The 115343-nt window shown below is 39.8% G+C and carries 112 protein-coding genes and 1 other annotated feature (1 of these 113 running past the window's edge); of the genes, 93 read left to right on the forward strand and 19 right to left on the reverse strand.

Annotated features, from left to right (window positions below; genetic code table 11):
* Positions 1-273: 273 nt before the first annotated feature.
* From yycF to I6N96_RS04075, 9 genes are all read left to right on the forward strand, one after another.
* Positions 274-978, forward strand: coding sequence for a response regulator YycF (gene yycF, locus I6N96_RS04035; RefSeq protein WP_209556234.1), 705 nt, complete (start codon positions 274-276; stop codon positions 976-978).
* A 7-nt stretch (positions 979-985) separates the two neighbouring features.
* Complete coding sequence (walK, locus tag I6N96_RS04040; RefSeq protein ID WP_209556235.1) at positions 986-2815, forward strand: cell wall metabolism sensor histidine kinase WalK; 1830 nt, start codon at positions 986-988, stop codon at positions 2813-2815.
* The gene (locus I6N96_RS04045; protein WP_209556236.1) at positions 2812-4116 is read left to right on the forward strand and encodes a YycH family regulatory protein; all 1305 of its coding nucleotides are present in this window, start codon (positions 2812-2814) and stop codon (positions 4114-4116) included. The genes walK and I6N96_RS04045 overlap by 4 nt, the downstream gene beginning before the upstream one ends.
* Positions 4116-4985: a two-component system regulatory protein YycI gene (locus I6N96_RS04050; protein WP_209556237.1), complete on the forward strand. Its 870-nt coding sequence runs from the start codon at positions 4116-4118 to the stop codon at positions 4983-4985. Before I6N96_RS04045 ends, I6N96_RS04050 begins: the two co-directional genes overlap by 1 nt.
* 51 nt (positions 4986-5036) lie before the next feature.
* Positions 5037-5843 carry an MBL fold metallo-hydrolase gene (locus I6N96_RS04055; RefSeq protein WP_209556238.1) on the forward strand — a complete coding sequence of 269 codons (807 nt, stop codon included), beginning with the start codon at positions 5037-5039 and terminating at the stop codon, positions 5841-5843.
* Positions 5844-5954: 111 nt separating this feature from the next.
* Entirely contained in the window at positions 5955-6383 is a 429-nt protein-coding gene (locus I6N96_RS04060; protein ID WP_209556239.1) for a MerR family transcriptional regulator, read from the forward strand.
* Entirely contained in the window at positions 6380-7609 is a 1230-nt protein-coding gene (locus tag I6N96_RS04065) for a glycosyltransferase (RefSeq protein WP_209556240.1), read from the forward strand. Before I6N96_RS04060 ends, I6N96_RS04065 begins: the two co-directional genes overlap by 4 nt.
* A gap of 374 nt (positions 7610-7983) precedes the next feature.
* Positions 7984-8988 (forward strand): lipid II:glycine glycyltransferase FemX, encoded by a 1005-nt coding sequence (locus tag I6N96_RS04070; protein WP_209556241.1) that lies wholly within the window; start codon positions 7984-7986, stop codon positions 8986-8988.
* A 236-nt stretch (positions 8989-9224) separates the two neighbouring features.
* Complete coding sequence (locus tag I6N96_RS04075; RefSeq protein ID WP_209556242.1) at positions 9225-9926, forward strand: DUF554 domain-containing protein; 702 nt, start codon at positions 9225-9227, stop codon at positions 9924-9926.
* Between the two features lie 273 nt (positions 9927-10199).
* Here the strand turns inward: I6N96_RS04075 and I6N96_RS04080 are convergent, their stop codons facing one another.
* Complete coding sequence (locus tag I6N96_RS04080; protein WP_209556243.1) at positions 10200-10505, reverse strand: hypothetical protein; 306 nt, start codon at positions 10503-10505, stop codon at positions 10200-10202.
* A gap of 397 nt (positions 10506-10902) precedes the next feature.
* Between I6N96_RS04080 and argC the strand changes: the two genes are divergently transcribed.
* The 10 genes from argC (at position 10903) to I6N96_RS04130 (ending at position 19669) form a co-directional block, all read left to right on the forward strand.
* Entirely contained in the window at positions 10903-11931 is a 1029-nt protein-coding gene (argC, locus tag I6N96_RS04085) for an N-acetyl-gamma-glutamyl-phosphate reductase (RefSeq protein ID WP_209556244.1), read from the forward strand.
* Between the two features lie 13 nt (positions 11932-11944).
* Positions 11945-13138 carry a bifunctional glutamate N-acetyltransferase/amino-acid acetyltransferase ArgJ gene (gene argJ / locus I6N96_RS04090; protein ID WP_209556245.1) on the forward strand — a complete coding sequence of 398 codons (1194 nt, stop codon included), beginning with the start codon at positions 11945-11947 and terminating at the stop codon, positions 13136-13138.
* Between the two features lie 20 nt (positions 13139-13158).
* Positions 13159-13911 carry an acetylglutamate kinase gene (argB, locus tag I6N96_RS04095; RefSeq protein WP_209556246.1) on the forward strand — a complete coding sequence of 251 codons (753 nt, stop codon included), beginning with the start codon at positions 13159-13161 and terminating at the stop codon, positions 13909-13911.
* Positions 13908-15062, forward strand: coding sequence for an acetylornithine transaminase (gene argD, locus I6N96_RS04100; RefSeq protein ID WP_209556247.1), 1155 nt, complete (start codon positions 13908-13910; stop codon positions 15060-15062). The genes argB and argD overlap by 4 nt, the downstream gene beginning before the upstream one ends.
* Positions 15055-15990: an ornithine carbamoyltransferase gene (gene argF / locus I6N96_RS04105; RefSeq protein WP_209556248.1), complete on the forward strand. Its 936-nt coding sequence runs from the start codon at positions 15055-15057 to the stop codon at positions 15988-15990. Before argD ends, argF begins: the two co-directional genes overlap by 8 nt.
* A 201-nt stretch (positions 15991-16191) precedes the next feature.
* The gene (locus tag I6N96_RS04110; protein ID WP_086347317.1) at positions 16192-16461 is read left to right on the forward strand and encodes an IreB family regulatory phosphoprotein; all 270 of its coding nucleotides are present in this window, start codon (positions 16192-16194) and stop codon (positions 16459-16461) included.
* Positions 16458-16883: a Holliday junction resolvase RuvX gene (gene ruvX / locus I6N96_RS04115; RefSeq protein ID WP_209556249.1), complete on the forward strand. Its 426-nt coding sequence runs from the start codon at positions 16458-16460 to the stop codon at positions 16881-16883. The genes I6N96_RS04110 and ruvX overlap by 4 nt, the downstream gene beginning before the upstream one ends.
* Before the next feature lie 543 nt (positions 16884-17426).
* Positions 17427-17723, forward strand: a complete 297-nt coding sequence (locus I6N96_RS04120; RefSeq protein ID WP_209556250.1) for a DUF1292 domain-containing protein — start codon at positions 17427-17429, stop codon at positions 17721-17723.
* 639 nt (positions 17724-18362) lie between these two features.
* Positions 18363-19268 (forward strand): class I SAM-dependent methyltransferase, encoded by a 906-nt coding sequence (locus I6N96_RS04125; RefSeq protein WP_209556251.1) that lies wholly within the window; start codon positions 18363-18365, stop codon positions 19266-19268.
* 206 nt (positions 19269-19474) lie between these two features.
* The gene (locus I6N96_RS04130) at positions 19475-19669 is read left to right on the forward strand and encodes a hypothetical protein (RefSeq protein WP_209556252.1); all 195 of its coding nucleotides are present in this window, start codon (positions 19475-19477) and stop codon (positions 19667-19669) included.
* A gap of 255 nt (positions 19670-19924) precedes the next feature.
* On the opposite strand, the gene arcC is transcribed toward I6N96_RS04130, so the two are convergent.
* From arcC to ptcA, 4 genes are all read right to left on the reverse strand, one after another.
* Positions 19925-20863, reverse strand: coding sequence for a carbamate kinase (arcC, locus tag I6N96_RS04135; protein ID WP_209556253.1), 939 nt, complete (start codon positions 20861-20863; stop codon positions 19925-19927).
* Between the two features lie 175 nt (positions 20864-21038).
* The gene (gene aguA, locus I6N96_RS04140; protein WP_209556254.1) at positions 21039-22136 is read right to left on the reverse strand and encodes an agmatine deiminase; all 1098 of its coding nucleotides are present in this window, start codon (positions 22134-22136) and stop codon (positions 21039-21041) included.
* 17 nt (positions 22137-22153) lie between these two features.
* Positions 22154-23515, reverse strand: a complete 1362-nt coding sequence (locus I6N96_RS04145) for an APC family permease (protein WP_209556255.1) — start codon at positions 23513-23515, stop codon at positions 22154-22156.
* 93 nt (positions 23516-23608) lie between these two features.
* Positions 23609-24628: a putrescine carbamoyltransferase gene (ptcA, locus tag I6N96_RS04150; RefSeq protein ID WP_209556256.1), complete on the reverse strand. Its 1020-nt coding sequence runs from the start codon at positions 24626-24628 to the stop codon at positions 23609-23611.
* A 300-nt stretch (positions 24629-24928) separates the two neighbouring features.
* On the opposite strand from ptcA, the gene I6N96_RS04155 reads away from it, so the two are divergent.
* The gene (locus I6N96_RS04155; protein ID WP_209556257.1) at positions 24929-25888 is read left to right on the forward strand and encodes a helix-turn-helix transcriptional regulator; all 960 of its coding nucleotides are present in this window, start codon (positions 24929-24931) and stop codon (positions 25886-25888) included.
* A gap of 58 nt (positions 25889-25946) precedes the next feature.
* On the opposite strand, the gene I6N96_RS04160 is transcribed toward I6N96_RS04155, so the two are convergent.
* Together I6N96_RS04160 and I6N96_RS04165 are read right to left on the reverse strand one after the other, a co-directional pair.
* Entirely contained in the window at positions 25947-26948 is a 1002-nt protein-coding gene (locus I6N96_RS04160; RefSeq protein WP_209556258.1) for an Abi family protein, read from the reverse strand.
* 203 nt (positions 26949-27151) lie between these two features.
* Entirely contained in the window at positions 27152-28054 is a 903-nt protein-coding gene (locus I6N96_RS04165) for a helix-turn-helix domain-containing protein (RefSeq protein ID WP_209556259.1), read from the reverse strand.
* Positions 28055-29040: 986 nt separating this feature from the next.
* Here I6N96_RS04165 and I6N96_RS04170 point away from each other — a divergent pair.
* From I6N96_RS04170 to I6N96_RS04185, 4 genes are all read left to right on the forward strand, one after another.
* Positions 29041-29952 (forward strand): helix-turn-helix domain-containing protein, encoded by a 912-nt coding sequence (locus I6N96_RS04170; protein WP_209556260.1) that lies wholly within the window; start codon positions 29041-29043, stop codon positions 29950-29952.
* 117 nt (positions 29953-30069) lie between these two features.
* Positions 30070-30300: a hypothetical protein gene (locus I6N96_RS04175; RefSeq protein WP_209556261.1), complete on the forward strand. Its 231-nt coding sequence runs from the start codon at positions 30070-30072 to the stop codon at positions 30298-30300.
* A gap of 152 nt (positions 30301-30452) precedes the next feature.
* Entirely contained in the window at positions 30453-31424 is a 972-nt protein-coding gene (locus I6N96_RS04180) for a S66 family peptidase (protein ID WP_209556262.1), read from the forward strand.
* A gap of 183 nt (positions 31425-31607) precedes the next feature.
* Positions 31608-31823: a hypothetical protein gene (locus I6N96_RS04185; protein WP_347339062.1), complete on the forward strand. Its 216-nt coding sequence runs from the start codon at positions 31608-31610 to the stop codon at positions 31821-31823.
* Positions 31824-31905: 82 nt separating this feature from the next.
* Here the strand turns inward: I6N96_RS04185 and I6N96_RS04190 are convergent, their stop codons facing one another.
* Positions 31906-32097, reverse strand: a complete 192-nt coding sequence (locus I6N96_RS04190; RefSeq protein WP_209556264.1) for a hypothetical protein — start codon at positions 32095-32097, stop codon at positions 31906-31908.
* A gap of 324 nt (positions 32098-32421) precedes the next feature.
* On the opposite strand from I6N96_RS04190, the gene I6N96_RS04195 reads away from it, so the two are divergent.
* Positions 32422-33684 carry an aminoacyltransferase gene (locus tag I6N96_RS04195; protein ID WP_209556265.1) on the forward strand — a complete coding sequence of 421 codons (1263 nt, stop codon included), beginning with the start codon at positions 32422-32424 and terminating at the stop codon, positions 33682-33684.
* A gap of 683 nt (positions 33685-34367) precedes the next feature.
* Positions 34368-34556: a hypothetical protein gene (locus I6N96_RS04200; RefSeq protein WP_209556266.1), complete on the forward strand. Its 189-nt coding sequence runs from the start codon at positions 34368-34370 to the stop codon at positions 34554-34556.
* Positions 34557-34655: 99 nt separating this feature from the next.
* Here I6N96_RS04200 and I6N96_RS04205 read toward each other — a convergent pair whose 3' ends face one another.
* On the reverse strand, positions 34656-34805 hold the full coding sequence (locus tag I6N96_RS04205; protein WP_202061902.1) for a hypothetical protein: 150 nt from the start codon (positions 34803-34805) through the stop codon (positions 34656-34658).
* Between the two features lie 197 nt (positions 34806-35002).
* On the opposite strand from I6N96_RS04205, the gene I6N96_RS04210 reads away from it, so the two are divergent.
* From I6N96_RS04210 to I6N96_RS04285, 16 genes are all read left to right on the forward strand, one after another.
* Entirely contained in the window at positions 35003-35461 is a 459-nt protein-coding gene (locus tag I6N96_RS04210) for a universal stress protein (protein WP_209556267.1), read from the forward strand.
* A 265-nt stretch (positions 35462-35726) separates the two neighbouring features.
* Positions 35727-36113: a hypothetical protein gene (locus I6N96_RS04215; protein WP_209556268.1), complete on the forward strand. Its 387-nt coding sequence runs from the start codon at positions 35727-35729 to the stop codon at positions 36111-36113.
* Positions 36114-37340 carry a hypothetical protein gene (locus I6N96_RS04220; RefSeq protein ID WP_209556269.1) on the forward strand — a complete coding sequence of 409 codons (1227 nt, stop codon included), beginning with the start codon at positions 36114-36116 and terminating at the stop codon, positions 37338-37340.
* 31 nt (positions 37341-37371) lie between these two features.
* On the forward strand, positions 37372-37719 hold the full coding sequence (locus tag I6N96_RS04225) for a hypothetical protein (protein ID WP_209556270.1): 348 nt from the start codon (positions 37372-37374) through the stop codon (positions 37717-37719).
* A complete protein-coding gene (locus I6N96_RS04230; protein WP_209556271.1) occupies positions 37712-37969 on the forward strand; it encodes a hypothetical protein in 258 nt (85 codons plus the stop codon). Before I6N96_RS04225 ends, I6N96_RS04230 begins: the two co-directional genes overlap by 8 nt.
* Before the next feature lie 387 nt (positions 37970-38356).
* A complete protein-coding gene (locus tag I6N96_RS04235; protein WP_209556272.1) occupies positions 38357-38818 on the forward strand; it encodes a hypothetical protein in 462 nt (153 codons plus the stop codon).
* Positions 38819-38911: 93 nt separating this feature from the next.
* Positions 38912-38959: a sequence feature (sodium ion sensor (DUF1646 type); this cis-regulatory element may regulate processes involved in with the transportation of sodium ions), on the forward strand.
* A 122-nt stretch (positions 38960-39081) separates the two neighbouring features.
* Positions 39082-39408 carry a hypothetical protein gene (locus tag I6N96_RS04240; protein ID WP_209556273.1) on the forward strand — a complete coding sequence of 109 codons (327 nt, stop codon included), beginning with the start codon at positions 39082-39084 and terminating at the stop codon, positions 39406-39408.
* Complete coding sequence (locus tag I6N96_RS04245; RefSeq protein WP_209556274.1) at positions 39395-41395, forward strand: V-type ATP synthase subunit I; 2001 nt, start codon at positions 39395-39397, stop codon at positions 41393-41395. Before I6N96_RS04240 ends, I6N96_RS04245 begins: the two co-directional genes overlap by 14 nt.
* Before the next feature lie 25 nt (positions 41396-41420).
* Positions 41421-41894 (forward strand): V-type ATP synthase subunit K, encoded by a 474-nt coding sequence (locus tag I6N96_RS04250; protein ID WP_209556275.1) that lies wholly within the window; start codon positions 41421-41423, stop codon positions 41892-41894.
* 37 nt (positions 41895-41931) lie between these two features.
* Positions 41932-42513 (forward strand): V-type ATP synthase subunit E, encoded by a 582-nt coding sequence (locus tag I6N96_RS04255; RefSeq protein WP_209556276.1) that lies wholly within the window; start codon positions 41932-41934, stop codon positions 42511-42513.
* Positions 42514-42524: 11 nt separating this feature from the next.
* On the forward strand, positions 42525-43526 hold the full coding sequence (locus tag I6N96_RS04260) for a V-type ATPase subunit (protein ID WP_209556277.1): 1002 nt from the start codon (positions 42525-42527) through the stop codon (positions 43524-43526).
* A complete protein-coding gene (locus I6N96_RS04265) occupies positions 43516-43827 on the forward strand; it encodes a V-type ATP synthase subunit F (protein ID WP_209556278.1) in 312 nt (103 codons plus the stop codon). Before I6N96_RS04260 ends, I6N96_RS04265 begins: the two co-directional genes overlap by 11 nt.
* A gap of 164 nt (positions 43828-43991) precedes the next feature.
* Positions 43992-45773: a V-type ATP synthase subunit A gene (locus tag I6N96_RS04270; RefSeq protein WP_209556279.1), complete on the forward strand. Its 1782-nt coding sequence runs from the start codon at positions 43992-43994 to the stop codon at positions 45771-45773.
* Entirely contained in the window at positions 45766-47142 is a 1377-nt protein-coding gene (locus I6N96_RS04275) for a V-type ATP synthase subunit B (protein ID WP_209556280.1), read from the forward strand. Before I6N96_RS04270 ends, I6N96_RS04275 begins: the two co-directional genes overlap by 8 nt.
* Positions 47143-47147: 5 nt before the next feature.
* Positions 47148-47777 carry a V-type ATP synthase subunit D gene (locus tag I6N96_RS04280; protein WP_209556281.1) on the forward strand — a complete coding sequence of 210 codons (630 nt, stop codon included), beginning with the start codon at positions 47148-47150 and terminating at the stop codon, positions 47775-47777.
* 559 nt (positions 47778-48336) lie between these two features.
* On the forward strand, positions 48337-49359 hold the full coding sequence (locus tag I6N96_RS04285; protein ID WP_209556282.1) for a DUF1002 domain-containing protein: 1023 nt from the start codon (positions 48337-48339) through the stop codon (positions 49357-49359).
* An 81-nt stretch (positions 49360-49440) separates the two neighbouring features.
* On the opposite strand, the gene I6N96_RS04290 is transcribed toward I6N96_RS04285, so the two are convergent.
* Positions 49441-50268 (reverse strand): undecaprenyl-diphosphate phosphatase, encoded by an 828-nt coding sequence (locus I6N96_RS04290; RefSeq protein ID WP_209556283.1) that lies wholly within the window; start codon positions 50266-50268, stop codon positions 49441-49443.
* Positions 50269-50536: 268 nt separating this feature from the next.
* Here I6N96_RS04290 and I6N96_RS04295 point away from each other — a divergent pair, with 268 nt between their 5' ends.
* The 4 genes from I6N96_RS04295 (at position 50537) to I6N96_RS04310 (ending at position 55121) form a co-directional block, all read left to right on the forward strand.
* Complete coding sequence (locus I6N96_RS04295; RefSeq protein ID WP_209556284.1) at positions 50537-51625, forward strand: DUF871 domain-containing protein; 1089 nt, start codon at positions 50537-50539, stop codon at positions 51623-51625.
* Positions 51600-52493 (forward strand): N-acetylmuramic acid 6-phosphate etherase, encoded by an 894-nt coding sequence (murQ, locus tag I6N96_RS04300; RefSeq protein WP_209556285.1) that lies wholly within the window; start codon positions 51600-51602, stop codon positions 52491-52493. The genes I6N96_RS04295 and murQ overlap by 26 nt, the downstream gene beginning before the upstream one ends.
* A gap of 13 nt (positions 52494-52506) precedes the next feature.
* A complete protein-coding gene (locus tag I6N96_RS04305; RefSeq protein ID WP_209556748.1) occupies positions 52507-53949 on the forward strand; it encodes a PTS transporter subunit EIIC in 1443 nt (480 codons plus the stop codon).
* Between the two features lie 323 nt (positions 53950-54272).
* Positions 54273-55121, forward strand: a complete 849-nt coding sequence (locus I6N96_RS04310; RefSeq protein ID WP_209556286.1) for a MurR/RpiR family transcriptional regulator — start codon at positions 54273-54275, stop codon at positions 55119-55121.
* A 100-nt stretch (positions 55122-55221) separates the two neighbouring features.
* Here I6N96_RS04310 and I6N96_RS04315 read toward each other — a convergent pair whose 3' ends face one another.
* From I6N96_RS04315 to I6N96_RS04325, 3 genes are all read right to left on the reverse strand, one after another.
* Positions 55222-55926 (reverse strand): histidine phosphatase family protein, encoded by a 705-nt coding sequence (locus I6N96_RS04315; protein WP_209556287.1) that lies wholly within the window; start codon positions 55924-55926, stop codon positions 55222-55224.
* Positions 55927-56496: 570 nt separating this feature from the next.
* Positions 56497-57204, reverse strand: coding sequence for a histidine phosphatase family protein (locus I6N96_RS04320; RefSeq protein WP_209556288.1), 708 nt, complete (start codon positions 57202-57204; stop codon positions 56497-56499).
* A 26-nt stretch (positions 57205-57230) separates the two neighbouring features.
* Positions 57231-57857 carry an MBL fold metallo-hydrolase gene (locus I6N96_RS04325; protein ID WP_209556289.1) on the reverse strand — a complete coding sequence of 209 codons (627 nt, stop codon included), beginning with the start codon at positions 57855-57857 and terminating at the stop codon, positions 57231-57233.
* A 358-nt stretch (positions 57858-58215) separates the two neighbouring features.
* Between I6N96_RS04325 and guaC the strand changes: the two genes are divergently transcribed.
* From guaC to I6N96_RS04345, 4 genes are all read left to right on the forward strand, one after another.
* Positions 58216-59193, forward strand: a complete 978-nt coding sequence (guaC, locus tag I6N96_RS04330) for a GMP reductase (RefSeq protein ID WP_209556290.1) — start codon at positions 58216-58218, stop codon at positions 59191-59193.
* Positions 59194-59419: 226 nt separating this feature from the next.
* Positions 59420-59824 (forward strand): ribbon-helix-helix protein, CopG family, encoded by a 405-nt coding sequence (locus I6N96_RS04335; protein WP_209556291.1) that lies wholly within the window; start codon positions 59420-59422, stop codon positions 59822-59824.
* 466 nt (positions 59825-60290) lie between these two features.
* Positions 60291-60623, forward strand: coding sequence for a PadR family transcriptional regulator (locus tag I6N96_RS04340; RefSeq protein WP_209556292.1), 333 nt, complete (start codon positions 60291-60293; stop codon positions 60621-60623).
* Positions 60620-61603, forward strand: coding sequence for a permease prefix domain 1-containing protein (locus I6N96_RS04345; protein ID WP_209556293.1), 984 nt, complete (start codon positions 60620-60622; stop codon positions 61601-61603). Before I6N96_RS04340 ends, I6N96_RS04345 begins: the two co-directional genes overlap by 4 nt.
* 113 nt (positions 61604-61716) lie before the next feature.
* Here I6N96_RS04345 and I6N96_RS04350 read toward each other — a convergent pair whose 3' ends face one another.
* Both I6N96_RS04350 and thiD read right to left on the reverse strand, forming a co-directional pair.
* Positions 61717-62259 carry an ECF transporter S component gene (locus I6N96_RS04350; RefSeq protein WP_209556294.1) on the reverse strand — a complete coding sequence of 181 codons (543 nt, stop codon included), beginning with the start codon at positions 62257-62259 and terminating at the stop codon, positions 61717-61719.
* Between the two features lie 26 nt (positions 62260-62285).
* Positions 62286-63107 (reverse strand): bifunctional hydroxymethylpyrimidine kinase/phosphomethylpyrimidine kinase, encoded by an 822-nt coding sequence (thiD, locus tag I6N96_RS04355; protein ID WP_209556295.1) that lies wholly within the window; start codon positions 63105-63107, stop codon positions 62286-62288.
* A gap of 121 nt (positions 63108-63228) precedes the next feature.
* On the opposite strand from thiD, the gene I6N96_RS04360 reads away from it, so the two are divergent.
* The 5 genes from I6N96_RS04360 (at position 63229) to I6N96_RS04380 (ending at position 68683) form a co-directional block, all read left to right on the forward strand.
* Positions 63229-64668 (forward strand): aminotransferase-like domain-containing protein, encoded by a 1440-nt coding sequence (locus I6N96_RS04360; RefSeq protein ID WP_209556296.1) that lies wholly within the window; start codon positions 63229-63231, stop codon positions 64666-64668.
* A gap of 208 nt (positions 64669-64876) precedes the next feature.
* Positions 64877-65605 (forward strand): nitroreductase family protein, encoded by a 729-nt coding sequence (locus tag I6N96_RS04365; protein ID WP_209556297.1) that lies wholly within the window; start codon positions 64877-64879, stop codon positions 65603-65605.
* A 99-nt stretch (positions 65606-65704) separates the two neighbouring features.
* On the forward strand, positions 65705-67429 hold the full coding sequence (locus I6N96_RS04370; protein ID WP_209556298.1) for a phospho-sugar mutase: 1725 nt from the start codon (positions 65705-65707) through the stop codon (positions 67427-67429).
* A 109-nt stretch (positions 67430-67538) separates the two neighbouring features.
* Positions 67539-68312, forward strand: coding sequence for a pyrroline-5-carboxylate reductase (gene proC / locus I6N96_RS04375; RefSeq protein ID WP_209556299.1), 774 nt, complete (start codon positions 67539-67541; stop codon positions 68310-68312).
* A gap of 83 nt (positions 68313-68395) precedes the next feature.
* Positions 68396-68683, forward strand: coding sequence for an ArsR/SmtB family transcription factor (locus tag I6N96_RS04380; protein ID WP_209556300.1), 288 nt, complete (start codon positions 68396-68398; stop codon positions 68681-68683).
* Between the two features lie 215 nt (positions 68684-68898).
* Here I6N96_RS04380 and I6N96_RS04385 read toward each other — a convergent pair whose 3' ends face one another.
* Positions 68899-69396 carry a hypothetical protein gene (locus I6N96_RS04385; RefSeq protein ID WP_209556301.1) on the reverse strand — a complete coding sequence of 166 codons (498 nt, stop codon included), beginning with the start codon at positions 69394-69396 and terminating at the stop codon, positions 68899-68901.
* A 446-nt stretch (positions 69397-69842) separates the two neighbouring features.
* Between I6N96_RS04385 and I6N96_RS04390 the strand changes: the two genes are divergently transcribed.
* Genes I6N96_RS04390 through thrB form a run of 3 tightly spaced genes read left to right on the forward strand, consistent with a single transcriptional unit; the run spans position 69843 to position 73054 of the window.
* Positions 69843-71132, forward strand: coding sequence for a homoserine dehydrogenase (locus tag I6N96_RS04390; protein ID WP_209556302.1), 1290 nt, complete (start codon positions 69843-69845; stop codon positions 71130-71132).
* 3 nt (positions 71133-71135) lie between these two features.
* Positions 71136-72194, forward strand: coding sequence for a threonine synthase (gene thrC, locus I6N96_RS04395; protein ID WP_209556749.1), 1059 nt, complete (start codon positions 71136-71138; stop codon positions 72192-72194).
* On the forward strand, positions 72191-73054 hold the full coding sequence (thrB, locus tag I6N96_RS04400; protein ID WP_209556303.1) for a homoserine kinase: 864 nt from the start codon (positions 72191-72193) through the stop codon (positions 73052-73054). Before thrC ends, thrB begins: the two co-directional genes overlap by 4 nt.
* 73 nt (positions 73055-73127) lie before the next feature.
* Here the strand turns inward: thrB and I6N96_RS04405 are convergent, their stop codons facing one another.
* Entirely contained in the window at positions 73128-73973 is an 846-nt protein-coding gene (locus tag I6N96_RS04405) for a pyruvate, water dikinase regulatory protein (protein WP_209556304.1), read from the reverse strand.
* Positions 73974-74070: 97 nt separating this feature from the next.
* Between I6N96_RS04405 and I6N96_RS04410 the strand changes: the two genes are divergently transcribed.
* The 13 genes from I6N96_RS04410 to I6N96_RS04470 all read left to right on the forward strand — a co-directional run bounded on the left by I6N96_RS04410 (position 74071) and on the right by I6N96_RS04470 (position 86675).
* On the forward strand, positions 74071-74499 hold the full coding sequence (locus tag I6N96_RS04410; RefSeq protein ID WP_209556305.1) for a Fur family transcriptional regulator: 429 nt from the start codon (positions 74071-74073) through the stop codon (positions 74497-74499).
* A 182-nt stretch (positions 74500-74681) separates the two neighbouring features.
* On the forward strand, positions 74682-74858 hold the full coding sequence (gene rpsU / locus I6N96_RS04415) for a 30S ribosomal protein S21 (protein WP_002356740.1): 177 nt from the start codon (positions 74682-74684) through the stop codon (positions 74856-74858).
* A gap of 25 nt (positions 74859-74883) precedes the next feature.
* The gene (locus I6N96_RS04420; protein ID WP_209556306.1) at positions 74884-75333 is read left to right on the forward strand and encodes a GatB/YqeY domain-containing protein; all 450 of its coding nucleotides are present in this window, start codon (positions 74884-74886) and stop codon (positions 75331-75333) included.
* Positions 75334-75609: 276 nt separating this feature from the next.
* Positions 75610-76521 (forward strand): PhoH family protein, encoded by a 912-nt coding sequence (locus I6N96_RS04425; protein WP_430650126.1) that lies wholly within the window; start codon positions 75610-75612, stop codon positions 76519-76521.
* Between the two features lie 31 nt (positions 76522-76552).
* Positions 76553-78751 (forward strand): HD family phosphohydrolase, encoded by a 2199-nt coding sequence (locus I6N96_RS04430; RefSeq protein WP_209556308.1) that lies wholly within the window; start codon positions 76553-76555, stop codon positions 78749-78751.
* Positions 78751-79230 carry an rRNA maturation RNase YbeY gene (gene ybeY / locus I6N96_RS04435; protein WP_209556309.1) on the forward strand — a complete coding sequence of 160 codons (480 nt, stop codon included), beginning with the start codon at positions 78751-78753 and terminating at the stop codon, positions 79228-79230. The genes I6N96_RS04430 and ybeY overlap by 1 nt, the downstream gene beginning before the upstream one ends.
* Complete coding sequence (locus I6N96_RS04440; RefSeq protein WP_209556750.1) at positions 79214-79618, forward strand: diacylglycerol kinase family protein; 405 nt, start codon at positions 79214-79216, stop codon at positions 79616-79618. The genes ybeY and I6N96_RS04440 overlap by 17 nt, the downstream gene beginning before the upstream one ends.
* 133 nt (positions 79619-79751) lie before the next feature.
* Entirely contained in the window at positions 79752-80654 is a 903-nt protein-coding gene (era, locus tag I6N96_RS04445) for a GTPase Era (RefSeq protein WP_209556310.1), read from the forward strand.
* A gap of 591 nt (positions 80655-81245) precedes the next feature.
* Positions 81246-82031 (forward strand): DNA repair protein RecO, encoded by a 786-nt coding sequence (gene recO, locus I6N96_RS04450; protein WP_209556311.1) that lies wholly within the window; start codon positions 81246-81248, stop codon positions 82029-82031.
* Positions 82018-82734 carry an AAA family ATPase gene (locus tag I6N96_RS04455; RefSeq protein ID WP_209556312.1) on the forward strand — a complete coding sequence of 239 codons (717 nt, stop codon included), beginning with the start codon at positions 82018-82020 and terminating at the stop codon, positions 82732-82734. Before recO ends, I6N96_RS04455 begins: the two co-directional genes overlap by 14 nt.
* A gap of 369 nt (positions 82735-83103) precedes the next feature.
* On the forward strand, positions 83104-84009 hold the full coding sequence (gene glyQ / locus I6N96_RS04460) for a glycine--tRNA ligase subunit alpha (protein WP_209556313.1): 906 nt from the start codon (positions 83104-83106) through the stop codon (positions 84007-84009).
* A 2-nt stretch (positions 84010-84011) separates the two neighbouring features.
* Entirely contained in the window at positions 84012-86093 is a 2082-nt protein-coding gene (gene glyS, locus I6N96_RS04465) for a glycine--tRNA ligase subunit beta (RefSeq protein WP_209556314.1), read from the forward strand.
* A 111-nt stretch (positions 86094-86204) separates the two neighbouring features.
* On the forward strand, positions 86205-86675 hold the full coding sequence (locus tag I6N96_RS04470; protein ID WP_209556315.1) for a GNAT family N-acetyltransferase: 471 nt from the start codon (positions 86205-86207) through the stop codon (positions 86673-86675).
* A 183-nt stretch (positions 86676-86858) separates the two neighbouring features.
* Here I6N96_RS04470 and yidC read toward each other — a convergent pair whose 3' ends face one another.
* Both yidC and I6N96_RS04480 read right to left on the reverse strand, forming a co-directional pair.
* Positions 86859-87779, reverse strand: a complete 921-nt coding sequence (gene yidC / locus I6N96_RS04475; protein WP_209556316.1) for a membrane protein insertase YidC — start codon at positions 87777-87779, stop codon at positions 86859-86861.
* Between the two features lie 346 nt (positions 87780-88125).
* Complete coding sequence (locus I6N96_RS04480; RefSeq protein ID WP_209556317.1) at positions 88126-88401, reverse strand: acylphosphatase; 276 nt, start codon at positions 88399-88401, stop codon at positions 88126-88128.
* A gap of 117 nt (positions 88402-88518) precedes the next feature.
* Between I6N96_RS04480 and I6N96_RS04485 the strand changes: the two genes are divergently transcribed.
* The 22 genes from I6N96_RS04485 to I6N96_RS04590 form a co-directional block, all read left to right on the forward strand.
* Positions 88519-89292: a TrmH family RNA methyltransferase gene (locus tag I6N96_RS04485; protein ID WP_209556318.1), complete on the forward strand. Its 774-nt coding sequence runs from the start codon at positions 88519-88521 to the stop codon at positions 89290-89292.
* Positions 89293-89643: 351 nt separating this feature from the next.
* Positions 89644-90966: a PTS sugar transporter subunit IIC gene (locus tag I6N96_RS04490; RefSeq protein ID WP_209556319.1), complete on the forward strand. Its 1323-nt coding sequence runs from the start codon at positions 89644-89646 to the stop codon at positions 90964-90966.
* A 32-nt stretch (positions 90967-90998) separates the two neighbouring features.
* On the forward strand, positions 90999-93314 hold the full coding sequence (locus tag I6N96_RS04495) for a glycoside hydrolase family 3 N-terminal domain-containing protein (protein WP_209556320.1): 2316 nt from the start codon (positions 90999-91001) through the stop codon (positions 93312-93314).
* Between the two features lie 19 nt (positions 93315-93333).
* Positions 93334-94329, forward strand: a complete 996-nt coding sequence (locus I6N96_RS04500) for a LacI family DNA-binding transcriptional regulator (protein ID WP_209556321.1) — start codon at positions 93334-93336, stop codon at positions 94327-94329.
* A 27-nt stretch (positions 94330-94356) separates the two neighbouring features.
* Positions 94357-95694, forward strand: a complete 1338-nt coding sequence (locus I6N96_RS04505; protein ID WP_209556322.1) for an alpha-L-fucosidase — start codon at positions 94357-94359, stop codon at positions 95692-95694.
* A 5-nt stretch (positions 95695-95699) separates the two neighbouring features.
* Positions 95700-97085, forward strand: coding sequence for a glycoside hydrolase family 1 protein (locus I6N96_RS04510; RefSeq protein WP_209556323.1), 1386 nt, complete (start codon positions 95700-95702; stop codon positions 97083-97085).
* Positions 97086-97342: 257 nt separating this feature from the next.
* Positions 97343-98134, forward strand: a complete 792-nt coding sequence (gene rpsB, locus I6N96_RS04515) for a 30S ribosomal protein S2 (protein ID WP_209556324.1) — start codon at positions 97343-97345, stop codon at positions 98132-98134.
* A 128-nt stretch (positions 98135-98262) separates the two neighbouring features.
* On the forward strand, positions 98263-99144 hold the full coding sequence (tsf, locus tag I6N96_RS04520) for a translation elongation factor Ts (protein ID WP_209556325.1): 882 nt from the start codon (positions 98263-98265) through the stop codon (positions 99142-99144).
* 334 nt (positions 99145-99478) lie between these two features.
* Positions 99479-100201 (forward strand): UMP kinase, encoded by a 723-nt coding sequence (gene pyrH / locus I6N96_RS04525; protein ID WP_209556326.1) that lies wholly within the window; start codon positions 99479-99481, stop codon positions 100199-100201.
* Position 100202: 1 nt separating this feature from the next.
* Positions 100203-100760, forward strand: coding sequence for a ribosome recycling factor (gene frr, locus I6N96_RS04530; protein WP_209556327.1), 558 nt, complete (start codon positions 100203-100205; stop codon positions 100758-100760).
* A gap of 341 nt (positions 100761-101101) precedes the next feature.
* Positions 101102-102586 (forward strand): ABC transporter permease, encoded by a 1485-nt coding sequence (locus tag I6N96_RS04535; RefSeq protein WP_209556328.1) that lies wholly within the window; start codon positions 101102-101104, stop codon positions 102584-102586.
* Positions 102587-102598: 12 nt separating this feature from the next.
* Positions 102599-103273 (forward strand): ABC transporter ATP-binding protein, encoded by a 675-nt coding sequence (locus tag I6N96_RS04540; RefSeq protein ID WP_209556329.1) that lies wholly within the window; start codon positions 102599-102601, stop codon positions 103271-103273.
* Complete coding sequence (locus I6N96_RS04545; protein ID WP_209556330.1) at positions 103266-104927, forward strand: PASTA domain-containing protein; 1662 nt, start codon at positions 103266-103268, stop codon at positions 104925-104927. Before I6N96_RS04540 ends, I6N96_RS04545 begins: the two co-directional genes overlap by 8 nt.
* Positions 104928-105313: 386 nt before the next feature.
* Positions 105314-106117 carry an undecaprenyl pyrophosphate synthase gene (gene uppS, locus I6N96_RS04550; RefSeq protein ID WP_209556331.1) on the forward strand — a complete coding sequence of 268 codons (804 nt, stop codon included), beginning with the start codon at positions 105314-105316 and terminating at the stop codon, positions 106115-106117.
* Positions 106114-106914, forward strand: a complete 801-nt coding sequence (locus I6N96_RS04555) for a phosphatidate cytidylyltransferase (RefSeq protein ID WP_209556332.1) — start codon at positions 106114-106116, stop codon at positions 106912-106914. Before uppS ends, I6N96_RS04555 begins: the two co-directional genes overlap by 4 nt.
* A gap of 54 nt (positions 106915-106968) precedes the next feature.
* On the forward strand, positions 106969-108132 hold the full coding sequence (gene dxr, locus I6N96_RS04560; protein ID WP_209556333.1) for a 1-deoxy-D-xylulose-5-phosphate reductoisomerase: 1164 nt from the start codon (positions 106969-106971) through the stop codon (positions 108130-108132).
* The gene (gene rseP / locus I6N96_RS04565; protein ID WP_209556334.1) at positions 108129-109388 is read left to right on the forward strand and encodes an RIP metalloprotease RseP; all 1260 of its coding nucleotides are present in this window, start codon (positions 108129-108131) and stop codon (positions 109386-109388) included. Before dxr ends, rseP begins: the two co-directional genes overlap by 4 nt.
* A 191-nt stretch (positions 109389-109579) precedes the next feature.
* Positions 109580-111292 (forward strand): proline--tRNA ligase, encoded by a 1713-nt coding sequence (locus tag I6N96_RS04570; RefSeq protein WP_209556335.1) that lies wholly within the window; start codon positions 109580-109582, stop codon positions 111290-111292.
* 141 nt (positions 111293-111433) lie between these two features.
* On the forward strand, positions 111434-112111 hold the full coding sequence (locus I6N96_RS04575) for a response regulator transcription factor (protein WP_209556336.1): 678 nt from the start codon (positions 111434-111436) through the stop codon (positions 112109-112111).
* A gap of 2 nt (positions 112112-112113) precedes the next feature.
* A complete protein-coding gene (locus I6N96_RS04580; protein ID WP_209556337.1) occupies positions 112114-113019 on the forward strand; it encodes a sensor histidine kinase in 906 nt (301 codons plus the stop codon).
* A gap of 80 nt (positions 113020-113099) precedes the next feature.
* On the forward strand, positions 113100-113792 hold the full coding sequence (locus tag I6N96_RS04585; protein WP_209556338.1) for an ABC transporter ATP-binding protein: 693 nt from the start codon (positions 113100-113102) through the stop codon (positions 113790-113792).
* Positions 113789-115343, forward strand: the 5' portion of a protein-coding gene (locus I6N96_RS04590; protein ID WP_209556339.1) for an ABC transporter permease. The gene runs 887 nt beyond the window's last position; the window shows 1555 of its 2442 coding nt (coding positions 1-1555); its start codon is at positions 113789-113791; its stop codon lies beyond the right edge, outside the window. The genes I6N96_RS04585 and I6N96_RS04590 overlap by 4 nt, the downstream gene beginning before the upstream one ends.

Below are 115343 nucleotides of genomic sequence, written 5' to 3' on the forward strand. Positions count from 1 at the left end.
GAGCCGTGAGGAAATGTGGTGCACGTGGGAGACCTTTTCTTCAGTGAGCCTTTCAGGCTCTGGCCGGTAATAGAGGCTTACAGCCGCAGAGCAAACCTCCAGTTCACACTGGAGGTTTTGATTGAGCCTTTAAGTTTTCCCTCGTCAGTACATAAAGAACGATAGATTAATAGAGAAATCAGTAAGCAAAGATGAAAGACTTGACAAAATAAGGTATAATGAAAAAAACAATTACTACTGAAAAGCAAAATGAAGAAAAAGAGGTGCCTCTTTATGAAAAAAATATTAGTTGTAGACGATGAAAAGCCGATTTCGGAAATTGTGAAATACAATCTTGTTAAAGAAGGGTATGAAGTATTCACGGCTTATGATGGTGAAGAAGCTTTAGAAAAAGTGAAAGAAGAAGAACCGGATCTGGTCCTGCTGGATTTGATGCTTCCTAAGATAGACGGGTTAGAAGTTGCCAGAGAAATTCGAAAAACTTATGATATGCCAATCATCATGGTTACTGCCAAAGATTCAGAAATCGATAAAGTATTAGGCCTGGAATTAGGTGCCGATGATTATGTGACAAAACCATTTTCAAATCGAGAACTGGTTGCCCGCGTCAAAGCAAACCTGCGACGTGGTGTAGCAAGTGTAAAAGAAGCAGAAGAAACGGTTCCTTCTGAGTTGACAATTGGTGATCTGACCATTCATCCAGATGCATATATGGTTTCCAAACGTGGCGAAAAAATTGAACTGACTCATAGAGAATTTGAATTACTGTTTTATCTGGCAAAACATATTGGTCAAGTGATGACAAGGGAACACTTATTGCAAACCGTATGGGGCTATGACTATTTTGGCGATGTCCGTACAGTGGATGTAACCGTTCGACGGTTGCGTGAAAAGATTGAAGACAATCCTAGTCACCCAACGTATCTGGTTACAAGACGTGGAGTGGGCTACTATTTAAGAAATCCTGAACAGGAGTAAGTGATATATGAGAAAAAAGGTCAACTTTTTTCAGTCCGTCAACTTTAAGATTGCAATTTCATTTATCTTGCTGCTTTTGATCGCAATCCAGATCATTGGCGGCTATTTCATTCGTGAGCTGGAAACGACAACGATCAATGATTATAAAAACAATGTTGATCGTCAAGTAACACAGCTGGTGAATGTTTTGAGTAGTCCAATGGGCAGTGAAGATAAGGAACGGGCCGAAATCGATGCAGATTTAAAGCGTCTATTGAGCAGTTATTCCAACAGTGAATTTCTTGAAGTTCGAGTGATCGATGACAAAGGAATTGTTCGTGCAACCAGTGATTTGAATCTGCAGGGTGTTGTGGGAAAGAAAAATGAATATGCGGATTTAAATAATTTGACAAGTAATAAATATGCTGCTGTCGAGGGTGGAAAAAGAGTATACATCAATATACAGCCGATCTATTCCCCGACTGGCGATTCAGTCATCGGGGCTGTTTTCGTTAAGAGCAATATTGAAAATAAGTATGAGGAAGTTACAAATATTGCTCGGATTTTCCTGACAGCTTCGCTGATTGCCGGCATCATATCTATCATCGTGACGCTCTTGATTTCACGCTCAATCACTCAACCAATTGGAGAAATGAAGGAGCAGGCGTTGCGGATTGCCAGAGGAGATTACAGCGGCAAGGTAAAGGTGTACGGAAAAGATGAGCTTGGACAACTGGCAGAAACCTTCAACCAGCTGAGTGAACGGGTGGAAGAGGCTCAGGAAACAATGGAATCTGAGCGGAATCGTTTGGACAGTGTGCTTACGCATATGACTGACGGAGTTGTTGCAGCCGATCGTCGTGGGAAGGTCATCACAATCAATGAGATGGCTACAAGTCTACTGAACGTCAAGGCTGAAGAAGCAATCGGGATGTCGTTGCTTGAGCTATTGGATATCGATCAAGAATATACCCTTCGAAAGCTGTTGGAAGAACCAGATGAATTACTTATTGACCGTTCTCAATCTGCTGAGGAAGCGGATCAGATGATTTTGAAGGTTGATTTTGCAATGATTCGAAGAGAATCCGGATTCATAACCGGGTTGGTTTGTGTGATGCATGATGTAACTGAGCAGGAGAAAAACGAGCGGGAACGACGTGATTTTGTATCCAACGTATCCCATGAGCTTCGTACTCCTTTGACGAGCATGCGGAGTTACATCGAAGCGTTGAATGAAGGCGCTTGGCAGAACCCTGAAGTTGCTCCGGACTTTTTACGAGTAACACTAGAGGAAACCGACCGAATGATTCGTATGATCAATGATTTGTTGAATCTATCAAGAATGGATTCAGGAAATTCTGAGCTTCAGTTGGAGTACGTCAACTTCAATGAGTTGATCAATTTTGTGCTGGATCGTTTTGATATGATGGTGGAGAGCAGCAATAAGAAATTTACGATTCGTCGAGAGTTTACAAAAAGAGACTTATGGGTAGAATTGGACCCGGATAAAATCATTCAAGTATTGGATAATATCATGAACAACGCGATCAAGTATTCTCCAGACGGAGGAGAAATCATTTGTCGTTTGCTTGAGACACACAGTAACGTTGTTTTCAGCATTACTGATAATGGGTTGGGTATTCCCAAAAAGGATGTAAGTAAAGTATTCGAGCGTTTTTATCGAGTTGATAAGGCGCGTGCACGTGCACAAGGAGGGACCGGTCTTGGACTGGCAATCTCTCGAGAAGTGATCAAAGCCCATAATGGTTCGATTTGGGTGGAAAGCACAGAAGGACAAGGCTCAACATTCTACATTTCGCTGCCTTACGAGCCGTATGAGGAGGTCTGGTGGGAATGACATTTTTAGAAAAATTGATTCGACCGGGCCTGATCGCAATGATTCTACTCAGCCTGTACTTTTCATGGTCAATTTGGGCCAGTTCTTCCAACAAGGAGACTGTTGGTCAAAACGAAACCAAAATAGCAACAACAATCAAAGAGCGTTCTAGTCAGGAAGCTTTTTTACCTATTCGTCTAGTAAGGATGAATGAAACCGGCATGACTTTGACTGCCAGTGAAAGCTTGATCAGCTCTGTACAAAAGTTGATCAGCGAAAGTGACATCAGCAGTGTTTCGATGGTAGTGAATGGAAATCAGGAAGAATTTGAACAGTATTATACCGAACGATCAGGGTTTGAACTGATGTATGAAGGACGCCTTTTACTTTCTGAATATCTCGCTATCTATGGTATAAATGTGGACACTGGTAATATACCAGTAGAGCAGGCTTACTTTAATCGGATACAGGTAGATTATACGGAGAAAAAAATTCTGTTTTTTGATTTTGCCAATAAAAATGTTTATCAGGCAGCGATATCCATTGACCGCGGAGCAGTCGAAGCGTTGTTTGACAAAGATGGTTTAATTTATTTTGAAGTTGCCGAAAGATCAGAACTGGCTGATAAATCCTATTACATGATAAAAGACCTGAAGCTTAAAAAATACAGCTATATATTGGCTTCCCAACCAACGACATTGTATAGAAATGCTTTCTTCAATGATACAGATGATATTCAAATGAATGAGGATAGCGGCGATATTTCTTATACAAAGGGGGCTGAAAAGCTGAGTCTAAATGAACGACTGGGAACGATTCATTTTGTTGGAAGTACAAAAAATGAATCAGAGAATCAGAATGTATTTGCAGACAGCTTCAGCTACGTGAAAAAATTGGGGACCAATATAGGAAATCTACGTTATTTCGATTATTCGGATGGAATGGTCAATTATAGTACCTTTGTGGAAGGATTTCCAGTCTTCAGTGAAAGCAATAAGGGACAGGTCAAGGTAGCCGTCACTGAACAAGAATCCGGAGCTTCTAAAATAGCTATAGATACCAGTGTTGATACGATTCAAGTACCGATTCCGTCAGAAGAGGAAGTGACGCTTATGGATTCAACCGATCTATTAGCTACTCTGACGGCATCAGGTGCGGATGTGAATGAAATAAAATCGATTATTATTGGCTATACTTGGCAGCGAATAGAAGAAACAAAGCAGATAGTGGATCTAACCCCTGAATGGTATATCTATTATCGTGATCAATGGTATCCCGAACGTGAGCTATTGGAAAGCCTCGCAAACTGGGAGGTGCAGTAATGGATTTTAAACGGATCGAGTGGATATTTTTTCTAGTGTTTTTTGGCGTCAATATTTTCCTGTTTAGTATTTATCGTGAAGGACTTCAAGACGAGAGTAATGTTTCTTATTCAGATCGAACAGAGAGTTTGGAGCACCGATTGGAGAAGGAAGGCATTGACCATAAAGGAGAATTGTCAACAGCTCAAATCGAGGGTTATTACCTCAGTGGAGAAAGAACGAACTTTTATGAAGAAATCCAGCAAAAAAGAATTGATGAAGGAGACAATAGTCTTTTTCGCTATAATACAGATATCATTGAAAATGGTATAATCAGCTATCCGTCCTCTAATTATTATGTGGATCCAAAGGATGTAGAAACAACGTTATCGGAATTTTTATCAAGCTCGGATAATGTGTTGTTTGGAAATGAATACACCTATCTAGCTAATTTTTCAAACCTAACAGGTGATTTTCCGGAAGTGATTGCTTCTCAGTCTTATGAGGGGATTGCTTTTAGAGATGATAGTGCTCAAATCACATTTTCATTAGAAAAGCATGAAACGGATGAGCTCTTCAAGATAGCAAAATATACACAATATCATATTGAGAACCTTGAAAAGCTTAGAGAAAAATCTGATTTATACTCTGAGCATGATGCGGTAGAAACGCTGTATATCAATAATAAAATCCCGAGCAATTCGACGATCACCTTTTCTAAACTGGCATATACATGTATTTACCAGATCAGAGAGAAGTATGTGTATGTTCCTGTCTGGTTCATTGGGATTTCATCAAATGGAACAACGATGCAAATTGAGCAGGTCAATGCAATGAATAATACAATAATCACAAATAATACAATCACTAGGGTAGAAAATCACAGCTGATAATTGTATAATAGATTGCTGTAAGGAATAGAAATGAAGGGAAGCGTAGAAATGAATCAAGATAGTGCTTTTAACGTCAGTGTGCTCGCCAGCGGCAGTACCGGCAATTCCCTTTTTATAGAAACAAAAGAGAAAAAAATATTAGTAGATGCTGGTTTGAGCGGCAAGAAAATCACGTCCCTATTAGCAGAAGTTGGGCGGAAGCCGGAGGATTTAGATGCAGTTCTTGTAACACATGAACATCGGGATCATATACATGGTGTTGGTGTTTTAGCAAGAAAATACAGGCTGGATGTCTATGCGAATGAAAAAACATGGCAGGCGATGGAACCATTGATTGGGAATGTTGCTCTTGAGCAAAAGCACATTTTTGAAATGGGAAAAGTGCTTACTATGGGCGACATGGATGTAGAAAGCTTTGGTGTTTCTCATGATGCTGCTGCGCCTCAATTTTATCGCTTTCATAAAGAAAACAAGTCCTTTGTCATTTTGACTGATACAGGCTATTGCAGTGACCATGTTCGTGGAATCGTTCGAGATGCGGATGCTTACTTGATCGAAAGTAATCATGACTTAGGTATGCTTCGTGCCGGAGCTTATCCTTGGAGCTTGAAGCAGCGGATTCTTGGCGATCAAGGACATCTGTCAAATGATGATGGCGCTTTGGTCATGGCGGATGTGATTGGGCCGAATACCAAACGCATCTATCTGGGGCATTTGAGTAAAGAGAACAACATGAAGGAATTGGCTCAGATGGCGATGGAATCAATTCTGAAAGAATATGGTCTGGGTGTTGGACATACATTCAATGTCTATGACACAGATCCGGAAACAGCGACTGGGATGTTTTCAATTTAAAGAAACAGCATGAAGGGGTTAGTTCCTTCATGCTGTTTCTTTGTCTTCTTTAAAACCCCTTGACATTAAAGCTTGCTTTAATGTTATAGTGAACAAAAGGAGGCTGATCTGATGAAAAGTATAAAAGAGGCAGCAGAAGAGCTGAGGATTTCAAAATCAACCCTGCGGTATTATGACCAAATCAGCTTAGTAAAGCCAAGTAGGGAGCAAAACGGGTACCGCATGTATAGTGAGGAGGAAATCACTCGAATCAAGTACATCATAGTAATGAAATACGGGGATTTCAAAATAGATGAGATTCAGACAATGATGCATTCGATGGAAAGTGAGCCAAGTGAGGATTGTATTGAAAGGACAGAAGCTCTGCTGGCAGAGAAGCAAAAGGAATTTCAGTATAAGATCGCCTTCTATCAGGAAATGTTGTCATTGTTAGAGGCTGTACCGAATCTATCTGACATAGATGATCAAAAAGAACTTGAAATCAATAACTACATTGATCGAGTGTTCCAGAAACTGGCGCAAAAGGATGCAATCAAATGAAAACATTATTATTTGCTCCTGAAACCTTTAATTTGGCAGAAACAACTCGAATGATCGAAACAGCAAAGAAATGTCGACATGCAGCGAATTGTGTATTCATGGGGTATAGTACAAAATTTTCTGCCTTTATTGAAGAAGAGGGCTTTTCTTTTTTTCTGTTGTCACCTGAGCTGAGTGAAGCAGATGTTACAGCAATCATGCAATTCGATCAGATGAAAACTTTTAAAAATCCGTTTACCTATCGGGTGTTGAGGCAGCGTGTCGAGAGCGAATTGACACTGATCGATCAGATTCAGCCTAACGGTATCATCATTGGGAGTACGGTGAGTCTCTTTATCAGTGCCCGTGTACGAGATATTCCACTAATATATGTAAAGCCTTATGCATACTCTCGCCCACATATAGAAAGTCTGAACTTTATGCATAAGTGGCCTTTGCCGATACGTAAAATCGTGAGGCATACAGCGCTTCATATAACCTGGCTGCCAAAAAGCTTTAGGCGTCTGATAAAGGAATACCAGCTTCAGGATGTTTTTAAGTATACTATTGATTTTCCAGATGGAGATTTAAACTGCATCACAACCCCAAAACTGTTGACGAATAATCATCAGCTGTCGACCGGCTATGTTTATACTGGACCGATTTTTGCTCGCTTGAATCGTGAAGTGCCGGAGGAAATTATAGAGCTGGCGAATACTGGTAAAATGCCGCTCATCTATTTTAGTATGGGGAGTTCAGCCAATCAGGAAATTGTGTTGGCGATTTTAAAGCATCTAGCAGCCATGCCTTTTCATGTGATCAGCCCGATGAAAAGCTATCTAACAGAGAAACAACAAGATGAACTTTCAGAAACAATCCACCTCTATGATTGGCTGCCAGCATTGGAGGTTAATCAGCTAGTGGATGCTTGTATCATACATGGAGGAGAGGGAACTGTCCAAACGGCTTATTTAGCAGGGAAGCCATTTATAGGTATTGGACTCCAAGCGGAACAGGACTATAATATCTCTTGCTGTGCTGTCTATGGAAATGCTATCAAGCTTACTCGCAAAGAATTAGCTGGTCGAGCTTTTTTCCAACAGAAAATCAATGAACTAATCGAATGTCCTCGCTATAGTGAGCAGGCAGTAAAACTGAAAAATGAATTGGAGAATAGTGAGGGTGCATTGTGTGCGGCTGAACAAATTCTGGCATTTTGTGAAATCAATACAGGTGTATCAGTGTAGTTAAGAAAGTCTGGATACACATAGTCAAGTTTTTCCAAAGGAGGAGGTTGTGACAGAAGTGTTCAGCACTGAGAAATAAAACGGACAATACGAAAATAGATTTTCATGTTTTTGAGATAGTTCGACTTATTTCCGAGTATGCTGCTTCTGAAACACCGTTAATTCAGTTTTAGAGGATTGTGGCAGGCTTTTGTCACAGCCCTTTTTTTCTATCCCAATAAGAACACCACAAGAATATTTTAAGAAAAACGATAAGATTCTATTACTCCTATCCCCTTAATTTCTGCTTATGCTCATATTTTCAACGAGCGCTTTAAGGTAGGTTTAAGCAAGTGCGTGTATTCTAATCACTGGATAAAAGAGGAGTGATTGGAATGCCAATAATCAACAATGGAGATATAGAAATGATCGAAAAATATGACCGCTTTGTTCAAGAGGCAAAATATGGATCGATCACTCAGGAAACAAGATGGAGCAATGTAAAAGCCAACTGGGCCCCTCTTTATGTATATTTGGAAGAAGAGGGAAGGATCGTTGCAGCAATGTCCATTTTGATGATCAAAAACGTAGGGGATAAAAGGTTTGCTTACGTATCAAAAGGTCCTGTTATGGAAGAAATATCTATAGAATATATTCAAAAACTGATTCAGGAAGCAAAGGAAGAACTGAAAAAACGAGATGTATTTTTGCTGAGGATGGACCCTGAATATCTGTATACAGAAGAACTAGACCACGAGCTGCGGGAGGCTGGTTTCATTGTTCGAAACAGAGCGCTGAGTGGAAAAGGAACGATTCAGCCAAGGTATGATATGGTTGTAAATCTGAAGAATAAAACTGAGGAAGAAATAATGGCAGGCTTTTACGGAAAAACAAGGTATCGTATCCATTACGCTGAAAAAAAAGGGTTGAAAAGTACAATTTCTTCTGATTGCGCAGATTTAGATACCTTTTACAAATTATATGCCACGACTAGCGAGCGTCATGGGATATCTTATCGACCAAAGGAATATTTTGAGCGTTTAGCAGATTCATTCTTGACATCTGGCCGCATGAAAATCATCATTGTTTCAATCGACGGTGTGCCGGACGCAGGCGGTCTTTGTTTCCTGTCTGGAAGGAAGGTGTGGTACATGTATGCTGGAAGTACTCACGAAAATCAAGTGCTGATGGCACCTTATCTAGTCAATTGGGAAGGGATCAAATGGGCATTGGCAGAAGGCAAAGAAGGTTATGACTTTGGTGGTGTGTTTGTCTTGAGCAATGAAGATGGCTTGTTTCAGTTTAAAAACGGCTTTGTTCGTCCAGATGTACCCACTGAATTTATTGGTGAAATCGATAAGGTTTATGATCAAGCAGCATATGATACATTTAATGCTTGATTGAAAATTTCTGAAATCATTTTAGAATATTCTGAAAATAACATGATATAATAAAACAATCGGGAGTAAAGCATAATCAATTGAATAATGCTTTACTCCTTAAAAATGATTGAATAGGGGAACAAAAATGGTGCTGATTTTCTATATACTCGTTGTTGAATTAATTTGTTCAGCAGCTTGAAACACTGCTATAATAGTCAGGTAGATGAACATCAGTTTTTATTGGAGGGGAAAGTATGATTTTGTTAGGGGCGGTTGTCAATGCGGCTGCAATCGTTGCAGGCAGCCTGGCAGGTGCTGTACTGCGCAACTTGAAGGAAGAGACAAAGGACACTGTGACGAAAGGAATTGGCCTAGGCGTAATTGCTTTGGGGATTCAGATGTCCTTTAAAGCAGACTCCTTCATTCTAGTTTTGATCAGTCTGTGTCTGGGAGCTATGATTGGCGAGTTTCTGAAAATCGAGGATCGAATGAACCAGTTTGGACTATACCTTGAAAAGCGCTTTGCAAAATCCGGAAGCAACTTTGCTGAAGGCTTTGTTACGGCTTCGCTGATTTTTCTAGTAGGGTCGATGGCAATCATTGGTGCGATCGAAAGCGGGGTTTCAGGAAATCATCAAACACTGTTTACGAAGTCCGTGATGGATGGCTTCATGGCTATCATGCTTACTGCAACATTGGGGGTAGGTGTTCTCTTCTCATCAGTTCCTGTGCTGATTTATCAAGGTGTTATTGCTTTGGCAGCCAGCGCGTTGATGGGCTACGTTCCACAAGAGCTGATGGACCTGTTGATGGCAGGTATCAGCGGTATTGGGGGATTGATGATCCTGGCCATTGGTCTGAATATTACAGGTTTGACGAAAATCAGGGTGTCAAACTACCTTCCGGGGATCATTATTTTAGTACTCCTGATTGTAGGGCAATACTATTTTTATTGATTCGTATTCTGAAATGTTTTGATTCTAGTTGCTATCATAAAATAGATAAGCTGAAAAATCCTCCTCCTACTATGGAAATAGTAGGAGGAGGATTTTTCTAATTAATTCTTCTAATGATTTTGAATAACCAATTCGATTGTACTCAAAAGAACAGCAAACAGCTTAAGGTATCACACATGGCTCAAAGAGTGACATGGAGCTCTCTGATGGAGTAAAGAGAAATTCTGTATAGCAGATGCTATCAACAATATCTATTCTTTTATTGATTGCTTTTTAATAATACCCTTTGAACTTCCCTGTGCGGATTTCAGCTTCCCAACCAGTGATTTCCAGTTCTGCAGATCGAATGATTGCATCGGCATTTTGAATGCTCATTGCATAATTAATGCCGAATTGCTTGCCTGCTTTTTCTTGCTCTGCTTGTTTTTCTTTATAGGTCATGCGTTGTGCACTTACTTCTTTAATCAAATCTTTGTTAAAAGCAATTTTGCCTTCGAGATATTCGACCCAAGGCTCTTTCTCAGGAGTTTTGTCTTCAGTACCAAAAAGTGAACGAACAAATTTTTGTACAGTGTTCATAGATAACCTTTCCTTTCTTACTAAGTAGTTTTTATAGAATTCTAATTGTATTGAAAATAGTTCTTTTGTTACATTTTATCAAATATTTATATAAAAATAAAATATTTACGCTTCTGTTATGTAAGCCTCTTGTAGGTTTGTAAGTGCTAAAGGATTTTATTTAAAATGGCACTTATTTTAAAAGGACAATTGTTGAAATCAAGTATTCAAATAATTATCTATTTCTGTATAAAAAAACGAATATTCATTATTATTATGCATTTTAAGCTGATTAAAATGCATATTTTTTCTATTTTTGGTTATTAATTAATAAAAAACCATTGACTTGGTTTGATTATGAAACTATAATGTGAAAAACGTTTCTTTTTATGAAAAGAAAATGAAGAGGTGAAAATCAATGAAAGTTTCCATAATAGGAGCAACTGGTTATAGCGGCATGGAACTGATCCGTTATTTACATAATCATTCATTTGTGGAGATTGTTTCAATCCACAGTCAGACAGAAACCCAGGAGATCGATCAGGTCTATCCTTATTTGAAGCATTTGCTTTCACTACCATTGGAGCCGATAGATGCAGAGAAGATCATGGAGCGAAGTGAGTTGGTTTTCCTTGCTTTACCATCTGGGATATCAAAAGAGGTTGCGGTACCGTTTGTGAAGAATAGTTTTCCGGTGATCGATCTGTCAGGGGACTTTCGGCTGCAGGAGGAAGGCCTATATGAGAAATGGTATGACAAGGATGCTTCCCACTTCCCGCTGATACAAGGATTTGATTATGGTTTAGCAGAGTACCGTGAGGATTTGTCACGTCCCTTTATAGCTAATCCAGGTTGTTATGCAACAGCTGCTGAACTTAGCTTTGCGCCATTATTGCAGAATCAGCTGCTTGATAAACAGTCCATTATCATTGATGGAAAATCTGGGCTGTCCGGTGCTGGAAAAGGATTATCTCAAGCTAGTCATTTTACTGAAGCGAATGATAATATGAGTGTCTATAAAATGAATACGCATCAGCATATTCCGGAAATCATTCAACAATTTCGACGATGGGAGCCGGATTTAGACAGCATTCAGTTCACCACCTCCTTGATACCCGTTACAAGAGGCATTTTTATGACTGCTTATGGAAGGTTGAATGATGATCGATCAATAGAACAGTTGATCGATCTTTACCGAACCACCTTCGATGGAAAACCATTTATCCGTATTCAGGAAAATGGGTGTTATCCTACACTTAAGCAGATTGTGGGCACGAACTTTTGCGACATAGGTATAGGGCTGAACGAAGAGACGAACATTGTGACGCTGGTTACAGTCATTGACAATTTAGGAAAGGGTGCTGCAGGACAGGCGATTCAAAATTTGAATCTTTTTGCTGGTTTTCCGGAAACAGAAGGCTTGCTGCAGATACCAATCTATCCATAGGGAGATAACAAGTATGAAAAAAATCAACGGGACAATTGCATCACCAAAGGGATTTTACGCAGATGGGTTTCACAGTGGACTCAAGCGGAAAAGAAAGGATATCGGCTGGATTTATTCAGAATTTCCAGCAAGTGCAGCGGGAGTGTTTACAACGAATGCTGTTCAAGCAGCACCTATTCAAGTAACCAAATCTGCTCTTGCCTCTGATTCATTACAAGCAATCATCGTGAATTCGGGAAATGCTAATGCGTGTACTGGAAAAAATGGCGTACTTCATGCACAGGAAATGCAGCAGATGGCTGCTGAAAAGCTAGGTTTATCAGCAAATAGTGTGGCCGTTGCTTCAACCGGCATAATCGGACAGGAACTGCCGATGAATAAAATCAAAAAGGGAATTTTCGGATTGGAAAAAACAGCAGGCGTGCCATCGTATTTTCACGAAGCAATTTTGACCACCGACACAAGAACAAAAGAGATTGTAGTTGAGGCAGAGATCAATGGAGCAATTGTAACGATGGCAGGAGTTGCCAAGGGATCTGGAATGATCCATCCTAATATGGCAACGATGCTGGCATTTATAACTACCGATGCCGCTGTTGAAAAGGAGCTTTTACAGCAAACCTTAAAAATGATAACGGATAAAACCTTCAATCAAATTACTGTAGACGGAGACACATCAACAAATGATATGGTATTGGTTCTTGCGAATGGTGCATCAGGCGGTGCTGTGATTCAAAAGGATGATAGCGGCTATCAGGTCTTGATTGATATGCTGAGTCAAGTCATGGAGGAACTGGCCAAAATGATTGCCCAGGATGGGGAAGGAGCAACTAAGCTAATTGAGGTCAAGGTCGCTCATGCGAAGGACCAATTAACTGCCCGAATGATTGCAAAAAAAATCGTAGGTTCTTCTCTAGTGAAGACCGCTATGTTCGGCGCAGATCCCAATTGGGGCAGAATCATCTGTGCGATTGGGTATGCGAACCCATCGATCGATCCGGACAAGGTTGATATTTCTATAGGCAGTTTACCTGTATTACTGAACAGCCAGCCGCAGGTATTCGAAGAAATGAAGATGAGAGAGATATTGGTACAGGATAAAATTGTCATTACTGTCGATTTGCATGAAGGGACAGCGGTTGGGCTGGCTTGGGGCTGTGACTTAACTTATAAATATGTAGAAATAAACGCATTGTATCATACCTAGACGAGAGAGGAGCAGTTCATTTGGAAGAACTGATAGTAATTAAAATAGGCGGGGCTGCCGGCGACTGCCTGACAGAAGAATTTTTTCAACAAATCCATACATGGAAAGCCGCAGGAAAGAAAATCATTATCATACATGGCGGCGGTCATTATATTTCGGAAATGATGGTTCGCTTGAATGTGCCAGTCTGCCACAAGGACGGCTTGCGGGTTACAACAAATGAAGTGTTGAAAATCACTCAGATGGTATTGATTGGTCAGGTTCAGCCATTGATCACGTCTCGGTTTCAACAACAGGGATTATCTGCTGTTGGGTTGAATGCTTCAAGCAATGGCATTATTCTAGGGGATTACCTGAATAAGAAAGCGCTGGGGCATGTTGGAGAAGTGAAAGAAGTTCGTGTGGAGTTACTGTTCGACTTGCTTGAAAAGGGATATATTCCAATCGTAGCACCTCTGGGGATGACTGACTCCGGTCATTGGTTAAATATCAATGCCGATGATACAGCTTGTCATATTGCAGCAGCATTAAATGCGGATTCATTGTATTTATTGACGGATGTGGCGGGGATCAAAAAGGGAAATAGCTACTTAGAGGAGGTTTCCTTAACTGAAATTACTGAATTGATTGATGAAGAGGTCATTATCGGAGGAATGATACCTAAAGTGAAAAGTGCAGTATTGGCGATTCAGTCAGGTGTGAACAGCATCCATATCACGGATGATATTTTGAAAAAAGGAACAGCGATCATGGGAGAGAAGGTGCTGGTATGACGTATCTATTTCCGAATTACAGTCGTAAGCCAATCGAATTTATCAAAGGTGAGAAAAATCATTTGTTTGATAAGAATGGTAAAAAGTATCTGGATTTCACCAGTGGTATTGGTGTGATGAATCTTGGGTATGATCATCCACTAATCAACCAGGCTCTGCAGAAGCAAGCAGCAGAAATATGGCATACACCTAACCTATATGAAAACAGTCTTCAAGAGGAGGCAGCGAAGCTGCTGGCAGGAGAGCAAGACTATCTAGCTTATTTCTGTAATAGTGGTGCAGAAGCGAATGAAGCAGCCATCAAGCTGGCTCGTAAAGCCACCGGTAGAAGTAAAATCATCACGTTTGAACAGTCCTTTCATGGAAGAACCTTTGGGGCAATGAGTGCGACAGGTCAAGCGGCGATCCATCGAGGGTTTTACCCGCTTCTTCCAGAATTTGTTTATGTTCCTTTCAATTCTATGGAAATGTTGAAGAGAGAGCTGGATCAGCATACTGCGGCGGTAATGCTAGAGCTGATTCAAGGCGAAGGTGGTGTTATTCCGGCGGAGGAAGAATGGATAAAAGAGCTTGCGGAAATCTGTGAGAAAAACGGTTCATTATTGATTGTTGATGAGGTACAGACAGGGATCGGCAGAACAGGAACCTTTTATGCGTCAGAAGCTTATGGAATTGAACCAGATATCATTACGTTAGCCAAAGGATTGGGAAATGGCTTTCCAGTAGGGGCAATGCTTGGTAAAGGAAAGTATGCTGATGTGTTTCAAGCTGGCAGTCATGGTTCCACATTTGGGGGAAATAAACTGGGGATGGCAGTTGCCGGAAAAGTTGTTGAGCTGGTCAGAAATCCGGAATTTTTAGCAGAAGCCGATAAAAAGGGAACAGCTGCAATTGAAAGCTTAAAAAATAAGTTGGCTGATAATTCTGTTGTTGTTGATGTACGGGGAAAAGGATTGATGATTGGTATCCAGTTGACAGATAGTCAGCTAGTGGGTGAAGCATTAGAGCAGCTGGAGCAAAAGGGTATTATGGTGTTAAAAGCAGGGACGACAGTTTTACGTTTACTGCCGCCGCTGACAATTACAGAAACAGAGCTATCTGAGGGAATAGAAATAATTTGTCAAGTATTGGAGGAACTTGCATATGTCTGACACACTTTTTGGAAAGAGTATTTTGGATTTAACAGAATTGACGAAGGAGGATTTTCACGAGATCATCCAGTTGGGGATCGCCATGAAAAAAAATCCTGAGAACTATCAAACTGCATTATCAGGTAAAATCCTAGCGATGATATTTGAAAAGAACAGCACCAGAACTCGTGTATCCTTTGAGGCTGGAATCATTCAGCTGGGCGGACAGGCAATTGTTTTGGATAGTAAAAGTACACAAATGGGTCGAGGGGAACCAATCAAGGATACAGCGAATGTCCTTTCTTCCTATGTAGACGGTATCATGATTCGAACCTATTCTGACCAGATGATTCATGAGTTGGCAGTAGAAGCATCAATTCCGATCATCAATGGATTAACTGATGATCATCACCCTTGTCAAATCCTAGCAGACTTTATGACAATCTATGAGGAAAAGGGTAAGCTGTCAGGAATCAAGCTGGCCTATGTAGGTGATGGCAATAATATGGCACACTCCTTCTTACTTGGCGGCAGTATTGTAGGGATGGATATTTCAATTGCTTCTCCAATGGGCTACGGTCCTAAATCAGCTCATGTTGAATTGGCACAGGAAATTGCTGCACAAACAGGAAGCAGTATTGTGCTTACAGAAGACCCAATCAAGGCAGTCAAGGATGCTGATGTTGTGATCACAGATGTTTGGGCCAGCATGGGGAATGAAGCAGAACAAAAGGAAAGAGAAGCAGCATTTCATGCTTATCAAATAAACGATGAGCTTGTGAAGCATGCTAAGGAAGATTATATCTTTTTGCATTGTCTGCCTGCTCATAGGGAAGAAGAGGTAACAGCATCGATAATCGATGGCCCTCGCTCTGTTATTTATCAAGAAGCAGAAAATCGTCTACATGCACAAAAAGCATTGATGGTAAAAGTGATGAAGGAAAACTAGCTCTATTTTACTGTTTGATTGTGTTTTTTTATTTGAATCAGCTGCTTCGTTTTTATTCAAAATGTCTCTCCGATAGTGGATGGGACATTTTTTATTGAATTTTTTTAAATTAGTTATACGAATCAGAATTTTTATTTGTAGTTTTAGGGACTTTCTAGTAGAATGAAGGAGTATGAATAGAAAGAAAAGAGGTGTAGATAAATGGGTTTTACAGATGAAACAGTAAGATTTGACTTTGATGAAAGTCGCAAAAAGGAAGTAAGTGAGACTCTAGCTACCGTATATCGAGCATTAGAAGAAAAAGGCTACAATCCGATCAATCAGATCGTTGGGTATTTACTTTCAGGAGACCCGGCCTACATTCCTCGCTATCAGGATGCGCGGAATTTGATTCGTCGTCATGAACGTGATGAAATCATGGAAGAGCTTGTGAAACACTACCTAACAAGTTATGGTATCAACCTTCGATGAGAACCATGGGATTAGATGTAGGGTCAAAAACAGTTGGTGTAGCTGTTAGTGATCTTCTCGGCTGGACAGCTCAAGGTGTTGAAATCATCCGCATCAATGAAGAACAGCAGGAATTTGGTTTTGAGCGTTTAGGCGAACTGATCAAGGAATATGAAGTGTCTAAGGTCGTTGTCGGCTTGCCGAAAAACATGAACAATTCGATCGGACCCAGAGCAGAAGCCTCGATGGCCTATGGCAAACAAGTAGAAGAGTTGTTTAAGCTGCCGGTTGTCTATCAGGATGAGCGTCTGACAACGGTTCAGGCGGAGCGGATGCTTATTGAGCAGGCAAATGCCTCTCGTGCAAAGCGAAAGAAAGTAATCGATAAAGTGGCAGCTGTCATGATTTTGCAGAATTACTTAGACGGAGCAGCAAACAAATAAAAGCAGCCTTCAATCTGGCTTAAGGCAAAAAAATCTGTTATTCTTACTGTTTTAGCTATGTTACGAAAGTAAACATGTAAAACAGTTTAAAGATAAAGGATCTGTTAGTACAGAAAAAGAGAACTATATCTGAAATTGATAGAGTAGGACTCAATGAAACAAGCATGGAGATATCTGAGTAGAAGATATCTCAAGGAAAAAAATGAAGAAACTGGAAGAGGCAAAGGAAGCAACGCTCTCGAAGATTGCCTTGTACAGTGCCACATCAACTCTACTAAAAGATTTGCTGTGTGTTAAAGCAACTAGTTTCTTCAATAAACAAAAGGATAGCTGTTTCCCTTTTATCAAGAATGCTAGGGAAAAAGACATCGGACCTCAAGAATGAGGAATCTGTGAAATCAACTGATCAGATTCTACAAAAGATAAAAGGAGAACCATTACTCTTGCGTGGATCATCTAGAAGTAATGGATATCGAACCACAAAAATGAAGAAACTAGGAAGTTATCTGACTAGTTTCTACAATAAATAAAAGGAGAATGACAATGACAGATCATAATCATGAAGGACATGAACATATTACATTAGTTGACGAACAGGGGAACGAAACTCTTTACGAAATTCTATTAACTGTTGACGGTCAAGAAGAATTTGGTAAAAATTACGTACTTCTTTATCCAGCTGGTGTGCCAGAAGATGAAGATGTTGAGTTGCAAGCCTACGCTTACATCGAAAACGAAGAAGGAACAGAAGGCGAACTTCAGCAAATCGAAACAGACGCTGAGTGGGATATGATTGAAGAAGTCTTCAACACATTCATGAGCGAAGAAGAAGAGAAATAATTAAAAGAGAGCTAAGCCCTTATTCTTTAGGACTTAGCTCTTTCTTATTTTATATACCACTAATCAAAGAGAATCATATTTCAACAAAATCTTTCTTTTAATAACTAGGATGACTACTGATAATATGGGATTGATGATTCCATAAAATAGTAAAAAGAGCGTAATCATAGTTGGTAAAAGCTCGACAATTCCATCGGGAGGGCTGCTGAAGACATAAAATGTGATTCCCCAAAAAAGAACACATGCAGATAAAGGCAGCATCAAGACTATAGACATCGTTGCTAATGCATTTTTTGATGTGTATAGAGAACTATAGTATAAAAGCATAATAATGAGAAGCCCAAGCGATAAGCGAAAAAAATCAATGGATAAAAATATGGAAATAACAATTACATTGATTAGTATGGATAGTGTATATAAATATTTATTAACCGTTAACAACATACCACAACTCCCTTAAGAAATAATTATATCATAAGGTAGAATGACAGATTGGGAAAGCCAACAAGGTATTAAACTGCTCTATTAAGCATTTTTCTCCCAACAGCTATCAGAAAATCATGGTTCTTGCTATACTATATTTAAGAGTAGGACATAAAAGAAATAATTTTTGATTATGCATAATAAGGGGTAAATTATATGAAAATAGAATTTGAGGCTATCATACCTGTTGTGGATAGTGGTCGATTGTTAATGGAAGTACCTGCAAAAGCAGCAGCTAAATTAGAAAAGGAATCAAGTCAAAAAGTAAATGCAATAATCAATAGTAAGACATACTCCTGTAACCTGTTTTATAAAGAAGATAGGTTTTATTTGCACATTACAAGAGGAATAAAAAGAGATGTGGGCTTAGGGGCTAAAACAGTATTTACAATAGAAATAATTGATAATGGCGGAGGTACGGAAGACGATATACATGATCAAGTACTGAAATGGGAAATCGCAGAATGTAAAGCACTTATGAGAAAAGTAGGCATTAAAACAAATGATCGTGTTATTGATTTTGGTTGCGGGTATGGACATTATACAATTGGTTGTGCCTTAGCTTTAGAACAGACTGGAGAAGTATTGGCTCTTGATTGTGATAAGAAAGCATTGAAATGGATCAATGAAAAAGAAAAGATGTATATGCTCAATAATATAAAAACGATTCATACAAATGGTGAGGCGACTATTGATTTTCCTGACAACAGTCTGGATGTTATTTTACTATATGATGTAATACATATTCAGGATAAGAAATCGAAAAAATCATTGGCACCGGTGCTTTATAAGGAAGCATACAGAGTATTGAAGAGAGGTGGCATACTATCTACGTTGAATTTTGATAGTGATATCAAAAAGATGACTGTAGAGAATGAAGATCGAAGAATGACAGCGGATGATATTGCACGTGATATTATTGATTCAGGATTTTCTTTTAGTCATGCTGTAGATGGAGGCGTCCACTTTGATTGGTATCATAGTAAATACAGGCTGGAGAAAGGCTTAGATTTCAGTGATTTGGAAAGAGGTATGATTCAAAACTATGTGAAAAGAATGTAAAGATGATTTTTATTACTTGAATCGGATTTGCATATATGTGAATAAATCAATGAAGAATTTTCCTTTATTGCTAAGAAACTCTATATCTTTGCTAAAGAAAAGTTATCAGTCGCAAGGTACCGAAATAATCAGTCTTGAGGCGGAAGAAATTCTTTATTGGAACTGTTAAGATTAGTTTATAAAGAAAACAAGTGGAGGATAAGAATATGTTTGCAAATAATAGTTTAATAAAAAATATCTTGATTATCGTTTTGGTACTGATTGTAGGTGGTTGGGCACTAGGTATTATTGGAAGCCTGTTATGGTTGGCTGTTCGTTTACTTATCCCATGTGCGATCATTTACGGAATCGTTCGATGGATTTCGGATCGAAGCAATGCAAGTAGAAGACGTAAATTCTAAAACATAAAGAATCAGAGACTATAAAACAGTCTCTGATTCTTTTATTTTGTTAAGTGAAATATTTCCAGTAAATCTGTCAATTAGACTGTGACATAAATCTCGCTCAATCCCTTGAAAATAAGTCGAATAATCTCAAAAATATGGAAAGCTATTTTCGGATTATCCGCCTTATTTCCCGGAGCTTAACACGTCTATCACAACCGCATTGTATTTCACTTAATGATTCATAAGGAGTAATTGTAATAAATTTGACGATTAAGATCGAATCACTGTTCCGCTTGAGCCGTTCAAGGCATCCGCGGCTTTTTCCAGAGAAGCAATAATTGCTTTTCTCCCTGTTTTAGAAGAGGCAAATTCCATTGCTGCTTGAACCTTCGGCAGCATGCTTCCTGGAGCAAATTCACCAGCATCCGCATATTTCTGTGCTTGCTCAACGCTGATTTCTGTCAGGTTTTCCTGATCTGGAGTGCCATAACGAATTGCTACATGGTCAACTGCAGTTAAAATGAAGAAGTAATCTGCATCCACAAGATCAGCTAGCTTTGCAGAAGCAATATCTTTGTCGATAACGGCAGGTGTTCCATCGTAGTCACCGTCATTTTTCTTAATGACTGGGATTCCGCCGCCTCCGCAAGCAATGACGATAAACTCATTGTTCAATAGATTGAGTATTGATTTCCCTTCAACGATGTTGATTGGAATAGGAGAGGCAACCATTTGGCGATAGCCTCGACCAGAATCTTCTTTGAACACTAATGCTGGATTTTCCGCTTGAAGCTGATCTGCCTGTTCCTTGGAATAGAAACTGCCAATCGGTTTCGTGGGATTTTTAAATGCCGGATCGTTAGGATCAACCTCAACCTGTGTGACGATGGTTGCGACATTCCAAGGCATTTTTTCTTTTCTCAGTTGACGAAGAATACAGTTTTGTAAATGATACCCGATATATCCCTGGCTCATTGCAGTACATTCAGGTAATTCAAAATGTGCGATACTATCATCCATATCGGCCGCTTTATTCAACGCCTTTTCAATCATCCCAACTTGAGGACCATTTCCGTGGCTGATAATGATTTCATGCCCCAATTTTATTAAATTGACTAGAGCTGGTGCAGAGTTGTTGATTTGTTCCAATTGTTCTTGTGGTGTATTTCCTAGGGCATTTCCACCCAATGCAATAACGATTCTTGACATAAAAAGCTCCTTTTAGCAACATACTCTCCGAAAGCAGGTTGTTTGATTCAGTCGGAGAGTCAAATTCCTTCTCTCTAAGTAAGGGTGCTCAGAGAGAAGGGTGCTGTTTAGATTTTTTGGAAATAGCGTAGTAGCACTATTCTATTAGTTCGCTCTTACTGGATAAAATAACTTTTTAGCGTTTAGGCTGTTGTTGAGTGATACAATGAATATTTCCGCCACCATAAACAACCTCTACAGTATTTACACCTACAACTTCTTTATCAGGGAAAATTTCCTGAATTTGTTTGATTGCCAAGGCATCGTTTTCGTCTCCGTATTGAGGAACGATCACGCCATTATTTGTGATCAGGAAGTTCATGTAAGAAGCAATACAGATATCGCCATCTTCACGAGGCAGTGTTCCTTCTACATAGTCGATTTTAAAGCTGCCTTTGATAGTCACATTATTGATTGGGCAACAAATTTTATGAACACGCAATTTACGGCCTTTAGCATCTGTCATTTCGCTCAAACGTTTGTAACCGTCCTGTGCTGCGTCATAAAATGGACTGTTTTTGTCGTCAGTATAGATGCAGGCAACCTCTCCAGGAGCAACGAAACAGGCAACATCATCCACGTGACCATTTGTTTCTTCCGGATCGATCCCATCTTTTAACCACAGAACCTTTTCACAGTTTAAGTAATCGCATAATTTCTGTTCGATTTCTTCTTTTGTCATATGAGGATTGCGTCCTTCACTTAACAAGCACATTTCTGTTGTCAAGACAGTACCTTCGCCATCAACGTGGAAAGAGCCGCCTTCCAGAACAAAATCATCTGTACGATAAGAATCGACATGCTCAATCTCACAAATTTTACGAGCAACTAGGTCATCTTGGTCCCAAGGGAAATATAGTCCATCAACAAGCCCGCCCCAAGCATTGAAGGCCCAGTCTGCACCACGAAGCTCACCTTGATCGTTGATTAGGAAAGAGGGACCACAGTCACGAACCCAAGCATCATTATTGGACATCTCATATACTGTGATATCCTCAGGCAGCTGTTGGCGACAGTTGGCGAACTGCTCACGAGAAACAACAACATTCATAGGGGTGAAACGGCTGATCGCCTTAGCTACGTTAGTAAACGCTTCTTGTGCGGGTTTACCTCCATCACGCCAGTTGTCTGGACGCTCCGGCCAAATCATCCAAACCTTTTCCTGTGGCTCGTATTCAGCCGGCATACGGAATCCGTCTGCTTTAGGTGTCGTATTCATAACTCTTTTTGCCATGTCTTAACACTCCGTTTCTATTTTTTTATTTTCTTTATGATAATGATTGCTTCACCAATAATGATGAAAACAATCGTGCCAATCGTGATAGGGAGCTGTTCGTTTAGTGATTCTGCATCAAATTGCAGAGGGACAGCTGTAAATACTAATGAGACAAGAATCATCAACATAGGTACAATAACCAATATCTTCAGGAATAAATCGCTGCCGCCGACCTTGAAAGGACGTGGTGTATCCGGATCGATTTTTCGCAATTTGTAAAATGCCGGAAAGACTGGTACATACGATAATAGGAACATTACCAAGTTCAATGAGAAGAAAGCCCAGAATAAATCTTGATTTGGCAAGATTGGTGCAATGACAACAACGATCGAAGCAACGATCCCGTTCATCAAAGCAGAGCCGATAGGCATTTCATTTTTCTTACTGCGCAAAGCAAAGAATTTTGGCATATCGCCATTTTCTGCTGCATAGCAGGCGGTGTTATTTACACCCAGTGACCAAGAAATCATATTACCGAAAAGTGTTAGTAAGAACAGGAACGCCATTGCTCCAATAAAGAAGCCTGAGGTAGAATTAGTCAACAGCTTGAAGCTGTCCATCAGACCACTACTTGTACTGATTTCACTTGTCGGAATTGCAGCACTGATCCCAAATGCGGAGAAAATGTAGATTGCGGCAATCACGATACCTGCTGCAATAATTGATTGTGGAATTTGTTTTTTAGGATTTTCCATGTCATCTGCAAACGTACAGATAACCTCAAATCCTAATAGGTTAAAGATAATTACTGAAATAAAGGATAAGCTATGAAGATCAAAGCTTGGTAATAAAGAGCTGACGGTGTATTCATTCGCCACACCCTTTGTAACGGCAACGTAGACACCAAGTCCGCCGATAAGTAATGCCAGCAGCATTTTGATGATTGCCGCTCCGTTCAAGATCCAGATACTGTCGCTGACAGGGTAGAAGCTGATCCAGACGATGATCCAGATGAAAATCAGCTCGATAACAACTGCACCAATAGTAGAAACTTCAATACCTGTAATCGTTGTGATCAGTTCGGGACACATTACAGCGAGTGAAGCAAGCCATAGTGGATAGTTGATCCAATAAAACCAAGAGACGCGTGAACCCCAACGGTGACCAAAGGCTTTTGTGACCCAATCGTAGATACCGCCGTCTCCAATATATGTTGTTCCCAGCTCTGAAGAAATCAGACCGTAAGGGAGTAAGAAGGCGATCAATAAGAAGATCCACCAAAAGAATTGCGAGTTTCCGATTGCTGCCACTGGTGCTGCTGCCTCTGCAACAAACACCACACAAATAACTGATAAAATAGCGCTAAATAAACTGAACTTTTTCCGTTTTCCTTCCATTTTGGACATCCTTTCTTTTCTGTCACATGGAAGCAAAAACAGCAGAGAGGGGATGACTATAGCGATTCTCTGCTGTTCTTACCACAACGCTCTTTATAATACGGTGTTCAGAAGAACTTCCAAGTCTGCTTTTGCCTTCGCTTGAGCAGCTTTGTCTGTTGGGTTCTTATCCGCAAAGTCGTTCATCAAGTATACAAGTAGACCACGAATTGAAGTTAGACGATTTTCTGCTTCGTCAAAACAAATTGATGCAGGTCCGTCAATGACTTCATCTGTAACTTCTTCACCACGACTTGCAGGCAGACAGTGCATGAATTTCGCATTTTTTCCAGCTTTGTTCATCATACCTGTATCCACTTGATATTTAGGGAAGAAGGTACGCATACGCTCTTCCTCAGAAAGTTCTGCTTCGTATAAGCCATACCATACATCAGTATAGATAAAGTCTGATCCAATGATTGCATCCTCATCATCCGTCACTGTGTAGCTGCCTCCTGAAACTTTACAGATAGCATCCAATTTCGCTTTATGGTCATCATTCAGCTGGAAGCCTTTAGGTCCGAAATGGACAAACTCCATACCCATTTTTGTTACAACTAATCCTAATGAGAAGCAGACTTGTGTCGCATCTCCAATGAAGGAAACTTTACAATCTTCCAATTTTTTGCCTTCAGGTAAATGCTCGATCATTGTACAAAGATCGCCAAGTTCCTGTGTTGGGTGATTATAATCAGACATTCCATTGATAACAGGAATCGTTGCATGAGTTGCCAAATCATTCACACTATGATGGCGTTCAACACGCGCCATCAAGATATCTACTAAGCGTGAAAGTACGCGGCTTGTATCTTCAATCGTTTCGTGACCGCCTAATTGGATTTGACCAGGAGCTAAATATTGTGCATGACCGCCTAATTGTGTCATTGCAGTTTCAAAAGAAACACGAGTTCTAGTAGATGATTGCTGGAAAATCATACCTAAAGTTTTGTTCTTTAATAATGGTGGATAGTAGTTGTTTTTGACACAAGCTTTAATCTTTAAGGAAAGATCAACGATTTGTAAAATGTCCTCCTTTGTGTAATTTTCTGTTGTAATAAGATCTCTTTTGTTCATGTGTCTTCCTCCTCGGAAATATTTTTTACAGTTTCATTCTATAAATTTATCTGTCAGTTTACGATAAACCTGAGGGTCTAAACATTTTTAGAAAGCGCATACATTTTTGGTGGGAAAAATTCGTTTATTTTACTAGGATTTAAAAGGCTGTTATATCAAGGGTTTAGAAAAGTTTAGCTAAAAGGTTTAGAAATTTTTTTCGCCATCTGAAAAGGTTGATGTTATAATTTGAGTAGATGATAAGGATCGGGAAAGGTTTACCACTTAAACTGATACTTCTAAATGAAAGGGGTTTCTTTTATGATTGCAGTATTTCTCTACAATATTCTGTTGATCGTTTTATATGCACTGGCTATGGCACTTTCCATCAATTATTTTCTTCGCCGGAAGCAAACACTCTTCTTACTGATAACGATTTATTTGCTCTTCTTCATTTTTGATAATGCGATTATTTATATGACAGAATTCATTAATAGCTTTGCTTCAAGTTACAACGAGACCTTCATGAGCATTCCTGTAGCAAAAACAATTATTTATGTTGTGAACGCCTACTGTTCCTTATTGATCGTTAATAATCTCCTCAAACGAAAAACTTCCTTTTTTCAATATGGTTTAGTCGTCATCTTGACCTTATGGATGTCAATGATTCCTCTTCTGCAAAATTCAGCGACAAAAGTTTGGCTCTATTACCTACCAAATCAGTTGTTTCTGTTTTATCTTGGTTTATATGGTTGGCTGCATTTGAGAAAGGCAACAGATTTTTCTGCTGCAAGATATTTCTATACAAAGTGGGTTAGTCTTTCTTCTATTGTTTTTGGTCTATTGATCCTTTTGGAGGATACGTATGTTATTTATCAAGTGGATCAGTATACGATCTTGAATGTGAAGATCAACAATCGGAATATATCTGAGGATATCTTTTCCATGCTTATCTGTTTCATGCTGCTGCACTTTTTGTTTAGAGCAGAGGAAGAAGAGAAGCAGGCAGTTGTAGAAGAGAAAGAGGATGTGCAGTTTCAGCTGTTTTGCCGACACTATGGTTTTACACAGAGGGAGCAGGAAATTTGTGCCTTACTACTGGAGCATAAATCCAACCAACAAATTGCTGATGAGATATTCTTATCCCTAGGTACCGTAAAAACTCATGTCCATAATATTTTCATTAAGCTGAACATCAAAAAACGTAATCAGGTAATAGAAGTATACGAAAATTTTCATAAATCAGGAAAGATTAATACAGAAGTCTCTTCAGCTGTATAAGTTAGTTAGAAAAGAACACCCCTCACTTCAATGGCGAGGGGTGTTCTTCTATAAAATATCAAATTTTTTGAAGCAGCTCAATGAAGTTTCGTGGTAAATAAACACGATAAAGTAAAAGATCGTAAATTCGACTATCTTTTCTTTGTAACTGCTTAAAGAGGTAAGCCAGTTCTTTGATGAATTCATGTTTAATAGCCGGTCGATTAGAAAGCAAAACACAAATTGAGGCAAATAATGCAAAGACTCGGAATGTTCGTTCGTAGATATACGCTGAGGAAAATGAATCATCCTGCAGGTATTCTTTTAAGAGACGTTCCTTCAAACGAGTTTTTAAAGGAATTTCATGAATCATTAAACGAGACCCGTGAGCAACAATGTTTCTATATAAATGAACAGCTTTCATCGCCTGTAAAAAGAGCTCCTTTTTCAACTCATCTGGTTTTTGAGGGTACAAAAATATATTGGCTACACTGCTCTTGATGGAAGAACGGCATAGCTTATACCATTCATAAACAACACCTAGGCTGAGTGTGGGAATGACAATCCAAGGAGGAACATTCTTATAGCTTTCACGAAAGTGTCTGATGGTGGTTATTCGGCTATCCTCAATGCGGGAAGTGACCTTATCAAATGTTTTTTCTATAGAATAAGCTCCTTTAAAAGCACCTGTTTGAATAACATAACCATTAGAATAGCTGCTTTTATCTAAATATCTCTGTTGATCTGACCCCAGTTCAAGAGAGATATAATAACTTAAGGAGGACTTGAATGTCGTCTCAACCATCATGATGTACTTATAGAGTATGGAGGCAAGGCTCTTATCAAAATCACAAATCAATAAAGTATCTTCTAAAACATCCTCAAAAAGCTGATTGCCGTAATCAATATTACTATCTTTTGCTTTCTTTTGTTGAAACAGCTCTTTGTAGCTGTTGATGATACCGTAGTAAGAATTATTGATCAAAACATATTTAGCTGATTCTTCGTCTCGAAACCGCATGTTTCTTGATTTGAGAATATCTATTTGTTCTTCCAGTGTTTTAAATGTTTTATCTTCCATTACTGACTCCTTTACAAGAAAAAAATCTCACTGAAAGTAGTGAGATAGAGGTGTAAGGCACCCAGATTTTTATATTATTATAATAATGTTAATGTTTCTTTGTGTCAACTATTTGTATGTATCACAATTTGACTTAATGAAGAGAGCATCATTTATCAAGATTAGGTAAGATAAAGAAAAACTCATTTCAATTTGAAATGAGTTTAGTCTAAGCTTAAAGTATTGATTGGCGAATTATCCTTTTCTCTGCTTGTTAATGTCAAAAGCTCAACTTCTTTTTCTATCAATTTTGACCGTTGCGTTTCGCCAAGATCATTTAGAAAATGAATGTAATCATAAACTTTACGAATATATTGGTAATTTCCTTTTGTAAGATAGAGATGTAGGTTACTTAAATACTCAACATTCATTCGATATTTATAGTCTTGATTTCCTTCATTTTGTCTTTTCGCTAGTATTAAGTAGTTATTTGCTTTTTCATAGTTTAGTTTATATAGCTCTGTAGTGATTAAATTCGTAATTAGATTGTAGGCAAATTGCTTTGTTGTTGTATTTCTGTTTTCCTCGTCTTTTATAGGGATTGCTTTACTAACTAATTTTTCTGCTTGTTTATCACTCATTAGAAAGATGGTGTTAGACATTAGTGTATAATCGTACTGAATATAGTAAGATTTGTCATTTAAGTAACTAAAAATATCATCTAGTTCATTTTTTTTGATAGGTTTAATATCTTCCCAGTACTGAGAAAAAAACACTTTAATAGCAATATAATTTGATAATTCTTTCAAATTTTTTTGAGAATTTGTTTCCAACTTACTAAAGTAGCGACATAACTCGTTTTTCTTTGTCTGGTTGTTAAGATGATTTGCACAATATTGAAACAAGTTCCTAAATCGTTTCTGTTCTTCATCAATTGAGGAATAAAGGAAAAATTCTTCAGGAGAAATCGATAGTTGATCAAGAATGGAGGATAGATCAGATATTTTAATGTCTTGTTTACCATTTTCGATTCTCGAATAGGCGGAGGTATCATGACCAGGCCACATTTCCTTTTGTGTCAGCTTTAGTTTTCGCCTGAAAAAGAGTAAAGTCTCACTGATATTCATAAATTAAATCCTCGTTATTTTTTGCTAAATTATATCACATTTGAATTAATTTGCGAAGATAATGATTAAAATCGATTTCAAAATATCGTTATTTTTGATAATATAAGGATGTAATTATGCAAATTACGGAGGTGTTGAAATGCTGGCTTTAGGACTGATTATCATTCCACTTCTTGTCATTGTTACACCATAAATTTTTACATCAGGGGTGTGCAATTGCTAGAGTAAGAGAACAGAGCTGGGGGCTTCTGTTCTTTTTCTTTATTCATTTATCAGCCATATTTGTAGCGTAAACAGGTTCGAAACAAAGAGTTTTATATTCTGAGTACTTTTATAAAAAACTGAATTGTTGAGGTCACTACGTTATGCAGTTCCTTAACAATTCAGCTTTTTTCTTTTTGCAAAGTCTGTTCATCACAGCGACTTTGCAAGACATTATGTATTCACGGTATGATGACGTAATATACATAATGCTCTCCTTTTCCCGATAAACAACACCATATTCTCCTATATTACCTTCAGAGCAATATCTCTGTAGAACAATACTGTCAGCAAAAAAATGTATCTGATTATTTTCAATTCTATAGAAGGTTGAAAACCAATCGCCATAGTATGTTGGAAAATTTTTGCAAGGAAAACATTTATGGCGATCTCAGATCCGCTCAAACTGACAGACTACTTGACTTACCCCTTTTTATGAAAACAGTCAAAATACCAACCTGATAGATATCTAGTCTGGCTAAACCATAAAAATCATTCTAATGTTTAAAGGCACTACTACCCAATTAGTAACACCGCTTCTATCACAGCAGGCATCTATTCCTTTTCATAAATTAACTATATCAAGCAGCAGAAAGAAAATAAACAGGTGTTATCTATTTGGGTAAAATATGCACAAATCAGATTTAATTCTGGCAGTTATTGTAAAATTGGCTTAAATATGTTATATTTTGTGCTAAATCAGCACGTGGAGGAGTTTGATTATATTGAAAAATTTAAAGATAAGAATTGGAGATACGTTAAGATTTTTCAGGAATTTAAAAGGCTTCACTCAAAAAGAAGTGCTGAAGACTTCAGCAGATCATTCTATCTATTCCAGGATAGAAAATGGTAAAAGGAGTGTCAGATTAGAAGAGCTACAAGAAATTCTGAACACATTATCAGTGAACATAGAGGAATTTATTACATTTAGCGATTTTGATATAAATCAAGGGGTGTTTCGTAAAGATTTTCACAGTGCTGCTGTTGAGTTGGACAACCCTGAAAAAAAAGTAATTATGATTCAGTATTATAAAGAAATTTTGTTGGAGCAGAAGAAAACAGCTGTACAGCTTTCCAATTTTGTCTCAATCAAAGCCTATTTTTCACAGTTCTGGTCAGAGATACCACCAGTTTCGTCGGAAGAGGTACGGGAAGCCTACGAACTGCTCTCTAATACAGAATATTTGTTGCAATATGATTATGCTTTATTAGCAAATATGGTGTATCAGTTTTCTACGGATCAAAGAAGGACATTGATGAAAAAAGCCTATCCAATTGCAGATAAGCAATCCAGAGATGCGGAAACACTGAAACATGCTTATAACGTTATCCCAAATGCTATCACTGCTTGCATACAGGCGAAGGAGTATGGTGAAGCGAAAGAATATGCGCAAATGATTGATACCATTGATAAAGCAGCTAAAAATCTTCATATAATCATGAACATAAAATATTTGGAAAATCTGATCTATTTTATCACTACAGGAGATCGTGCATATCAGAAAAAAATCAACAGATATATAGATATTTTGCAGGAACATGGTTTTACGGCTATTGCAGAAGCTTCTGACAAAGAGATGAAAAAATTTGTTTTTGGAGATATAGAAAATGGAGAGGTTCCGATCAGTACAATGTAATCAGAAATATGTAGACGCAGAATGGCAATTCCTACAGTTTTCAAAAGGAAATGATTTAAGTTAGGTTTAAGCAAGCAGGTGTATCCTAAATTCTTGTATAAGAGAGGATGGATGTGCATGCAGAAGAAAATAAATAAATGGATGATCAGCACAATTATTGTTAGTGCCTTGTCTATTGGAATCATTTCATTTCTAAGCTATAAATTGATGAATCAGCCAAGTGTGGAGATGCCGGAAGGCGGACAAATGATGGATGGGGAAATGCCTGATGGCGAACGACCAGAAGGTGGACCTCCGGGGATGGAGCAGAATTCCGGAACTGAAGATAGCGAAACAGCTGATATTTAAAAGAATGAAACCAAGACTGAGGGCATGTCAAAACACTCTTAGTCTTGATTTTTATATACTCGGATAATACCGAAATTCTTTTTCTAAGCTGAGCTGTTCACAATTTCTCGTGATATAATAGGGAAACTTTAGATTTAAATGGAGGGCTGCCGATGATTATTCCTGAAAAACTAAAAGCTGCTGATGAAATCCGGGTTATTTCTCCTTCAAGTAGCATTGAGCGAACAGGTGGGATTGAAGCAAACAAAGCAGCTGAAGAGACGTTACAAAGGATGGGGTTCAAAGTTAGCTTTGGTCAGCATATATTGGAGAATGATGTGCTGGGTTCTGCTGCTATTGAAAGTAGAGTTGATGATATCCATCAGGCTTTCCTTGACGAGAATGTAAAAGGAATATTGACCTCGATAGGCGGTTTCAACTGCAATGAGCTTCTTCCTCATTTAGATTATGACCTTATAAAGAGAAACCCCAAAATCCTCTGTGGATATAGTGATATTACAGCGTTGAGTAATGCAATTTATACTCGAACTGGCTTGGTGACTTACAGTGGTCCGCATTATACTAGTTTTAAGATGAAGATGCTTCAAGACTATCAGATGGAAAGTTTTAAGGATATCCTGATGAATAAAGGAGAACATCTACTGACTGCTTCTGCCTTCTGGAGTAATGACCCATGGTTTCTACCGAATTACAGTCCTAATATCCTGACTGGCAAGTGGCAGGTGTACTCAGAGGGAGTGGCGACTGGAATCAGTATAGGTGGGAATATAGGAACATTTAATTTGCTTCAAGGAACAATCTACCAACCGATGGAAGAAAACGTGATTGGCTTTGTAGAGTTGGAGGAAGAGGCGGATTTTCGAGATTTCACAAGGGAGCTGGCTTCATTTTTACAGGTACATTCACAGCCGAAAGCTTTATTAATAGGTAGATTTCCACAGGAAACTGGAGTGACGGAGGAGCGATTATTGACAGTTTTAAATAAGTATCCGATATTGAGCAATATTCCTGTCATTTACGATATGGATTTTGGGCACACTCAACCTATCTTCACATTTCCAATAGGTCAGGTAATCACTGTGGATACATTCAATAAACAGCTTATTTTTTCTGATGAGCAATGAAAATCATTGAAGATTACCAATCTTTTCTGTATTTAGAAACAGACAAGGATATAGATACCGAATCATAGTTGCTCCTTTTTTCTCATTTCTAATGTTCTGTCAAGTTAGTTAAATCCCGCTTTATACAAACTTTTTCATTCTACTTTTGTTTTAGCTTGTATGGTAGAATCTGGTAGAAAGCGAGTGATAGAGTTGGTAAACAAATTTGAGGAAATGCTAGAACAGCTTGCTGTAGGGGAGATCAACGAGATCAGTATCCAAAACAGCGAATTTTTTATATTTCGAGAGGCATGGGCTAAAAGAGCTGACCGTGTATTATTTGTTGGAGAGGCAGCGCACGGCGGGCATGTGATTTACAGGTATGAAAAACCTCAAGTGGTAAATAACGAGGACGCTTAGATATGACACTTGTTCAAAAAAACAAGAAGGAATGGCGCACGCTATCAACTATAGAGTGCCTCATTCCTTCTTATTCATTCGATTAAAAGTTAATAAAAATAAGCAGCAATCCTAAAAGTGAAGCAGGTACTCCGGCAAATAGGTATGGCTTTGTCAGTCCATTCCAGGCTTTCTTATGATAGAAGGCCCGAATCTGGTAATTGATACTACCGGCAGCGAGTAAGGCAATACCTGCAAAGAAAAGAATCAAAGCAATAATCAGTATGTTCATCATAATCAACCTCCTACTATATATTATAGCGAAGAAATCAAAATACTTACAGTGACAGCCTCTGTAGGCAATGAGACAATTATTTGAATCAGAAGAAGCGGCAGCTGTTTTCTTGATGTGGTTCTTCATCATTTTAGATAAAATACTTACAGTGAGTTGTTTCCTCTACTTTGTTTTCGCTGAATCTAATAGATTAGATAACCTTTTTTAGAGGAATCAATTGCTTTAAGGGGCAAGGAATAGTTATAATAGAAAACGTTAAGTCGAAAAAATTCGTTTATTTACATAAATAATTAAATGATCTTACAAGAGATAGGAGTATTTTGAATGTATAAATTTTACCTACTGGATGAAAAGGAATTTGAGGATTTTGCAAATCAATCAAAGCAGGGCAACTACCTACAGACAAAAGAAATGGGTGCGTTGAAAAAGTTAAGAGGAGCAGAGGTCTTTTATCCCGGCTTAAAGGATGAGCAAGGGCAGATCCACATTGCAGCATTAATGACAAAAACAAAGCTGGGTGTTGGTTATGTTTTTGATATTGACGGTTTAGAGCTTCCAGAAGACAAGGAGCTTGCAGCAGATTTTCTTTCTCAGCTTAAAACGTATACGAAAAGTAATGATGGCTTATATTTGACTGTAACACCGAATCGAGCCTATGCAACTTATGATTATCGAGGACAGCAGTTGACAGATAAAGACAGTGAAATCATTCCTTTCTTTGCTAGTCAAAAGTTTGAGCATGAAGGATTTTCTCAGGGCTACTCTTCTGATGGGAATCCACAGTGGATGTATAAAAAGGATTTGCGTGAGCTGTCTGAAGCAACATTGATCAAATCTTATAATAAGGATGCCAAATACAGTTTGAATAAAGCAAAAAGCTTTGGAATCACAACAAGAGAATTACCGTATGAAGAGCTCTCTCTATTTAAGGAAATCACAGAACGTACCAGCATACGAAGAAATTTTACAGACAAAACGCTGGACTACTATCAAGCTGTGTATCAGTCTTATGGAGAAAAAGCAAAATTTGTGGTTGCAGAAGTCAATTTTAAGAACTATTTGGAAAGCCTTGAAAATCAGAAGCAGCAGCTGGAGCAGAAGTTGGCGGATGTTGAAACCTTTTTAGTAGTTAATCCAAATAGTCGAAAAAAGAACAATCAAAAGCGAGAATTTACAGATGAGCTTTCTACCTACGAGAAGCGTATTGCTGAAGGCAGAAAAATGCTGGAAGAGAACGGGGAACAGGTTTCTCTGGCTTGTGCTCTTTTTCTGACATGTCCCCACGAAACAGTTTACCTGTTTTCTGGAACGGAAGAGAAGTATAAGCAATTATATGCACCATTCTTGATTCAGGACAGGATGTTGAAGTATTCTGTAGAAAAGAATATTCCTGTTTATAATTTTTATGGAATAGAAGGCATTTTTGATGGCTCAGATGGTATCTTGAAATTCAAAGAGTCCTTCAACGGATTTGCTGAAGAAAAGATTGGGACATTCAAAGTGATTACCAATCAAGGAAAATACAAAGCTTATATGGTTCTGAAGCAGGCGCGTGAATTTTTAAGTAAGCTCAGAGGAAGAGCTTAGTGGAAAACAACTAGATCAAATGACAAAAAAACGGAAACAATAGACGCTGTTTTTGTTGTATAATCAAAAATTGAGTGTTCATTTTTTGAATCAAAAAAGTGTTAAATCATACAAAAAAATTAATTTTTCAAAAAGAACAAGCAAACAGTCGTTTTGCTTGTTCTCAATTCTTTATGAATGAAACAAAAATGATTATATATTATGAAAAAACAGTGGTAAATATTGATATTTAAGGGTTTTTATTTGTTTATTTGTTTTAATAGCATAAAAATGTACCTGTTTTTTACTCTTTTGGTTTTTTTTGTAGATAATTAAAGTTATTTTTGCAAATTTAACAATTATTGAGCGTCGCTCTTTATTTCTTCATATTTGTTTGTTATTCTTTACTTAAGAATTGGATGTTAAAAGACATATTCTTTTCTTAAATAATTTGAATAAGGAGGCCAATGAACACAGGTGATTATCGAATTGATTCCGCTAGATCAAAACGATAATAATTTTTCTATTAACTAGGAAGTTTAAGCAACACGATAAATGAAATGAAAACCAAAGAGTTAGAAAGTGCAGAATAAGCTATGACGTCTGGGGAGGCATTATAGCTTATTTTTTTTATTTTAATATATTTCTTTGTTCGTGATAATGAGGTAGAATAATAGTTTGAATAATAATAAGGGAGCAGAAGCATGAATAAAGATGAATTGATCAAACAAGCAAAAGATTTGATAAGTAAAGGGAATATTGAGAAGGCAAAAAGCTTTTTGGAAGAGCATAAGGATGAGATTGGCGAACAGTATGATAAGCTGAGAAAATCACTTCCTGACTTGAATATCGATGATTTAGCTGGACAGGTAAAAGGCTTTTTCAAAAAATAAAAAAAATGCATACAAAAAAGGGTATCAGTTCTATACATTAGACTGATACCCTTTTAATCTGTAGTACTACTCAAATCATCCATTTAACTGTTTAGCTCCTTAAGCAGTTTCTTTTAGTTGACGTACAGCTTGCTTAATTGTGATACCGTAAGCGACTTTGTTATGATCATTAGCATCATAGACCATAAAAATGTTATTCTTTGTATCAAAAGCTACACGATAACTAACATTGTTTGTTTTGAATGTCATACTATCATCTCCTCTCAAAAAAATTTCTAATGAAAGGCAACGAATATAATAACGAAATCCTGAAATAATAATACCATATTCAATGAATTTTAGCAATATTTTGCTTAAGGGTAAGAGAAGATGGAAGAAATAACAGAGAATACTTTGTGTTTTCGGTGTTTCATAGTAAAATGAAAGAGAAAAGGGAGGGATTTATCATGGAAAAAAACTATCAAAATATTTTAGTTGCAGTAGATGGCTCTACCCAAGCGGATCAGGCGTTTGAAAAAGCGATTGAAATTGCTAAACGAAATCAGGCGAAGCTTCATATTGTCTATGTCATTGAAGAAATAGGTAATTATTTTGGCGAACTGACAATCTCTGTTACAAATGCAATGGAAGATCTAAGAGTGAAAGAAGAAGAAAAGATGAAGCAAAGAGTTGAATTTGCTCATGCCGGCGGTTTGGATAATGTTGCTACGTATGTAGTCTATGGTTACCCTAAAACCTTGTTGGCAAACTTTTCAGAATCTGAAGAGACAATCGATTTAGTAATCATTGGTAAGACAGGCTTGAATGGATTGGAAAGAATCCTGGTTGGATCAACTACTTCATATGTTGTGAACCATGCTTCTTGCGATGTACTGGTCATAACGACAAAGGGTGAAGAAAAATAACAAAGGAATAAGTTAAGAATAGCGGGCCGGGGATTCCATCGAATACCCTGCCCGCTATTTTTGCGTTCTTTAGATCTATTATCATAAGGTAAGCGGACTATGTTAGATTGGCGGGATAGCGTGGTAGCGTCAAAAAATTCAGATGCGCAGCTTATTTCCATCACAATTTTATTTCATTTATATAGGAAAATATTTTTATAGAACAGTAATGTACTCTTTGATAAAATAGACATATTGTTGATAATTAGAAAACGAGGATAAATAGATGAAAAAGAAAATCGTTATCGGCGTAATGATTATATGCTTATTATTGATTGGTATTGGGGGAAAGCTTAATATGGATAGAAAGGACAAACTTGCACAAATAGTTGAGTGGGAAAGAGTTGTTGCTGGACAAATTAAAAATACTTTTGAAAATGTGGAAGAAATAAAATTTTCAGAAAAATTTGTTCTAAAACCATCTGCGGGTTTTCATTCTATGGGAGTGAAAATCAAAATTCTTGAAACAGATTATGAGATGACTGTAAAACTTCCTCCAGTGGAACAAGAAGAAAGGTTATCTAGCTATGCGTATACGGAAGGTATGGAAAAAGGAATTACAGAAGGTACTACGAAAGTAATTTATACAGACGGCAGCGAGGAGGACATTTGATTGTATACAGATAGAGAACTCAACGAGCTAAATCAGGAAGTTTATTTTGTAGATCCTGATTTTGATGAAAAGATAACATATAAAGCTAAACCTACTTCAGAACTTTCAGGTAATGAAAAAAATGTAGTAATAATCAACGACAAAAAATTCCAAATCGTTGGCTCGGCAAATATTGACAACAATGGTTATCAGGGCTTTGCAGTTGCTCCAATTACAGTTGACTATCCACAAGGAGATCCTAATAATGTGGCGATTATCTCAGCCGGAACTGTTCGCCCGGCAATATTAGGTGGAGAAGGTTCAGACGGTTTTACCGACTTCATTGCAGCAGCCGGCGTATTCGATACTAAAAACGGCGGTTCCCCTCAAACAAAGCAAGCTGAGGATTTCGTTGATTATATGATAAATGTAAAAGGCTATACTGTGACGCACTTGAGCGGCTATAGTCAGAGCGCGTATATGTTGAAAATCGGTGCGCAGTTCGGAATCCCAACAACAGTTTTTAATGGTTGGTTTCTATATGATTCTCTGACGGATGACGAAAAGAAATTTATGAAAGACAATCCTGAGCTATTCAGAAATTATCGGAAATATAAAGATATTAGAGTCAAGCTTATTGATGGAAATGACATGGAAAAAATTGGTGAGGATTTTGGTACGATTTTTTGGGTTGAGGGAGATACACATGAAATCAATGATTGGTTTTTTGACAAAGACGGGAATGTCCTGTTTAAAGATTCAAAAAGCTCTGTGGTAAAAATGTCACAGATTGCACGTCAGGCCTCTCTTGATAAGTGGAGGCTCTTTCAATTGAAGAAGAAATTCAGTACTAGTGGAGGCGGACTTTCTGCAAATGAGCAGATTTATTTGGATGACAGTGAAGCACTGCTTGTTGTTGAAGCAGCATCAAGAATGAGTAAAACAATTTTGGAATCAGTTAAAGAAAAATACCAAAAGGCCATTATTGAAGCAGAGCAGCTTTGGCAAAAGACCGAACAGACAGCATTGAATGTGGGATCGACACTAAGCAATTCAGAAGCAATCGAAGCACTGGAGTCTGGTGGTGCGACAAAACAAGCACTCACAACTGAACCAATTTCCTATTATCAGGAGAAAATTTCTCAATTGAATGCGCAAAATACAGCTTATGATTCGTTGGCTTCAGACATAAAGGCGAGTATTGCGAAATTGGTTTCCAGTGATTTGGAACTGGCGGGACAGCTTTGAGGGTGAAAAAGCATAAAGAGGGGGACTGTTGTTGAGTCAAAAACTTGAGCAATTAGAGGGAAATTATTTAAAAGAAAAAGAACAGGTTGAGAGAAAAATAGAGGACATCCGTTTTGCGAAAAACAAAGGTGTACAGATATTAGAAGATATCATGGAATCTAGTAAATACTACATAAAAACCATCACTGACGACCGGACCGAGCTGTATGAGGGGCAGCGAGCGCTGAATGAGTTAGGAGACGATTTTCAGGAATCTTGTCAATGTGCAGTCAGAAAGTATGATAGCGAATTGGAAGATATGGAACGGATTTATCGCCGCAGCTATCAGAAATTATCTGATCAAGCTGAAAAGGTGGGAGGGGAGCTTTGCGATGATTGATGATTTGCTGAATGAGTTGCGCAAGAATGGTGAGAAATTGATGATTCGTATATCAGTAGCTAGCTCTGCTTGTCGGGAAGAACAAGCAAGTCGTAAAGCTATAGATGAATCATCAAGAGAAGAACTGAAGGTTTTGAAGACAAGTATTCAGGGAACGGCGGAAACATTAGGCAGTTCCATCAAGGGGCAATTTGGAAAAGGAACACAAGAGGCTCTAAAGAATCAGAGTGAATCAATCGAAGGTTTTTAGCTCAAGCCGTAGGTCATTTTCAACATATAAATTCTATTGAATAAATGTCAGCTCACTCCATTTTTTTATTTTCAGTCTTGTATCTAGTTTTTCTGTATTTATAAATCTTATATGCTCGTTTCTCCATACAAATATGGCGGCAGCATCTGCAAGATGGGGATGATAGTAGGATGCATAAAGCAATTGTTCATTATGAACGTTGTCTAAGTAGAGAATTGCTATTATTCAACTATTTATTTGCAGGTTAATACATGAAGAAGTAGTGATTCAAATGATAGCTGGGATTCTTTTTATTCAGCATAAAAAATTACTTTATTGAACAGAAAATGTAAAGACGGTAGTTGTTGGATTGTTTATAATGAAAGAAAAAGGAAAGTAGGAGAAACAATGGAACATTTAGTATATACAGATGCGAAATCAAAGGTATTTGATAAAATTATGGCAGGTGAGAAGACTTTGATTGTTAGAGGAGCTGCAGGAAGAAAGCTGCCTCATAGTCGAGTTTTTGCAGGAGAGCAGTTGTATTTTATTGAAAATGACGGCTCGGGTGAAATCAAGGGGACGGCTGTCGTTAAGGACGTTTTTAACTCTGAAAAAATGACAGCAGAGGAATCAACAGAAATTTTGGAAGGGAAGCAAGATCAACTGCAATTATCAGCAGCACAGAAAAAACGCTGGTATGGGAAAAAAATTCTTTGTCTAATTGAAATCGAAGCGCCCGAAACAATTGAGCCGATGGATTTAGACAGACAAAAAAATATGGATGACTGGTTGATTGTTGAAAATATAGCTGATATAACAACACAAGGACATGCTGAGGAGTATAAAAATATTCGATTAAATAAATAAAAAATAAGCCTGTGGGAATTCGATACGTCAATATGTATTTGAATTTTTACGGGCTTTTTGCTAAAATAACGTTATGTGAATTAAGAAATCAATGGTTGGGCGGAAGCTTCAAGGATCATGTTCTTCAAGGGGTGAGAAGAACTGTTTTTTGAGTTCGGTCTTTTTTTCTTATTTCATGGAAGAGGAAAAAGGCGCTATACTGCGCATTCTCTTGTATATGATTACGAAAACAAATAAAGCAATATTTTGTTGGAGGTGAAATAATGGTTTTAGACGCTTTAGAGCAAATTCGTCAGGCTGAAGATCAAGTGCAGCAAATGAAAAAAGATGTACAGCAGGAGATGGCTGATTTTGAAACAAAGAAAAATCAGGAAATTTTACAATTGCAAAAGAGCAGTCAGGAAAAAGTAAAGAAACTGCTTCAGGAAACTGAACATTTCCAGCAGGAAAAACTGAAAACAGAAAAAGATATCTTATTGAAAGATGCGGAAGAGCAAAAGAAATCCTTCCAATCAAAATATGATGGAAACAAGAACCAAATGATTGAGTATATCGTAGAAAGGGTGAATGAACTTTATGGCAGTCAATAAGATGGAAAAGGTAACACTGATCGCGGCTGCTGAAAAGGAAGAAGCGATTCTTCAGTCGATACAGGGACTGCAGACAGTTGAAATCAAAGACTTCTATCACTCAAGTGTAGATCAATCATATCTCGACAGCTATTTTTCTTCTAATCAGCTGATGGGGAAAGCTTTTGATAAAAAATATTATGAAGAACTGCTCTTACGGATTCAAGATGCGTTGATGTTCATGGCTCATTTTGCGAGTAAGGAAGGAAAGAAAAGCGGGATCAAGCGTCAGGTTCAAACCTTGGATTTTTTGGAATCCTCTTTTAAACGTGAACAAGTTGTCGATTACTTAAATGAAATCGAGAGTTTGAAAAAGCGTTTGAATGATGTAGAAAGCCAAAGAAAAAAGCTTTTGGCTGATGAGGATTGGCTGGCAAGGTGGCAGTCGTTGGATGTTGTTCCTCAAGAGGTCATGCTTAACGATGCCTCTCTGATATCAGGCTCATTGAATACTGCAAACAATCAGGAATTTCTGGATGAACTAAAGGAGCTGCCGTTTGTATATGCAGAAGAAATCTATCAAAGTACCAATCACGTGTACTATAGTCTGATTTTTCTGAAGAAGAATGAAGAATCAATAAATGGGTTATTGAATAAATTCAGCTTTGATAAGATGAATTATCCGTATGATGTTCTTCCAAGCGAGGCTTATGAGCAGACGAAAAAAGAACTGACTTCTTTAGTTGAGGAAGAGAAGCAGATCAAAAAAGCATTAGCGGCTTATCGTGAACATCAGGAAGAGCTCTATTTTGCTGAGGAAATGGTTTACGCACTCATCCACCGTGAAGAGGCGAAGAATCATTTATTGAATACAAACTATTTTTCCTTGATACAAGGATGGATTCCGGAAGATGAGAAACAAAATTTTCAGGAAACACTTTATGGAGTCGTTCCTAAATCGGAGCTTTACATGGTCTTTGAACAGCCGACTTCAGAAGAAATACAGAAGGATATCCCAGTTAAGTTGAAAAACAACAAGCTAGTTGCACCGTTTGAAATGTTAACGGAAATGTATAGCTTGCCCAAATACGATGAGATCGATCCAACACCTGTCATGACGCCATTCTATATGGTATTTTTCGGAATGATGGTGGCGGATTTGGGCTATGGGCTTTTGATGCTTATCGGCACACTGGTTGCTAGAAAACTGATGGTATTGCCAAGAGGAATGAAACGCTTTGTTGATTTCTTTTTCATATTGTCGTTTCCGACGATCATCTGGGGCTTCATCTATGGGTCCTTTTTCGGAGCATCATTCCCGGAACAATTGTTGGGGATCAACTTACCGTTTCCGATTTTATCGACTACAGAAGACGTAAATACGATTTTGCTTCTTTCCGTGGCCTTCGGTTTTATTCAGTTGATGACTGGACTTATGGTCAATGGTATCGAATTGACAAAAAGGAAACAGTATCTGGAAAGTATCGGCAGCAGTTTTGCATGGCAAGGATTGCTAGTTGGGATTCTGGTTGCTGTACTAGGTACGATTGTGTTGAAGAATAATGGTTTCCTTATGACAGGTGCAGTGATTGCTGTGATTTCAGCATTATCGATTGTAGCTGTACCGGTGATCCAATCAAAATCTAAGGCAAAAGGCATTGCTAAAGGTTTATATGAGTTGTACAACTTAACAGGGTATATCGGCGACTTAGTCAGCTATACTCGTTTGATGGCATTGGGGATCTCCGGCGGGAGTATCGCCGCAGCCTTCAACATGCTTGTTGAATTCATGCCGCCTGCTGCTCGATTTACAGTAGGAATCATTCTGATCATTGCTTTGCATGCCTTGAATCTATTCTTGAGCTTGCTGAGTGCCTATGTACATGGCGCTCGTTTACAGTATGTAGAGTTCTTTGGAAAGTTCTATGACGGCGGTGGACGTGCGTTCCAGCCGTTGAAAACAGAAGAGAAATATTTGAATATTGAAAAGACGAAAATAAAGAAATAAGTGAATAAGTGGAGGAATATAAACGATGATTGATTACTTGATTAATGAAAATGGCGGCATTCTTTTTGCAGTTTTAGGAATGGCGATGGCAACGATTTTAGCAGGGATTGGCTCTGCTAAGGGTGTAGGTTTTACTGGTGAGGCAGCCGCAGCTTTAACAACAGAGCAGCCGGAAAAATTTGGTCAGGCGCTGATCCTGCAGCTTCTTCCTGGTACACAGGGATTGTACGGTTTCGTTATTGCCTTCTTGATCTTTATCAACCTAGATAACAGTATGACGATGGTTCAAGGACTGGATTACTTTATTGCATCATTACCAATCGCTTTTGCCGGTCTGTTCTCAGGGATTTCTCAGGGACGTGTTGCCGCAGCAGGTATTCAAATCCTTGCTAAAAAACCTGAACATGCAACAAAAGGGATCATCTATGCAGCAATGGTTGAAACCTATGCGATCTTAGGCTTCGTTATTTCATTCTTACTTGTACTGAACGTAAAATAAGAGGTAAAAAATAATTACTTCAAGTAGGAGGAAAAACATGGATGCAATCGAAAAAATCGTTGAGCAGATCCTTGAAAAAGGAAAAGACGAGATAGCAACCTATAAAAGTGCTGAAAAAGAGCGCATCGAAAAGAATTTTGATGAACAGGTTGCTGCAATAGAAATTCAAGAAAAACATCAAATAGATAAAAATACTGAATTAGCAAAAAAAGCATTTAAGCAAAAGCAAAACCGCCAACAGCTAGATGTCAGACAAGAAACTTTGAACAGAAAACAGGAGTTGCTGACTCAGCTGTTCAAAGAAACTGTTGAAAAAATGAACGAGTGGGATACAGCAACATTTCAGGAATTTGCTGCAAATGTGTTGTCCAAATTACCGTTGACTGGCGATGTTCAGTTAAAGATCGGCGAATATTCACAGGAGAAAGTCAGCCAAGAATGGCTGAAGCAGTTCAATACAGATACATTGAGCTTTCAGTTATCTGATGCAGTTGTTTCAAAGGAAAGCGGCTTTGTCATTGTGAAAGACGGTATTGAATATAATTTCTTGTTTTCAACATTAGTTCAGGAAATTCAAAAGGCGGAAAGCTTTAAAATTGCAGAAATGCTATTCAGATAGGAGCAGGTGGAATGAAAGAAACTGCATATAACCAGATCAATCCTCTGATTCGAATCAAAGAAACTGAGCTTTTGAGTCCTGCCCAATATGAACAGCTTTTGAATGCAGAAACAATCAACGAGCTGCGTGATATTTTAAAAAATACTGTATACGGTGAGTACTTGCGGGAAGATTTCGAAGATAATTTCGAGTATATCTATTCTAAGGAACAGGGAAAACTATTCGAGTGGTTTTACCAAATGGCCCCCGAGCCGGAAATAATCTCGATCTATACTTCCCGATTTACCTTTCATAATTTGAAAGTACTGACAAAAGCCGAAGTTACAGGTCAGGATTTAGATCATCTCTTTGTCGAGGACGGCCATTATTCTCTGGCAACAGTGAAAAGTGCTGTTCATACGCGAATGTCCAGTGAGCTGCCGGAAGTTTATTTGGAAGCAATCAGAGAAGTCCATCACTATCTTGAGGAATCAACTGTTTTGCAGGCAATCGATATTATCTATGATCGTTCGTTTCTGACATATCAACGCCAGTTGGCTGAACAGCTGGGGTATGAGGATGTTATCAAGGAAATCACGTCGTTCATTGATTTGACAAATATTTCTACAACTGCAAGAGGTGTCGTGCAAGGACAGACGGAAACATTTCTTTCTACTGTTCTTTCCAGCTCGGGCAGTATACCAAAAGCTGAGTTTCTACCATACGCCGGGCAGACCTTGGAGACATTCACATCCTTTGCTGTTTCAACGAAGTATGGAGAAATTTTGAATTCGTTAGTTGATTCAGAAACACATGAGTTGGATTTAGTGGCTTTTGAAAGAATCAAGGATGATTATTTAACGAATATATTCAATAAATCAAATGTTGTTGCATTTGGCCCATTGCCGCTGCTTTCCTATCTCAATGCAAAGGAAGTCGAATGGAAAAATCTGCGTATGCTTGTTGTAGGAAAGAAGAATCATTTTCCTGTGGAGCAGCTGAAGGAAAGGATGCGTTCAGTCAATGGCTCATAAAATTGGAGTAATTGGAGATAAATATTCTGTTATGCCATTCAAGCTTTTCGGCTTTGATGTACGTTACGGCATGTCAGCCCGTCAAATCAGAGATAGCATTGAGCAAATGGCGGAAGAAGACTATGGCGTGATTTTCATCACTGAGCAGGCTTCAGAGCAGGTCACTGAAACAATCGATCGATATAAAAGCAAAATGAAGCCCGCTATTATTTTGATCCCTAGCCATGACGGAACAAATGGTATCGGCAAACAAGCAGTTCAAGAGAACGTTGAAAAAGCGATTGGGCAGAATATACTGTAATGATATGAATGCGTTGAATAGACGATATAGAAAATAGAAAATCGAGTGCTTAGCACTATTTTAATGGAGCACACCATCCAGAGCTTGTCGGAACAGTTTGAAATAGGACTGTTGGAGTTTCTGTGAATGCATCGATTTTAACTCTCGGAACAGGAGGAAAGTTAGTGCAAAAAGGAAGAATCGTTAAAGTATCTGGTCCTTTGATCATGGCAGACAATATGTCTGATGCCAGTGTGCAGGACATCTGTCATGTCGGAGACCTAGGAGTAATTGGAGAAATCATTGAGATGCGCGGTGACGTTGCATCAATTCAGGTATATGAGGAAACAACAGGGATCGGTCCCGGAGAACCAGTGGTCACTACAGGAGAGGCACTTTCTGTAGAATTGGCTCCCGGTTTGGTATCTCAAATGTTTGATGGGATTCAGCGTCCGCTGGATACCTTTGCGGAAGTGACACAGAGCAATTTTTTAGGCAGAGGGGTAAAAATCCCAGCATTGGATCGTGAGAAAAAATGGTTATTTGAGCCGACTGTAACAGTTGGAGAAGAGGTATCTGCAGGCGACATCGTAGGTATTGTTCAAGAAACGAGCGTTATCAAGCATCAAATCATGGTTCCTTTTGGCATTTCAGGCATAGTCAAGGAAATCAATGCAGGGAAATTCACGATTGAAGAAACTGTTTATACGATCGAAACACAACAAGGCTTAAAAGAGTTTACGATGATGCAGAAATGGCCAGTACGTAAAAGTCGACCGATTTTCGAAAAGCTGAATCCTGATGCACCAATGATCACAGGTCAGCGTGTCATTGATACCTTTTTCCCAGTGACTAAAGGCGGGGCTGCAGCAGTTCCCGGACCTTTCGGAGCAGGGAAAACAGTTGTTCAGCATCAAATCGCTAAATGGGCAGATGTTGATCTGGTAGTTTATGTCGGCTGCGGTGAACGTGGGAACGAAATGACGGATGTATTGAATGAATTTCCAGAGCTGATTGACCCGAATACTGGGAAATCACTGATGGAGCGTACAGTATTGATCGCTAATACCTCTAATATGCCGGTGGCAGCACGTGAGGCATCAATTTATACTGGTATCACCATTGCGGAATATTTCCGTGATATGGGCTATTCTGTAGCGATCATGGCGGACTCTACTTCACGTTGGGCGGAAGCACTTCGTGAAATGAGCGGACGTTTGGAGGAAATGCCTGGTGATGAAGGGTACCCTGCTTATCTGGGCAGTCGATTAGCAGAATACTATGAACGTGCTGGTCAGGCAGTTGCTTTAGGAAAAGACCATCGTGAAGGAAGCATCACAGCGATTAGTGCAGTGTCGCCTTCTGGAGGAGATGTTTCTGAACCTGTGACACAGAATACGCTTCGTGTAGTAAAGGTATTCTGGGGACTAGATTCTATTTTGGCGCAAAAGCGTCATTTCCCGTCAATCAACTGGCTGCAAAGCTACTCTTTATACAGCTCGGAAGTAGGGAAATATCTGGATCAGCAGCTGCAGCAGGACTGGTCAGGGATGGTTGCAGAAGGAATGCGTATTCTTCAAGAAGAATCACAGCTGGAAGAAATCGTTCGTTTGGTCGGGATTGATTCATTGTCTGACAAAGACCGTCTGACTTTGGAAGTTGCGAAATCTTTACGTGAAGATTATCTGCAGCAAAATGCGTTTGACGACGTCGATACCTTTACTTCAAGAGACAAGCAGTTCAAAATGATGAACTTGATTTTAACGTTCTTTGAAGAAGGCAAGAAGGCGTTGGATTTAAATGCATACTTTTCAGAAATCATCAATGGAACTGCCGAAATCCGTGACAGAATTGCACGAAGTAAATATGTGCCTGAAGATGAAATCAGTCGATTGGATGATTTAGTTGAGGAAATCAAAACAACAATGAAACAAATCGTTGCAGATGGAGGGATGACAAATGATTAAAGAGTATCGCACAATCAATGAAGTTGTTGGTCCCTTGATGATCGTAGAAAAGGTTGAAGGCGTTAAATATGAAGAGCTGATTGAGGTTCGCATGCAAAATGGCGAAATTCGAAGAGGTCAGGTTCTTGAAGTAAACGGCGATAAAGCGATGGTTCAGATTTTTGAAGGAACCAGCGGCATCAATATTCGTGACTCAAAAGTTCGCTTTTTGGGTCACCCCCTTGAACTTGGTGTATCTGAGGATATGGTGGGACGCGTGTTTGATGGCTTAGGTCGTCCAAAGGATAACGGCGTTGATATTCTTCCTGAAAAAAGAGTTGATATCAATGGTGAAGTAATCAATCCGGTCAGCAGAGACTATCCAGATGAATTTATCCAGACGGGGATTTCTGCTATCGATCATTTGAACACACTTGTTCGTGGGCAAAAGTTACCGGTATTCTCTGCTTCTGGTTTGCCCCATAAAGAACTGGCGGCTCAAATCGCTCGTCAAGCCAACGTGTTGAATAGTGATGATGACTTCGCTGTCGTTTTTGCAGCAATTGGAATCACATTTGAAGAAGCGGAATTCTTTATGGAGGATTTCCGTCAGACAGGAGCGATCGATCGCTCTGTGTTGTTCATGAACCTTGCGAATGATCCGGCAATCGAGCGGATCGCTACACCTCGTATGGCTTTGACAGCGGCAGAATATCTGGCGTATGAAAAAGGAATGCATGTTTTAGTTATTATGACTGATATGACAAACTACTGTGAAGCACTTCGTGAAATTTCTGCTGCCAGACGTGAAGTACCGGGACGGCGCGGCTATCCAGGTTACCTGTATACGAACTTGGCAACACTCTATGAACGTGCCGGTCGTATCCGCGGTTTGAAAGGGTCTGTGACTCAAATTCCAATCCTGACAATGCCGGAGGAAGATAAAACACATCCAATTCCCGATTTGACAGGGTATATTACAGAAGGACAAATTATCTTGTCCAGAGATTTGTATAAAAAAGGCATTCAGCCGCCAATCGATGTATTGCCATCTCTTTCTCGTTTGAAGGACAAGGGAACAGGAGAAGGGAAGACACGTGTCGATCACGCACCTACAATGAATCAGCTGTTTGCGGCGTATGCGCAAGGGAAGCAGGCGAAAGAACTAGCTGTTGTTTTGGGGGAATCTGCATTGTCGGATGTCGACCGAATTTATGCGAAATTTGCGGATAGATTTGAAAATGAATATGTCAATCAAGGGTTCCATGAGAACCGTTCGATTACAGAAACACTCGATTTAGGTTGGGAGCTGTTGTCAATGCTGCCAAGAACTGAATTGAAACGAATCAAGGATGATATGCTGGATGCTTATTTGACTGAGGGAGAGTGATCACGATGGCTAGATTGAATGTGAATCCGACCCGTATGGAGCTTACTCGTCTGAAAAAGCAGCTGGGAACTGCCAGCAGAGGGCATAAGCTTTTGAAGGACAAGCAGGACGAACTGATCCGTCAATTCATTCTGCTGGTGAGAAAAAATAATCAGCTTCGAATCGAAGTTGAAGAAGAGCTGACTGGTGCATTGTCAAGCTTTGTTCTGGCAAGCAGCACCTTGAATGAGGCGTTCATTGAAGAGTTAGTATCTATTCCAGCTAGTGAAGTAGCGGTTGATGTTATTGAGAAAAATGTAATGAGCGTAGCAGTTCCCATCATGAATTTTCATTATGATGAAGAGATCGTTGAATCACCTTTAAACTATGGATATCTGAATTCTAATGCAGAGCTAGACGTCTCCTTCGATAAAATTTCATCGATTTTGCCTAAGCTGTTAGAACTGGCTGAGGTGGAAAAGACCTGTCAATTGATGGCGGAAGAAATCGAGAAAACGAGACGTCGTGTGAACGCACTGGAATATATGACGATCCCACAATTAGAAGAAACGATTTATTATATCAAAATGAAGCTTGAAGAGAATGAACGGGGCGAAATCACTCGTTTGATCAAAATCAAGGATATGGGTTCTTAAAATTCAGTAACTTCATACTCAAGTAGTTGAAAATCGTACAACATGAGTACAGAGGATTCAAGCCTTTGTCTAACTGGATGGATAGTATCATTGGTAAGCGCTGGGGAAGGAATAAAATCCTTTCTCAGTGTTTTTTCTATTTGCTCCAGAAGCGATCATACCTGATGGGAAGATAGGATGCATAATAAAATTGGGCTTATGAAATCCTTTCTATCAGTCTTATAAATAAGAGCTTGATAACGTCTCAGTCCATTTTAGTTTCTGCATCATCTTCCTTTTATTAATTGGAAAAATCTCTTCAGAGCGTTATTTAACGACGATTTTCACTGTTTTTAAGATTCTCCAATTTTACTTAATAATCTTTAAAGAAGAACGTGGATATTTTCATTATTGATTTGTTTGAGCTATGATTATATATAGATCCTGTAAAAGAAATGGATATTGCAGTTATTTCTTTTTGGTTATACTGCAGGGAAAAAATCACTTTTGGTGTAATGAAGGCTATAATAGGGTTTATAGACCTTAAAGTGAAAATATGTAAAAAAGGTGGATACTACAAATGAAAATAAAATATGCAGCACTGGCAATGACAACAATGTTGGCGATTGGAGCAGTTGGAACAGCTATACCAATGGCTGTTCAAGCGGATAATACAGATACAGTGATCGATGAGCGCTGGGGAAAACCGACCTTTGTCGCAGGAGCAGGACTATCGGCGGCTCAAAAAGAAGAAACGATGAACATTTTAGGTATAACAGCGGATCAAGTAAACACTCAAACTGCGACAGGGGCAGACTTGATTAAATATCTAGGCTCTGGAAGCGGTGATGATGCTGCAATGCTGAGCTCTGTTGTTGTTACTAGAAAAAATGAAGGGTCCGGTATCACTGTTGATATCGTGACACCGGAAAATATTACTCTAATCACTGCAGATCAGTACAAAAATCCTTTGGTGACTGCCGGTGTTACCGATGCTTCTATCAAAGTAGGAAGTGTGGTCAAGGTAACTGGGGAAAGTGCATTGACTGGCGTGTACAAGGCGTTTGAGGCAAATGGAGAGACGATTGATTCTGATCGTGCACAGCTGGCACAGACGGAGCTGGCGACGACTACTGATGTAGCCAATGAAATTACAGAGGAAGCAACGAGTGATAATGCTGATATGACCGAGGAAGAAAAACAGGCAGCTAACGAGGCTTATCAAACACAGTTGAATCAAACGCTAGTGGATATCAAAAAGGAACTGGCAGATTTGAAAGAGCAAAAGGGTGATTCTGTTACAGCGGCTGAGGTAGAGGAAATTGTAAATAACGCAATAAAAAATAACGGCTTGTCTGAGTATATTTCTCAGGACAGTATCAATCAACTGATTTCATTGGCACAACAGTATCTAAATACAGAGGGTGTCCTATCTAAGGAATCAATTGCTCAGCTGGATAAAATCAGTGAAGGCTTTCAAAACACATTGAACAGTATTGGTGATAAATTTGGAAATCTGACAAGCGCTGTGAAAGCAAATGAAGGTTTTTTCCAAGGATTATGGAATTCTATTACAGATTTCTTTGGTAATCTATTCAACTAAACAGCTATTAAAAACAGCGTTCAGCGACCTTATGCAAGGCTGCTGAACGCTGTTTTTCTTTTATTCAATGTACTTGTGGCCTCATGAGAACAGCCAATAGCTGATCAAAAGAACACCGAGAACGATACGATACCAGCCGAATACAGTAAAATCATTTTTCCTGATATAGTTAAGCAGGAATTTGATGACAATGATTGAAACAAAGAAGGCTACGACTGCGCCGACCAATAAAATAATAAATTCGGAAAAAACAAATGGATTGCCTTTCATCAAGAACTTTGCAATTTTAAGGAGACTTGCGCCAAACATCACTGGAATCCCTAAAAAGAAAGAAAACTCAGTGGCCACGAAACGAGAAGCACCAATGATGATCGCACCCAGAATAGTCGCGCCGGAACGAGAAGTACCTGGAATCAAGGATAACACTTGAAAGAACCCGACAACTGCAGCTGCTTTATAAGTAAACTTATTTAAATCAGTACATTTTGGCACTCTGGTTTTATTTCTCTTTTCAATAATGATGAACGCAACACCATAAATAATCAGCATGAGAGAAACCGTGATGAAATTATGAAAGCGAGCATCGATTGCATCATCGAATAAAAGACCGATAACACCAGCAGGTACACAAGCCACCAATACTTTTTTCCAAAGCTCCCACGTGTCTTGTTTTTCTTCCTGTGTTTTTGTTGGAGAAAATGGATTTAACTTGTGGAAATATAAAACAACGACTGCCATGATCGCACCTAACTGGATGACAACATTGAACATTTCCATAAAATCTGAGCTAAGATTCATCTTGATAAATTCATCTGTTAAGATCAAGTGGCCGGTACTGCTGATCGGCAGCCATTCTGTGATCCCTTCTATAATACCAAGAATAATTGCTTTCCATAAATTTGATAACATAGATTCATTCCTTTCTATGTAAAAATACATACAGTAACAGTATACCGTTAACCGATGAAAAAACCAACCAAGTACGAAAATCATAAGAAAAAAATTTAGATTTACAACCAGCTGCCTACTTAATTTAATTATGTTAAGTGAGAAAAGAGAGGTGTTTTTTGCTCTTTGATGAAATTTAATTTCAATATTTTGTTTTATTGTAATTAATACTTGAAATTATATTCCAAACGAAGTATAATGAAAGCGTATTAATCAGGAGGGAAGAAGAATGTACGGAATTTCAGTATTTTTAGGACAGGACATAACAGCTGAAACTGAAAGCTACATCAGACAAATGAGCAATACGGGATTCAAGGGCATCTTTACATCACTGCATATACCGGAGGATGATGCTTCCTTGTATTTACAGCGACTGAGAAAGCTGGGTGCTATTGCCAAGGAAGAAGGCATGGAGCTGATGGTGGATATTTCCGGCGATGCGTTGGAGCGTGCAGGCTTCTCCTTTGAACGGATAGAGGAGCTTCTTGCAGTCGGAGTGACTGGTTTACGTATGGATTATGATATCTCCAACAGACAAATTGCTGAGCTGTCAAAGCAGCTGACGATTGGATTGAATGCAAGTACACTGACAGCAGATGATATCCAAGAATTGCAGGAATCAAAAGCAGATTTCAATCGCTTTGAAGCCTGGCATAACTATTATCCACGTCCTGAAACAGCGTTAGGGAAAACAGCATTTTATCAAAAAAATGAATGGCTTCAGGAAAACAATATTCGTGTGTACGCTTTTGTTCCAGGAAATGGTGAGCTGAGAGGGCCGCTCTATGATGGACTACCGACGTTGGAAAAGCATCGTTACTTGAATCCTTTAGCAGCGGGATTAGAGTTGAAGGACTTATTAGTGGATGGTGTTTATATCGGTGATCCGCAAATCAATCAGCGGACAATCAATCAGTTCGATGCCTTTTTGAATCTGGATCAGCTAGTGCTTGAAACAGAAAATAAGGGGAGTTCGTACTACGAATACATTCTGGGGGAGCATAGCAATCGTTTAGATGCTGCGAGAGATGTTGTTCGAAGCGCGGATGCTCGTTTTAGGGAGATCCCGATGATCGAGCCTGAGTTTATCCGTGAGCGAACAATAGGCAGTGTAACGGTTGATAATGTGAACTACAGCAGATACATGGGAGAGATTCAAATAGTGAAGAAGGATCTTCCGAAAGAGGAAAAAGTCAATGTTGTTTCAAGTATTGTAGAAGCTGACCTTGCATTGATTCAAGAGATAAAGGCTGGAGCAGCATTTAAATTAGTAGAGAAAGGATTTTTAGAAAATGAATTTAGAAAATCTAACAACTGAGAAACGAAATATGAATACCATGAATTTAGATCAGCTTTCTGTAAAGGAGGCGTTGATTCGAATGAATGAAGAGGATCAAAAGGTTGCTTTAGCAGTGAAGGAAGCATTGCCGGAAATCGAAAAAGTGACAACTCAAATCATTGAAAGCTTCAATAATGGTGGTCGCCTGATTTATATGGGTGCCGGTACAAGCGGGCGCTTAGGTGTTTTGGATGCGGCAGAGTGTGTGCCGACCTTTGGCGTATCACCTGAAATGGTTCAAGGATTGATTGCCGGCGGAGAGCAGGCGATGACGATAGCAGTTGAAGGAGCAGAGGATTCCAAAGAATTAGGGCAACAGGATTTGATCGACCTAGACTTGAAGGAAAATGATTTTGTTGTCGGGATAGCAGCTAGCGGTCGGACCCCTTATGTGATCGGCGGTTTAGAATATGCTCGTCAAATCGGAGCAGGCACAGCTTCTCTTTCTTGCAATAAAAATGCAGAAATCAGTCAGTATGCAGAAACAGCGATCGAAGTAGATGCTGGACCGGAATTTTTGACAGGCTCTACACGATTGAAATCAGGAACCGCACAGAAATTGATTTTGAATATGCTGTCAACTGTTTCCATGATTGGGATCGGTAAAGTATACGGTAATCTGATGGTTGATGTTAAGCCAACTAATGAGAAGCTGGTTGAGCGTTCAAAACGAATCATCATGGAAGCGACATCCTGTGATTATGAAACAGCTGAAAACTACTTCAGTAAGTCTGATGAAAATGTAAAGCTGGCGATCGTTATGCTTTTGACGAGTTGCAGCAAAGAGGAAGCAGAAGAAAAATTAATCAAGGGCAATCATTTTATTAAAAATACAATTTCTAACTAAGGAGGAAAAGATGATGGCAGATGAAAAGATTCAACGTTTGGCTAGGGAAATATATGAAGAAGTCGGCGGTATGGGAAATGTAGAGAAACTGCGTCATTGTATGACACGTGTTCGAATGGATATTCGTGATTATGACAAAGTCGATCTGGAAAAATTGAAGGCAATTGATGGTGTAATGGGTGTGGTGGAAGATGATACACTACAGGTCGTGATCGGTCCCGGAACGGTCAATAAAGTGGCGCAGGAAATGGTTGACATGGCGGGTGTCAAATTAGGCGAAGCATTTCCTTCAAGCGAAACAGCGGCTGGAGAAGGCAAAAGCGGAAAGCAGCTTGTAGAAGAAAAGGCTGCACAGATGAAAGCTGAACAGAAAGAAAAACATAAGAACAGCTCTCCATTCAAAGCAATTTTAAAATCAATCTCCAATATTTTTGTTCCGCTGATTCCAGCCTTTGTAGGAGCTGGTATTATCGGAGGAATCGCTGCTGTTATGTCAAATCTGATCGTTGCCGGCGATATCGGTACATCTTGGCAGCAATATGTTGATGTATTGAACATCATCAAGAACGGGATATTCGCCTATCTTGCATTATATACTGGGATCAACAGTGCCAGTGAATTTGGTGCAACGCCTGCACTGGGCGGAATCATTGGTGGCGTGACTATGTTGACTGGGATGAATGCGGAAGCGCCATTGCCTAATTTATTCACAGGAGGTACATTATCTGCAGGACAAGGCGGGATCATCGGGGTGATTTTTGCTGTATGGTTACTGTCTTTGCTGGAAAAACAATTACACAAAGTAATTCCTGATTCTATCGATATTATTGTGACGCCGACAATCACACTATTGGTTATTGGTTTAGCAACGATTTTCTTGATTATGCCGGTTGCTGGTGTGATTTCAAACAGCTTGGTTGGTGTTATCAATACCATCCTTGAAAGAGGCGGAATGTTCGCAGGGTTTACATTAGGCTTGACCTTCCTGCCGATGGTTATGTTTGGTCTTCATCAAATTTTGACACCTATCCATATGGAAATGATTGCTCAGACTGGTCAAACGCTACTATTGCCGATTTTGGCAATGGCTGGTGCTGGTCAGGTGGGTGCGGCGCTTGCTTTATGGGTTCGTTGCAGAAAAGATACGAAATTAGTCGAAATGATCAAAGGAGCATTACCAGTTGGTATTCTAGGTATTGGCGAACCGTTGATCTATGGAGTTACCTTACCGTTGGGCCGTCCATTCATTACAGCTTGTATCGGTGGTGGTATTGGCGGCGCTGTGATTGGCGCATTCGGTAATGTTGGTGCAATTGCAATTGGCCCAAGTGGTGCAGCATTGATTCCATTGATTGCAAACAACCAATGGCTTGCCTATGTGCTAGGCTTGCTGGCTGCATATGCAGGTGGATTCGCAGCAACCTTCTTCTTCGGTATTCCTAAAGACATGAAATGATAATAAACAAAAAAAGACGAGAAAAATCTTGTCTTTTTTTGCCGACTAACAAGAAATAAATAGGTATTATGGGCTATAATAGAATAGAGAAAACAGCAAAGTGAACGATTCTTGCAGTAAAAACAATGAATCGTTCGTTCGTGCAAATGAAGTGAACCGAATATTGGGCATCCTAGATGAAAGAATCAAGAAACAGTCACTGGCTGTTTCTGCATGGCTTTTAAAATCGCGAGGTTATGCGGCAAGGATATCGGATCAGCAAAATGAAGAAACTGAATAGTTATCTGAACAGTTTCTAAAGCATAGGAAAGGGGTTGGCAAGCATGCAGCAAAATATTATCTTAACTATTCGAGATCATCGAGAACATCTGCCAAAATCCGAGCAAAAGATTGCAGATTATATTTTAGAGAACACCAACGAAGTGATCACATTGAGTGCGCAAGAACTGGCCAAACGAGCTGATTCCAGTCCAGCGGCTATTATTCGTTTTTGTCATTCGATGCAGGTCAATGGTTTTACGGAGCTTAAGCTGTTGGTATCTGCAAATCTTGGTTCAGTAGATGCTGAAATGTATACAGAGGTAGAGAAGGAAGAAACAGCGGAAGCAATCAAGCAAAAGCTGAATGTCCGCTTTATCCATGCTTTAGAGCGAACGGCAGATCTACTTGATGAAAAAGATCTTGCCGTCATTCTACCGGAAATCGAGCGGGCAGAAGTTGTTTATGTATATGGATTGGGTGCTTCTTCACTGGTGGCACAAGATGTTTACCAGAAGTTTACTCGGCTGGGAAAAACAGTTTTTTATTCTTTGGATCATCATTTATTGGCCTCTGCATTAGGGACCGGTGAAAAAGAGAGCCTGTTTATTGGGATTTCAAATTCCGGAGAAACAACAGAACTACTGGCTTTATTAGATATAGCGAAGGAAAGCGGGATTTATACAATCGGCATCACTGAAAATGGTTCATCACCATTGGCTGGAAAGAGCGATGTTGTCCTGTTAACTGCAAAAGGGGAGGAAGCCCCATTACGGAGTGCAGCAACTGTATCGTTGATTTCCCAATTGTATATCGTTGACGTCCTTTTCTTTTATTATGCTTCCAACAACTATGATGAGACGATCAAAAAGATTCAACAATCAAGGAATACGGTCGACTATCTAAAAAAATGAATAAATCAAAGAAATGCCAAAAAGCTAAAGGAACATACAGTTATCTGTACGCTCCTTTAGCTTTTTTATATGCTGTTCAGACACATAATCTGCAGGTATATCAATGATTATGCACGACAAGCGAATTTCTTCCTGCTTCTATATAATTTGTATCATTGACTGTATCGATCGTAAATTTCCCATTTTCATAGATAACTGTTGTGACACTACCATTGATCAAATCGAACTGTATCGGCCGACGAGTGTCGATCAGCGAAAGAAAGAATGCAATGGTGTAGCCGTGAGAAACGATGAGGGTGTTGCCTCCATTACTTGCTTCTCTTTTTTTAGCCATATCCTCAAAACCTGTCCAGACACGATCCCTGATTTCTTCATAGGATTCTGCCCATCCAGTTGTATCCGCAGCAACAATCGCTTCGGCGAAATCTTTGTAGGAGACGGAAACCTTTGACATATCCTCCAGACTATCTACATTTAGAATCCGAGCTAGAAGACTCCATAAAATGTTGTTGTATCCACCGTCCAATGAACCAAATCCCCATTCTCGAATCCGTTCATCCATTTCAAATGGAATCGTTTCTTTTTCCTTGTGGTGCTGCAAAATGATCTTTGCAGTTTGGATTGCTCGTCCACTATCACTGGAATAAGCCTCTTCAAAGGGCACCGATTGTAATCCGACACCTAAGTGTTGAATTGTTTGTTTGCCTTCCGGTGTAAGAGGTGTATCTGACCAACCTTGCACTCTGTCGATTGTATTGAACATTGTTTTTCCATGACGGATTAGATAAAGCTTTGTTTCTGTCATTTTTTACACCTCATTTTTTATTTAGTCGATTGGATCGCTTGATTATGACGCTTGGGTCACGTCTTCATGAGTACAACTATCTTCAACAATTGTGCTTTCATAGAAGAGCTGTATTCAGTAGTCAACATCAGAGTTTGATCATGCTTAACAAATGCTGTGGATAAACCAACTATGAATCAAGGATTTGCTGAGCTTTTTTTCGAACACTTATTGTGAATAAATCAGTTTTCAGCATAAACTTCACGACCTTTCCTTTAGGATGGTATTGATTATACTGCGGGTATAAGATAGAAAACAAAAATTCTGTTTCTGTTTTCAAGCAGTAGGGGAAGAAACACCAATATTATAAAGGGATGAGGAAAATATTAAGAATTGGTAAAAGTCGATCTGTTGCAGAAATTTGAGCTGATACAAGGAGAATTTGAGTATGTCTGATTGATGGGGGATTTCTGAAAGAAGTCTATATTACTTTTCTGATATGTCCCATTGATGATATGCAGCTTCATGCAAAAAAAACTGTCAAGCACTTCAGTGTATACAAGCGTCCGACAGTTTTTATACATAAATGATCTAAAGTAAGTTCCTATGGGTCAATTCTTTTTTTCCATCTTCGATATAGTGAAGATCGTTTATTTTATCAATCGTGAAGGTGCCATTTTTGTAAATCAATGTTGTGACACTACCGTTTTCAAGCTCCATTTGCATCGGCAAGGTTTCATCGATCAGAGAGAGCAGGAAAGAAATTGTTAAGCCGTGGGAAACAGCCATGACATTTCCGCCGCCGTCCTTTTCCCGTTGATGAGCCATATCTTCAAAGCCGGACCAGACGCGTTCTCTGATTTTCTCATACGGTTCTGCCCAATCAGCGGTATCAGCTTCAATGATTGCATTGGCGAGCTCTCTATAGGTGATAGTTTTCGACATCATTTCCTCGTAATTATTGAATGCTAGGATACGAGGTACGACACCCCATAATTCTCCATCATACCCGCCGTCTAAAGAGCCGAAGCACCATTCCCTGATACGTTTGTCAGTTCTATAAGGAATCTTTTCTCCTTCGGTATGTTCCTGTAGAATAATTCGAGCTGTTTGCATCGCACGTCCACTATCGCTGGAATAAGCTTCCTTGAATGGAACAGCTTTTAAACCAGCACCAAGCTGCTGAATGACCAGCTCTCCTTCGTTAGTAAGAGGTGTATCTGACCAACCCTGAGTGCGGCCGATCGTGTTGAACATTGTTTTGCCGTGGCGTATGATATAAAGCTTTGTTTCTGTCATCGTGTGAGTCACCTCAATCGTCTTTTTTATTGAAAGAAAGGATTTGTTCTTTTTTCGTGTTCGATTGTTGTTGCATCGCCATGTCCTGGATATGCGGGAAATTCATCTGGAAGAGTGAACAGGTAAGTGCGAATACTGTGGAGCAGCTGCTCCATGTTTCCTGTATACAGATCTGTTCGGCCAATGCTTCCCTTAAACAAGGCATCACCGGTAACAACGAAGTCATCAAAAATGAAACTGACACTTCCTATAGAATGTCCGGGAGTTGGTACAACGGTAAAGGCCATACCGCCGATTTCATACTCTTTCATCTCAAATTCATGTTCCGCTGGCTGTACGATGATATCTGCCATATCATCATGACGTGCTAGTCCGGATAAATTCAATCTTGGATCACCTAGCCATTCTTGCTCTAATGGGCTGACATATACAGGGATATCAAAGTGCTTTCTCAAGCTTTCGACAGCACCGATATGGTCATAATGAGTATGTGTTAGAAGAATTGCTTCAGGCTTTCTTCCAATCTTATCAATTTCGTGAATCAGTCGTTGATCCTCTGCGCCTGGATCTACGATGAGCAAAGATTTTTCATTAAAGATCAGGTAACAGTTTTCTTGAATGATTCCTGTTTTGAGTTGTTCGATTCTCAACATAGTTAACACTACCTCTCCTTCATTGTTATCGTTATTAATTATACAACACTTGAAGGAAGAGTCCAAAGAAGCTGAAATATTTCTAGTTTTAAGTGAGAGAGATGATGATCCGTGTAGCGATCAAGTTTTACTGATCAGAAAAAAAGTTAGAATGGTTTGTTCGGGTTTTCAATGGAGAAGATTAAGAAAATATAAGGGGGAATTCGAAATAACGTAAGTTTTGTTAAGTTGTTTTTGACATTCTGCGGGAAATGGTGTAAATTATCATGGGCATGAAAATTCCGAACGTTTTATATTCTAAGTGTTCGTTTTTTATGTGTTTTCCAAAAAACTACTAAATTGCTGGGAGATAGTAACTATGAAAGTTTTTGATTATGAAGATGTACAGCTGATTCCTAATAAATGTATCGTCAACAGCCGTTCAGAATGTGATACGACTGTTCGTTTAGGTGCGCACGAATTTAAGATGCCTGTGGTTCCTGCAAATATGCAGACAATCATCGATGAGACCATTGCAGAGTTTCTAGCAGAAAATGGGTATTTCTATATTATGCATCGTTTTGATGAAGAAGCTCGTATTCCTTTCATTAAAAGAATGAAGGAAAAAGGATTGATTGCATCGATCAGTGTTGGCGTGAAGGCAGGAGAATATGATTTTGTAGAGGACTTGGCGAAGCAGAAGTTAGTTCCTGATTACGTAACGATCGATATTGCTCATGGCCATTCCAATGCAGTTATCAATATGATCCAGCATTTGAAAAAATTCTTACCGGAGACATTTGTGATTGCCGGAAATGTAGGGACGCCTGAAGCAGTTAGAGAATTAGAAAACGCTGGAGCGGATGCGACCAAGGTCGGGATTGGTCCAGGGAAGGTATGTATCACTAAAATAAAAACAGGCTTTGGGACAGGCGGTTGGCAGTTGGCAGCACTTCGTTGGTGTGCAAAGGCAGCTCGCAAGCCAATCATTGCTGATGGTGGAATTCGTACACATGGGGATATCGCAAAATCAGTTCGTTTTGGTGCGACAATGGTCATGATCGGTTCTCTCTTTGCAGGGCATGAGGAGTCGCCAGGGGAAACAAAGGTCGAAAACGGTGTCGTTTACAAAGAATACTTCGGCAGTGCTTCTGAATTCCAAAAGGGCGAGAAGAAGAATGTTGAAGGAAAGAAAATTTGGATCAGATACAAAGGCAAGCTGTCTGATACATTAATTGAGATGCAGCAGGATCTGCAATCCTCTATCTCTTATGCTGGTGGAAAAGATTTGGAATCTGTTCGCAAGGTAGATTATGTTATTGTGAAGAATTCTATTTTTAATGGCGATACAATTTAAGGAAAGACTTTTGGAGGCTGCTTCAAAAGCCTATGCTGAATAAAAAGTTAATAAAAAACGAAAAACGTTGGAGGAAAGTATTCCTTCGACGTTTTTTTGATTCAAAAAATCCCTAAAAAAGAATCCATATACCATCTATTTGGATTCTTTTTTGTTGTTTTTTCTTCTTTTTCATGCTATTGTAATCTAAATGGATTCCATATGGATGGTAAAGGAGCTGAGAGATATGTCAAATGAAACAGAAAAGCTAACAATTAATTTAGGTGTAGTCGAATTGGCCCAGATAGATGTTCTCGTGGAGCAGGGGATCTATTCCAATCGATCCGATCTAATTCGAACAGCTGTCAGAAAGCAGTTGGAGGTTCATAGCGAGCGAATCGATCAACAACTGCTGCCAGTTTCAACAAAAAAAGAATGGACAAAAACAGTTGGGATTCTTTCGCTTTCAAAGAAAAATCTGGAAAAGCTTGCTGAGGACAATGAGAAGATCAGTGTCAGTGTCATTGGCATGTTGATCATTGATCAAAAAGTCAATCGAGAGCTATTTGAAAAGACGGTTGATGATGTTTTGATACGGGGGAAGTTAGTTGCGTCTGATGAGATAAAGGAGCTAGTCCGAGAAATGAACTAAATGAGAGAAGTTGATTTCTATTTTTTAAGTAAAGAAACTGCACGGAACTATTTTAAGGAATATCTGTATTATTTTTGAAGAAATAGTTTTTAGATGAGAGTAACAGTTAAAAAGGTAAGGTCAGGAAAGAGGCTGAGACAGAAGTGTTTAGCTACAAGCAATAAGCCGGAATTCACGAAAATTGTTTCACAAATTTTTGTTGAATTCCGGCTTATTGTCGTAGGAGCTACTTCTGACTCGCCGTTTATTCGGATTTAGGGTATGGAAAAGAGTGGCAACAGATTATTGTCCCACTCTCTTTATTTATACCCAAAGAGAAGAGGGGAATCTTTCTTCAAAAAAAATGGACAATCATATACAAATAAATTAATTGTTCTTTTTTACTTTACCTGTCGTAGTAATCGTGGTATTATAATTACAACGACAGACGTAGTACGATGGATGAAGTAATTTCGGAGGTGGTTGAATGATTGGAAGTGACGCAATCCGCGGCTATAATGATACGTTTATTCTGACCATTCTCTCAGAAGGCGACTCTTACGGATACGAAGTATCGAAAAGAATCAGAGAGGTTTCTCAAGATAATTATTCGATCAAAGAGACGACATTATATTCTGCTTTTACACGATTGGAGAAGAACGGTTTTATTGACTCCTATCCGGGACAAATTACTCACGGAAAGAAGCGGACCTATTACAAAATCACGGAATCCGGAAAAAATTATTTGAATGAAAAAATAGAAGAGTGGCAGCTGACGAAAACAGTTGTGGAATGCTTTATCAAGGAGGAAGAAGAATGAACACAATTCGAGACTATATAGAAAGCCTGTTTTTGGGGATTCAGGAAACTCCTCAAATACAGAAGCTAAAAGAGGATTTGCTGGCGGGGGCAGAAGACCGTTATGAGGACTTGAAAAGTCAGGGGAAATCTGAGAACGAAGCAATCGGCTCTGTGATTTCTGAATTTGGGAACATTGATGAGTTGTTGGAAGAAATGAACATGAAGAAAGAGTACAGCGAAGAAATGGGCAGAGAAATCGATGAAATCATGATCGATGAAGCAGAAACATTTCTAAAGGTTCAAAGAAAAGGCGCGTTCTTTATTTCCATTGGTGTAGCGGCGATCATCCTTGGTGCAGCCATGATGTTTGGCTCACAAGCTTTGTATGGCGAAAGAATGGGAGAAGCAATTGGTTTTGTTTTTCTTCTAGGCGGAGTTGCGATCGGTGTCCCATTGTTTATTACGGCAGGTACTAGTATGTCAAACAATCGCCAATCTCTGAATGACCGGTTGATTCCAGTTCAGGTCAAGAAATTAGTGGAGACTAAGAAGGCTGAATTCCAACGATCATATGTATTCAGTATCTCTGCCGGTGTTGTTTTTTGTATCATCGCAGCAGCGCCATTGATGTTTTTCACAACAATGAGTGATAATGAGCGCTATGAAATGTTGGGCTTAGGGCTTACCTTGCTATTGGTCTCAGCTGGCGTCTTCCTGTTCATCTATGCAGGAGTCATCATGGGCAGTTTTACCCAACTGTTGAAGCATAAATACTTTATCAGTGATGAAGACAAACTTGGGCCAAAGGCAAAAGCAGAAAAAAATAAAAAAAAACCCGTTTTTTGGCTGATTATTGAAAAAGTCTATTGGCCGATCGTCGTCGTTATTTTTCTTTCTCAAAGTTTCTTATTTGGCAACTGGGGAACATCTTGGATCATTTTTCCGGTAGCTGGTATTTTGTTTGGGATATTTGAAAGTATCTTTACTTCTAATGAGTAAGGAAGAAATAAATAGTGGGAAAGCAAAGGCAGAAAAAAATCTGCCTGCTAACCTCGCAAAAAAAGCTGATCTGTTACCGAAATTATTTCGGTTTCAGATCGGCTCTTTTTTGTTTAGTATTCTCTAAAAATTGTTTGCATCGCTCTTTTTAATGGAAAGTAAGCAAATGAAACAATAATAATTGTCGTGATTACATTTAATACAGTTGCAAGCAGCATAGAGAATGAACCAGTAAAGGCTAGATTGAAGCTGCTGCCGGCAATCATAGCGAAAGCGGTATTCTTCAGCTGAGTCATGAGGATTTTTGTCAGACCGGTAACAACAGCTACCGTGATCAGCTTTTTGAAGCTATCAATATTATTATGAAATGCAGCAATGACCAATGCCGCCGCACCGCCGACAATAAAACTCTCAAAGAAGAAATAAGGAGCTTCTGCGGCAAAGCCATTCATTAAATCAAAAATTGCAAATCCCAGCCCGCCTGCAAGGGCGCCTCTTGTGTAACCTAGTAAAAGTACAGCCAGCAATAATACCGCATTGCCTAAATGAGCAAAGGCTCCAGTTGGCAATGGGATTTTCAGCATTGTACCAAGGATCGTCAATGCTGTAAATAAGGCGATCAATACAATGGATAGTGTTGTGTTTCTCTTCTTCATTTTTTAAGCTCCTTTAATCATTTATACTAATCAGTCATCCGTTGCTCTGCCTGGTTGTACGCACCGTGCCAGACATGCCCCAAAAACGGATTGATTTTTTGACCATTTTCAATTGCTGCAGCGACAAAATTCTTCGCTGTACGAACTGCTTTTTCAACAGAATAGCCTTTCGCCAATCCAGCAGTGATTGCAGCAGCAAAGGTACAGCCGGCACCGTGATTGTAATCAGTCGCTATTTTTTTATGTCCCAGCAAAGTGAACTCCGTACCATCATAAAACAGATCAACTGCATTTTCTGTTGCTAAGCGATGCCCGCCTTTGATAACAACAGCTTTAGGACCTAATAGAAGAATCTTTTTCGCTGCATCCTTCATCTGATCCACCGAGGTCAAGTCTCCCATTTCGGAAAGAATCCCAGCTTCCACCAGATTTGGAGTGGTAATCGTTGCTTTAGGTAGTAGGTGGCGAATCATTGCCGCAACATTCTCTGGCTGCAATAGTTCACTGGTACCTTTACAAGCCATAACTGGATCGATCACAATATTTTTCATATCGAATCTATCAATATACTGTCTGGTAATCTCGATTGCTTCGACGGTTCCCAGCATACCTGTCTTCATAGCATCAAGTGCACCACCGGCAAAAATTGTTTTCAGCTGTTTATCTACCAACTGAGGATCAATTGGCGTCACTGTATGGCTCCAGCCTTCATCCGGGTCCATTGTAACGATACTAGTCAAGGCAGAAAAGCCGAATGTACCATATTCTTGAAAGGTTTTTAAGTCTGCCTGAATTCCTGCGCCGCCGCTTGAATCCGAACCAGCAACAGTCAATACTTTTTTGATCATGATAATTTCCCCCTTATAATACGTTTAAGCGAATAAATAGTATTGTATACCAGTCGAGCATTGACAAAAACAGCCAATTGGATTATTTTTAACTCATCCAATTTTTGATCGGAGGAAAATAATGTGGCACTTAGATAAAAGAGAAGGTCTTCCTGTCTATCAACAGATTTCTGAGTTGATTCTTTCTACTGTAAAAAGTGGAGAGCTGTTGCCGGGGGACAAATTACCTGCAGAAAGAAAGCTGGCTGCTCAACTTGGGGTAAATCGCTCAACAGTTGTTCATGCGTTGGAAGAACTGGAGGATATGGGATGGATCGTCAGGAAGCAGGGAAGCGGTTCGTTCATTGCGGAAGGAAAATGGGGCGTTACATCGGCTGCTAGAACAGATTGGAAAAGGTACCTTGAGCAGAATGCTTTCAGCAAAACAGAGCCCTTCATAGAAGATATGAAACAGCTTTTACGAAATGGAGGGGATCAATTAATTGATGGATATACAGGGGAGCTGCCTCTTGAATTGATTCCTAGCTTTGAAATCCCTTCACTGACATGGAAACAATTTTTGGAGGAAGAACAGCAGGATGATTTTGGCTATTTTCCGCTAAGAGAGTCAATTTGCCGTATGACAGCAGAAGAGTATGGTTTTTCTTTGCAAAAGGAAACATTGTTGATCACTTCTGGTGCGCAGCAGGCATTGTTCATGATTTTGCAGGTTTTGCTGCGTGCAGGGGACAGTGTAGCGATTGAAGATCCTTCATTTTTGTATGCACTACCGGTTTTTCAGGCGGCTGGTATTCGATTGTACGGCGTGCCAATGGATCATGAAGGAATCGATTTGGAACAGCTGGAGCAGACGATGAGACAGCATCGAGTAAAAATGGTTATGGTCAACCCATCCTTTCAAAACCCAACAGGAAAAGTCATGGGACGAGCACGGCGTGAGAAGCTTGTTCGATTGTGTCAAAGCTATCAGATTCCCATCATTGAAGATGATGTTTTTGGTCAGCTGAGGCAGATTCCCAGCGAGCAGATCCCGCCATTAAAAAAATTAGATCCGGACAATGTGCTGTATATCGGTTCGTTATCGAAAATACTTGGATCAACGACAAAAATCGGGTGGTTAAGCGCACCGTTGTCTGTTAATCGGCAAATTGCAGAGGCAAGAAAAATCATGGACTTTTCCCTTAGTATCTTTCCTCAGGTTCTTGCAAATATTGCTTTGAACGATCCCAACTTTTATGAGCGACTGACTGATTTAAAGCAGGAAATCAAGAATCGAGGAACAGCAATCTGCGATATCCTCAATGAGCTGGAGGGGTGGACTGTAAAAGCGCCGCAAGGAGGATTTTATGTATGGGCAACCTTTTCAAAAGGAAACTTAAAGCAGCATGAATGGCAGTATTTTCTTAAAGAGGGACTGCTGGTTGCGCCCAGTTTTTTGTTTAGTGCGTACAAAAACAGCATTCGTATCAATTTCTCCAGAATTCCAAAGGAGCAGCAATCATTGTTTCGTGAAAAAATGGAGCGAATCACTGAGCAGCTTTTAGCAAATAGAAAAAAATGAAAAGACACGCAGCTGCTTGATTAGAAAATGTTAGAAGCAGCTTTTCTTAGCTGTAATAGATAGGGGGAATTTCTATCCTCCTTCATTTAAAATAGAATTGCGAAATAATGGTAGAAGGCTTCGTGTCTCAAACTTCCAAGATTCTCTCATACTGGGCTTCATGTTTTCCCAAGGTATGATAAAATAATGGTGGAATGGAGGGAATTATATGAACGAAACAATGAATTTACTGCTGAACCGCAGAACATACAGAGATTTTGACGAGAACTATCATTTGCCAGAGGAGGACCTTCAGCAGATTTTGACAGCTGCAAGACAGGCACCAAGTTGGATGAATGGTCAATTCTACAGTATTTTTGTTATTCAGGACAAAGCAACAAGAAAGCAGCTGGTGGATTGGAATCCGGGCAACCCTCATATGCTGAAGAGCTCTGTTTTTCTTATTTTTGTTGGTGATCTTCACCGAACACAGCTGATCAGCGAGGCATATGACCGAGAGAACTTTACAGGTGATAGTATCGAACCAGTATTGGTTGCTACGACAGATGCGTCATTAGCATTGGGGAATGCAGTAACTGCAGCTGATAGCCTTGGATTAGGGTCGGTAGTTGTCGGAAGTATTCGTAAGCATAGTAAGGAAATCGGCGAGTTATTGGCATTACCGGAAGGCATGTTTCCTCTATTCGGTCTAAGTATTGGGAAGCCGATCGTTGAGATGAAGGTCAAGCTGAGACTACCTGAAAAGGCCGTTGTCTATTATGAAAAATTCACTCCATATGATTTTTCTTTGATTCAGGAATATGATGAAATCATGGAGAAATTTGCTGAAGCAAGGGAAACAAAAAAATGGAGTATCAAGTTTACAGATTACTTCGCCTCAGAACCGACAATGATCATCGACCAGCTATTAAAAATGAAAAAACTATTTAACAGCTGATAGCTTTACTATGTAATTTTTAACGGATTACTTTCTTAAGCAATTAAGGAATGCTATACTATTAAAGAGAAAAAAACAAATAAAAGAGGTGTTTCATTCATGTCTTGGGAGCAAGTCTATGAACAGTGGATAAACGAAGAAAATTTACCGGAAGAAATGAAAGTAGAATTAAAGGAACTGCATCAGGATGCTGAAAAATGCGAGGATGCTTTTTACGCACCTTTAGAGTTCGGTACTGCAGGAATGCGTGGCATCATCGGTGTCGGCATCAATCGGATGAATATTTTTACCATTCGTCAGGCAACAGAAGGTTTGGCTCGTTTTATTGATGCACAGGGTGCTGAGATGAAAAAGAGAGGTGTCGCAATCGCTTATGATTCTCGTCACATGTCTCCGGAGTTTGCGATGGAATCAGCAAGAACATTAGCACAACACGGTATTTCAGCTTACGTATTTGAGAGCTTACGTCCAACACCGGAGCTGTCTTTTGCCGTTAGACACCTGAATGCTTTTGCAGGAATCATGATCACTGCTTCTCATAATCCGGCAGCCTACAATGGCTATAAAGTTTATGGCGCTGATGGTGGACAAATGCCTCCGGCAGATGCAGATGCATTGACCTCTTATGTGCGTGCAGTTGAAAATCCGTTGAAAGTAGAAGTACTTCCAGAAGAACAAGTGGAAACCAGCGGATTGATCACGATTATTGGCGAAGAAGTTGATAACGCATATCTGAAAGAGCTTAAATCAGTAACAATCAATCAGAAGCTTATTGATGAAATGGGTGGAGATCTGAAATTGATTTACACACCGTTACATGGCACTGGTAAAATGCTTGGAGAAAAAGCCTTGAAACAGGCTGGCTTCAAACAATTCATGCTGGTTCCTGAACAGGCAGTAGCTGACCCTGATTTTACAACTGTTAAATCACCAAACCCTGAAGAACATTCAGCGTTTGAATATGCAATCCGTTTAGGGGAAAAGGAAAATGCGGATTTACTGATTGCTACCGATCCGGATGCTGACCGTCTGGGTGCGGCAGTTCGACTGCCTAATGGTTCTTATCAAGTTTTGACAGGAAATCAACTTGGGGCAATCATGATCCAGTATATTTTAGAAGCACATAAGCAAGCAGGGACATTACCTGAGAACGCTGTTGTGCTGAAATCTATCGTTTCCAGTGAATTGGCAACGGCTGTCGCTGAGAAATACAACACTAAAATGGTTGATGTTTTGACTGGGTTCAAATTTATTGCAGAAAAGATTGAACAGTATGAAGAAGATCACTCTCAAACCTTCATGTTCGGTTTTGAAGAAAGCTATGGCTATTTGGTAAAATCTTTTGTTCGTGATAAAGATGCGATTCAGGTATTGGTTTTACTGGCAGAGGTAGCTGCATATTATAAAAAACAAGGCAAGACATTGTATGATGGATTGCAGGATATTTTTGCTGAGTACGGCTTCTATAAAGAAAAAACGATCTCTGTTACTTTAAGCGGAATCGAGGGAAGCCAGAAAATCAAAGAGCTGATGGCGAAATTCCGTGAGGAAGCACCGAAGGAATTTGCCGGAACAGCTGTTGTAAAAACAGAAGACTTCAAAGAGCTAACAAGTGTTTCAGCAGATGGTCATGTTGAGAAATTGACGACGCCACCTTCTGATGTACTGAAATATTTCTTGGAAGATGGCAGCTGGATCGCTATCAGACCTTCTGGTACAGAACCGAAAATCAAGTTTTATGTAGCGACAAAAGCAGCCTCTGATGAAGAAGCAAACAGCAAACTTGCTTCATTCGAAGAAGCAGTCAATAAGATTACAGAGTAAGACTCATTGGCAACTGAATGAAGGATTTGGAAAGAGCGCAGGATTATTTTGTCCCTCGCTCTTTCTATTCACTTTTTCATAGTAGGAAGACAAAGAAAGGAGCAACAAAATGGATATTGGATTTATAGGTGCAGGACATATGGGCGGTGCTATGATTGAAGGGCTTTTGAAGGCAGAGGCTGTTTCGGCTGAGCATTTGTTTGTAAAGGGCGGTTCCAGCGGGACTGCGGAGAAGCTGCAGGAGCAGTTGGGCTTTCAATTAGTCGATACGTATCAAGAGTTCAAAAAGTGTAACGTTGTGTTTATTGCCACTGGGGCAACGATCGTTTTGAATATCCTAAAAGAGCTGGCTCCTTTTCTTGCAGAGGACTGTGTCTTAATTTCTGTAGCAGCTGGTCACACAACAGAAGAAGCACAGCTGGCGCTTGGTAAAGGCTATGTTGTTCATGCGATTCCTAATACACCTGTTAGTGTTAATGAAGGTATGATTGGTGTCCATTATGCAGAAAATATCCCTGAACAGGAAAAGAAAATCGCCCGTGAGCTTCTGGAAAGTCTGGGAAAAGTTACTGAAGTACCGGAAAAACTTTTGGGAACAGTAGGAACTGTGGCAGGCTGTAGTCCGGCGTTTGTTGATATATTTATGGAAGCGCTAGGTGATGCAGGGGTCATGGAAGGTCTGCCTAGAACCTTAGCTTATGAGATTGTAGCACAAATGGTATTGGGCTCTGCATGTTTGGCAATTGAAACTGGCAAGCATCCTGCTGAGCTGAAAGATGGTGTGACCTCTCCAGGAGGCAGTACGATCAAAGGGGTAGCCGCACTTGAAAAAAATGGGTTTCGCTATGCATTGATCGATGCAATAAAACAAGCGAACAGTTAGGCTGTTTGCGTAAAATCTATGTATCGTGAGAAATAAGATGATTCTGATAACATAAATCAGATCCGTAGAAAGAGTGGAACTTTATGGAATTAACAGAAGATATTCAAAAAGTTAGTCAGCTATATAAGGTTCTTAGCGATCCTACTCGGTTGCGCATTCTGCTGATTTTGAAAAAGGGTGAGCTGAATGTTACAGCCATTGCTGAGGAGCTGTCTATGGAGCAGTCAGCAGTCTCTCATCAGCTGAAGCTGCTTCGTCAAAACCGTGTAGTGAAGTCAAAAAGAGAGGGAAAAACGATTTACTACTCTCTGGATGATGACCATGTGATTGACATTTTGACTCAGACATTCAACCATATCAATCATCATTAAAAGAGGCTGAGCCAGAAGTGTTTAGCTACAAGCAATAAGCCGGAATTCACGAAAATTGTTTCACAAATTTTTGTTGAATTCCGGCTTATTGTCGTAGGAGCTACTTCTGACTCGCCGTTTATTCGGATTTAGGGTATGGAAAAGAGTGACAACAGATTATTGTCCCACTCTCTTTTAGTAGAAACTGAAACATATTGTTTTTGGAAGAACGCTATTTAAAAAATAGATACATCCACTGTCACAGTCTTTTCAATAGTTGAGTATACTGTTGGACCAGCCAAGTAAGGGACTGGATACGAGTATGAATAAGTTGTCAAAATAGGAGTATATGCTTCGAGATTAAACGTCCCATCAGCCTTCAATGCATCTTCTGAGGTAATATCTTCGTAAATATATTGTTGGGATGCTCGCTCATATTTAATGATTTGATACGTTACTTCAAGAGCAGAATAATCAACTGGATTTCCTTTGACATCAGTGATGCTCTTTACAAGATGCTCAGGCTTGATTGTATAGTTGCCGTTATAATCTTCAACGACTTGAACAGTGGAATAAATCTCTAAGCCAGCATTATCAATAGATTCATACTGTAACTCTGCTCCATTAGGAAAGCTGATCCACCCCCAACTAGAAGCAAGAGCCAAAGTTCCACCAAAAAGAAGACTGACACCAATAATAGATCCTGCAATTATAAACGTTAATTTCTTTTTCATAAATAAACACTCCTTACATATTTTATTATTTAAGTATATCTTGGTAAGAATAAATATTCAATTTATTTTCTTTTTCATTTTGGTTGGCTTTCTTTTTCAAAACTGTGGAGTGAAAAATAAGGGTATTATTTCTAAATCAACTGATTTTTTGAGTGTTCGCTGAACGAAGCTAGTTTCATTACAATAAGTAGGTTGATGACATAACGAATTACCCAAATTAGAGAATACTTCCAGAAGCAGGGGTGCTGAGTTTTTATTATAATTGTAAGGAATTCCCTGATTATAATAAGAAATTAGGGAAAAAGGGTAGTTTTTTTTCGATTGGTTCGGTATACTATATACATGTTTTATGAGAGAAAAATGATAAAACTCTCATTTTTTGTTTTTGATGCTGAAAGAAAAAGCATCATCGGGTGTATATAAATCAAACAGTTGGAGGAAGCAGAATGAAGGAAAAGTTAAAAATCGGCTTATTAGGTTTGGGAACAGTAGGCTCTGGTGTTCCAACAATTTTAGAGGAACATCGTGAAAAAATTTCTCAAGTTACTGGGATGGATATTGTTGTCAGTAAGGCGCTTGTTCGTGATGAAAAGGAACAGCAGTATCAGTCAGAGCGCTTTGATATTGAACTGACCACTGATATCAATGATATTATCAATGATGATGAAATTAAGATCGTAGTAGAGCTGATTGGGAAAATCGAACCTGCTAAGACATATATTATGCAAGCTTTGGAAAAAGGAAAACATATTGTAACAGCCAACAAAGACTTACTTGCTCAACACGGCAGTGAATTAGTGGCATTGGCACAAAAAAATCAATGTGATTTGTATTATGAAGCAAGTGTTGCCGGAGGAATTCCTATTTTGCGGACAATTGCCAATAGTCTGGCTGCCGACGATATTCAAAAGGTTTTGGGGATTGTCAATGGAACCACTAATTATATGTTAACGAAGATGGTCTCAGAGAAGCAGACCTATGAAGAAGCCCTTGCAAAGGCACAGGAGCTGGGCTTTGCGGAATCTGATCCAACCAATGATGTGGATGGAATAGATGCTGCCTATAAGATGGTGATTCTCAGCCAATTCGCCTTTGGTATGAATATTGGTTTAAAACAGGTAGATATTCGTGGTATTCGTGGTATTTCAGCAGATGATGTTGCAATTGCGTCTCATCTAGGTTATGAAATCAAGCTGATTGGTTCTTCTGAGAAGAGCAATGGCGGAATTGCTGTAGAAGTAGCGCCTATGCTAGTTGCAGCGGCACATCCGCTTGCTTCGATTCGTGATGAATTCAATGCTGTTTTTATCTATAGTGCCGGAGTTGGCGAATCCATGTATTACGGACCGGGAGCTGGAGCTAAGCCGACGGCAACTAGTGTAGTAAGTGACATTATTACGATTGCTAAAAACATGCGCTTGGATACAACTGGTCATATGTTCAATGAGTATCAGCATGAAACAAAACTGACTGCGGATGAAGATATTTTTGGAAAATACTACTTCTCTATTGAAATGCCTGACAAGCCAGGACAAATCTTGAAGTTGACGAAGCTTATGGCCGAAGCGAATGTCAGCTTCGATCAACTGCTGCAGCAAAAATCTGATGGTGAACGTGCTAAATTTGCTACGATCACTCATACAATCAGCAAAGCACAAATGCGGGAAGTAACAGCGCAAATCGAAAAGCTGGCTGAATTTGAACTATTGAATACATTGAAAGTTTTGGAGGGATAAATGATGTACGAAGGACTACTGAAAAAATACAAAGAATATTTACCGATTACGGATAAAACACCGATGATTTCTCTGGCAGAAGGAAACACACCGCTGATTCCATTGAACAGTTTATCAAAGGAATTAGGCATCACGCTTTACGGGAAATACGAAGGTCTTAATCCAACAGGATCATTTAAGGATCGTGGTATGGTTATGGCGGTAGCAAAAGCGGTTGAGGATGGGGCAAAGGCGATCATCTGTGCATCAACAGGTAATACGAGTGCCGCTGCCGCTGCCTATGCGACGCGTGCAGGCATCAAAGCGTATGTCATTATTCCAGACGGAAAAATTGCAATGGGTAAGCTTGCACAGGCAATCATTTACGGTGCGGACATCATCTCTATTCCAGGTAACTTTGATGAAGCCTTAAAAGCAGTGAGAGATATCGCTGAAACAGAAGCTGTGGCATTGGTAAACTCTGTTAATCCTTATCGTTTGGAAGGCCAGAAGACTGCTGCTTTTGAAATTTGTGAGCAGTTGGGGCAAGCACCAGATGTATTGGCAATTCCTGTAGGGAATGCTGGGAATATCTCAGCTTATTGGAAAGGCTTCAAGGAATGGCATGATCTTCAAGGCACTTTCCTTCCTAGAATGCACGGCTTCGAGGCAGAAGGAGCTGCAGCGATCGTTAAAGGGGAAGTGATTGAACAGCCGGAAACGATTGCTACTGCAATTCGTATCGGAAACCCTGCCAGTTGGAAGCTTGCAGAAGCAGCAAGAGATGAATCAAAGGGGCATATTGATAGTGTCACAGACGAAGAAATTTTGAACGCTTATCGAAAGGTTGCTGCTCAGGATGGCGTCTTCATTGAGCCAGGATCAGCGGCTTCTCTAGCAGGAGTGATCCAGCATGTGAAATCCGGAAAAATCAAACAAGGAGAAACAGTCGTAGCTGTCTTTACAGGAAACGGTCTGAAGGACCCTGATACTGCAATGAGTGCAGTAGATGTATCGATTTCTAAAATGAGCGACCTTGAAGAAATGCGTCTGCATCTGCGTGACGGAGTGGCTAAGCTATGAAAATAAGAGTTCCGGCAACCAGTGCAAATCTGGGGCCTGGTTTTGATTCATGTGGTATTGCACTTTCACAATATTTGAGTATTGAAATCATCAAGGATGCTGAAGCGTGGGAAATCCAGCATTCGCTAGGAGAAGACATTCCAAAGGATCAAGAAAATCTTTTGATACAAACAGCGCTGCAGGTCAATCCTAAGCTGGAGCCTAAGGTACTGAAGATGACTTCAGATATTCCTTTAGCAAGAGGCTTGGGCAGTAGCTCAAGCGTGATTGTTGCGGGAATTGAGCTGGCGAATCGTTTAGGCGGTATGCATTTATCGCAAAAGGATAAGGTACAGATTGCAACAGAAATGGAAGGTCATCCGGATAATGTTGCTCCTGCTATTTGCGGAGATTTTGTGGTAGCGAGTTATGTAGATGGCGAAGTTCGTTATGTAAAGCATCATTTTCCGATGTGTGACGTCATTGCCTATGTGCCGGATCATGAGCTGTTGACTCAGGAGAGCCGTAGTGTTCTTCCGAATTCGATGCCTTATAAAGAGGCTGTACAGGCTAGTTCTATTGCTAACGTTATGATTGCAGCGATTCTAAATGGTAATCTGCCATTAGCTGGGGTTATGATGGAAAAGGATCGTTGGCATGAAGGACACCGAGAGCATTTGGTGCCGCATTTAAAAACGATTCGTGATTTAGCACATACATTAGGTGTTTATGGTGCCTTTTTAAGTGGGGCTGGACCGACTATTTTAGTTTTATCACCGGAAGAAAAAACAAATCAAATGATCCATGAACTGGAAAAGCTTCCAGGCAAGGCATCCATTCATTTGCTTTCGATCGATCAAGAAGGCGTACAAGTCTTTTAATAAAAACTGCTGAAATCCCAGCAAGGGCAAATGAATTTTGCCTTTAGCTGGGATTTCAGCAGTTTCTTCTATATTATTCTTCTGTAGTAAAGTAGCTATGGTCTTCCAGATGCAATGCGCTGAGAATCATAGCTGCTGTTTCTTCAATTGATAGAGAGGCGACGTTGATTGTCACGCAGCCGATCTTTTCATAAAGCTCTGCGGCATAAGCCAGTTCCTTACGAATCTTTTCAATATCTGAATAAGAAGTGTCCTCCGGCAAACCGTAGGCTCTCATTCTTTCTTTTCTGATACCGTTCAGAATATCCGGATCATTTGTTAGACCAACGATCTTAGAGGAATCAACTTCCCATAGCTCTTTTGGCAGGTGGGCTTCAGGGATCAATGGAAGGTTGGCTACCTTTAGATTTTTATTGGCTAAGAATAAGCTCAATGGAGTTTTAGAAGTACGAGAGACGCCTAATAAAACAACATCGGCTTCAAGAAATCCTCTTGGGTCTTTTCCATCATCGTATTTTACTGCAAATTCCATGGCTTCGATCCGATTGAAATAATTCTCGTTCAGATGATGAAGTGCTCCGGCTTCTCCAGAACGCTGTACTCCTGTAAAACGTTCAATTTCTTCAATAGGAGAAGTCAGGATATCAAAATGATAAATTGCATTTTCCTCGAAAAAGGCAAGTGCAGTTTTGACTAAATCTTTACTGATAATTGTGTGGAGAACCATCGCGTTTTCGCGTTTAGCATCCTCCAATGCTTCTTTCAGTCTATTTTCTTCCTTTACAAAGGTTTTTCTGTACAACGAGAAATCAACAGAAGGAAATTGAGCCATGATTGCTGCAGCAAGCTTCGATGCAGTTTCTCCGGCAGAATCTGAGATGACAAAAATAGTAACGGTTTTATTTTCAGTATTTTCCATTAAAAACGACCTTTCTTGATTTTTTGATGAGTTTATTATACCATACCAACAAAGAAGTTATTCGTAATAATTTTGATTTGAGAAGGAGCAGGGAGAAATGACGCAAAGTAAATCCAAAGTCGAAGAGTCACTGGAAGTCATGAAAGCCAATGGATTGAAGTACACAAAAAAAAGAGAAGCGATCATTACCTATCTGATCAAACGCAATCGCTATATCTCGGCAAAAGAAGTCTATGAATTCATGAACGGAGAGTACAAAGGGGTCAGCTATGACACAATTTATCGAAACCTGCATGATTTTGAACGAATGGAGTTGCTTGAAACAACCGAGTTGAATGGTGAAAAGAAATTTCGTTTCCATTGCAGCCAGCATTTGGAGCATCATCATCATTTTATCTGTGTGGTGTGTGGAAAAACCAAGGAAATCCATATGTGTCCGATGACTTATTTTGAGGATCAGCTGAATGGCTGTACTATTGAAGGACACCGATTTGAAATACTAGGAAGATGTGAAAACTGTCAATGATTTTCAGAAAATAACGGTGGGATTCTGATAAATTAAAATATTTTCCGCTAATTTTCATGACAGAGGTTGACGTTAAATTTAGCATTAGCTATAATGTATAAAGGACAGTGTTCTATTTATGAAGAAATAGTTTGTAAATAAGAAAAACGGTTACTTTTTAAGCTCGGAGGGAGGGAATTACAATGTCAAAAACTGTCGTTCGTAAAAACGAATCTCTTGATGACGCTCTTCGTCGCTTCAAACGTTCCGTTTCAAAAGCGGGTACTTTACAAGAATCACGTAAACGTGAATTCTACGAAAAACCAAGCGTAAAACGTAAGAAGAAATCAGAAGCTGCTAGAAAACGTAAAAAATTCTAGTCACTGATGAAGTGGAGCTGGTTGTATGTCATTACTGACAACTTTGAATGACGATATTAAAACTGCTATGAAGGCAAAAGATAAAGAAACTTTGGCCGTCTTACGTATGTTGAAGAGCGGCATTCAAAATGAGCAGATCAAAATGAACCGTGACTTGAACGGAGAAGAAGAGTTGGCTGTTTTATCCAGAGAAATGAAACAGCGCAGAGATTCTTTATTAGAGTTTGAAAAGGCGGGACGAGAAGATCTTGCAGATAAAGCAAAAGTTGAGATTACGATCGTTGAAAAATATTTACCTGAACAGCTTTCACAAGACGAGCTTCGTGAAATCATTCAGGCAGCCATTACAGAATCAGGTGCTGCTTCCCCAGCTGAGTTTGGGAAAGTAATGGGCTTGGTGATGCCTAAGATCAAGGGCAGAGCAGATGGCAATTCAGCGAATGCAATCGTCAAGGAATTGCTACAAAAGAATTAAGAATAAAGGGCTGGGATGTTTCCCAGCCTTTTCATCTACCCTGAATTTGAATACATAGTATAAGTGTACTGAAATTATTGAGAGAAGAAGTATGGAAAAATAATTAAAATAGGATGATAGGCCTTATAATGATTGTTGGTGCTTCTTTTTTAAAAAAGAGGATTATGGTATGATTATATGGAATGTAAGTAAAAAGGAGCTGGACTTTTCTTGACAGAAAATGAAAATCAGGCAATTTCATTAGAAATTAAATTGACCGATTCCGATGATGCAAGTATGCTTTTCGGAACACATGATAAACATTTGAAATTCTTGGAAGAAAACGGAGCAGTTGTCATCAATACACGTGGAGAAACCATTCAGATTATTGGTCTGGAGGAAAATGTCCATACTGTAGAAGCTGTGTTTCGTGCTTTACAGGAATTGATCAAGCGTGGAATCAAGATCGGTACACCCGATGTTGTAACTGCCTTGAAGATGGCAAAAAGCCATCAACTGGATTCATTTATTGCGATGTACGAAGAAGAAATATTGAAGGATCATCATGGTCGTTCGATTCGAATCAAGAATGCCGGACAGAAACGATATATTGATGCTGTCAAGCAGCATGATGTTGTTTTTGGCGTAGGTCCTGCAGGAACTGGTAAGACCTATTTGGCTGTAGTAATGGCTGTTGCCGCTTTGAAAAAGGGAGAAGTACAAAAAATCATTTTGACTCGTCCGGCAGTTGAAGCTGGCGAAAGTTTAGGTTTTTTACCTGGCGATTTGAAAGAGAAGGTCGACCCTTATTTACGTCCGGTTTATGATGCGTTATATCAAATTTTTGGTTCAGAGCATACTAATCGCCTTATGGAGCGTGGGGTTATTGAGATTGCGCCACTTGCCTATATGAGAGGGCGGACATTGGATGATGCGTTTGTCATTTTGGATGAAGCGCAAAATACAACGGTTGCTCAAATGAAAATGTTTCTGACTCGTCTCGGATTCCAATCAAAAATGATCGTGAATGGCGATACCAGCCAGATCGATTTGCCGAGAGGTGTGATCAGCGGGTTGGTCCATGCTGAAAAAACATTGAAATCAATCAAAAAACTTTCGTTTATCCATTTCGAGGCAGGGGATGTTGTTCGACATCCGATTGTAGCGGAAATTATACAGGCTTACGAAGAACAGAAAAAAGATTCTTGATGCCTTTTGAAAAGGAAGGAGTGATATTCTTTTGAAGCAATGGTTGTTGAAAATACGGGACAAGCTGGGAAAAGCATTTATCCCTGTTTTGTTAGTTACTTTTTCATTACTTATATTTGCGATCATTTTCAGTAGCGTCTATGAAAAGAAGGTAGCGATCAAAGAAGGTCAGCTGGCAGATACGACGATACGTGCGAATAAAAATATTGAGAATACATATGAAACAGAACAAAAAAAACAGCTGGCTGCAGAGGCTGTAACTCCGGAATATACCTTTCAGGAGGATACCGGCGAAACGCAGCATGAACGTATTGAAAAGCTTTTTGATTTGATTGGTACTGTTAATTCTAAGATAGATAAAGACTATGAAAAACAGAAGTCTGAGGCAAAGAAGGATGAAACTATCCCGCAGCCTACAAACGAAGAACGTGTAGCCGCATTGAAATCAGAGTTTGAGAAGCTGGATCAAGATGAAGTGACTCTCTATCAATCCTTTCCAAGCGTTTTTTACCAAAATATTTTCAATTTGACATCAGAACAGATCACGGTCGTTGAGACAGAAAGTTTGAAGCTGATTGACGAGACGATGCAAAATCATGTTCGTGAAAGCGAATTGTCTGAGATTCGTCAAAAGGCAATCAATAAAATTCAGTTTTTAGATGTCAGCTCAACGATGCAGCAGCAGATTCGTTATGTTGTGAATGCAGGAATCGTTGTCAATGATTATCCAAATGAAAAGAAAACAGAGGAATTGCGTCAGAGTGCACGAGATGCAGTACAACCGGTAATGATTTATCAAGGTGAAATCATTGTTCGTGAAGGGACGCAGGTTGACTCAAAAGCTATTGAAAAATTGAAGCTTTTAGGTATGACCAATCAGAATCCATCTGTTTTTCCAATCGTCGCTTTAGGTCTGACGATTCTTTTCCAAGTACTGGTTTTACTGTTCTTCACGAAGCAGATGAGTCAGGAAAATACCAGACGTTCGTTTGTTTTGTTTTATGTCAGCGCAATGTCTCTAAGTATCCTGCTGATGAAGTTCTTTCAAATTTTCCAAAGTGAACAGCTTCTCTATATTCCGTTGTTCTTCCCGGCGGCTTTTGTACCGTTAGTATTGAGTTATTTTGTCAATCGACGAGCCGGAATACTTTCAGCTGTTTTCCAAGTGATTTTTGCCCTGTTTGTTTTTTACGATACAATTGGAACGAACACGTTGACAATCATTTTGATAACTTACTTATTCTCGGGAGCGCTAGCTGCTGTAGTCAACCGTACAAGAGTCAGCCGTCAGGGCTGGGCAGCTGCTGTATGGGTGATCATATTCCCAGTGATTCTGGCGTTCATCCTAGCAATTTATCAAGGGATGAGCTTATTGGATGGTAAAACCATCACCTTGATCATTTCGACTTTTGCGGGAAGTGTGTTGGCGTTTTTATTGACGATCGGACTTCATCCTTACATTGAACTGATTGTTACAGATGACAGTATGATTGTTTTGAACGAGCTGAGTAATCCTAATCATCCATTATTGAAGCAGTTACTGGAAGAAGCCCCAGGAACCTATCATCACAGTATGATGGTTGCCAATCTTAGTGCAAATGCCGTTGCTGAAATCGGAGGTCGTTCTCTATTGACCCGTGTAGCTTGCTATTATCATGATATTGGTAAGATCAAGCACTCCAATTTCTTTGTTGAGAACTTGCCTTCCGGCGCAGAAAATCCACATAACTTTCTATTACCAGAGGACAGCAAGCAGATCATTTTCGGCCATGTGATTGATGGTGCTAAAATTTTAGAAGATTATAATATGCCGCAGATGGTCATTGACATTTGTCGTCAGCATCATGGTATGACCTTGATGAAATTTTTCTATATGAAGGAAAAGGAACGGAACCCGAAAACGAAGGAAGAAGATTTCCGTTATCCCGGACCGAAGCCTCAAACAAGAGAGGCTGCTATTGTTAACATAGCAGATACGTGTGAAGCGGCTGTTCGAGCAATGACTGATCCATCGAATCAGAAAATCAAGGACTTTGTTCATTCAGTTGTTCAAGAACGGATTTCCGACGGACAGCTTGATGAATGCGGCTTGACGATGAAAGAGATTCGATTAGTGGAAAAATCGTTGATCAATGGTCTGTGCAGTACCTTCCACTCACGAATCAAATATCCGAAAATGAAGGATGAGGCGGAAAAAATGAAAGATGAACAAGAAAAGAGAGATGTTTAATGGACATTACTTTTATTGATGAAACAGAAAAAGTCTCTTCTGAACATATCCGCGAAGTTGAAAATCTGCTGCAGTTTGCAGCAGATTTTCTGGATATCTCCGAAGACACAGAATTATCTGTGACATTTATGGACAATGAAGGAATCAGAGTGATCAATCGGGATTATCGTGGAAAAGATGCTGCGACCGATGTGATCAGTTTTGCAATGGAGGAACAAGGCGACGGTGAGATGCCGGTCATCTTCGATGAAGACGACGACATGGCATTTCCGCGAAATCTTGGTGACCTGATGATCTCTATCGAACGGGCAGCAGAACAAGCAGTTGATTATGGGCACTCTTTTGAAAGAGAGCTGGGCTTTCTAGCTGTACATGGTTTCTTGCATTTGAATGGTTATGACCATATGAATGGGGAAGATGAGAAAGAGATGTTCGGGTTGCAGAAAGAGATACTGAATGCTTATGGCCTTGAAAGATAAACAGACTGAGAAAAACAAGCACTTTATCGCTTCTTTGGAATTTGCCCTTCAAGGAATTCGGACGGTTTTCAAAGAAGAGAGAAATATGAGAACTCATTCATTGATGGGGGTTCTGGCTATTATTGCCGGGTTCATTTTTCGACTGACGACAGTGGAATGGCTCTGGCTATTGTTTGTGATCTTTTTTGTGCTGATTATTGAGATCATCAATACAGCATTTGAAAATGTAGTTGATATGTGTACGGATTTCCACTTTCATCCGATTGGGAAAAAAATCAAGGATATGGCAGCAGGTGCCGTATTGATCACAGCTTGCTTTTCGTTGATTGTCGGCAGTATCATATTTTTACCTAAAATTTGGCAGTTGTTTGTTACATATTTTCTATGAGGAATCAAAAGATTTTTTGTGGGAATATTATGAAAAGCAGCTTGCAGGAATGGCTATAAAAGAAGTGCAGCAGGCAGACCACCGCAATAGTTGGAGGATAAAGAACTGTTTGCTGATATAGAAGGAGGAGCTAATGACCGAAGCACATAAATCCGGATTTGTTGCAATCGTAGGTAGACCAAATGTGGGTAAATCTACGTTGCTGAATCGAATTGTCGGACAGAAAATTGCTATTATGAGTGATAAAGCACAAACAACAAGAAATAAAATCCAAGGGGTATACACAACGCCAGAGGCTCAGTTGATTTTTATTGATACGCCGGGAATCCATAAGCCGAAACATCGACTGGGAGATTTCATGGTGGAAACTGCCTATAGTGCGCTTCGTGAAGTAGATGCAGTGCTGTTCATGATTAGTGCCGACCAAAAACGAGGCAAGGGTGACGACTTTATCATTGAGCGGTTGAAGAGTCAAAATACGCCAGTCTTTTTGATTATCAATAAGATCGATAAGGTGCATCCTGATGAGCTGTTCGCAATCATTGAAGACTATTCCAGTCAAATGGAGTTCGCGGAGGTTGTGCCGATTTCTGCTACGGAAGGAAATAATTTTGATCGTCTGATGGAAATCTTAGTAGATAGAATGCCTGAAGGACCGCAGTATTTCCCAGAGGATCAAGTGACGGATCATCCTGAATACTTCATTGTTTCAGAGCTGGTTCGAGAGAAGGTTCTGTTACTTACAAGAGATGAGATCCCTCATTCTGTTGCAGTAGTGGTTGATTCAATGAAACGGGATGAAAATGATAAGGTTCACATCCAAGCGACGATTATTGTCGAAAGAGACAGTCAAAAGGGGATCATTATCGGCAAGGGCGGAAAAATGCTGAAGCAAGTCGGGACAAAAGCTCGACGCGATATTGAACATTTGCTTGACGATAAAGTCTATTTAGAGCTGTGGGTCAAAGTTCAGAAGGATTGGCGTGACAAAAAAATCCATCTTCAGGATTTTGGTTACCGTAAAGAGGATTACTAAGAAACGATAAATAGGCTGTAGCGTTGTAATAAGCAGAGTAAGAACAAAGCGCTTAATTCGATGATACTTCGGTTCTGCCTCAAACTATTTTCGTAAGTCAGAATAACTGAAAAAGAAATCAAAGCCTGATAAGTATAACTACTTACTAGGCTTTTTTTGTAAAAATCGATGTTGTAAATATTGAAGCGCACCATAATTTTTATGAGGAAAGTCACCTTAAAAGAGTGCAAAACCTAAGAAACAATCATCAGCCATTTAACGTTGAATGCTCATTCTGGTGCATACGATAATGGAAAACCTCTTTTAACGATGGATTGATTCTGATGGTTCAAGCTGGTATTCTTGTATCGGAAGCAGTGGGAAAAGCTGCCTGGAAGTTTGTGACAGACTATCAAGGAAAAGTCGATTCAAGAGATCCGAAATCTGATGAGCTTGAAAACACGAAGTATAATTTTTATGGAAAAAATGATGATTCGTTTTTATTAGGCAGATGCTTATTGTATCGATATACAACTTTTTCTTTTTCCCAACTTAGTAGCTGTTCTTTTTAGTATAGTTTGATAGAATAAGTAAGGAAGGCGGTGAGAAAAAATGGTATTAGGGGAAAGCAAGGGGCTGGTTCTGTTTGCGAAAGACTACAAAGAGAAGGATAAGCTGGTTAAAATATTTACAGAATCCTTTGGAAAGCAGATGTTCTTTATTAAGAATGCCCATCGAAAAAATAATCCGTTGATGCCTGCATTGCTGCCGTTCACTCAAGCCGTATATATCGGTGATTTCAGAACAGAAGGGCTGTCTTTCATCAACAGCAGCAAAGAAGTTAAACCGTTTCTGACGATTCAGCAGGATATCTTTCTCAACGCATATGCAACTTATATCCTTAATCTAGCTGATAAGGCAATTGAAGATCGGGTTTATGATCCTGGTCTATTTTCTTTTTGTATGCAGGCTTTGGAGCTGATAGATGAAGGCAAAGATCCGGAAGTGATAACCAATATTTTTGAAATACAGATTTTACATAGATTTGGTGTGGCAATAGACTGGCGCAGCTGTCGTGTATGTGGTCAGACGCAAGGGCGCTTTGATTATTCTTCAAAGTACAGCGGTGTGTTGTGTGAGGCACATTGGGCTATGGATGACCGTCGCTATCATGGAGATCCAAGAGCGATTCATTTTATTCGACTCTTTTCAGCTGTTTCATATGACAAGCTGAACAAGATAGAGGTAGGGACTGAGACGAAGGCACAGATCCGAAAAATCATTGATGAGCTTTATGATGAATATGTTGGTGTTCACTTGAAAAGTAAGAAGTTTATTGACCAAATGAAAACCTGGGAAAATACGTTGAAGGAGAAGAGACAGGATGACGAATCGTAACGGCTATCTGCAACGTGTAATGTATGATCCGCCGATAGAGTGTGGAGACTTTCCGTTTAATTTATCCATTTTGTCTGATCTTGATCAGCTCGTTTTTGATCAGCCAATTACTTTTTTTATTGGTGAGAACGGTACTGGAAAATCAACAATCATGGAATTACTCGCCGGATTAATGGGGATGAATCTGGAAGGTGGTTCACGCAATCAGATATTTTCCACTTATGAAGAAGGTAGTGGTCTTATTGAAGCGTGTCGACCCGTCAGGTATCCAAATCATCCACGAAGCAACTATTTTTACCGTGCAGAATCCTTTTATAATTTGATGACAAACTTAGAAGAAACTGGTTCTCCTGTTTTTGATCAGAGTCTTCATGAGTATTCTAGAGGAGAGTCTTTTTATGAATTGTTGTCAAAGCGTTTTTTTGGCAATGGCTTTTATTTGTTGGATGAACCGGAGACGGGACTGTCATTAAGCACCCAATTGAAGGTGATGGTTCTACTGAAGGAGCTGACTGAAAAGAATGCGCAATTCATCATCGCCACCCACTCCCCTATTCTGCTTTTTTTTCCGGAAGCAAAAATCTATGAATTTACAGAAGAATCGATAAGGGAAAGCAAACTTGAGGATACGAAGCTTTATCAGGAGTGGGCAATGATTTTTGAACGGAAAGATTATTTCTTTGAAAAACTCTTTTCAGAATGAAAAATCATTTGACAACTGATTTAGAACGCTCTATTATGATAGTAATGAATATGTACGTTGATAAAGAAGAGTAGGAAGGTTTTTGAGTATATAGCGATTCCGGGAGAGTGAGAGCCGGAACTCAACCCTTTTGAATGGCGCTTTTGAGTACACTGAATGAAGCTGCTGATCCTAACGATCAGAAGTAGGGTGGAACCGCGAATGAATTTTCGTCCCTATGTCTCTCTGGAGGCATAGGGACTTTTTTGTCTTTATCCGATTAAACCAGAGGAAAAAATCAAATATATGAGTCTTGTTAAAGGTTTCGCTGTCCCCAAAAAAGTGGGAACAGCCGATTCTTTAGCAGAGTTATCTACAGGAGGAGAAAGAATGAAGCAGAGATTGACACTACAAGACATGATATTGACATTGCAGAAATTTTGGTCATCAAACGGCTGTATGCTGATGCAGTCTTACGACACAGAAAAGGGAGCGGGAACAATGAGCCCGTATACTTTTTTACGTGCAATTGGCCCGGAGCCATGGAATGCGGCTTATGTTGAACCATCTAGACGCCCGGCGGATGGACGTTACGGAGAAAACCCAAACCGTCTGTACCAGCATCATCAATTTCAGGTGGTAATGAAGCCTTCCCCTGAGAATATTCAAGAGCTTTACTTAGAGAGCTTGAGATTGTTGGGTATTGAACCGTTGGAGCATGATATTCGCTTTGTTGAGGATAATTGGGAAAATCCTTCAATGGGCTGTGCCGGTCTAGGCTGGGAAGTTTGGCTGAATGGGATGGAAATTACCCAGTTCACGTATTTTCAACAGGTTGGCGGGTTACCTTGTAAGCCTGTAACAGCTGAGATTACTTATGGGTTAGAACGTCTGGCTTCATATATTCAAGAAGTGGAAAGTGTTTACGATCTTCAATGGACAGAAGAAGTTAAGTATGGGGAAATCTTTAAGCAGCCTGAGTATGAGCATTCAAAATATTCTTTTGAAATCAGTGATCAGGAAATGCTGTTGGAAAACTTTGATAAATTTGAAAAAGAAGCAAAGCGCTGTATCGACGAAAGTCTGGTGCATCCGGCGTATGATTATATTTTGAAATGCAGCCACACCTTTAACCTGTTGGACGCACGTGGTGCAGTGTCTGTTACGGAGCGTGCCGGTTATCTGGCTCGAATCCGAAATATGGCGCGTGCTGTTGCGAAGATTTTTGTGGCTGAAAGAGAAAAATTGGGCTATCCTCTATTGAACAAAGAGCAGTCTGAGAAAGGAGCTGAATAGACATGGCGAATAATCTATTATTGGAGATCGGATTGGAAGAAATGCCGGCTCACGTAGTAACCCCCAGCCGTTTGCAGCTAGAGGAAAAGGTATTGAAATTTATGGACGAGCATAATCTTGGCTATGAATCTGTTCAGACATATTCGACGCCTAGACGTTTAGCCATCTATATTACAAATATTCCAGAAAGACAGGAAGATACTCAGGAAGAAGTAAAAGGTCCTGCAAAGAAAATTGCACAGGATGATGCCGGAAACTGGTCGAAAGCTGCCGAAGGCTTTGTCCGTGGACAAGGATTGACAACAGATGCAATCACATTCAGAGAACTGAATGGTGTGGAATATGTTTATGTAACAAAATACGTTCATGGGAAAGAATCGAAAGAAGTGCTGAAGGGACTGAAAGAGGTTATTCTTAGCCTGACATTCCCAGTAACGATGCATTGGGCTGATTACGATTTTGAGTACATTCGTCCGATTCATTGGATCACAGCTCTATTGGATGATGAAGTTATTCCTTTTGAAATTTTAGATGTGAAAACTGGTAACAGTACAAGAGGCCACCGTTTCCTAGGAGATGAAACAACCTTTGCTCATGCTGATGAGTATGAAGAAAAGCTTCTTGAACAGTTTGTGATTGCAGATCCTATGAAGCGTCAGGAAATGATTGTTGAGCAAGCTGAGGTTTTAGCGAAGAAAAATAGTTGGTCATTGGATCTGGATGAGGATTTACTTGAAGAGGTTAATAACCTAGTAGAATACCCAACGGTGTTTATTGGTAATTTTGATGAAAAATATCTGTCTGTTCCTGATGAAGTGTTAGTGACTTCGATGAAAGAGCATCAGCGCTATTTTGATGTTCGAAATGATAAAGGGATGCTTTTACCTCATTTTATTGCTGTTAGAAATGGCGATAATGTTCATTTAGAGAATGTCATCAAAGGGAATGAAAAGGTGCTGGTTGCTCGCTTAGAGGATGCGGAGTTCTTCTTCAATGAAGACAAAAAACTATCAATTGATGCTTGTGTCAATAAATTGAAGAACGTTACTTTCCATGAAAAAATTGGTTCTATCTACGAAAAAATGCAGCGTGTATCTGTGATTGCTGAAATCATTGGAAAACGTTTAGGTCTGGGTGAACAAGAATTGACGGATCTGAACCGGGCAGCGCAAATTTATAAGTTCGACCTTGTGACAAACATGGTTGGAGAATTTCCGGAGCTTCAAGGGATCATGGGAGAAAAATATGCATTGCTGCAGGGAGAAACACCGGCGGTAGCTAAAGCTATTCGGGAACACTATATGCCGATTTCCAGTGAAGGCGAACTACCTGAATCAACCATTGGTTCTGTTCTGGCGATTGCTGACAAACTGGATAGTGTTCTTACCTTCTTTGCTGTAGGTATGATTCCAAGTGGTTCGAATGATCCATATGCACTACGCCGTCAAACCTATGGAGTTATCCGTATTGTTGAAAATAAAAATTGGCAGTTTCCACTGGCTGATCTGCAAAAAGAAATCGACGATCAAATCAACAAGGATAGTGACCGTTTCGGTATCCAGTTGATAAGCGGACAAAATGAAGTGATTGATTTTGTGAAGGCGAGATTGCGTCAGCTCCTGTTGACGAAAAACATCCGTCATGACATTATCGATGCAGTCATTTCTGCGGATCAAAGAGATATGATGAAGCTATTTACCTCTGCGATGATCATCAGAGAGCACGTATCTGATGCTGATTTCCGTCCATCTATCGAAGCATTGACTCGTGTGCTGAATCTTGCGAAAAAGAGCCGAGAACTGTTCAAGGATGAGTTAGCTGTAGAAGAAACTCTATTTGAAAATGACTCTGAGAAGGCACTCCATAAAGCGGTAAATGAGGTGGAGGAAGCTTTTAAAAACAATACGATGGCTGAAAATTATCAAGCATTGATTGCTTTGAAACCGTTGATTGAAGAATACTTCGATAATACAATGGTTATGGTAGACGATGAGCGAGTGAAAATGAATAGACTGGCAGAATTGAACCGTATTGCCCATTTGGTTCTTTCATTGGCGAGCTTTGACCTATTGAATGTGAAGTAAGAGTTGAAAAGAAGGAATGCTGCTCGTTTCGGGCGGGTTTCTTCTTTTTTTAGACTAGTGTTTTAAAATGAAACAAGCAACGGATAAAAGAATTGAAAGCTGAGGAATATAATGATGAGGATCAGGGAATATCGAGCTGATATAGATCGTGAAGCAGTCATTGCTTTAAGTGAAAGGCTGGCTGATTTTGAGCTTCCTACGAGAGTTGTTAGAAAAGAATTAGGGGAAAAGCAGATGGCGTGGATGGCGGAAGATCTGGACAAGTTGAATGAGGCTGTTAGCCGACTAGTGGTTCTAGTGAATACCGATGAGGAAATAAGCGGGTTCCTTGAATTACAGGAAGAAGTAGACTGGTTAACTAATCAAAAGCAAGCTTATCTTTCGAGAATTTGCTTGGCCAAAGATGCAACAGGAAAAGGCTACGCTAAAAAGCTGATGCTGCTTGCAGAAGAATGGGCTATCACGCAAGGGTACACTGGAATTTCACTAATGGTCGTTGCAACAAATGAACATGCGATAGACGTTTACCGTTCTTTAGGTTATGAAGTAGAAACGATGAAAATGCGTAAGGAATTGAGATAAAAAAAGAGGCTGAGACAGAAGTGTTTAGCTACAAGCAATAAGCCGGAATTCACGAAAATTGTTTCACAAATTTTTGTTGAATTCCAGCTTATTGTCGTAGGAGCTACTTCTGACTCGCCGTTTATTCGGATTTAGGGTATGGAAAAGAGTGGCAACAGATTATTGTCCCACTCTCTTTTTAAATTATTTTCGTTGTTGTTTTCCTGCATTACGTCCGCCCTTAGCAGACTTGTCCTCATGCAAAATCGTTTCTTTGGCAGTTGGTGTCACATCCTTGATAGGAGTGACCACTTGTTTTGGAGGATTTTTCTTCATTTCCTCTGCAACCTGCGCTTTGATTCTTGGCTTCAATAGGATATTTGTAATAAAGGTTTGAATACAACTGAAAATACCCCCGACTACCCAATACAGGGCAACTCCCGCAGGAGATTGGAAGGACATGAATACAATCATCAGTGGGGAAACAATCAGCATTGATTTCATTGTTTTCTTCTGTTCCTCAGGAATACCAATGGTTGAGATGTATCCTTGAATCAAGTAAGCGATACCTGCCAGAACCACGAAGACGATACTAGGTTGACCAAGATTGATTCCAAAGAAATCAGCCTCACTAATCCCCTCTGTGTATCTTGCAGCAAAAAACAAGGCAGAGAAAATCGGCATTTGAATCAATAAAGGCAGACAGCCGATACCGCCCATCATGCTTACATTATTTTCTTTGTATACACGCTGCATCTCTGCTTGAGCCTCAGCTTGTTCTTCTCTGGTCGTTGCTTGTTTCAAACGTTCTTGAATAACATCGATCTGAGGTTTGATTGACTGCATTTTTTCAGTTTGGATCATGCTCTTACGTGATTGATTCAAACCAATCGGTAGGATGATCAGACGTACAATGATGGTAATCACAACGATTGCCCAACCATAGTTCCAGTTAAAGTTATCTACTAGATATGTAATCATATTGCTCATAGGCTGAACTAAGTAATTGTACACGAAGCCTTCACCGGTAGGTTGTCCGTCACTGCCGGTCTTCACACATCCTGATAAGAAAAGCATTAAAGTAATAAGTCCTGATCCAAGTAGCCATTTATTGAATTTTTTCATAGAATTCTTCCTTTTTCTAAAATTTGCACAAACTTAACTATACTTTAAATCTATTGTTTTTTCAATAATAATTCAGAAAACCAAAGGAATCTTATCGAATAATCAATGATCCATGCATAGAATAGATAGGGCATCTTGCTAAACGAAAGTAATATAAAGCTTGTGAAGAGAGGAACATGCGGAAATAAAAGAAGTGAGCCAAAAGGGCTCTATCTTGAGAAATAAGAAGGGCAGTTAAAATAACTTTGCCTATTTCTACTTACATCAAAAAATAGCTTTTGACTCGAAATTTTCCTGCATAGAGAATCAGCTCTTTCATCCATTGATTTTCTACTTATCAAGAAAATTAGTTTGTTACCTTGAATGAGGTGTAGTTCTCAATCAGCGGATCATCCTGAATATCAACATAGGTGACCCGTCCAGACGGTGTAGGGGAGTCTTTGACCTTTTTGATAAATGCATCCATCGCATCAAATGACCCAACAGCTTCAATCGAAACAGATCCGTCGTCTTCGTTTCTGACAGTACCATTTATTTGAAGCTGATCTGCAACCATTTTTGTCATATAACGAAAGCCAACACCTTGTACCCGTCCTTGTACATTCATTCTGACTTTTCTCATCTTCAGCCCTCCGATACGTGCTTGTTTAATCTAATGATAGCGTTTTTTTGTTCTTCCTTCAAGTTTTCTTACATCGTCTGAATTGAAGCATGGTATAATAACAGACGAGGTGAGCACATGAAAGAAATCACATCCAGTAAAAATGAGTGGATCAAGACAATCAAAAAACTGCATCGGAAGAAACACCGGGAAGAAATGCAGGAGTATCTTATAGAAGGTTTTCATTTAGTGGAGGAAGCGGTGAACCATTCAGCCGCAATTCGTTGGATTCTTGTGACGAAGCGGGGAGTGAATGAATGGAAGGAATGGCTTGAGGAGCAAGATACAGAAATAATTGTTTTGGTTAGCGATGAGGTAATGAAAAGTCTATCTGACTTGCCGACACCTCAAGGAATTCTTGCAGTGGTAGGGATGCCGACAATATCAGAAGAACTGAAAGACAGCTTTACAGGTTCTTGGCTGGCTCTCGATCAGGTACAAGATCCGGGAAATGTAGGAACGATGATTCGAACAGCTGATGCTGCCGGATTTACAGGCGTCATCATGGGAGAAGGAGCTGCGGATATCTACAGTACGAAAGTCTTGCGTGCAATGCAGGGAAGTCATTTCCATCTGCCGATTTTAACTGGAGATATTTTAGAGATGATTCAGGCGTTCAAAACACAAGGAAGTGCTATCTATGGAACGGAATTGAATGATGAGGCAGTAGAATATACAAGTATCGAACCACAACAGAATTTTCTATTGATTATGGGGAATGAGGGAAATGGTGTCAGGCAGGATATATTGGATCAGACAACGAAGAACCTGTTTATTCCTATCAAAGGAAAAGCTGAATCCTTGAATGTTGCAGTAGCAGCAGGGATTTTAATGTACTCACTAAAGAAGTAGAGAAGAGCAATAGAGTTTGGGAGATGAAACAATTCCCAAACTCTATTTTTTACCAATTCCCACGTTTGATTAAAAAGTGAAAGGATATTTCACATGACCAATTAGTCGGTAGACTGTCATTTTTGTCAACTATATTCTTTCGAAAGAAATAAGAGGTGTAGCAGAAGAAAAAAATAAGGAGATCAGCTGAAATGAGGAAATTATAAGAAACTTGAATCGATTCAAAAAAGCGGTTGCATTTCAAAAAAAGAACTGATATGATGTATTTGAATCGATTCAAGTAATACAAATTATTTTTTTATTCAATTAGTTAGGACAGTAAACTAACTAATGAGATATGGAGGAGTCATAATGAAATTTATTGACAAGTTATCTGAAAAGTTGTTACCTGTTGCTGCAAAAATCAATAGTCAACGTCACCTAAGTGCTATTCGGGATGGTTTCATCATCACGATGCCATTGATCATGGCAGCATCCTTTTTCATTTTACTGAATGCTGTTGTGTTTTCCAACGCTTGGGTTCAGCAGTTTATTGATCTGAGTTTTCTGGCTGGCTTAGCGGGTATTGTAAACAATGGGACTATGGGAATTTTAGCTATTTTAGTTTGCTATAACATTGGATTCAACCTTGCTTCTTGGTATGCTGCATCTGGGAAAATAGAGAATAAGGGTTTCAGTCCTACACACGCAGGGGGGTTAAGTGTTGCGTTGATGTTTGTGATGGTTCCGTTGAATAGTACAATCACACTTGCTGATGGAACAACTGCCGAGGTAAGCGGAGTTTATTTGCAGTCGCTGACCTCTTCGTCCGGTTTGTTTCTAGCAATGCTGGCAGCGTTAGCCGGCACTGAGTTATTTGTCCGTTTTTCAAAAATTGAAAAGCTGCGAATCAAAATGCCTGAAAGTGTACCTCCGGCAGTCGGGACGTCATTTAATTCTTTAGTTCCGGAAGTGTTAGTTATCATTATTTTTGCGGTTGCTGTTTTTGTTCTGGATAAAACAACAGGGCTTACAGTACCCGAAGTTGTTGATGTGATTATCCAGACACCGTTAAAAGGGTTTGTCTTATCTGCTCCAGGGATGCTGTTTATCCAGTTCATTTCTGATACACTGTGGGTATTCGGGATGCATGGTTCAAGTATCTTATCTCCAATTAAATCAGCACCTATGCTGGCGGCTATTCAGGAAAATATGGCTGCTTTTGAGGCCGGAACGACGATTCCGAACATTGTCACAGAACCATTTGTGGGCAGCTTTGGTCTGTTGGGTGGCGGCGGTTGTATTTTACCGTTGATCATCGCAATATTTATTGTTTCAAAAAGGAAAGAACAAAAAGATGTTGCCAGACTTGGTTTGGCACCTAGCTGTTTCAATATTGCAGAGCCAATTATGTTTGGCTTGCCTGTCGTGATGAATCCAATCTTCATGATTCCATGCGCACTGATTCCATCGATCAATCTAGTGATTGCCTATTTCGCAACTAGTATTGGATTAATTGGTAAAACAGTAGCTGCAGCCCCATGGATCACACCACCGGTATTTCAGGCATGGATCGCAACTGGCGGGAATCTGCCGGCTGCCATTCTAGCGTTGCTGCTGTTTATCATGGATATTCTACTCTTTATTCCATTTATCATGGCAAGTAACAAAGCAAAAGGATTGGAAATGGCATAAAAACGAATAACTTATGGAAAGGAACAAGGAAGATGAGTTATAAAAATCCTGAAAAGACGATTCATGAGCGAGTGAAGGATCTGTTAGGTCGAATGACCTTGGAGGAAAAAGCTGGTCAAGTCAATCAGCATCTATATGGGTGGAAAACATATGAGAAACAACAAGGGACCATTCATTTAACTGATTATTTCAAAGATCACGTGCGCTGGGGAAAAGGCATGGGAGCTTTATACGGGCTGTTCAGAGCTGATCCGTGGTCAAAGGTAAATCATGTGACGGGTATTCCTGCAGAGGATAGCTGGAAACTGGCAAATGAGATTCAGGATTATGTAATCAACCATTCGAGATTGGGTATCCCTGTTTTGCTGGCAGAGGAGTGTCCACATGGGCACCAAGGGCTTGGCAGTATCTCTTATCCGACGAATATCGGCAGAGGTAATTCCTTCAACTGTCAGTTGATTGAAGATACTTCTCGACATATGGCAGAGGAGCTTGCGATGAAGGGGGTTCATCTGGCACTTGTTTCTTCCTTGGATTTGAGTCGTGATCCACGCTGGGGACGGACAGAAGAGTGTTATGGAGAAGATCCTTATCTGGCTGCTGCCTTCAATCACTCAATCATTTCAGGTTTTCAAGGAGAGATGATCAACGATCGTCAGCTAGTTGCCCAACAGACAGTTGAAGAAATTGGCAGAAGACCTGAGCAGATAGGTGTTGTTTTGAAGCACTGTGTTGCCCAAGGAGATGCTCTTGGCGGTCATAATTCGGGAGCAGTGAATCTTGGTGAGCGTGAGTTTATGGAAATTTACCACCCATTGCTGAAGAGTGCGAAAAACGCGGTAGGGATCATGGCAGCATACAATGATATCGATGGTATTCCCTGTCATACCAATGAACTGCTGTTTCAAAAGCTGCTGCGTCAGGAAATCGGCTATCAAGGGATCGTAATGGCTGATGGAACTGCTTTAGATCGATTGGCACCAATCTATGGATCGAATGAACATTCTGCCGGAAGAGCGTTACAGGCCGGAATCGACTTGAGCCTTTGGGATACCACTTATTTAACAGTCGGCAGTGGTGTAGAAAAGGGAATCATTCAACAGAATCATTTAGACGAAGCGGTTTATAGAATACTAAGTGTGAAATTCATGCTCGGGCTATTTGATCGCCCATATACAGAAAAACCAGAAGCATCCTATAAAGAAAAAGTGTACAGCTATCAGCAGGCAAATCATCAGATGGCCGCAGAAAGCATGACTTTACTGAAAAATGAAGGAATCCTTCCGCTAGATGATTGCGGCGAAAATTTGGCAGTCATTGGGCCAAATGGGCACGCATTATACAACCAGTTGGGTGATTATACTGCACCCCAGACAGATGAAGCATTGGAACGTACGATATTTGCAAGCATAAAAAAACAATTTGTTCATTCCAAAGCAGCCTACGCTCAAGGCTGTGACATACGAGATGAAAAGAATCAAGAACCTCTTATGGAAAAGGCTGTTGAGCTAGCTGAAAAAAGTGATAAAATTATTCTTGTACTTGGCGGCTCCAGCGCTAGAAACTTTGACATGGAATTTTTTGCCAATGGTGCTGTGTCTTCTAAAGGAGTTAATATGGACTCCGGGGAAAATGTTGATGTTGCTTCACTTGCTTTAGGCGGGCGACAGCTGGCATTGTTGGAGCGTTTGAGTAAACTTGGGAAGCCGATCGTGACGATCATGATCCAAGGCAGACCTCATGAAATAGACATCGTTTGTCAGAAATCAGCAGCGGTTATTACTGCTTGGTATCCAGGACAAGAAGGCGGACCTGCTTTGGCACAGATTTTAGCTGGAGAAGTCAATCCAAGCGGTAAGCTGAGTATCAGCTACCCTCGAAGCAGCGGTCAGCTTCCTGTTTACTACTATCAACGGGCTATTGCGATGAATGAAGATTATTATGATTTATCAGGTGCACCGCTCTTTTCTTTTGGAACTGGGACAAGCTATACAACGCTTGACTATCAGAAGATGACTATCCTGAATCCTGATATCACGAAACAGAAGGTGAAGCAAGGAGAGAAGCTGCAGGTAGAGGTAAACGTGAAAAATATCGGGAAGCGAAAAGTAAAAGAAGCGATTCTACTCTTTGTCAAACTGAAAGGCGGAGATGTCATTCAGCGAAAGAAGCTGCTTCGAGGTTTTGAAAAAATTGAGATCGAACCAAAGCAGACAAAGCAAGTATGTTTTGAGTTAGGGTTTGATGAGCTGAAGTATTTCAGTGCTCACGCCTACTTTGAGCTGACGGAACAGCTAACGATCAAAGTAGAGCATTTAGAACAGTCAGTTTGTTTGAAGGACAACTGACCTCAAGGAGGAACAACGGGTGGCCACAATACAGGAAGTAGCAAAGGAAGCGAAGGTTTCAGTGGGAAGTGTATCCAGATATTTGAACGGGCATACACTGCGACCTGAAAATATGTCACGCATTCAACTGGCAATCGAGAAGCTCGATTATACAGAAAACTTATGGGCAAAAGGGCTGAAAAGCAATCAAAGTTTTTCCATCGGTTTGTTGATGAACAATATGCAAAGTCATTTCAGCTCTTCTGTAGTGGCCACAATCGAGGATGTCTTTGAACAGGAAGGCTACGGCACACTTCTCTCCGGCTATCGGGACGATGCGACACAAATCGAACGCAAACTTGATTTTCTTTTATCACGAGGCGTCGATGGACTGATCGTATTTGGCGCAGAAGAAAGTTGGCAAGGGATTGGGAAAATCAAGGATTTAGATATTCCAGTGGTTTCAGCAATCACGCCATTGGATTTTCCAAATGTTGATTCGATTCTATTAAACAATCGTCAAAGCACATGTGATCTTGTGCAGCAGATTTTCAATCAAGGGCATCAGAAGGTGGGCTTCATTGCTGCACCGCAAATCGATTATGTAGCGAAGGAGCGTTTGAGCGGAATCTATGATGCATTTAAAAAGTCAGATAAGACCTTGGATGAGCAATACATCGTTTATGGAGACTATTCAAGAAACAGCGGGTATCAATGCATGGAGCAGCTGTTTTCTTTAGGAGATGTGACAGCTGTGTTTGTCTGTAACTACAATATGTCTTTAGGTGCGTTGGAGGCAATCTATAAACACGAGTTGAAAATCGGTGCGGATATTTCCTTCGCCAGCTACGATTATTTTGAGGCCAGTGATGTCTTTCATCCGAAGTTGACAGTCATCAAACAGCCTGTTGCTGAGTTTGGTCAGCTGACAGCCAACCGCATTCTTCAACGAATCAAAGAAAAAACAGATATAGAAGGACAACAGCTTGTAGTCAAAAATGAAATTTTATGGCGAGACTCGATCGCTAAACGATAAATCAGACAACACAAGGGTGAATGGTACATGAAAATCAGACAGGATATTGAAGAGAATCTCCAAACGCAACAGGAGGCATACAGCACGCTTCCTGAAAAGGTCAAAGAGCAGTTGGAGAAGTTCCAAGATGATAAATTAGGGGTTATTTTTCACTGGGGGTTATACGCGGTTGCCGGCATTGTTGAATCCTGGCAGCTTTCTGAAGAGGATACATGGGCAAGAAAACAACCATGGCGTGAAAATTTCGAGCAGCTGAGACAAGATTATTGGCAGCTGAATGAGGTATTTGATCCGCAAAAATTCTGTCCTGAAAAATGGGCAGCGCAATGCAAGACTGCCGGCTTCAAGTATATGCTCTTTACGACAAAGCATCATGACGGCTTTAATATGTATGATACTCAGTATTCTGATTATAAGATAACTGCGAATAGCTGTCCTTTTCATGGAAACAGCCGAAGGGATATTTTCGGTGAGGCAGCAAAAGCGTTTCAACAGGAAGGCATGGCCACAGGAATCTACTATTCTAAAGCAGATTGGGCTAGCCCATTATATTGGACACCGAAGAGTAGACCCAAAGGACGGTATGCCAGCTATGACCCATTGGAACAACCCAAAACATGGCATGGTTATCAAAAGTTTGTCTTCAATCAGTTGGAGGAGCTGTGTACGAGATATGGCAAAATGGATATTCTTTGGTTGGATGCCGGCTGGGTAAATACAGCAAATCATGAGTATCTGGATATGGATGGAATCATTCCTAAGCTGCGGGAAAGTCAGCCGCAATTGATTGTAGTCGATCGTACGGTCGGCGGTGTCTATGAAAATTATGTAACACCGGAAAGAAAAGTTCCTGACGAGCTGCCCAACAAGGTTTGGGAAAGTAATATTCCACTTGCAAAAAATTGGGGATATGTTCCTAATGACACCTATAAATCCTTTGAGGAAATTCTAACATTGCTGATTCAGATAACGGCGAAGGGTGGAAACCTTCTTTTAGGGATTGGTCCTAAGCCAGACGGTACACTGCCATCGCAAGCCCTTGAGTTAATGGAGCAATTAGGCAGCTGGCTTGCCATTTATGGCGAAGGAATTTATGGAACACGCAGTTATTCAGTTCCGCAAACCAATAATTGGTATTTCACTAAAAAAGAAGAGAAAATCTATGGTTTCCATTTTAATGTCACTATGGATCCTATTCTGGCATTGTCACTAAAAGAATTGGAAATCCCGACTGGAAGCTTGAGCATCAAAAACATAAAAACAAATCATATGTATTCGATTCAGGATGGAATGATTCATCTGACAGAGAAAGACCGACAGGAATTTGTTACCGGAATCGAAATTCAGATAGAAACAGAGGGATAACAGAAATGAGAGAATTCTCAAAAGCATTTTTATGGGGAGCAGCAGCATCTGCACCGCAGACTGAAGGACACAGCTTGGAAAATGGTAAATCAGCATCTACTTGGGATGAATGGTTCAAGCTGGCACCGAAGAAGTTCCATGAGCATCAAGGACCAAAGGACACCTCGAATGTTTACGAAATGTACCATGAGGATATCCAACGAATGAAGGAACTAGGGATGAATTCCTATAGAACTTCTATTGCATGGACGCGTCTATTGCCGGATGGTCGTACAATCAATCCGGAGGGAGCGGCATTTTATCAGTCGTATTTTGCTGAGCTTAAGGCAAATGGTGTTGAGCCGATCATTAACCTATTTCATTTTGATCTTCCGTGGTGGCTGATGGAAAAGGGCGGCTGGGAAACACGAGAGTCTGTAGAAGCGTTTGCTTTTTATGCGAAAACTGCTTTTGAATTGTTCGGTGATACAGTCAAATATTGGACAACATTCAATGAGCCGTTGGTCCACATTGAATGTGGGTATCTATATGGCTATCATTATCCTGCAATCGTGGATTTTAAAAGGGCTGTTCAAGTAGGCTATCATACCTTGATGGCACATGTACGAGCGGTGGAAGAATTTAGAAAACTGCAAATTGAAGAAGGAAAAATCGGACTTATTCTCAATATCTCTCCTGCCTATCCGAAAAGCCAGTCAGAAGAAGATCTCAAGGCAAAAGAGCTGGCAGACTTGTTCAATACGAATAGCTTTCTTGATCCTGTAGTTCATGGGGAAATTCCGGGCAAGCTGATTGATGTTATTAAGGAAAACGGTCTGGCTCCAATAACAGAAAAGCAAGATAGGCTGCTTATTCAAGAGAATACAGTTGATTTTATTGGGTTGAATTACTATCAGCCTCGAAGGGTTCAAGCTCCTGAAATATCTCATGTTCCAGCTGAAATGCCATCTGATTTCTATGTTCCATATGATAAACCAGATAAGCGGATCAATCCGTATCGAGGCTGGGAGATTTATCCTGAAGCATTATTCGATGTTGCAATGATGATGAAAGAACAGTATGGCAATATTCCTTGGTATGTTTCTGAAAACGGCATGGGTGTTGCTGAAGAAGAACGATTCAGGGATGAAAATGGGATGATTCAAGATGAGTATCGAATTGATTTTATAAAAGAGCATTTACGCGAGCTGCATAAAGGAATCCAAGAGGGAAGCAACTGCTTCGGTTATCACACTTGGACCTTTGTGGACTGTTGGTCGTGGCTTAACGGCTATCGTAACCGTTACGGCTTTTACCGTGTAGATATCGAGAACAACTTTAAGCGCACCTTGAAGAAAAGCGGCTTGTGGTATAAAACGTTGATAGAGCAACATGGTTTTTCTGATAAGTAAATGAGTGGCGGAACCGTACAGACAACTGCATGATAGGCGGTTGTCTGTACGGTTTCTAATTATAGAAGCAAAAGGTAAATAAATTCTTCGCTGCTATCTTGCGTTTGCCGGATATCTGTTGTATACTATCAAAGGTGCTGCTTTTCAGCGCTAAATCCACATCCTGGTTTGATTTATAAAGTGGTGCCGTTTACGGTTCTTTATAAAGAAGAGAACAGGAGAGGAAACAAAAAAACCAAATTGGAGGAAACAAAATCATGGCAGTAATTTCTATGAAACAATTACTTGAAGCCGGCGTACACTTTGGACACCAAACACGTCGCTGGAACCCGAAGATGAAAAAATACATCTTCACAGAAAGAAACGGAATCTACATCATTGATTTGCAAAAAACAGTGAAATTGGTAGATGCAGCTTACGATTACATGAAGAATGTTGCTGAAGAAGGCGGCGTTGCTTTGTTCGTAGGTACTAAAAAGCAAGCACAGGAAGCAATCAAAGATGAAGCTATCCGTGCGGGTCAATACTTTGTAAACCACCGTTGGTTAGGTGGAACATTGACTAACTGGGATACAATCCAAAAACGTATCAAACGTTTGAAAGATATCAATAGAATGGAAGAAGACGGAACTTTTGACGTTCTTCCTAAAAAAGAAGTCGTTGGTTTGAACAAACAACGTGAACGTCTTGAAAAATTCTTGGGCGGTATCGCTGATATGCCTAGAGTTCCAGACGTAATGTACATTGTTGACCCTCGTAAAGAACGTATTGCTGTTCAAGAAGCACATAAATTGAACATCCCAATCGTAGCGATGGTTGATACAAACTGTGATCCTGATGAGATCGATGTAGTGATCCCATCAAATGACGATGCGATTCGTGCCGTTAAATTAATCACAGCTAAAATGGCTGATGCTTTCATCGAAGGAAACCAAGGGGAAGATCAAGCTGTTGAGGAAATGTTCGTTGAGCAAGCTCCTGAAGAAGCAACATCAATCGAAGAAATCGTTGAAGTTGTTGAAGGTACTAACGAAGGCGCTGCAGAATAATACGAAATAACATGATAAACGAATAAATGAACGGAGCTGTCTCAAGGGCTGGGCGATAAAGCCTGATGCTCCTTTGGGATAGCTTTTTTTAACAATTGAGACAATCACTTTGAGGAGGACATAGAAAAATGGCAGATATTTCAGCAAAATTAGTAAAACAATTACGTGACATGACCGGTGTCGGCATGATGGACGCAAAAAGAGCGTTGGTAGAAGTAGAAGGCGATATGGACAAAGCTGTTGACTATCTACGTGAAAAAGGAATGGCAAAAGCTGGTAAGAAAAATGACCGTATTGCTGCTGAAGGCTTGGCAAACGTAGCGGTAGCTGGCAACTTTGCAGCAATTGTAGAAATCAACTCAGAAACTGACTTCGTTTCTAAAAATGAAATGTTCCAAGACCTTGTTAAGAACATTGCAAAAGAAGTTGCAACAAACAAACCTGCTTCTATGGAAGAAGCAATGGCTCTTAAAACAGAAAAAGGTACGATCGAAACTGAATTGATCGAAGCTCAAACTGTTATCGGAGAAAGAATCAACTTCCGTCGTTTTGAATTAGTTGAAAAAGCTGACAACGCTGCTTTCGGTGCTTACTTGCACATGGGCGGACGTATTGCTGTATTAACTGTTCTTGATGGAACAACTGATGAAGACGCTGCGAAAGATGTTGCAATGCATATTGCTGCAATCAACCCTCGCTATGTTGATGAATCTCAAATCCCTCAAGAAGAATTAGAACATGAAAAATCAGTTCTTACTGAGCAAGCATTGAACGAAGGCAAACCAGCAAACATCGTTGACAAAATGGTTGTCGGTCGTTTGAATAAATTCAAAGCTGAAATTTCTTTAGTGGATCAACCATTCGTTAAAGATCCGGATATGACAGTTGCGAAATTCGTTGCTTCTAAAGGCGGCACAGTGAAATATTTCGTACGCTTTGAAGTTGGAGAAGGAATCGAGAAACGTGAAGATAACTTTGCTGACGAAGTAATGAGTCAAATGAAAAAATAATTCAACTGAATCAACGGCTGATGCCGAAGCAGTTTCTTCTTAACTATTTGAAGTGAATCGTTTCTGTGTCAGCTCCGTGAGGGTAGGACAACAATTGAAATGAAAATTGTCCTGCCCTCTAACTACGAGGAAACAGCGGCACAAAAGCTGCTCTTTTGAAATTAAGCCGAAATATACCGAAAACAAGGGAAACCATTTTCGTATATTCCGGCTTAATTCTCGGAGCAACCTGCTTTTGTACCGATCTCTTTTAAGCAATGTCAAAGAATTACCTGAAAGAACAGTCATCTTATGATAAAATGGCTATAGAGAAATGGTGGAGGGAAAAGACAAGATGGTAAAACCTAAATATCAACGTGTAGTATTGAAATTGAGTGGTGAGGCGTTAGCCGGAGATGATGGATTTGGCATCAAACCTCCAGTTATCAAAGAAATCGTCGAAGAAATCAAAGAAGTACACGAACTTGGCATCGAGATGGCTATAGTTGTCGGAGGCGGTAATATCTGGCGTGGACAGATTGGTGCTCAAATGGGTATGGAAAGAGCGCAAGCGGACTACATGGGCATGCTTGCTACAGTGATGAATGCACTGGCTTTACAGGATACTTTAGAAAATTTAGGTGTACCGACACGTGTTCAAACATCTATCGAAATGCGTCAAATTGCTGAACCGTACATTCGTAGAAGAGCAGAGCGTCACCTTGAAAAAGGCCGCGTTGTTATTTTCGCTGGCGGTACTGGAAACCCTTATTTCTCAACAGACACGACAGCAGCGCTTCGTGCAGCTGAAATTGATGCAGATGTGATCCTGATGGCGAAAAACAACGTTGATGGTGTATATTCTGCTGATCCGAAGCTGGATGCTACTGCTGTGAAATTTGATGAACTGACTCATTTAGATGTCATTTCTAAGGGATTACAGGTCATGGATTCTACAGCCAGCTCATTGAGCATGGATAACGATATTCCATTACTTGTCTTTAACCTGAATGAACCTGGAAATATTCGTCGAGCATGCCTTGGCGAAAATATCGGAACAACTGTTAGGGGGAAATAATATGTCTAAAGCAACATTAGCAACTGCACAAGAAAAAATGGAAAAAGCAGAACAAAATCTACAGCGTGAGCTGGGACAAATCCGTGCCGGCAGAGCCAATGCAAGCCTGCTTGATCGTATCACTGTAGAATATTACGGTGCACCTACACCAGTCAATCAATTGGCAAGTATCACGATTCCGGAAGCACGTATCTTAATGATCACGCCTTTTGACAAAAATTCAATCGGAGATATCGAAAAAGCACTTCAATCAAGCGATATCGGTATCAGTCCAACCAATGATGGAAATGTTATTCGTTTGGTGATTCCACAGCTGACAGAAGAACGTCGTAGAGAATTAACGAAAGACGTAAAGAAAGAAGCTGAAAATGCAAAGGTTGCTGTGAGAAACATTCGTCGTGATGCGATGGATGATTTGAAGAAGCAGCAAAAAAATGGCGACATTACTGAAGATGATCTAAGAAATCTTGAAAAAGATGTCCAAAAAATCACTGATGATAGTGTGAAAAACATTGATCAAATCACAGCAGATAAAGAAAAAGAATTATTAGACGTTTAAGTCTGGTTATCTGCGTATTATATTAAAAGAAACTATACTGACTGAAATGGAGCCTATGTGCTGTGTTTCAGTCAGTTTTTTTAAAAGTATCCATCATGTTTACATATTTATTTATTTCTTTTTGTCTGTTATAATTTTATGCGAAGTTTTATTTTTGTTATTATTCTATCTTGTTTCTATGATAAAAGATAATTGATCAATGTATTGTTTTTATTTTTTCAGGACTTTATATTTTTCCGTTTCTTTTTGCCGGATTAATTGAGAAAAAGCATTGTAAGTCGTCTTTGATTATGGAATAATGAAGGGTAAATGGAAAATATCTAATACAAGGAGATGAAATTGTGAATTTTATAAAACGGGCTCTGTTGAGTGTAGCCAGAAAAAAAGGGAAATCAATTATTTTGTTTTCTGTTATTTTTATTTTAGGAAACGTCATTGCTGGGGCAATTGCTATTCAGCAGTCAACTCAAAATGTTGAAAAGAATGTTAAAAGCCAACTCGGCGGTATGGCTACTATAGAACTGGATTATGAAAATAATCAGGATAAATTCATGGAAGCAGATCTTGTTATTGAGAATCTTACAGAAGAGAAGATCAAAACAATCGGAGAATCTCCTTATGTTAAGTACTATGATTATAACTCTGTTTCTTGGGCTGAAACAAAGAGCTTGAAAACAGCTTCGATGGACGAGGAAAATATGTACGGCAGCAGCGGCTTTAATTTGAAAGGCTCAAACTACCCTAAAATCCTTGACGTTGAAGAAAAGAATATCAAGATTACGGATGGGACAGTCTTTACACAGGACGATATTGACAACGGAAAAAATGTTGCTTTGATTTCAACAGGGGTTGCTGAAGCAAATGGTTTATCAGTAGGGGATCAGATGATCATCGACCGCGTTGCCAATGACTATACCGAAAGCGGAGAAACAAAAGAATTGTTTAAAATGGATATCCCTGTAGAGATCATCGGGATATTTGAACCGGTAACGGTTGAGATGAAGGACAGCTCAGATGAAGACTCGAACAGTATGGCGATGGACCAGCAGCAGTATATGTCAATGGAGCAGATGAATACGATTTACTTACCGAATAAAGTCGTTATTGAAAATGACAAAGCATTCTCAGATAAATACATGGAAGAATCGCCAACCTATGCTGAATCAATGGCAGAGTCTGGTTTGGAAGAGGAAACCTATGAATATTATACACCTGTCTATGTATTGAACAGCGTGGATGATGTTGAAGCCTTCAAAGAGGAAACGGAACCACTTCTTCCCCCATTGTACGCAGTGAAGGCATCAACAGATCAATATGACCAAATTGGCGGAAGCATGAACAGCCTTTCTAAAATTTCAGGCTATGTTGTTACGATTGCTGTAGCAGCTGCGTTGTTGATTATTTCTCTGGTTGTTCTATTGTTCATGCGTGATCGTAAACACGAGCTGGGAATTTATCTGTCTTTAGGTGATAAGAGAGGCCACGTAATGGGACAAATCATCATTGAGATGGTATTGATCAGCGGAATTGCATTGGTTCTATCATTGATCAGCGGGAACTTCCTTGGAAAAATTGTTTCCGATTCGCTGTTGAATAGTGATATTTTGACTACAGCAAATGATTCAATGGATATGATGTATTATGCAGGATCATCTCTAGGTGTTTCTGATTTGACGACTGCGGATATCATGAATTCTTATAAAGTCGAATTCTCTTTAGGATATGTTGTGACTTATTTAGTGGTAGGCTTGGCAACAACACTGCTTTCTGCTATTGTACCGCTTCTGTATATTGTTCGACTGAATCCGAAAAAAATCATGATGTAGGAGGGGAAAATAATGGCGATACTTGAAACCAAAAAACTGAACTATTATTATCAGGACGGTGATCAGCGCCGTTTCATTCTAAAAGATACAAATGTTGCCTTTGAACAAGGTAAATTTTATACGATCCTAGGTCAATCAGGGTCTGGGAAAACAACCTTTCTGTCGTTGATCAGTGCGTTAGATACGCCGCAATCAGGACAGGTACTTTTCAAAAAGAAAGACATCAAGACAATGGGCTATGATAAATTTCGAAGAGACGCAATCAGCATTATCTTCCAAAGCTACAATCTGGTTCCTTATCTGACTGCTGTAGAAAATGTTCTTGTAGCAATGTCCATCACAGATAACGAGCTTCCTGATAATCAAAAAGAGGTTGCTTACAACTTATTGGATTATATCGGTATCACTAAAGCGAAAGCAGATCGTCTTGTTAACCAGCTTTCAGGTGGAGAACAGCAGCGTGTGGCAATTGCTCGAGCGCTTTCTACAAACGTTGATATCATTTTAGCGGATGAGCCGACAGGGAATCTGGATGAAGAGATGGAAAAGGAAATTGTTGCGATTTTCAGAAAACTGGCAAAAGAGCATAACAAGTGTGTAATTGTTGTTACCCACTCGAATGATATTGCAAAAGAATCGGATGAAACATATTATTTGAAAAAAGGTGTGTTGAAGCGATATGAGTGATTTTTTATCTAACTTCCAAGGCGGGAATTATGAGAAGACTCGTCAGGATAAGCTTTATGAGAAAAATAAAGAAAAGCAAAAAACAGATGCGTCTGCTGAAAAGAAGCGAATACCTCATGAGGAACAACCTGTGATGGAAAATGATTTCAACCAGAGTGAGTCATCGTCTGCTGCCAGCGACAGCACGGCATCTGACAAATATGCAGACCTGTCTGTTGAGGAATTGCTTAGAATCAAGAAGCAGGAGCGAAAGGATCGTCAAGCGCGAAAAGAAGCTATTGATCGTGGAGAAGAACTGGAAAAACCATCAACTCCTGCAGCGCAGAGTAATCAATCGTCACAGAGAACGCCAGCTAAGCCGACTCCATCAAGGCAGCAGCATAAAGCGGTACAGCCGAGGCCGGAGCCACAGCCTGTAAGACCGGCAACTACGGTGCCGGGAGAAGAGCTGACGGAAATCGATCCTAGCTATCGTCGAAAGAAAATAATCAAGTATGTCGTACTGGCAATTATTGCACTTGTTGTCGCAGCAGCTGGTTATTTTGCTTATTATCAGTTTACCCATGTAGAGGTGCCGGATTTTACCGGAGAAGAGCTTTCAGAAGCACGTGCATGGTCCACTGAAAATGATGTGCCGTTGAAGGTGGAACAGGTTTACGATTTTGAGAAGGATGCAAATCAAATCATTTCTCAAAGCACAGCCAATAAAAAAATCAAAAAAGGGACTGAGCTGAAAATTTCTGCCAGCTTGGGACCAGATCCGGAAGAGGCAGTTCCACTGCCTGACTTCAATACGATGGCACTTGCCGCAGTCAGAGAATGGATTGTTGATAATAAGGCAGATAATTTGAGTGTTATTGAAGAAAATAATGATACAAAGGCAGCTGGAGAATTCATCAAGCTTGAGATGGTTTCAAAAGATGTTACTTCTGAAACCTACAAACGAAAAGACAAAGCTAAAGTCTATTATTCAAAAGGAACCGAGGTTTTGGAGAAAACGATTGATGTGCCTGAGTTTGTTGGAAAGACAAAAGAAGAAGTAGAAGAATGGACTAAGAAAAATGAGCTGACAGTCGAGGTGGCTGAAAGCAACTCAGATACAGTAGACTCTGGAAAAGTGATTTCTCAAGGGATTGGTAAAGGAACGAAAGTAGCTAAGAAAGATAAATTCCCAATCGTTGTCTCTGTAGGGAAAGCGTACATTGTTCCTGACTATTCTCAAGTGAAAATGGAAGAAGCGGAAAGAAACGCAGATAATTTATCCATAAAACAGGAATATAGTGACACGATTCCTTATGGAGGATTTATCGGTCAGTCAGTAATACCGGGGCAAAGCTATAAAGAAGCCGACAGACCAGTTGTTGAGGTAGCCTATTCAATCGGCAAACCATTTATGAGAGATTTGAGAAACAATACACTTGAAGGAGAAATCCAAAAAATCTTCTACGAAGAGTACCAGTCAAAGGGTGCTGCCATCACTTATCAAGTTTACTATGTTGATTCGGCAGTCACCAAGGGAACCGTGGTTGATATGAGTCAGTACAATGAGTTTGTTGGGATAAATGCTGTGATTCGGTTAGGTGTCAGTAGAGGAAACGTGCAAAATCAGGATGCATCTGATGATGCGTCTCAAAACAATGGCTCTGAAGGTTAAGAGGTAATTGTTGCATGAGCTGACCTGATCGTGATGACTGAAAAAGCTTTTCAGGATGTTTGATCAGCAGTAGATAAAAGGAGCAGTTGGAGTTTCAGCTATGGAGGAGTGAATGATATCAGGGGATTACTTCTGATTGTTTCAATTCTCTTCTATGGTGGGATTCAACCGCTCCTTTTCATTTTCTTAACAATTAAGAAAATTTTGCTCTTTGCATAGGTTTTTCTGAAAGTTATTGCTATAATAGTTGAGATATGTAAATCTTGTTGAAGAAATGGTTTCATAATTATTATTCCTTTATTTATACTAAGGGCAAGAGTCGCTTATCGTGCAATAATCGTTTCAACAAGATTTATACAGATTCTAAAATTGGAGGGAAAAATAACATGTTTCGTTTTTTTCCGCAGAAGGACAAATATATACAAGAAGAGTATGAATATACTTTTGATAAAGAGGGGAAAATCCCCAAACACATAGCCATTATCATGGATGGCAATGGCCGTTGGGCTCAGAATAGAAGACTTCCGCGGATCGCAGGTCACAAGGAAGGGATGAACACAGTAAAGAAAATAACCAAGCATGCCAGTCATTTAGGTGTGAAGGTTCTAACTCTGTATGCTTTTTCAACTGAAAATTGGAAGCGCCCCTCAGAAGAGGTTAATTTCCTGATGCAGCTGCCGGTAGATTTCTTTGATACCTTTGTACCGGAACTGATCAAAGAAAATGTGCGTGTGGAAGTGATGGGCTACAAAGAATTTTTGCCTGCCCATACACAGGATGCCGTAGCACGAGCAATTGAGCAAACCAAAGACAACACAGGTATGGTGCTTAATTTTGCGTTAAACTATGGTTCAAGAGCTGAAATCGTAACAGCAATCCAGCAGATCGCCAAAGAGGTTGAGGATGGCAATTTGGCTCCTCAGGCAATTGATGAGACAACCGTCTCCAATCATTTGATGACAGCTTTTCTTAAAGAAGACCTCCGTGATCCGGAGCTGATGATTCGCACAAGTGGAGAAGAGCGTATCAGTAACTTCTTACTTTGGCAGATTGCCTATAGTGAGTTTTTCTTTACAGATGCATTGTGGCCTGATTTTGACGGAGCATTGCTGGAAGCGGCAATTGCCTCCTTCCAAAATAGAAACCGCAGATTTGGCGGCTTGAAAGAGAACAAGGAGGAGAACACATGAGACAACGTGTGATTACAGCAGTCGTTGCATTGGCTCTGTTTATTCCAATCATCGTCTACGGAGGAATAGCAGTCGAGCTGACAGCAGCTGCTTTAGCTGTCGTAGGCGTCTATGAACTATTTAGAATGAAAGGTCTTGAGGTACTGAGCTTTGAAGGTATTGTTGCTTCAATTGCGGCAGTGGTACTGATTTTACCGAAAGAGCGTTGGTTTTTCTTTTTACCGGAGAAAACAGATAATTTTATGCTGTTCTATTTTATGGTCATGATTTTATTAGGTGCACTTGTTGCATCAAAGAATACGTATAGCATTTCTCAGGCAGGATTTCCTGTTATTACCGCGTTATATGTCGGTGTTGGATTTCAAAACTTTGTAGCTGCCAGAAGTTCAGGCTTAGTGGTGCTGCTTTATGCTCTGTTTGTCGTATGGGCAACAGATATCGGTGCATATATGGTTGGTAGAAAATATGGAAAAAGAAAGCTGTTTCCAGCTGTTTCTCCCAACAAAACAATTGAAGGGTCAATAGGCGGTATTTTGTCTGCGGTAGTAGTTGCAGTTCTTTACATCGCGTTTGTTCCCGGTAAAGAAGTTTTTGTCTATGATTTGCCAGTCATGATTGTGTTGACGATCATTTTTTCAATTGTTGGACAGTTCGGTGATCTAGTCGAATCTTCCATCAAAAGATATTACGATGTCAAAGATTCTGGAAAAATCCTTCCAGGGCATGGCGGGATTTTGGACCGCTTTGACAGCTTACTGTTTGTCTTTCCAATCATGCATTTGCTTGGACTGTTTTAAAATCAAGGAAGGGAAGGTGCGAAAACTCTGACCGTTCAGAGTTTTTCTTTATATATGAAGAAAATAGCGTTATTAGGAGCAACAGGTTCTATAGGAACCAGCACAGTTGATGTGGTCAGAGCATATCCGGACCGCTTTCAAATCGTGTCTTTGACATTTCACTCTAATGTGGCAAAAGGAAAACAATTGATTGATGCATTATCACCTGCATATGTTGGTGTTGGTTCAGAAGCAATCAAAGAAGAGTTGGAATCACTTTACCCGACAGTTCGCTTTGGTGTAGGTGAGAAGGGGATGATCGAAGCTGCTGAGCTCGCTGAAATCGATGTTGTGTTGACAGCAGTGACAGGGAGTATTGGTCTTCATCCAACATTGGCAGCGATTGAGGCAGGTAAGGATATTGCACTAGCCAATAAAGAGACTTTAGTGATGGCAGGTGAATGGGTCATGGAGGCTGCCAAAAGGAATAATGTCTCTATTTTGCCTGTAGATAGTGAGCATTCAGCGATTTTTCAGTGTTTGGAAGGACAACAATCAGCAGATAATGTCAAGGAACTGGTTATTACAGCTTCCGGAGGCAGCTTTAGAGAGTTATCCAGAGAAGATTTGAAGGCTGTGACATTGGAACAGGCATTGGCTCATCCAAACTGGTCAATGGGAGAAAAAATTACAATTGATTCTTCAACAATGGTCAATAAAGGACTTGAGGTCATTGAGGCTCATTGGTTATTTAATATGAATTATGATAAAATAAAAGTTGTTTTACACAAAGAAAGTATTGTTCATTCCATGGTTGTCTTTCAAGATGGTGCATATTTGGCTCAATTGGGTCCAAGTGATATGAGAGAACCTATTCAATATGCGTTGACTTATCCATATAGACTGCCTATAAAGAATGAAAAGGCCTTTGATCTGACAAAAATCAGTCAGCTCAATTTTGCTGAAATGGATATGACACGTTTCCCTATGCTGGCACTCGCATTTACTGTAGGGAAAATGGGCGGTGCTTATCCGACTGTTTTCAATGCAGCCAATGAAGTTGCTGTTGCAGCGTTCATTGCAGGGAAGATTTCATACCTGCAAATCGAAGAACTGATCACAAAAGCTGTAGAAAATCATAAAGAGCAGCAGCCTGTTACATTGGAAGATGTGATTGCTGTTGATAAAGATATTCGTAAAACTGTAGAAAGATGGATAAAGGAAGAAGGAAATTTATGAAAACAATCATTACTTTTATTATTATCTTTGGGATTATTGTCCTTGTACATGAATTCGGCCATTTTTTCTTTGCAAAACGTGCAGGTATCTTAGTACGTGAATTTGCAATCGGTATGGGACCGAAAATCTTTTCTCATCAGGGGAAAGATGGTACAGCTTACACACTTCGAATCCTGCCTGTCGGTGGTTATGTTCGAATGGCTGGAGCAGAAGAAGATGAGGTAGAGTTGAAGCCGGGGATGATGCTGTCCTTGGTTGTTAATGAAGAAAATAAAGTAGTAAAGATCAACACAAGCAAGAAAATTCAACTTCCAAACAGTATTCCGATTGAACTGTTGGATCATGATCTGGAAAAAGAACTTTTCATAAAAGGGTACGAAAATGGCGATGAATCACAAGAAGTGACCTATGCTGTTGATCACGATGCAAATATCATTGAAGCAAATGGTGTAGAAGTACGTATTGCTCCTCTTGATGTTCAATTTCAATCAGCGAAGCTTGGTCAAAGAATGCTGACCAATTTTGCCGGACCAATGAATAACTTTATTTTGGCGTTTGTCCTGTTTACTATATGGGTCTTTATGACTGGTGGTGTTAGTGTAACAGATACTAATAAGATTGGTGAGGTTCAAGATGGAGGTGCAGCCGCCGCAGCTGGGTTGAAGGAAAATGATGAAATCCTCTCTATTGATGGTGAAAAAATCACTGACTGGCAAAGTCTGATTACGATCATCCAGAAGAATCCTGAAAAATCTCTTGATTTTGAAGTGAAGCGAGGAAATGAAACACAGAATGTTACAGTGACACCGGAAGCAGATGATTCTGATACTGGAAAAATTGGGGTTGCAGTCCCCAAGAAGACCGGATTTACAGACAAGCTTTTAGGAGGCTTTACTGAAACAATCAATAACTCAACATTGATTTTCAAAACACTGGGCTCCCTGTTCACGAATTTTAATCTGGACAAATTAGGTGGACCGGTAATGATGTATCAAATGTCCTCCGAAGCTTCAAAATCCGGTATCGATACAATCATCTTGCTGATGGCAATGCTGTCTGTGAACTTAGGCATTGTAAATCTACTGCCGATTCCGGCAATGGATGGCGGCAAGCTCGTTCTAAATATTTTTGAAGGTGTTCGTGGAAAGCCTCTCAGTCAGGAAAAAGAGATGATTATCACGCTTGTTGGTGTCGGCTTTATCATGGTTCTGATGATCCTTGTAACATGGAACGATATTCAGCGTTTCTTTTTCTAAAACACCTATAATTGATTTGTTGGGGAAAACATGTTCACCGTTTAAATGAATAACCAAACCTAAATTAGTGTTTAGCGAAACAGATAATCGACAGGGAGAGTAAAAAAGCTGGCAGCAGCTTGATTTCTAACTGCAAGTTTATTGGGAAACTTGAGGATTCTGTACGCTTTTCTTACAAAGGAGAATTTTTAATGAAACAGTCAAGAATGTTAATACCAACTTTACGGGAAGTACCAAATGATGCGGAAGTATTGAGTCACCAGATGCTTTTGAGAGCAGGCTATGTTCGTCAGGTGTCTGCTGGAATCTATTCTTATCTGCCGTTGGCTAATCGTGTGTTGGAAAAGCTGAAAACGATCATGCGAGAAGAGTTTGAGAAAATCGGTGCTGTAGAAATGCTGATGCCTGCGTTGCTTCCAGCAGAGCTATGGAAGGAATCTGGAAGATATGAAACATATGGACCGAACCTTTACCGATTGAAGGATCGTAATGACCGTGAATACCTTTTAGGCCCTACACATGAAGAGACATTCACTGAACTGATCAGAGATGAAGTGAATTCATACAAAAAACTACCATTGAACCTATATCAAATTCAAACAAAATACCGTGATGAAAAACGCCCTCGCTTTGGCTTGCTTCGCGGAAGAGAGTTTATCATGAAGGATGGTTATTCCTTCCATGCGACTGACGAGAGTCTTGACGAATCTTATAAAGATTATGAAAAAGCTTACTCAGCGATTTTTGAACGTTGTGGTCTGGAATTTAGAGCAATCATCGGAGACGGTGGTGCAATGGGCGGAAAAGACTCTAAAGAGTTTATGGCGATTTCTGATATTGGAGAAGATACGATTTGTTACTCAACAGAAGGGGATTATGCAGCGAACCTTGAAATGGCTTCAAGCCTGTACTCTGCTAAAAAATCTCACGAGAGCTATCAAGAGCTTGAAAAGGTGGCAACGCCTAATGTTGCGACGATTCAGGAAGTTAGCGACTTTTTTGAAGTAGATCCTCAAAAAATCATCAAGTCAGTATTGTTTATTGCTGATGAAGAGCCGGTCATGGTTCTTGTTCGTGGTGATCATGAAGTGAACGACGTCAAGCTTAAGAATTTCCTTGGTGCTGACTTCATGGAAGAAGCAGCTGAAGCGGATGTAGAAAAATACATTGGTGCGAAATTCGGCTCAATCGGTCCTGTTGGCTTATCAGAAGATGTGAAGCTGTATTCAGACCTTCATGTTCAGGATTTAGGCAATGCGGTTGCGGGCGCTAATGAGACTGGCTTCCACTTGAAAAATGTCAATCCTGAAAGAGACTTTAATCCAATCAGTTATGAAGATCTGCGCTTTGTTCAAGAGGGAGATCCGTCACCAGATGGAAACGGAGTCCTTGCCTTTACTAAAGGGATTGAAATCGGTCATATCTTTAAACTGGGAACACGTTATAGTGAATCAATGGGCGCAAATGTTCTGGATGAAAACGGAAGAGAAACTCCTGTGATCATGGGATGTTACGGAATTGGTGTTAGCCGTCTGTTGTCAGCGATCGTTGAACAAAATGCTGATGAGAACGGCATCAACTGGCCGAAGGGAATCTCGCCATTCGATCTTCATGTTGTTCAAATGAACATTAAAGATGAGTATCAAACAAAACTAGCTCAGGAAGTGGAACAAACGATGAATGAAGCTGGTTATGAGGTACTCGTTGATGATCGTAATGAACGTGCGGGAGTTAAATTCGCTGACGCTGACCTGATCGGTTGCCCAATCAGAATCACTGTTGGTAAAAAAGCCGTTGATGGTGTAGTAGAAGTGAAAATCAAAAAGACAGGCGAAATGCTGGAGGTTCGTAAAGAAGAACTTGCAAGCACATTGTCTATCTTATTGAATACTGAAACAGAATAACTATAGAAATGGCAGGCCTAGTCACTGTAAAGTGATGGGGTCTGTTTTTTTGAGTAAATCTTGTCTGTTTTTCGTAAATGTCCTATCAGGTCAAATCTTTTTCAGTATAATGGAACTAGTAGATGAAACGAGGAGAAGAGAATGAAAAAAATTTTATTGATTGAAGATGATGAGCATTTACGTCGAGGGATATCCTTTACTTTGGAGCAGGAAGGATATTCGATCGTCAGCCATGATCAGGTGGGAGGAGCTTTAGATATTCTCAAACAGGTACAGCCTCATTTGGTTATTTTAGATGTCAATCTGCCTGATGGTAATGGATTAGATCTGTGTACTCAGATTCGCAAAATTAGTCAAGTTCCGCTTTTCTTTTTAACTGCTCTTGATATGGAAACGGATGTTGTGGCTGGGCTGTCAGTGGGCGGCGATGATTATATCACTAAGCCATTTTCTTTGGCGATTCTCAAGGCTAAAGTAGCGGCAGTTTTTCGTCGGGAGGAATCCTATACGCAAAAAATTATTTCCCCGCCATTTACATTGAACATAGAACGAAACTGTTTGTTGAAGAATGACGCGGAGATATTATTAAGTGCGACAGAATACCGTATCGTCAGCTATTTTATCAAAAATAGAGGAATCGTACTGGAAAAAGAGAAGATATTAAGTGTCCTGTGGGATGAGCAAGGAAAGTATATTGATGAAAATACACTTTCTGTGAATATCCGAAGAATTCGGTTGAAAATCGAAGATGATCCACAAACACCTCGATATATCAAAACCGTCAGAGGCGTAGGATACATCTGGGAGAAGGAGGAATGAACATGTGGGTCAGTGCTGTGCTGTTGGGCGTAGTAGGCGTGCTGTTTTACCTTCTTTTAAACAGTAAGAGAGAGCATGAAAAGGAATTGGAGCAGGCCGCCTATGTATTGGATTCTGTCATTCAAGGAGAGTTTCCAATAGATGATTTGCGCTATAGAGAAGGGCTGGAGGCGAAGCTAGTCTTCAAGGCGTTGAGGGTCGCTGAAATCAATCGTTTCTATGCGGGAACAGCCAGAGAAGAACAAGAGAAAACACAGGAACTTGTTGCAGATATCTCACATCAAATGAGGACGCCGTTGTCGAGTATCATGATGTATACAGAGTTGATGGCAGATGAACGATTGTCGAAAAAGGAAGAAAATGAATTCTTAAATCGAATAGCTCTCAGCTCTGAAAAGCTGTTTTGGTTGATTTCAGAGTTCATCACCATTTCCAGATTTGAAGCTAAATCAATGCAGCTTCAAACCGAGTTGGGAAATTTAAGTGATACGATTCAGCAGGCTATCGATATGCAAAAGGAGCATGGAAGGAGCAAGCGACTTTCTTTTCACTTTCAGCCAACGGGAGAATTTACTTTGGCTCATGATCTTCGCTGGACAAAAGAAGCAATCAGCAACATTTTAGATAATGCAGTGAAATATTCACGTGAGGATTCTGAAATCGTTATAGACGTTGAGCGCCTAGTTTTTTATACGAGAATCCAAATAACAAATATTGGGCAAGAAATCTCTTCTGAAGAACAGCTTTTGGCTTTTCAAAAATACTTTCGAGGGATGAATGCTAAAGAAGAAGAGGGAGCTGGTATCGGCTTATATTTAGTTAAACTGATTGTTGAAGAACAGGGCGGCTATTCAATCATAGAATCGAAAAACGGCAAAACGATCATTTCTTTATTCTTACTAAACTGAAAGAAAGAGATTGTTCATTGTCATCAGAGAGTAAGCTTCTTTGCTTATACTTGGTCTTGTAAGCAAGAGGAGGAAAAAAGATGGAAATCGTAGAAGTAAAACAATTGGTAAAAACATATGGTAGTGGTGTTAATCAGGTACATGCAGTTAATCATGTAGACTTAGTGATAAAAAGTAGAGAGTTTGTAACGATTGTTGGGACATCCGGCTCTGGTAAGAGTACACTATTGAACTTGTTAGGCGGCTTGGATCGTCCGACTAGCGGCACAATCAGAATTGCCGGAAAGAATCTGGAAACAATGAATGAGGAAGAGCTGACGATCTTTCGAAGAAGAAATGTAGGCTTTGTTTTTCAAAATTATAATCTGGTACCTGTACTCAGCATCTATGAAAACATCGTTCTTCCAGTACAACTTGATGGAAATAAAATCGATGAAGCGTTTGTTTCCGATATCATCCAAACATTAGGACTAGCTGGTAAGGAAGAATCATTACCGTCTATGTTATCAGGAGGACAGCAGCAAAGAGTAGCGATTGCTCGAGCAATGGCTTCCAAGCCGGCAATTATTTTGGCTGACGAACCGACAGGAAATCTGGATAGTCGGACAAGTCAGGATGTCTTAGGGTTATTGAAGGCAACTGCTAAGAAATTTAATCAGACCTTGATCATGATTACTCACAATGATCAAATTGCACAACTGGCAGATCGAGTTATTCGTATTGAAGACGGACTTCTTTCAGAGCTTGATGTGACTGGTGGTGACTGGGCATGAAGGAACAGCGAAAAGCAATTCGTAATTTATGGATGAAAAGCTTTATCAGTAATAAACGAAGAAATTTCTTTGTTGTACTGGCGATTTTGCTGACAACCTTGCTGATTACTTCTGTGATTAGCTTAGGATCAAGCTTGATTACTGCCAATGAACGACAAACAATTCAATACGCTGGTACAATTGCCGATGCAAACATCAACGATTTAACAGAGCAGCAATATGCAATGATCAAAGCGAACGATCAGCTGTCAGCCTATGGGCAGCAACGAACAGTTGGACGTATTGATGAAACTAGTCTGGTAAAGAAGAAGCAAACACTGCTTCTTCACTGGTATGATGAGTCAGAGTGGAATGGACTTAGAAAAGAGGCAATCACTGATTTCACAGGAGCCTTTCCTAAAAAAGAAGATGAAATCCTAGTACCATTATCAGCACTCAATGCTTTAGGAATCAAAAAGCCCAAAATTGGTATGACGATTCCTTTGATTATTGAAGTTGATGATGAAGAACAGAAACAGGATTTTATTCTCTCAGGTTACTTTAAAGAGTTTGTCACACAAAAAGTACCAGACTTCAGCTATGTTTTAGTGTCAGAAGCATTTTCAACCAAATACCCTGATCCTGAAAAACGAAATACGGTATCTGTTAAGTACAAACAGGGCGATGATCTCCTTGAACAAAACAAACACTTAGCAGAACAGTTGAAACTGTCAGAGTATCAAGAAATCAAAACAACGTTTATGGAAACGACACAAAATCAAACAACAGTATATTTAGGCGTTGGTTTGTTTGCACTGATTATTTTAGTATCAGGAGGATTATTGATTTACAATGTTCTGTATATTTCAATCGCAAATGATATTCGATTTTTTGGCTTGCTGAAAGCGATCGGCACAACTGGTAAGCAGCTTCGACGTATTGTGATCAATCAGGCATTATTGCTGTCAGTGATAGGAATAAGCGCAGGTTTACTGCTTGGCTGGCTTTTGTCCTTCTGGTTGGTTCCATTTGCACTGAAGTCAACTAATTTTGCGGATTCAGTGGTTGTTTCTACAGCACCGTGGATCTATATCAGCGCCGCAGTTTTTGCATTGATCACGACTCTCATTAGCTCTGTCAAGCCAGCAGGTGTTGCTGCTAAAGTGCCTCCTGTTTTAGCTATTCAGTTTGTGGAGACACCAATCAAACTTAAAAAGGTTCGCTCAAAATCCGGAGGAAAGCTTTATCAAATGGCATGGAGAAACATTTTTCGTGATAAGAAGCGTGCAGTGACAGTTATTCTTTCAATGTTTTTGGGAATCACTTTGTTCATTGGTGTGAATTCAGCGATAGATAGTATGGATTTCGAACGGATCGTTCTTAATGATTTTACTTATGATGTGGATATTTCAGCGACGATGGACTTTGAAGCTGTGACAGGAGATGGGAATGAAATCCTTGCTGCACTTGAAAATATGGAGGGGATTTCAGATCTCCATGCGTATTTGGATGAAACGATTTTAGTAGATTATGATGCGGAAAAATTCTCAGGATATATTGATTCCTATAATA

The sequence above is a fragment of the Enterococcus larvae genome (genome assembly GCF_017830045.1).
Taxonomy (GTDB): Bacteria; Bacillota; Bacilli; order Lactobacillales; family Enterococcaceae; genus Enterococcus_L; species Enterococcus_L larvae.

Bases quoted from the DNA above. Each gene is read 5' to 3' on its own strand.
- I6N96_RS04320 (WP_209556288.1), bottom strand. From the start codon at position 57,204: ATGACAGAAACAAAGCTTTATATCATACGCCACGGCAAAACAATGTTC.
- I6N96_RS04230 (WP_209556271.1), top strand. From the start codon at position 37,712: ATGATTGATGATTTGCTGAATGAGTTGCGCAAGAATGGTGAGAAATTG.
- I6N96_RS04405 (WP_209556304.1), bottom strand. From the start codon at position 73,973: ATGGAAAATACTGAAAATAAAACCGTTACTATTTTTGTCATCTCAGAT.
- rpsU (WP_002356740.1), top strand. From the start codon at position 74,682: ATGTCAAAAACTGTCGTTCGTAAAAACGAATCTCTTGATGACGCTCTT.
- I6N96_RS04070 (WP_209556241.1), top strand. From the start codon at position 7,984: ATGCCAATAATCAACAATGGAGATATAGAAATGATCGAAAAATATGAC.
- I6N96_RS04195 (WP_209556265.1), top strand. From the start codon at position 32,422: ATGTATAAATTTTACCTACTGGATGAAAAGGAATTTGAGGATTTTGCA.
- thrC (WP_209556749.1), top strand. From the start codon at position 71,136: ATGTACGAAGGACTACTGAAAAAATACAAAGAATATTTACCGATTACG.
- I6N96_RS04200 (WP_209556266.1), top strand. From the start codon at position 34,368: ATGAATAAAGATGAATTGATCAAACAAGCAAAAGATTTGATAAGTAAA.
- I6N96_RS04210 (WP_209556267.1), top strand. From the start codon at position 35,003: ATGGAAAAAAACTATCAAAATATTTTAGTTGCAGTAGATGGCTCTACC.
- I6N96_RS04425 (WP_430650126.1), top strand. From the start codon at position 75,610: ATGCTTTTCGGAACACATGATAAACATTTGAAATTCTTGGAAGAAAAC.
- I6N96_RS04345 (WP_209556293.1), top strand. From the start codon at position 60,620: ATGAACACAATTCGAGACTATATAGAAAGCCTGTTTTTGGGGATTCAG.
- guaC (WP_209556290.1), top strand. From the start codon at position 58,216: ATGAAAGTTTTTGATTATGAAGATGTACAGCTGATTCCTAATAAATGT.
- I6N96_RS04510 (WP_209556323.1), top strand. From the start codon at position 95,700: ATGAGAGAATTCTCAAAAGCATTTTTATGGGGAGCAGCAGCATCTGCA.
- I6N96_RS04410 (WP_209556305.1), top strand. From the start codon at position 74,071: ATGACGCAAAGTAAATCCAAAGTCGAAGAGTCACTGGAAGTCATGAAA.
- I6N96_RS04075 (WP_209556242.1), top strand. From the start codon at position 9,225: ATGATTTTGTTAGGGGCGGTTGTCAATGCGGCTGCAATCGTTGCAGGC.
- rpsB (WP_209556324.1), top strand. From the start codon at position 97,343: ATGGCAGTAATTTCTATGAAACAATTACTTGAAGCCGGCGTACACTTT.
- I6N96_RS04110 (WP_086347317.1), top strand. From the start codon at position 16,192: ATGGGTTTTACAGATGAAACAGTAAGATTTGACTTTGATGAAAGTCGC.
- I6N96_RS04570 (WP_209556335.1), top strand. From the start codon at position 109,580: ATGAAACAGTCAAGAATGTTAATACCAACTTTACGGGAAGTACCAAAT.
- I6N96_RS04250 (WP_209556275.1), top strand. From the start codon at position 41,421: ATGATTGATTACTTGATTAATGAAAATGGCGGCATTCTTTTTGCAGTT.
- I6N96_RS04080 (WP_209556243.1), bottom strand. From the start codon at position 10,505: ATGAACACTGTACAAAAATTTGTTCGTTCACTTTTTGGTACTGAAGAC.
- I6N96_RS04420 (WP_209556306.1), top strand. From the start codon at position 74,884: ATGTCATTACTGACAACTTTGAATGACGATATTAAAACTGCTATGAAG.
- I6N96_RS04265 (WP_209556278.1), top strand. From the start codon at position 43,516: ATGGCTCATAAAATTGGAGTAATTGGAGATAAATATTCTGTTATGCCA.
- arcC (WP_209556253.1), bottom strand. From the start codon at position 20,863: ATGTCAAGAATCGTTATTGCATTGGGTGGAAATGCCCTAGGAAATACA.
- glyQ (WP_209556313.1), top strand. From the start codon at position 83,104: ATGAAGCAGAGATTGACACTACAAGACATGATATTGACATTGCAGAAA.
- yycF (WP_209556234.1), top strand. From the start codon at position 274: ATGAAAAAAATATTAGTTGTAGACGATGAAAAGCCGATTTCGGAAATT.
- I6N96_RS04575 (WP_209556336.1), top strand. From the start codon at position 111,434: ATGAAAAAAATTTTATTGATTGAAGATGATGAGCATTTACGTCGAGGG.
- I6N96_RS04275 (WP_209556280.1), top strand. From the start codon at position 45,766: ATGATTAAAGAGTATCGCACAATCAATGAAGTTGTTGGTCCCTTGATG.
- I6N96_RS04290 (WP_209556283.1), bottom strand. From the start codon at position 50,268: ATGTTATCAAATTTATGGAAAGCAATTATTCTTGGTATTATAGAAGGG.
- I6N96_RS04365 (WP_209556297.1), top strand. From the start codon at position 64,877: ATGAACGAAACAATGAATTTACTGCTGAACCGCAGAACATACAGAGAT.
- I6N96_RS04060 (WP_209556239.1), top strand. From the start codon at position 5,955: ATGAAAAGTATAAAAGAGGCAGCAGAAGAGCTGAGGATTTCAAAATCA.
- I6N96_RS04380 (WP_209556300.1), top strand. From the start codon at position 68,396: ATGGAATTAACAGAAGATATTCAAAAAGTTAGTCAGCTATATAAGGTT.
- I6N96_RS04055 (WP_209556238.1), top strand. From the start codon at position 5,037: ATGAATCAAGATAGTGCTTTTAACGTCAGTGTGCTCGCCAGCGGCAGT.
- argC (WP_209556244.1), top strand. From the start codon at position 10,903: ATGAAAGTTTCCATAATAGGAGCAACTGGTTATAGCGGCATGGAACTG.
- I6N96_RS04310 (WP_209556286.1), top strand. From the start codon at position 54,273: ATGCAGCAAAATATTATCTTAACTATTCGAGATCATCGAGAACATCTG.
- I6N96_RS04340 (WP_209556292.1), top strand. From the start codon at position 60,291: ATGATTGGAAGTGACGCAATCCGCGGCTATAATGATACGTTTATTCTG.
- ptcA (WP_209556256.1), bottom strand. From the start codon at position 24,628: ATGAACAAAAGAGATCTTATTACAACAGAAAATTACACAAAGGAGGAC.
- I6N96_RS04540 (WP_209556329.1), top strand. From the start codon at position 102,599: ATGGCGATACTTGAAACCAAAAAACTGAACTATTATTATCAGGACGGT.
- I6N96_RS04350 (WP_209556294.1), bottom strand. From the start codon at position 62,259: ATGAAGAAGAGAAACACAACACTATCCATTGTATTGATCGCCTTATTT.
- tsf (WP_209556325.1), top strand. From the start codon at position 98,263: ATGGCAGATATTTCAGCAAAATTAGTAAAACAATTACGTGACATGACC.
- I6N96_RS04155 (WP_209556257.1), top strand. From the start codon at position 24,929: ATGATTGCAGTATTTCTCTACAATATTCTGTTGATCGTTTTATATGCA.
- I6N96_RS04190 (WP_209556264.1), bottom strand. From the start codon at position 32,097: ATGATGAACATACTGATTATTGCTTTGATTCTTTTCTTTGCAGGTATT.
- I6N96_RS04390 (WP_209556302.1), top strand. From the start codon at position 69,843: ATGAAGGAAAAGTTAAAAATCGGCTTATTAGGTTTGGGAACAGTAGGC.
- pyrH (WP_209556326.1), top strand. From the start codon at position 99,479: ATGGTAAAACCTAAATATCAACGTGTAGTATTGAAATTGAGTGGTGAG.
- yidC (WP_209556316.1), bottom strand. From the start codon at position 87,779: ATGAAAAAATTCAATAAATGGCTACTTGGATCAGGACTTATTACTTTA.
- ruvX (WP_209556249.1), top strand. From the start codon at position 16,458: ATGAGAACCATGGGATTAGATGTAGGGTCAAAAACAGTTGGTGTAGCT.
- I6N96_RS04160 (WP_209556258.1), bottom strand. From the start codon at position 26,948: ATGGAAGATAAAACATTTAAAACACTGGAAGAACAAATAGATATTCTC.
- rseP (WP_209556334.1), top strand. From the start codon at position 108,129: ATGAAAACAATCATTACTTTTATTATTATCTTTGGGATTATTGTCCTT.
- walK (WP_209556235.1), top strand. From the start codon at position 986: ATGAGAAAAAAGGTCAACTTTTTTCAGTCCGTCAACTTTAAGATTGCA.
- I6N96_RS04485 (WP_209556318.1), top strand. From the start codon at position 88,519: ATGAAAGAAATCACATCCAGTAAAAATGAGTGGATCAAGACAATCAAA.
- I6N96_RS04470 (WP_209556315.1), top strand. From the start codon at position 86,205: ATGATGAGGATCAGGGAATATCGAGCTGATATAGATCGTGAAGCAGTC.
- I6N96_RS04490 (WP_209556319.1), top strand. From the start codon at position 89,644: ATGAAATTTATTGACAAGTTATCTGAAAAGTTGTTACCTGTTGCTGCA.
- frr (WP_209556327.1), top strand. From the start codon at position 100,203: ATGTCTAAAGCAACATTAGCAACTGCACAAGAAAAAATGGAAAAAGCA.
- I6N96_RS04205 (WP_202061902.1), bottom strand. From the start codon at position 34,805: ATGACATTCAAAACAAACAATGTTAGTTATCGTGTAGCTTTTGATACA.
- recO (WP_209556311.1), top strand. From the start codon at position 81,246: ATGGTATTAGGGGAAAGCAAGGGGCTGGTTCTGTTTGCGAAAGACTAC.
- I6N96_RS04315 (WP_209556287.1), bottom strand. From the start codon at position 55,926: ATGACAGAAACAAAGCTTTATCTAATCCGTCATGGAAAAACAATGTTC.
- I6N96_RS04045 (WP_209556236.1), top strand. From the start codon at position 2,812: ATGACATTTTTAGAAAAATTGATTCGACCGGGCCTGATCGCAATGATT.
- I6N96_RS04305 (WP_209556748.1), top strand. From the start codon at position 52,507: ATGGCAGATGAAAAGATTCAACGTTTGGCTAGGGAAATATATGAAGAA.
- I6N96_RS04360 (WP_209556296.1), top strand. From the start codon at position 63,229: ATGTGGCACTTAGATAAAAGAGAAGGTCTTCCTGTCTATCAACAGATT.
- I6N96_RS04295 (WP_209556284.1), top strand. From the start codon at position 50,537: ATGTACGGAATTTCAGTATTTTTAGGACAGGACATAACAGCTGAAACT.
- argF (WP_209556248.1), top strand. From the start codon at position 15,055: ATGTCTGACACACTTTTTGGAAAGAGTATTTTGGATTTAACAGAATTG.
- I6N96_RS04050 (WP_209556237.1), top strand. From the start codon at position 4,116: ATGGATTTTAAACGGATCGAGTGGATATTTTTTCTAGTGTTTTTTGGC.
- I6N96_RS04175 (WP_209556261.1), top strand. From the start codon at position 30,070: ATGCAGAAGAAAATAAATAAATGGATGATCAGCACAATTATTGTTAGT.
- I6N96_RS04245 (WP_209556274.1), top strand. From the start codon at position 39,395: ATGGCAGTCAATAAGATGGAAAAGGTAACACTGATCGCGGCTGCTGAA.
- proC (WP_209556299.1), top strand. From the start codon at position 67,539: ATGGATATTGGATTTATAGGTGCAGGACATATGGGCGGTGCTATGATT.
- ybeY (WP_209556309.1), top strand. From the start codon at position 78,751: ATGGACATTACTTTTATTGATGAAACAGAAAAAGTCTCTTCTGAACAT.
- I6N96_RS04585 (WP_209556338.1), top strand. From the start codon at position 113,100: ATGGAAATCGTAGAAGTAAAACAATTGGTAAAAACATATGGTAGTGGT.
- era (WP_209556310.1), top strand. From the start codon at position 79,752: ATGACCGAAGCACATAAATCCGGATTTGTTGCAATCGTAGGTAGACCA.
- I6N96_RS04130 (WP_209556252.1), top strand. From the start codon at position 19,475: ATGTTTGCAAATAATAGTTTAATAAAAAATATCTTGATTATCGTTTTG.
- I6N96_RS04120 (WP_209556250.1), top strand. From the start codon at position 17,427: ATGACAGATCATAATCATGAAGGACATGAACATATTACATTAGTTGAC.
- I6N96_RS04455 (WP_209556312.1), top strand. From the start codon at position 82,018: ATGACGAATCGTAACGGCTATCTGCAACGTGTAATGTATGATCCGCCG.
- I6N96_RS04215 (WP_209556268.1), top strand. From the start codon at position 35,727: ATGAAAAAGAAAATCGTTATCGGCGTAATGATTATATGCTTATTATTG.
- I6N96_RS04125 (WP_209556251.1), top strand. From the start codon at position 18,363: ATGAAAATAGAATTTGAGGCTATCATACCTGTTGTGGATAGTGGTCGA.
- I6N96_RS04580 (WP_209556337.1), top strand. From the start codon at position 112,114: ATGTGGGTCAGTGCTGTGCTGTTGGGCGTAGTAGGCGTGCTGTTTTAC.
- I6N96_RS04285 (WP_209556282.1), top strand. From the start codon at position 48,337: ATGAAAATAAAATATGCAGCACTGGCAATGACAACAATGTTGGCGATT.
- I6N96_RS04255 (WP_209556276.1), top strand. From the start codon at position 41,932: ATGGATGCAATCGAAAAAATCGTTGAGCAGATCCTTGAAAAAGGAAAA.
- I6N96_RS04235 (WP_209556272.1), top strand. From the start codon at position 38,357: ATGGAACATTTAGTATATACAGATGCGAAATCAAAGGTATTTGATAAA.
- I6N96_RS04180 (WP_209556262.1), top strand. From the start codon at position 30,453: ATGATTATTCCTGAAAAACTAAAAGCTGCTGATGAAATCCGGGTTATT.
- I6N96_RS04545 (WP_209556330.1), top strand. From the start codon at position 103,266: ATGAGTGATTTTTTATCTAACTTCCAAGGCGGGAATTATGAGAAGACT.
- I6N96_RS04370 (WP_209556298.1), top strand. From the start codon at position 65,705: ATGTCTTGGGAGCAAGTCTATGAACAGTGGATAAACGAAGAAAATTTA.
- I6N96_RS04325 (WP_209556289.1), bottom strand. From the start codon at position 57,857: ATGTTGAGAATCGAACAACTCAAAACAGGAATCATTCAAGAAAACTGT.
- uppS (WP_209556331.1), top strand. From the start codon at position 105,314: ATGTTTCGTTTTTTTCCGCAGAAGGACAAATATATACAAGAAGAGTAT.
- dxr (WP_209556333.1), top strand. From the start codon at position 106,969: ATGAAGAAAATAGCGTTATTAGGAGCAACAGGTTCTATAGGAACCAGC.
- argJ (WP_209556245.1), top strand. From the start codon at position 11,945: ATGAAAAAAATCAACGGGACAATTGCATCACCAAAGGGATTTTACGCA.
- thrB (WP_209556303.1), top strand. From the start codon at position 72,191: ATGAAAATAAGAGTTCCGGCAACCAGTGCAAATCTGGGGCCTGGTTTT.
- I6N96_RS04385 (WP_209556301.1), bottom strand. From the start codon at position 69,396: ATGAAAAAGAAATTAACGTTTATAATTGCAGGATCTATTATTGGTGTC.
- aguA (WP_209556254.1), bottom strand. From the start codon at position 22,136: ATGGCAAAAAGAGTTATGAATACGACACCTAAAGCAGACGGATTCCGT.
- I6N96_RS04240 (WP_209556273.1), top strand. From the start codon at position 39,082: ATGGTTTTAGACGCTTTAGAGCAAATTCGTCAGGCTGAAGATCAAGTG.
- I6N96_RS04555 (WP_209556332.1), top strand. From the start codon at position 106,114: ATGAGACAACGTGTGATTACAGCAGTCGTTGCATTGGCTCTGTTTATT.
- I6N96_RS04335 (WP_209556291.1), top strand. From the start codon at position 59,420: ATGTCAAATGAAACAGAAAAGCTAACAATTAATTTAGGTGTAGTCGAA.
- thiD (WP_209556295.1), bottom strand. From the start codon at position 63,107: ATGATCAAAAAAGTATTGACTGTTGCTGGTTCGGATTCAAGCGGCGGC.
- I6N96_RS04065 (WP_209556240.1), top strand. From the start codon at position 6,380: ATGAAAACATTATTATTTGCTCCTGAAACCTTTAATTTGGCAGAAACA.
- I6N96_RS04505 (WP_209556322.1), top strand. From the start codon at position 94,357: ATGAAAATCAGACAGGATATTGAAGAGAATCTCCAAACGCAACAGGAG.
- I6N96_RS04165 (WP_209556259.1), bottom strand. From the start codon at position 28,054: ATGAATATCAGTGAGACTTTACTCTTTTTCAGGCGAAAACTAAAGCTG.
- I6N96_RS04495 (WP_209556320.1), top strand. From the start codon at position 90,999: ATGAGTTATAAAAATCCTGAAAAGACGATTCATGAGCGAGTGAAGGAT.
- I6N96_RS04280 (WP_209556281.1), top strand. From the start codon at position 47,148: ATGGCTAGATTGAATGTGAATCCGACCCGTATGGAGCTTACTCGTCTG.
- I6N96_RS04440 (WP_209556750.1), top strand. From the start codon at position 79,214: ATGGCCTTGAAAGATAAACAGACTGAGAAAAACAAGCACTTTATCGCT.
- I6N96_RS04480 (WP_209556317.1), bottom strand. From the start codon at position 88,401: ATGAGAAAAGTCAGAATGAATGTACAAGGACGGGTACAAGGTGTTGGC.
- I6N96_RS04260 (WP_209556277.1), top strand. From the start codon at position 42,525: ATGAAAGAAACTGCATATAACCAGATCAATCCTCTGATTCGAATCAAA.
- I6N96_RS04145 (WP_209556255.1), bottom strand. From the start codon at position 23,515: ATGGAAGGAAAACGGAAAAAGTTCAGTTTATTTAGCGCTATTTTATCA.
- glyS (WP_209556314.1), top strand. From the start codon at position 84,012: ATGGCGAATAATCTATTATTGGAGATCGGATTGGAAGAAATGCCGGCT.
- argD (WP_209556247.1), top strand. From the start codon at position 13,908: ATGACGTATCTATTTCCGAATTACAGTCGTAAGCCAATCGAATTTATC.
- murQ (WP_209556285.1), top strand. From the start codon at position 51,600: ATGAATTTAGAAAATCTAACAACTGAGAAACGAAATATGAATACCATG.